This is a genomic window from Roseibium sediminicola (genome assembly GCF_023156505.1).
GTDB lineage: Bacteria > Pseudomonadota > Alphaproteobacteria > Rhizobiales > Stappiaceae > Roseibium > Roseibium sediminicola.
The window spans coordinates 283,758-398,391 of record NZ_JALNMJ010000001.1 but is presented as its reverse complement, the minus strand read 5'-3'; the positions used below and the strand labels follow the sequence as shown (position 1 = coordinate 398,391).

At 61.7% G+C, this 114,634-nt stretch carries 108 protein-coding genes (1 of these 108 running past the window's edge); 43 read left to right on the top strand and 65 right to left on the bottom strand.

The genetic code is table 11. The features are described 5' to 3' along the window. Positions 1-135: 135 nt before the first annotated feature. The 11 genes from dxs to M0H32_RS01755 all read left to right on the top strand — a co-directional run bounded on the left by dxs (position 136) and on the right by M0H32_RS01755 (position 10,760). Entirely contained in the window at positions 136-2,055 is a 1,920-nt protein-coding gene (gene dxs / locus M0H32_RS01800) for a 1-deoxy-D-xylulose-5-phosphate synthase (RefSeq protein WP_248149948.1), read from the top strand. A gap of 166 nt (positions 2,056-2,221) precedes the next feature. Further along, positions 2,222-3,628, top strand: coding sequence for an MFS transporter (locus M0H32_RS01795; protein ID WP_248149946.1), 1,407 nt, complete (start codon positions 2,222-2,224; stop codon positions 3,626-3,628). Between the two features lie 60 nt (positions 3,629-3,688). Further along, positions 3,689-4,078 carry a hypothetical protein gene (locus M0H32_RS01790; RefSeq protein ID WP_248149944.1) on the top strand — a complete coding sequence of 130 codons (390 nt, stop codon included), beginning with the start codon at positions 3,689-3,691 and terminating at the stop codon, positions 4,076-4,078. 41 nt (positions 4,079-4,119) lie between these two features. After that, positions 4,120-4,626: a copper chaperone PCu(A)C gene (locus tag M0H32_RS01785; protein ID WP_248149941.1), complete on the top strand. Its 507-nt coding sequence runs from the start codon at positions 4,120-4,122 to the stop codon at positions 4,624-4,626. Positions 4,627-4,650: 24 nt separating this feature from the next. Next, the gene (locus tag M0H32_RS01780; RefSeq protein WP_282448996.1) at positions 4,651-5,277 is read left to right on the top strand and encodes an SCO family protein; all 627 of its coding nucleotides are present in this window, start codon (positions 4,651-4,653) and stop codon (positions 5,275-5,277) included. A gap of 30 nt (positions 5,278-5,307) precedes the next feature. Continuing rightward, positions 5,308-5,442, top strand: coding sequence for a hypothetical protein (locus tag M0H32_RS29400; RefSeq protein WP_282448995.1), 135 nt, complete (start codon positions 5,308-5,310; stop codon positions 5,440-5,442). Positions 5,443-5,454: 12 nt separating this feature from the next. After that, a complete protein-coding gene (locus M0H32_RS01775; protein ID WP_248149939.1) occupies positions 5,455-6,195 on the top strand; it encodes a TlyA family RNA methyltransferase in 741 nt (246 codons plus the stop codon). A gap of 81 nt (positions 6,196-6,276) precedes the next feature. After that, entirely contained in the window at positions 6,277-7,509 is a 1,233-nt protein-coding gene (locus tag M0H32_RS01770; protein ID WP_248149937.1) for a class I SAM-dependent RNA methyltransferase, read from the top strand. A 3-nt stretch (positions 7,510-7,512) separates the two neighbouring features. Continuing rightward, complete coding sequence (locus M0H32_RS01765) at positions 7,513-8,625, top strand: class I SAM-dependent methyltransferase (protein ID WP_248149935.1); 1,113 nt, start codon at positions 7,513-7,515, stop codon at positions 8,623-8,625. A gap of 235 nt (positions 8,626-8,860) precedes the next feature. Beyond that, positions 8,861-10,180, top strand: coding sequence for a 3,4-dihydroxy-2-butanone-4-phosphate synthase (gene ribB / locus M0H32_RS01760; RefSeq protein WP_248149933.1), 1,320 nt, complete (start codon positions 8,861-8,863; stop codon positions 10,178-10,180). Between the two features lie 25 nt (positions 10,181-10,205). Further along, positions 10,206-10,760 carry a hypothetical protein gene (locus M0H32_RS01755; protein WP_248149931.1) on the top strand — a complete coding sequence of 185 codons (555 nt, stop codon included), beginning with the start codon at positions 10,206-10,208 and terminating at the stop codon, positions 10,758-10,760. Positions 10,761-10,941: 181 nt separating this feature from the next. Here the strand turns inward: M0H32_RS01755 and yghX are convergent, their stop codons facing one another. Continuing rightward, complete coding sequence (yghX, locus tag M0H32_RS01750; RefSeq protein WP_248149930.1) at positions 10,942-11,847, bottom strand: YghX family hydrolase; 906 nt, start codon at positions 11,845-11,847, stop codon at positions 10,942-10,944. A gap of 115 nt (positions 11,848-11,962) precedes the next feature. Continuing rightward, a complete protein-coding gene (aroC, locus tag M0H32_RS01745) occupies positions 11,963-13,048 on the bottom strand; it encodes a chorismate synthase (protein ID WP_248149928.1) in 1,086 nt (361 codons plus the stop codon). A gap of 308 nt (positions 13,049-13,356) precedes the next feature. On the opposite strand from aroC, the gene M0H32_RS01740 reads away from it, so the two are divergent. Then, complete coding sequence (locus tag M0H32_RS01740) at positions 13,357-15,630, top strand: putative bifunctional diguanylate cyclase/phosphodiesterase (RefSeq protein ID WP_248149926.1); 2,274 nt, start codon at positions 13,357-13,359, stop codon at positions 15,628-15,630. Here M0H32_RS01740 and M0H32_RS01735 read toward each other — a convergent pair. From M0H32_RS01735 to fabI, 3 genes are all read right to left on the bottom strand, one after another. Continuing rightward, positions 15,615-16,805 carry a DUF3095 family protein gene (locus tag M0H32_RS01735; protein WP_248149924.1) on the bottom strand — a complete coding sequence of 397 codons (1,191 nt, stop codon included), beginning with the start codon at positions 16,803-16,805 and terminating at the stop codon, positions 15,615-15,617. The two genes, M0H32_RS01740 and M0H32_RS01735, sit on opposite strands and share 16 nt — an antisense overlap. A 146-nt stretch (positions 16,806-16,951) precedes the next feature. Next, the gene (locus tag M0H32_RS01730) at positions 16,952-17,587 is read right to left on the bottom strand and encodes a histidine phosphatase family protein (protein ID WP_425607285.1); all 636 of its coding nucleotides are present in this window, start codon (positions 17,585-17,587) and stop codon (positions 16,952-16,954) included. Between the two features lie 102 nt (positions 17,588-17,689). Next, a complete protein-coding gene (fabI, locus tag M0H32_RS01725; protein ID WP_248149920.1) occupies positions 17,690-18,508 on the bottom strand; it encodes an enoyl-ACP reductase FabI in 819 nt (272 codons plus the stop codon). 169 nt (positions 18,509-18,677) lie between these two features. On the opposite strand from fabI, the gene M0H32_RS01720 reads away from it, so the two are divergent. The 4 genes from M0H32_RS01720 (at position 18,678) to M0H32_RS01705 (ending at position 25,305) form a co-directional block, all read left to right on the top strand. Further along, positions 18,678-20,096 carry an FAD-binding oxidoreductase gene (locus M0H32_RS01720; protein WP_248149918.1) on the top strand — a complete coding sequence of 473 codons (1,419 nt, stop codon included), beginning with the start codon at positions 18,678-18,680 and terminating at the stop codon, positions 20,094-20,096. 968 nt (positions 20,097-21,064) lie between these two features. Continuing rightward, positions 21,065-22,522, top strand: a complete 1,458-nt coding sequence (gene dnaA, locus M0H32_RS01715; protein WP_248149916.1) for a chromosomal replication initiator protein DnaA — start codon at positions 21,065-21,067, stop codon at positions 22,520-22,522. 428 nt (positions 22,523-22,950) lie between these two features. Then, positions 22,951-23,382, top strand: coding sequence for a glyoxalase superfamily protein (locus M0H32_RS01710; RefSeq protein WP_248149913.1), 432 nt, complete (start codon positions 22,951-22,953; stop codon positions 23,380-23,382). A gap of 129 nt (positions 23,383-23,511) precedes the next feature. After that, on the top strand, positions 23,512-25,305 hold the full coding sequence (locus M0H32_RS01705; RefSeq protein ID WP_248149910.1) for a caspase family protein: 1,794 nt from the start codon (positions 23,512-23,514) through the stop codon (positions 25,303-25,305). Positions 25,306-25,318: 13 nt separating this feature from the next. On the opposite strand, the gene M0H32_RS01700 is transcribed toward M0H32_RS01705, so the two are convergent. Both M0H32_RS01700 and M0H32_RS01695 read right to left on the bottom strand, forming a co-directional pair. After that, positions 25,319-26,176: a class I SAM-dependent methyltransferase gene (locus M0H32_RS01700; RefSeq protein ID WP_248149906.1), complete on the bottom strand. Its 858-nt coding sequence runs from the start codon at positions 26,174-26,176 to the stop codon at positions 25,319-25,321. A gap of 78 nt (positions 26,177-26,254) precedes the next feature. Beyond that, positions 26,255-27,016 (bottom strand): SOS response-associated peptidase, encoded by a 762-nt coding sequence (locus M0H32_RS01695; protein ID WP_248149904.1) that lies wholly within the window; start codon positions 27,014-27,016, stop codon positions 26,255-26,257. 120 nt (positions 27,017-27,136) lie between these two features. Here M0H32_RS01695 and M0H32_RS01690 point away from each other — a divergent pair, with 120 nt between their 5' ends. From M0H32_RS01690 to M0H32_RS01675, 4 genes are all read left to right on the top strand, one after another. Beyond that, entirely contained in the window at positions 27,137-27,649 is a 513-nt protein-coding gene (locus M0H32_RS01690; RefSeq protein ID WP_248149903.1) for a hypothetical protein, read from the top strand. Between the two features lie 72 nt (positions 27,650-27,721). Beyond that, on the top strand, positions 27,722-28,174 hold the full coding sequence (locus M0H32_RS01685; RefSeq protein WP_248149902.1) for an NUDIX hydrolase: 453 nt from the start codon (positions 27,722-27,724) through the stop codon (positions 28,172-28,174). Positions 28,175-28,267: 93 nt separating this feature from the next. Further along, positions 28,268-28,678 carry a TIGR02301 family protein gene (locus M0H32_RS01680; RefSeq protein ID WP_248149901.1) on the top strand — a complete coding sequence of 137 codons (411 nt, stop codon included), beginning with the start codon at positions 28,268-28,270 and terminating at the stop codon, positions 28,676-28,678. Between the two features lie 191 nt (positions 28,679-28,869). Then, positions 28,870-29,142 carry a hypothetical protein gene (locus M0H32_RS01675; protein ID WP_006933467.1) on the top strand — a complete coding sequence of 91 codons (273 nt, stop codon included), beginning with the start codon at positions 28,870-28,872 and terminating at the stop codon, positions 29,140-29,142. 77 nt (positions 29,143-29,219) lie between these two features. Here M0H32_RS01675 and M0H32_RS01670 read toward each other — a convergent pair whose 3' ends face one another. Further along, positions 29,220-29,858, bottom strand: a complete 639-nt coding sequence (locus M0H32_RS01670; protein ID WP_248149900.1) for a LysE family translocator — start codon at positions 29,856-29,858, stop codon at positions 29,220-29,222. A 265-nt stretch (positions 29,859-30,123) separates the two neighbouring features. Between M0H32_RS01670 and M0H32_RS01665 the strand changes: the two genes are divergently transcribed. After that, positions 30,124-30,720: a hypothetical protein gene (locus M0H32_RS01665; protein ID WP_248149898.1), complete on the top strand. Its 597-nt coding sequence runs from the start codon at positions 30,124-30,126 to the stop codon at positions 30,718-30,720. Between the two features lie 199 nt (positions 30,721-30,919). Beyond that, entirely contained in the window at positions 30,920-31,129 is a 210-nt protein-coding gene (locus M0H32_RS01660; protein ID WP_248149896.1) for a hypothetical protein, read from the top strand. Between the two features lie 12 nt (positions 31,130-31,141). Here M0H32_RS01660 and M0H32_RS01655 read toward each other — a convergent pair whose 3' ends face one another. Beyond that, positions 31,142-31,852, bottom strand: a complete 711-nt coding sequence (locus M0H32_RS01655; RefSeq protein ID WP_248149895.1) for a helix-turn-helix transcriptional regulator — start codon at positions 31,850-31,852, stop codon at positions 31,142-31,144. 74 nt (positions 31,853-31,926) lie between these two features. On the opposite strand from M0H32_RS01655, the gene M0H32_RS01650 reads away from it, so the two are divergent. Both M0H32_RS01650 and M0H32_RS01645 read left to right on the top strand, forming a co-directional pair. Further along, entirely contained in the window at positions 31,927-33,534 is a 1,608-nt protein-coding gene (locus tag M0H32_RS01650) for an FAD-dependent monooxygenase (RefSeq protein ID WP_248149894.1), read from the top strand. Further along, a complete protein-coding gene (locus tag M0H32_RS01645; RefSeq protein ID WP_248149892.1) occupies positions 33,531-33,713 on the top strand; it encodes a DUF2783 domain-containing protein in 183 nt (60 codons plus the stop codon). The genes M0H32_RS01650 and M0H32_RS01645 overlap by 4 nt, the downstream gene beginning before the upstream one ends. Before the next feature lie 157 nt (positions 33,714-33,870). On the opposite strand, the gene M0H32_RS01640 is transcribed toward M0H32_RS01645, so the two are convergent. From M0H32_RS01640 to M0H32_RS01595, 10 genes are all read right to left on the bottom strand, one after another. Continuing rightward, positions 33,871-34,221, bottom strand: coding sequence for a RidA family protein (locus tag M0H32_RS01640; protein WP_248149890.1), 351 nt, complete (start codon positions 34,219-34,221; stop codon positions 33,871-33,873). A gap of 38 nt (positions 34,222-34,259) precedes the next feature. Next, the gene (locus M0H32_RS01635; RefSeq protein WP_248149888.1) at positions 34,260-35,360 is read right to left on the bottom strand and encodes an NAD(P)/FAD-dependent oxidoreductase; all 1,101 of its coding nucleotides are present in this window, start codon (positions 35,358-35,360) and stop codon (positions 34,260-34,262) included. Then, on the bottom strand, positions 35,357-36,379 hold the full coding sequence (locus M0H32_RS01630; protein WP_248149887.1) for a histone deacetylase family protein: 1,023 nt from the start codon (positions 36,377-36,379) through the stop codon (positions 35,357-35,359). The genes M0H32_RS01635 and M0H32_RS01630 overlap by 4 nt, the downstream gene beginning before the upstream one ends. Further along, entirely contained in the window at positions 36,376-36,858 is a 483-nt protein-coding gene (locus tag M0H32_RS01625) for a GNAT family N-acetyltransferase (RefSeq protein WP_248149885.1), read from the bottom strand. Before M0H32_RS01625 ends, M0H32_RS01630 begins: the two co-directional genes overlap by 4 nt. 2 nt (positions 36,859-36,860) lie before the next feature. Next, on the bottom strand, positions 36,861-37,790 hold the full coding sequence (gene kce / locus M0H32_RS01620) for a 3,5-dioxohexanoate:acetyl-CoA acetone transferase (RefSeq protein ID WP_248150535.1): 930 nt from the start codon (positions 37,788-37,790) through the stop codon (positions 36,861-36,863). A 9-nt stretch (positions 37,791-37,799) separates the two neighbouring features. Further along, the gene (locus M0H32_RS01615) at positions 37,800-39,155 is read right to left on the bottom strand and encodes an aminotransferase family protein (RefSeq protein WP_248149882.1); all 1,356 of its coding nucleotides are present in this window, start codon (positions 39,153-39,155) and stop codon (positions 37,800-37,802) included. After that, positions 39,152-40,237, bottom strand: coding sequence for an ABC transporter ATP-binding protein (locus tag M0H32_RS01610; protein ID WP_248149880.1), 1,086 nt, complete (start codon positions 40,235-40,237; stop codon positions 39,152-39,154). Before M0H32_RS01610 ends, M0H32_RS01615 begins: the two co-directional genes overlap by 4 nt. Positions 40,238-40,312: 75 nt before the next feature. Continuing rightward, complete coding sequence (locus M0H32_RS01605; protein ID WP_248149877.1) at positions 40,313-41,452, bottom strand: extracellular solute-binding protein; 1,140 nt, start codon at positions 41,450-41,452, stop codon at positions 40,313-40,315. 51 nt (positions 41,453-41,503) lie between these two features. Then, complete coding sequence (locus tag M0H32_RS01600; protein WP_248149874.1) at positions 41,504-42,289, bottom strand: ABC transporter permease; 786 nt, start codon at positions 42,287-42,289, stop codon at positions 41,504-41,506. Beyond that, positions 42,289-43,155: an ABC transporter permease gene (locus tag M0H32_RS01595; RefSeq protein WP_248149871.1), complete on the bottom strand. Its 867-nt coding sequence runs from the start codon at positions 43,153-43,155 to the stop codon at positions 42,289-42,291. Before M0H32_RS01595 ends, M0H32_RS01600 begins: the two co-directional genes overlap by 1 nt. 106 nt (positions 43,156-43,261) lie before the next feature. On the opposite strand from M0H32_RS01595, the gene M0H32_RS01590 reads away from it, so the two are divergent. Continuing rightward, positions 43,262-44,230, top strand: a complete 969-nt coding sequence (locus M0H32_RS01590; RefSeq protein ID WP_248149869.1) for a LysR family transcriptional regulator — start codon at positions 43,262-43,264, stop codon at positions 44,228-44,230. An 18-nt stretch (positions 44,231-44,248) separates the two neighbouring features. Here M0H32_RS01590 and M0H32_RS01585 read toward each other — a convergent pair whose 3' ends face one another. The 4 genes from M0H32_RS01585 to M0H32_RS01570 all read right to left on the bottom strand — a co-directional run bounded on the left by M0H32_RS01585 (position 44,249) and on the right by M0H32_RS01570 (position 49,329). Next, a complete protein-coding gene (locus M0H32_RS01585; protein ID WP_248149866.1) occupies positions 44,249-44,902 on the bottom strand; it encodes a class I SAM-dependent methyltransferase in 654 nt (217 codons plus the stop codon). A gap of 31 nt (positions 44,903-44,933) precedes the next feature. Next, positions 44,934-46,196 (bottom strand): BtaA family protein, encoded by a 1,263-nt coding sequence (locus M0H32_RS01580; protein WP_248149863.1) that lies wholly within the window; start codon positions 46,194-46,196, stop codon positions 44,934-44,936. Positions 46,197-46,576: 380 nt separating this feature from the next. Beyond that, positions 46,577-47,794: a L,D-transpeptidase gene (locus M0H32_RS01575; protein WP_248149861.1), complete on the bottom strand. Its 1,218-nt coding sequence runs from the start codon at positions 47,792-47,794 to the stop codon at positions 46,577-46,579. Positions 47,795-47,997: 203 nt separating this feature from the next. Beyond that, on the bottom strand, positions 47,998-49,329 hold the full coding sequence (locus M0H32_RS01570) for a dihydroorotase (protein ID WP_248149859.1): 1,332 nt from the start codon (positions 49,327-49,329) through the stop codon (positions 47,998-48,000). 192 nt (positions 49,330-49,521) lie between these two features. Here M0H32_RS01570 and ygfZ point away from each other — a divergent pair, with 192 nt between their 5' ends. The 5 genes from ygfZ to M0H32_RS01545 all read left to right on the top strand — a co-directional run bounded on the left by ygfZ (position 49,522) and on the right by M0H32_RS01545 (position 54,119). Then, on the top strand, positions 49,522-50,412 hold the full coding sequence (ygfZ, locus tag M0H32_RS01565) for a CAF17-like 4Fe-4S cluster assembly/insertion protein YgfZ (RefSeq protein WP_248149858.1): 891 nt from the start codon (positions 49,522-49,524) through the stop codon (positions 50,410-50,412). A gap of 24 nt (positions 50,413-50,436) precedes the next feature. Then, positions 50,437-51,099 (top strand): YfbR-like 5'-deoxynucleotidase, encoded by a 663-nt coding sequence (locus M0H32_RS01560; RefSeq protein WP_248149856.1) that lies wholly within the window; start codon positions 50,437-50,439, stop codon positions 51,097-51,099. 53 nt (positions 51,100-51,152) lie between these two features. Beyond that, positions 51,153-51,662, top strand: coding sequence for a tyrosine phosphatase family protein (locus M0H32_RS01555; RefSeq protein WP_248149854.1), 510 nt, complete (start codon positions 51,153-51,155; stop codon positions 51,660-51,662). 14 nt (positions 51,663-51,676) lie between these two features. Continuing rightward, on the top strand, positions 51,677-52,660 hold the full coding sequence (locus M0H32_RS01550) for an NUDIX hydrolase (RefSeq protein WP_248149852.1): 984 nt from the start codon (positions 51,677-51,679) through the stop codon (positions 52,658-52,660). 211 nt (positions 52,661-52,871) lie between these two features. Beyond that, positions 52,872-54,119 (top strand): cell wall hydrolase, encoded by a 1,248-nt coding sequence (locus tag M0H32_RS01545; RefSeq protein ID WP_248149850.1) that lies wholly within the window; start codon positions 52,872-52,874, stop codon positions 54,117-54,119. 21 nt (positions 54,120-54,140) lie between these two features. Here the strand turns inward: M0H32_RS01545 and M0H32_RS01540 are convergent, their stop codons facing one another. From M0H32_RS01540 to dctP, 6 genes are all read right to left on the bottom strand, one after another. Continuing rightward, positions 54,141-54,644, bottom strand: coding sequence for a YqhA family protein (locus M0H32_RS01540; RefSeq protein WP_248149847.1), 504 nt, complete (start codon positions 54,642-54,644; stop codon positions 54,141-54,143). A 102-nt stretch (positions 54,645-54,746) separates the two neighbouring features. Next, positions 54,747-56,264 carry a malonate--CoA ligase gene (locus tag M0H32_RS01535; RefSeq protein ID WP_248149844.1) on the bottom strand — a complete coding sequence of 506 codons (1,518 nt, stop codon included), beginning with the start codon at positions 56,262-56,264 and terminating at the stop codon, positions 54,747-54,749. A 3-nt stretch (positions 56,265-56,267) separates the two neighbouring features. After that, positions 56,268-57,524, bottom strand: coding sequence for a malonyl-CoA decarboxylase (locus M0H32_RS01530; protein ID WP_282449081.1), 1,257 nt, complete (start codon positions 57,522-57,524; stop codon positions 56,268-56,270). Then, on the bottom strand, positions 57,524-58,840 hold the full coding sequence (locus tag M0H32_RS01525) for a TRAP transporter large permease (RefSeq protein WP_248149838.1): 1,317 nt from the start codon (positions 58,838-58,840) through the stop codon (positions 57,524-57,526). Before M0H32_RS01525 ends, M0H32_RS01530 begins: the two co-directional genes overlap by 1 nt. Continuing rightward, entirely contained in the window at positions 58,840-59,388 is a 549-nt protein-coding gene (locus tag M0H32_RS01520; RefSeq protein ID WP_248149836.1) for a TRAP transporter small permease, read from the bottom strand. Before M0H32_RS01520 ends, M0H32_RS01525 begins: the two co-directional genes overlap by 1 nt. A 67-nt stretch (positions 59,389-59,455) precedes the next feature. Further along, positions 59,456-60,442 (bottom strand): TRAP transporter substrate-binding protein DctP, encoded by a 987-nt coding sequence (gene dctP / locus M0H32_RS01515; RefSeq protein ID WP_248149834.1) that lies wholly within the window; start codon positions 60,440-60,442, stop codon positions 59,456-59,458. Between the two features lie 133 nt (positions 60,443-60,575). On the opposite strand from dctP, the gene M0H32_RS01510 reads away from it, so the two are divergent. Beyond that, positions 60,576-61,232 (top strand): GntR family transcriptional regulator, encoded by a 657-nt coding sequence (locus M0H32_RS01510; RefSeq protein ID WP_248149832.1) that lies wholly within the window; start codon positions 60,576-60,578, stop codon positions 61,230-61,232. A 27-nt stretch (positions 61,233-61,259) separates the two neighbouring features. Here the strand turns inward: M0H32_RS01510 and M0H32_RS01505 are convergent, their stop codons facing one another. The 5 genes from M0H32_RS01505 to M0H32_RS01485 form a co-directional block, all read right to left on the bottom strand. Beyond that, positions 61,260-62,072, bottom strand: a complete 813-nt coding sequence (locus M0H32_RS01505; protein WP_248149829.1) for a class I SAM-dependent methyltransferase — start codon at positions 62,070-62,072, stop codon at positions 61,260-61,262. Next, positions 62,069-62,848, bottom strand: coding sequence for an ABC transporter ATP-binding protein (locus M0H32_RS01500; protein ID WP_248149826.1), 780 nt, complete (start codon positions 62,846-62,848; stop codon positions 62,069-62,071). Before M0H32_RS01500 ends, M0H32_RS01505 begins: the two co-directional genes overlap by 4 nt. Beyond that, complete coding sequence (locus M0H32_RS01495) at positions 62,845-63,903, bottom strand: FecCD family ABC transporter permease (protein WP_248149823.1); 1,059 nt, start codon at positions 63,901-63,903, stop codon at positions 62,845-62,847. The genes M0H32_RS01500 and M0H32_RS01495 overlap by 4 nt, the downstream gene beginning before the upstream one ends. A 67-nt stretch (positions 63,904-63,970) precedes the next feature. After that, positions 63,971-65,122 carry an ABC transporter substrate-binding protein gene (locus M0H32_RS01490; RefSeq protein ID WP_248149820.1) on the bottom strand — a complete coding sequence of 384 codons (1,152 nt, stop codon included), beginning with the start codon at positions 65,120-65,122 and terminating at the stop codon, positions 63,971-63,973. A 122-nt stretch (positions 65,123-65,244) separates the two neighbouring features. Beyond that, positions 65,245-66,276: a GlxA family transcriptional regulator gene (locus M0H32_RS01485; protein ID WP_248149818.1), complete on the bottom strand. Its 1,032-nt coding sequence runs from the start codon at positions 66,274-66,276 to the stop codon at positions 65,245-65,247. A 270-nt stretch (positions 66,277-66,546) separates the two neighbouring features. Between M0H32_RS01485 and M0H32_RS01480 the strand changes: the two genes are divergently transcribed. Continuing rightward, positions 66,547-67,140: a HupE/UreJ family protein gene (locus M0H32_RS01480; RefSeq protein ID WP_248149814.1), complete on the top strand. Its 594-nt coding sequence runs from the start codon at positions 66,547-66,549 to the stop codon at positions 67,138-67,140. A 183-nt stretch (positions 67,141-67,323) separates the two neighbouring features. Here the strand turns inward: M0H32_RS01480 and nadC are convergent, their stop codons facing one another. The 4 genes from nadC to M0H32_RS01460 all read right to left on the bottom strand — a co-directional run bounded on the left by nadC (position 67,324) and on the right by M0H32_RS01460 (position 72,188). Continuing rightward, a complete protein-coding gene (gene nadC / locus M0H32_RS01475; RefSeq protein WP_248149810.1) occupies positions 67,324-68,187 on the bottom strand; it encodes a carboxylating nicotinate-nucleotide diphosphorylase in 864 nt (287 codons plus the stop codon). A gap of 10 nt (positions 68,188-68,197) precedes the next feature. After that, the gene (locus M0H32_RS01470) at positions 68,198-69,799 is read right to left on the bottom strand and encodes an L-aspartate oxidase (protein ID WP_248149807.1); all 1,602 of its coding nucleotides are present in this window, start codon (positions 69,797-69,799) and stop codon (positions 68,198-68,200) included. A 105-nt stretch (positions 69,800-69,904) separates the two neighbouring features. Further along, positions 69,905-70,987: a quinolinate synthase NadA gene (nadA, locus tag M0H32_RS01465; protein WP_248149804.1), complete on the bottom strand. Its 1,083-nt coding sequence runs from the start codon at positions 70,985-70,987 to the stop codon at positions 69,905-69,907. Positions 70,988-71,270: 283 nt separating this feature from the next. Further along, positions 71,271-72,188, bottom strand: coding sequence for a hypothetical protein (locus M0H32_RS01460; protein WP_248149801.1), 918 nt, complete (start codon positions 72,186-72,188; stop codon positions 71,271-71,273). A gap of 305 nt (positions 72,189-72,493) precedes the next feature. Between M0H32_RS01460 and M0H32_RS01455 the strand changes: the two genes are divergently transcribed. Further along, a complete protein-coding gene (locus M0H32_RS01455; protein ID WP_248149798.1) occupies positions 72,494-73,729 on the top strand; it encodes an MFS transporter in 1,236 nt (411 codons plus the stop codon). A gap of 97 nt (positions 73,730-73,826) precedes the next feature. Here the strand turns inward: M0H32_RS01455 and M0H32_RS01450 are convergent, their stop codons facing one another. From M0H32_RS01450 to M0H32_RS01435, 4 genes are all read right to left on the bottom strand, one after another. Then, positions 73,827-74,213, bottom strand: a complete 387-nt coding sequence (locus M0H32_RS01450) for a type II toxin-antitoxin system death-on-curing family toxin (RefSeq protein ID WP_248149795.1) — start codon at positions 74,211-74,213, stop codon at positions 73,827-73,829. 17 nt (positions 74,214-74,230) lie between these two features. Further along, a complete protein-coding gene (locus tag M0H32_RS01445; protein WP_248149792.1) occupies positions 74,231-74,410 on the bottom strand; it encodes a hypothetical protein in 180 nt (59 codons plus the stop codon). Positions 74,411-74,488: 78 nt separating this feature from the next. Further along, a complete protein-coding gene (glyS, locus tag M0H32_RS01440) occupies positions 74,489-76,576 on the bottom strand; it encodes a glycine--tRNA ligase subunit beta (RefSeq protein ID WP_248149789.1) in 2,088 nt (695 codons plus the stop codon). Then, positions 76,557-76,916 carry a hypothetical protein gene (locus tag M0H32_RS01435; protein WP_248149787.1) on the bottom strand — a complete coding sequence of 120 codons (360 nt, stop codon included), beginning with the start codon at positions 76,914-76,916 and terminating at the stop codon, positions 76,557-76,559. The genes glyS and M0H32_RS01435 overlap by 20 nt, the downstream gene beginning before the upstream one ends. Here M0H32_RS01435 and M0H32_RS01430 point away from each other — a divergent pair. Beyond that, complete coding sequence (locus M0H32_RS01430; RefSeq protein WP_248149785.1) at positions 76,890-78,365, top strand: putative bifunctional diguanylate cyclase/phosphodiesterase; 1,476 nt, start codon at positions 76,890-76,892, stop codon at positions 78,363-78,365. The genes M0H32_RS01435 and M0H32_RS01430 overlap by 27 nt on opposite strands. An 18-nt stretch (positions 78,366-78,383) precedes the next feature. On the opposite strand, the gene gltS is transcribed toward M0H32_RS01430, so the two are convergent. From gltS to M0H32_RS01410, 4 genes are all read right to left on the bottom strand, one after another. Continuing rightward, positions 78,384-79,604 (bottom strand): sodium/glutamate symporter, encoded by a 1,221-nt coding sequence (gene gltS / locus M0H32_RS01425; RefSeq protein ID WP_248149783.1) that lies wholly within the window; start codon positions 79,602-79,604, stop codon positions 78,384-78,386. An 81-nt stretch (positions 79,605-79,685) separates the two neighbouring features. Beyond that, positions 79,686-81,629: a DUF2207 domain-containing protein gene (locus M0H32_RS01420; RefSeq protein WP_248149781.1), complete on the bottom strand. Its 1,944-nt coding sequence runs from the start codon at positions 81,627-81,629 to the stop codon at positions 79,686-79,688. 11 nt (positions 81,630-81,640) lie between these two features. Continuing rightward, on the bottom strand, positions 81,641-82,195 hold the full coding sequence (locus M0H32_RS01415; RefSeq protein ID WP_248149779.1) for a LemA family protein: 555 nt from the start codon (positions 82,193-82,195) through the stop codon (positions 81,641-81,643). A gap of 157 nt (positions 82,196-82,352) precedes the next feature. Then, positions 82,353-83,294, bottom strand: a complete 942-nt coding sequence (locus M0H32_RS01410; RefSeq protein ID WP_425607284.1) for a glycine--tRNA ligase subunit alpha — start codon at positions 83,292-83,294, stop codon at positions 82,353-82,355. A 326-nt stretch (positions 83,295-83,620) separates the two neighbouring features. Between M0H32_RS01410 and M0H32_RS01405 the strand changes: the two genes are divergently transcribed. Continuing rightward, positions 83,621-85,012, top strand: coding sequence for an MATE family efflux transporter (locus M0H32_RS01405; RefSeq protein ID WP_248149775.1), 1,392 nt, complete (start codon positions 83,621-83,623; stop codon positions 85,010-85,012). A 48-nt stretch (positions 85,013-85,060) separates the two neighbouring features. Here M0H32_RS01405 and M0H32_RS01400 read toward each other — a convergent pair whose 3' ends face one another. The 4 genes from M0H32_RS01400 to M0H32_RS01385 all read right to left on the bottom strand — a co-directional run bounded on the left by M0H32_RS01400 (position 85,061) and on the right by M0H32_RS01385 (position 88,047). Then, positions 85,061-85,246, bottom strand: a complete 186-nt coding sequence (locus tag M0H32_RS01400) for a hypothetical protein (RefSeq protein WP_248149772.1) — start codon at positions 85,244-85,246, stop codon at positions 85,061-85,063. A gap of 46 nt (positions 85,247-85,292) precedes the next feature. After that, positions 85,293-86,150, bottom strand: a complete 858-nt coding sequence (locus tag M0H32_RS01395; RefSeq protein ID WP_248149769.1) for a S49 family peptidase — start codon at positions 86,148-86,150, stop codon at positions 85,293-85,295. 252 nt (positions 86,151-86,402) lie between these two features. Further along, positions 86,403-87,023: a PilZ domain-containing protein gene (locus tag M0H32_RS01390; protein ID WP_248149766.1), complete on the bottom strand. Its 621-nt coding sequence runs from the start codon at positions 87,021-87,023 to the stop codon at positions 86,403-86,405. Positions 87,024-87,138: 115 nt separating this feature from the next. After that, the gene (locus M0H32_RS01385; RefSeq protein ID WP_248149763.1) at positions 87,139-88,047 is read right to left on the bottom strand and encodes a uracil-DNA glycosylase; all 909 of its coding nucleotides are present in this window, start codon (positions 88,045-88,047) and stop codon (positions 87,139-87,141) included. Positions 88,048-88,451: 404 nt separating this feature from the next. On the opposite strand from M0H32_RS01385, the gene M0H32_RS01380 reads away from it, so the two are divergent. Then, complete coding sequence (locus M0H32_RS01380) at positions 88,452-90,128, top strand: electron transfer flavoprotein-ubiquinone oxidoreductase (RefSeq protein WP_248149759.1); 1,677 nt, start codon at positions 88,452-88,454, stop codon at positions 90,126-90,128. A 1,355-nt stretch (positions 90,129-91,483) separates the two neighbouring features. Here the strand turns inward: M0H32_RS01380 and M0H32_RS01375 are convergent. The 6 genes from M0H32_RS01375 to M0H32_RS01350 form a co-directional block, all read right to left on the bottom strand. Continuing rightward, positions 91,484-92,806: a DEAD/DEAH box helicase gene (locus M0H32_RS01375; RefSeq protein ID WP_248149756.1), complete on the bottom strand. Its 1,323-nt coding sequence runs from the start codon at positions 92,804-92,806 to the stop codon at positions 91,484-91,486. Between the two features lie 338 nt (positions 92,807-93,144). Continuing rightward, a complete protein-coding gene (locus M0H32_RS01370) occupies positions 93,145-94,266 on the bottom strand; it encodes a PQQ-dependent sugar dehydrogenase (protein ID WP_248149753.1) in 1,122 nt (373 codons plus the stop codon). 84 nt (positions 94,267-94,350) lie between these two features. Beyond that, on the bottom strand, positions 94,351-94,677 hold the full coding sequence (locus M0H32_RS01365; RefSeq protein WP_248149749.1) for a chorismate mutase: 327 nt from the start codon (positions 94,675-94,677) through the stop codon (positions 94,351-94,353). Between the two features lie 286 nt (positions 94,678-94,963). Continuing rightward, the gene (locus M0H32_RS01360; RefSeq protein WP_248149746.1) at positions 94,964-97,258 is read right to left on the bottom strand and encodes an NADP-dependent malic enzyme; all 2,295 of its coding nucleotides are present in this window, start codon (positions 97,256-97,258) and stop codon (positions 94,964-94,966) included. A 99-nt stretch (positions 97,259-97,357) separates the two neighbouring features. Then, positions 97,358-98,002 carry a ceramidase domain-containing protein gene (locus M0H32_RS01355; protein WP_248149744.1) on the bottom strand — a complete coding sequence of 215 codons (645 nt, stop codon included), beginning with the start codon at positions 98,000-98,002 and terminating at the stop codon, positions 97,358-97,360. A gap of 35 nt (positions 98,003-98,037) precedes the next feature. Further along, on the bottom strand, positions 98,038-99,264 hold the full coding sequence (locus M0H32_RS01350) for an aminotransferase-like domain-containing protein (RefSeq protein WP_248149742.1): 1,227 nt from the start codon (positions 99,262-99,264) through the stop codon (positions 98,038-98,040). Positions 99,265-99,462: 198 nt separating this feature from the next. On the opposite strand from M0H32_RS01350, the gene moaB reads away from it, so the two are divergent. Both moaB and M0H32_RS01340 read left to right on the top strand, forming a co-directional pair. Further along, entirely contained in the window at positions 99,463-100,020 is a 558-nt protein-coding gene (gene moaB, locus M0H32_RS01345; RefSeq protein WP_248149740.1) for a molybdenum cofactor biosynthesis protein B, read from the top strand. Between the two features lie 2 nt (positions 100,021-100,022). Then, positions 100,023-100,526: a GNAT family N-acetyltransferase gene (locus M0H32_RS01340; protein WP_248149738.1), complete on the top strand. Its 504-nt coding sequence runs from the start codon at positions 100,023-100,025 to the stop codon at positions 100,524-100,526. A 27-nt stretch (positions 100,527-100,553) separates the two neighbouring features. On the opposite strand, the gene M0H32_RS01335 is transcribed toward M0H32_RS01340, so the two are convergent. Continuing rightward, positions 100,554-101,249: a glycosyltransferase gene (locus M0H32_RS01335; protein ID WP_248149736.1), complete on the bottom strand. Its 696-nt coding sequence runs from the start codon at positions 101,247-101,249 to the stop codon at positions 100,554-100,556. A gap of 349 nt (positions 101,250-101,598) precedes the next feature. Between M0H32_RS01335 and M0H32_RS01330 the strand changes: the two genes are divergently transcribed. From M0H32_RS01330 to M0H32_RS01315, 4 genes are all read left to right on the top strand, one after another. Then, on the top strand, positions 101,599-102,441 hold the full coding sequence (locus M0H32_RS01330; protein WP_248149734.1) for a substrate-binding periplasmic protein: 843 nt from the start codon (positions 101,599-101,601) through the stop codon (positions 102,439-102,441). Positions 102,442-102,644: 203 nt separating this feature from the next. Then, on the top strand, positions 102,645-103,709 hold the full coding sequence (locus M0H32_RS01325) for a PA0069 family radical SAM protein (RefSeq protein ID WP_248150533.1): 1,065 nt from the start codon (positions 102,645-102,647) through the stop codon (positions 103,707-103,709). Between the two features lie 43 nt (positions 103,710-103,752). Beyond that, a complete protein-coding gene (locus M0H32_RS01320; protein ID WP_248149732.1) occupies positions 103,753-104,406 on the top strand; it encodes a ribonuclease HII in 654 nt (217 codons plus the stop codon). A 741-nt stretch (positions 104,407-105,147) separates the two neighbouring features. Beyond that, positions 105,148-105,669, top strand: a complete 522-nt coding sequence (locus tag M0H32_RS01315; protein ID WP_248149730.1) for a GNAT family N-acetyltransferase — start codon at positions 105,148-105,150, stop codon at positions 105,667-105,669. Between the two features lie 72 nt (positions 105,670-105,741). Here M0H32_RS01315 and M0H32_RS01310 read toward each other — a convergent pair whose 3' ends face one another. The 8 genes from M0H32_RS01310 to M0H32_RS01275 all read right to left on the bottom strand — a co-directional run bounded on the left by M0H32_RS01310 (position 105,742) and on the right by M0H32_RS01275 (position 113,539). Further along, positions 105,742-106,221, bottom strand: a complete 480-nt coding sequence (locus M0H32_RS01310; RefSeq protein WP_248149726.1) for a F0F1 ATP synthase subunit B family protein — start codon at positions 106,219-106,221, stop codon at positions 105,742-105,744. A 10-nt stretch (positions 106,222-106,231) separates the two neighbouring features. Further along, positions 106,232-106,780 carry a F0F1 ATP synthase subunit B gene (locus tag M0H32_RS01305; RefSeq protein WP_248149723.1) on the bottom strand — a complete coding sequence of 183 codons (549 nt, stop codon included), beginning with the start codon at positions 106,778-106,780 and terminating at the stop codon, positions 106,232-106,234. An 82-nt stretch (positions 106,781-106,862) separates the two neighbouring features. Then, positions 106,863-107,087 carry a F0F1 ATP synthase subunit C gene (locus M0H32_RS01300; RefSeq protein WP_248149721.1) on the bottom strand — a complete coding sequence of 75 codons (225 nt, stop codon included), beginning with the start codon at positions 107,085-107,087 and terminating at the stop codon, positions 106,863-106,865. Between the two features lie 73 nt (positions 107,088-107,160). Then, the gene (locus tag M0H32_RS01295) at positions 107,161-107,910 is read right to left on the bottom strand and encodes a F0F1 ATP synthase subunit A (RefSeq protein WP_248149719.1); all 750 of its coding nucleotides are present in this window, start codon (positions 107,908-107,910) and stop codon (positions 107,161-107,163) included. Between the two features lie 54 nt (positions 107,911-107,964). Then, entirely contained in the window at positions 107,965-108,351 is a 387-nt protein-coding gene (locus M0H32_RS01290) for an AtpZ/AtpI family protein (protein ID WP_248150532.1), read from the bottom strand. 222 nt (positions 108,352-108,573) lie between these two features. Then, positions 108,574-112,032, bottom strand: coding sequence for a chromosome segregation protein SMC (gene smc, locus M0H32_RS01285; RefSeq protein ID WP_248149716.1), 3,459 nt, complete (start codon positions 112,030-112,032; stop codon positions 108,574-108,576). Between the two features lie 87 nt (positions 112,033-112,119). Continuing rightward, a complete protein-coding gene (locus tag M0H32_RS01280) occupies positions 112,120-112,755 on the bottom strand; it encodes a thioredoxin domain-containing protein (protein WP_248149714.1) in 636 nt (211 codons plus the stop codon). Positions 112,756-113,029: 274 nt separating this feature from the next. Beyond that, positions 113,030-113,539 (bottom strand): DUF721 domain-containing protein, encoded by a 510-nt coding sequence (locus M0H32_RS01275; protein WP_248149711.1) that lies wholly within the window; start codon positions 113,537-113,539, stop codon positions 113,030-113,032. A 224-nt stretch (positions 113,540-113,763) separates the two neighbouring features. Between M0H32_RS01275 and mutY the strand changes: the two genes are divergently transcribed. Then, positions 113,764-114,634, top strand: partial view of an A/G-specific adenine glycosylase gene (gene mutY, locus M0H32_RS01270; protein WP_248149709.1) — the 5' portion only. Its footprint extends 197 nt past the window's final position; only the first 871 of its 1,068 coding nucleotides appear in the window; its start codon is at positions 113,764-113,766; its stop codon lies off the right edge, out of view.

Genomic DNA, 114,634 nt, shown 5'->3' with positions numbered 1-114,634 from the left:
GGACAAATTCGGCCCAACCTTCGTACTCCTGTCAGGGCAGGCCAATTTGGCACATTCCACCCGGCGCGTTTGCGCCCTATATCGGGTTGGTGTATGCCTGCCCGCCAGTTTTCAAATCGTGGAGCAATCTCCAGAGTGACTTCCAAGCCAGATACCCCGCTTCTCGACAAGGTCGTTTCGCCGGCTGATTTGCGTCAGCTTGAGGAAGCGGACCTGCGTCAGCTTGCCGATGAGTTGCGCAGGGAGACCATCGACGCCGTGTCGATCACGGGCGGGCATCTCGGCGCCGGTCTCGGGGTCGTCGAATTGACGGTCGCGCTGCACTATGTCTTCAACACGCCTGAAGACAAGGTCATCTGGGACGTCGGGCACCAGTGTTATCCGCACAAGATCCTGACGGAACGGCGCGACCGCATCCGCACACTGCGCCAGGGCGACGGGCTTTCCGGCTTCACCAAGCGCGCCGAGAGCATCTACGATCCCTTTGGTGCCGCGCATTCGTCCACGTCGATTTCCGCGGGTCTGGGCATGGCGGCCGGCCGGGACCTCAACGGCGGCGACAACAATGTCATCGCGGTGATCGGCGACGGCGCCATGTCCGCGGGCATGGCCTATGAGGCCATGAACAATGCCGGTCATCTCGGCTCCCGGCTGATCGTCATCCTGAACGACAATGACATGTCCATCGCCCCACCGGTGGGCGCGATGTCGGCCTATCTGGCCAAGCTGGTGTCCGGTCCGACTTATCAGACCCTGCGCGACGCCGCCAAGAGCCTGGCCAAGAACCTGCCCAAGCAGATGTTCGAGAAAGCAGCCCGCGCGGAAGAATACGCCCGAGGTTTCTGGACCGGTGGCACCTTGTTCGAGGAACTCGGCTTTTATTACGTAGGCCCGGTGGACGGCCATAACCTGGAACACCTGCTGCCGATCCTGAAGAATGTCCGCGACACGCATCATGGCCCGGTGCTGATCCATGCGGTCACCCAGAAGGGCAAGGGCTATGCGCCGGCGGAAGGGGCCAAGGACAAATATCACGGTGTCGCCAAGTTCGATGTCGTCACCGGAAAACAGGCAAAACCCAAGGCCAATGCGCCAAGCTACACCAATGTCTTCGCCACTTCCCTGATCAAGGAAGCGGAAACGGACGACAAGGTGGTCGCGATCACGGCGGCCATGCCGGACGGAACCGGACTGGACCTGTTCGGCGAAGCGTTTCCGGAACGCACCTATGATGTCGGCATTGCCGAACAGCATGCCGTGACCTTCGCGGCAGGGCTGGCCACGGAAGGCTACAAGCCATTCGCCGCGATCTATTCCACCTTCCTGCAACGTGCCTATGACCAGGTGATCCACGATGTGGCGATCCAGGGCCTGCCGGTGCGTTTCCCGATCGACCGCGCCGGTCTCGTCGGCGCCGACGGGCCGACCCACGCGGGCGCCTTCGATACCGCCTTCCTCACCTGTCTGCCGGGCTTTGTCGTCATGGCGGCCGCCGATGAGGTCGAGCTGCGCCACATGGTGGCGACCGCGGTTGCCTATGACGACGGCCCGATCTCCTTCCGGTATCCGCGCGGCGAAGGCGTCGGTCTGGACATGCCCGAACGCGGCAGCGTTCTGGACATCGGCAAGGGCGTCATCCGGCGGGAAGGCACCAAGGTGGCTTTGCTGAGTTTCGGCGGCAGAATGGCCGAATGCCTCAAGGCGGCCGAGGAACTCGATGCAGCCGGCCTGTCGACGACGGTGGCCGACGCCCGTTTCGCCAAGCCCCTCGACATGGACATGATCCGGCGGCTGGCGCGCGAGCACGAAGTGCTGGTGACCGTGGAAGAAGGCTCCGCCGGCGGCTTCGGCAGCCACGTTCTGACACGGCTTGCCGAGGAAGGCCTGCTCGACAACGGCCTGAAGGTACGTACGCTCGCGCTGCCTGATGTTTATCTCGACCAGGACAAACCCGATGTCATGTATGCCCGGGCGGGTCTTGATTGCGACGGCATCATGAAGACCGTCTTCACCGCCCTCGGCAGCGCTAGTCTGAGCGCGCCGCAACGCGCCTAAGACAAGTTCCAGTACAGTCGGACCGCTCCGCCAGGCTCGCTTGGGGAACGGTTTTATTCTTGATTGACATGGGCTTTGAGACCTGAAAAGGCTGGTTTCAAGTCACTTGCGGCGGCTTGAACCGGCTCAAGTGTTTTCGTGCACGCACAGCCCTCAGGAAGCAGCCATGGTCCAGACGCTCCTCTCCGTGTCCGCCCTCCTGTTGTCCGTCGCCCTGTTTATTTTCGGGCACGGATTGCAGACCACCCTGTTGCCGCTGGCCGCGGACCGGTTTTACTTCACAGACCTTGAAATCGGCGCGATGTCTTCGGCCTATTTCTTCGGCATGGTTCTGGGCTGCCTGGGTGCGCCGCTGATCATCATGCGCGCTGGCCATATCCGCGCCTTCGCCGCGCTGGTCTCCCTGATGTCGGGGGCGGCCATCCTGCATCCGGTCGTGATCGATCCCTATGCCTGGATCCTGATCCGCATCGTTTCCGGCTTCAGCCTCGCCGGGTTTTACATGATCGTCGAAAGCTGGCTCAACGAGAGCGCCACCAACGAGAACCGCGGCACGATCATGTCCTTCTACATCGTGATCCTGTTCGCTTGCCTGATGATGGGCCAGATCTCGATCGCAACGATGAACATTTCCTCGTTCGTTCCGTTCGCGATTGCCTCCGTAACGGTCAGCATAGCGGTGATGCCGGTCTCGCTGACCAACTCGACGCAGCCCGCCCCGATCACGCTTGTGCGGTTCCGGCCCAAACAGCTCTATCAGAATTCACCGGCGGCGTTTGTCGGGGTGCTGTTTGTCGGTGCCACCCAGGGCGCGCTTTTGACCCTGTCGCCGCTTTACGGCTCCCAGATCGGCCTGTCGACAAAACAGTCGGCGTTTTATGCCGCTGCCATTATCGGCGGCGGCATGCTGGCCCAATGGCCGGTTGGGCGCTTGTCTGACCGGACCGACCGGCGCCTCGTTATGGTCGGGCTGGGTCTCGCCACAATCGCCGCCTCGCTCGCAATCGCGATCTTTTCGCCAAACGCGTTTCTGATCGCGATCGGATCGGCGGTGCTGCTCGGCATGTTCACGCAGCCGCTCTACGCGATCTGCGTCGCCCACGCGTTCGACCACGCGCCGTCGGAAGCTTTTGTCGAAACCTCTTCCGGCATGCTGCTGTCCTTCGGCATCGGATCGATTGTCGGTCCGCTGCTGGCTTCCATCATCATGGGGCAGATCGGTCCGTCCGGCCTTTATTTCATGATCATCGGTGCCAACATCCTGATGGTCATCTTCATCCTGACCCGTATTTATGCGCGCCAGGCCCTGACGGCAGACGAGAAGACCGACTTCGAATACGCGTCCACCGCCCAGGTCGGCTCGGTCATTTCCCCCGAGCCGCTCGATGCCGAGGCCGAGGAATATGTCATCCCGCCGGAAGAGTTTCCGGCCTATGAAGACGATATCTATAATTTTGACCAGTCCGAGGAAGGCGCAGAGGCTGACGACCGACAGCACCCGGCCTCTGACGTCGCAACGACCGGCACCGCCGGCGATGCGGCAGACACGACCGGGCCGAAGAAGCGGAGTTGAGGCGGCGACTGCGCCGTTTCGCCGCTCGACTTCCCGCGCGAACCGTCCTATAGCCGCTGCATGACGTCGCGCCTCACCCATCTGCAAGTGCTCCGGCAGGAACGCCGCCCCCTGGTGGCGCTGGCAAGCCTTGCCTTTGTGATGCGCCTCTGTCTGCTGGTGCTGGCGAGCGCCCTGACGCCCCACACCGCGGCGGCTGCCGGGCTGACCAGCCTGTGCCAGCCCTCGGCCCTTGAACAGGGGTTGCCGTCCTCGCACGATCCGCTGTCCTGCAAATGCGGACCGGTCTGCGCACATGGCTGTGCACTCGGTCCCTGCCTGGCACCGAAAACGATTGCTCTGGAACAATCAAAGGCCACTGCAATTGCGCGCCCGGTCTGGACAGACACAGTGCTGCCCCCGTCCGGCCACGAGCGCACAAAAGCCATCAGGGCTCCGCCGTTCTGCTGATCTGAAATTCGGCTTTTCTTCAGAAATCAGGACACAATCAAATGAAAATCTTCAAATCCGTTGCCGTCGCAACGGCTCTCACGCTTGTCTCGCTTTCCGCGCTTGCGAATGACTACACGGCCGGCGATCTGACGATCAGCCAGGCCTGGACCCGGGCGACACCGCCCAAGGCAAAGGCCGGCGGCGGCTTCGTCGCGATCCGCAATTCAGGCACAGAGGACGACCGGCTGGTCGCCGCCAGCTCCGATGTCGCGGCCAAGGTTGAACTTCATGAAATGACCGTCACTGACGGCGTCATGAAAATGCGCCATCTGGAAGACGGCATCTCGGTCCCGGCCGGCGAGACCGTTGCCTTGAAGCCCGGCGGCCTCCACATCATGTTCATGGGCCTTAACCAGTCCTTCGAGGAGGGCAACACCGTGCCGGTGGTGCTGACTTTCGAGAAGGCCGGCGACGTCGCCGTCGAGCTGCCCGTTGCCAAGATGGGCGCCAAGAGCCCTGCCGGCGGCGCGATGGATCACGGCAAGATGAACCACAGTAGCAACTGACCCCTTCAGGAGAGGACAGCAACCATGTCTGGTTTGAAACTCTTCCGGTACGTGGCCTGGGCGGCGGTTGCCGCCCTTGCCGTCGTGTCCGGCTGGCTGGTCTACCAGCAGACCGCGGGCAACGAGAATTCCGGCGCCCTGATCGAACCGCTCGCTGCGATCGGCGGTCCGTTCGAGCTCGTCAGCGGTACCGGAGAAACGGTCACGGACAAGACCTTCGCCGGCAAGCCGCTGGTGATCTTTTTCGGCTTCACCTTCTGCCCGGATGTCTGCCCGACGACCCTGTCGGAACTGCAGGGCTGGATGGAACAGCTCGGTCCGGACGCGGGCAAGCTGAACTATGCCTTTGTGACCGTCGACCCGGAGCGCGACACTCCGGACGTCATGCGCGATTATGTCTGGGCCTTCGACAAGCGCATCGTTCCGCTGACCGGTTCCCGTGAGCAGATCGACGCCATGCTGAAGACCTACCGGGTCTATGCCAAGAAGGTGCCCCTTGACGATGGCGACTATACGATGGACCATTCCGCCGCGGTTTTCCTGATGAATGCGGACAACAAGTTTGTCGGCACCATCGCCTTCAACGAGGACCCGGAAAACGCCATGCGGAAACTGCGCCGGCTGATCGAAAACGCGCCGGCGTCTTCCTGACGGTCCGAAATCGGGAGCAAACCGGCCACCATGGGCAAAACGCTTTACATAGGCCTGACGGCCGGCGCGACGGGTTTTCTCGCGCTGGCGGTGCTGCTGTGGCTCTATGCCGGCGACCAGGTCTATGCCGACCGCCTGATCTCGGCCATCGCCGGCTGTTTCTAAGTTCCCTTGTCCATGTCCAAACAGCGTCTTGACCAGCACCTCGTCGATGCCGGGTTCTTTCCGAGCCGGGCCCGGGCCCGCGACGCCGTGTTGCGCGGGACCGTGAGCGTGGACGGTGTTGTCTGCTCAAAGCCCGCGCAGAAAGTCGGGTCCGCCGCCGCGATCTCCGTGGAGGATCCGGCTTCCCGCTATGTCTCCCGGGCTGCCCTCAAGCTGATCGAAGGCCTGGACCGGTTCGGCGTCGATCCGTCCGGCCGGGTCGCGCTCGATATCGGCGCATCCACCGGCGGGTTCACCCAGGTGCTGCTGGAGCGCGGAGCGGCAAAAGTGCATGCCATCGATGTCGGCCATGACCAGCTGCATGACAGCCTGCGCGGCGACGCCCGGGTCGCGGTCCGCGAAGGCCTCAACGCCCGCGACCTCACCTTGGAAGAACTTGACGGTGACCGTCCGCAGCTCTTGGTTTCCGACGTCAGCTTCATTTCGCTGAAGCTGGCCCTGCCGCCCGCGCTCTCCCTGGCGGGACCGGGTGCGGAAGGCATCTTCCTGGTCAAACCGCAATTCGAGGCCGGCAAAGAGAATATCGGCAAGGGCGGGCTGGTCGATCCGGAGATCGCCGAAACGACGTCTCTCGACCTGCAGGCCTGGCTTGGCACGGTTCCAGGCTGGCGGGCCGGCGATCTCGTCCCTTCACCGGTCAAGGGCGGCGACGGCAATGCGGAATGGCTGCTTTACGGCAAAAAGGCGGACTGAAAGGCACTGTCTCCCGGCGAACTTGTCCCGACACCCCTCGATGTGCTTGCTCTGCACCGCTGTTGACGCTATCGCTCCCCCATGAGTGAGAGAGAGCTGAAAGTCACCGAGCTAGGTCATCGCGGCGACGGCATCGCCCAGACCGAGACCGGACCGGTGTTCGTCGCCGGCGCCCTGCCGGGCGAAACCGTTCGTGCCGAAGTCGTCGACGGACGCGCGAAGAAACCCGTCATCGAAACCAGGTCTCCCGACCGGATCGAGCCGCTCTGCCGGCATATCAAGACCTGCGGCGGCTGCTCCGTACAGCACCTGGCCGAACAGCCTTACCTTGCCTGGAAGCGCGACCTCGTCGTCAAGGCGCTCGGCGACCGGGGCATCGAGACCGAGGTCGGCGACACAATCGCGGCAACGGAAGGCGGACGCCGGCGCGCCGTTCTGACGGCGACGCGGGCCGGCCGCACACCCCTTCTGGGCTATCACGAGAAGGCCAGCCACAAGCTGGTCGATATTTCCGAATGCCCGGTGCTCGACCCGGCCATCGTCTCGGCTTTGCCGGGCCTGAAGAAACTCGCCGCCGCGGTTTTGCCGAAGAAGGGCGAGTTGCGCCTGACCGTACTGGCCACCACGGCCGGGCTTGATGTCGCCATAGACAAGGCCGACAAGACCTATGACCGCAAGATCCCGGCCCTTTCCCAGATGGTGATGGAGCTGGGTTTCTCCCGCCTATCGGTGAATGGCGAGGTGATCCTGGAAGTCCGGCCTCCTCTCCTTGACATGGCCGGTGTCGGCATCGTCGCTGCGCCCGGCGGCTTCACCCAGGCGACTGTCGCCGCCGAGGAAGCCCTGTCGAAACTGGTTCTGGACGGCGCCGGCAAGGCCAGGAACGTTGCCGATCTCTTCTCCGGTGTCGGCACCTTTGCCCTGCGCCTGGCGCGTACTGCCAATGTGCATGCGGTCGAAGGCGACGCGGCTGCGCTCGCAGCCTTCGACAAGGCCTTGCGCAAGCCCCAGGGCCTGAAGAAGGTCACCTTCGAGCGCCGTGACCTCTCCCGCCGCCCGCTGGTGCGCGATGAACTGGAACCGTTCGACACGGTGGTGTTCGACCCGCCACGCGTCGGTGCCCAGGCCCAAGCCGAACAACTCGCCCTTTCCAAGGTGAAGACCATCATCGCCGTTTCGTGCAATCCGGCGACACTTGCCCGCGATCTCCGGATCCTGATCGACGGCGGTTATGTGCTGCAAAGCGTCACACCGGTGGACCAGTTCCACTATTCGCCCCATATTGAGGCAGTGGCAGTGCTGACCAGGGAGTGAGCCATGAGCGCGGTGGATGAGGATTTTGGGCCTTCTTCAGGAGGACGTCCCCTGCCGCCGCTGCTGAGCCTTGCCCGCCGGACCCGTTACGCGCTGCATCAGGGCAGCCGGGTCGCGCTCTATACGCTGCATTCCGAAGTCATGCGCCGCATGAACAGGGACCTTCAAAAGGACCTTCCCGAGACGCCCAAGGTCGTTCCGGAAGGCCCGGTGCCGAGCCAGCGGCGCATGCTCGCCGACATCGTCAAGCTGTTCGCCGCCGATCTGAAGGCTGTCGAGGACGGGCTCTACCCAATGCCGTCCGATGGCACCATGACACCGGGCGAGCTGCTGGCAACCAGCCGGGCGTTTTTCAGGGACGTGCCGGAAGTGACCCGGCGACGGGCCACGGGTGCGCATCAGGAAGTCAACGAGGACGTGGACGGATTTGCATCCGCTCTGCCACGTTATTATCGCCAGAATTTCCATTTCCAGACCGACGGCTGGCTGTCAGAGGACAGCGCCAAACTCTACGATTTCCAGGTGGATGTTCTGTTTTCCGGCGCGACCGCCGCCATGCGCCGGCAGGCGCTGGTGCCCTTCGCCAGGATCCTCAGAAGGAAAGACCAGCGCAAGGTCGCCTATGTGGATCTTGCCTGCGGCACCGGCGGGTTGCTGCGCCCGGCGCTTGCCGCCTTTCCGCGCCTGACCGGCACCGGGCTGGATTTGTCAGAGCCCTATCTCACCGTCGCCCGGGACCGGCTGCGCTCGCGCCGAGTCCGTTTCGTAACGGCGATGGCCGAAAGCCTGCCCTTTGCGGACAATTCCCTGGATGTGGTCTCCTGCGTTTTTCTCTTTCACGAATTGCCGCCCAAGGTTCGGCGCCAGGTGTTCGCAGAAGTTGGCCGCGTTTTGAAACCCGGTGGCTCGTTCCTGTTTGTCGACAGCCTGCAAACCGGCGACGTGCCGGATTATGACGGTCTCCTGTCGGTCTTCCCGCAGCTGTTCCACGAGCCCTACTATACGTCTTATCTGACCGAGGACCTTGCCGGCATGGCCGCTGACACCGGTCTTGAAGAGCGCTGGAAGACCCCGGCCTTCGTCTCACGCGTCGCGGAATATGTCAAAAGCGGCTAGTCACCCGAAACTGAAGTTCGTCTCGTTTTCCGGCAGGCTCTGAACGAACTTCAGTTTCAAAAGGGTGACTAGCAAACATATGTTTCTAGTGTGGTTTTCGAATATGAAATTCGCTACGGCGTTTGCTGCACCAATGAGGCGAATTTCAAATTCACCACACCAGTCTTTCAGTATCACTGAATTTCTATCCTCCCTTCTCTTGAGGCTGAAAGGGTTTGGGCGTATATGCTCAACCATGAGACTGGATCAGTGGCTTTTGCAGACCGGAGAGAACCGCAGCGCCTTCGCGCGCCGCGCCAACCTGTCTCCCGCCTCCGTGACAGCCCTTTGCAACGACCCCAATGTCTGGGTCTCGCGGGACATGGCCCGCAAAATCGCCATCGCCACCAATGGCGAGGTCACTCCCAACGATTTTCTCGGATTAGCCACAACCAAGGAGCATCCCGTGTCCCAGGCCCGTGTCGCAGAAGCAATCCGCGCATTCGAACGCGGTGAGATGGTTGTCGTGACCGACGATGACGATCGTGAGAACGAGGGCGACCTGATCGTCGCCGCCTCCAAGGTCGTGCCCGAACAGATGGCCTTCATGGTGCGTCACACGTCCGGCATCATCTGCGCCCCGATGACGGTCGCGCATGCACGCCGCCTCCGGCTTGACCCGATGGTGGCCGAGAACGACGCGCCGCTGGCGACCGCCTTCACCATCTCCGTCGATTACCGCCAGGGCCTGACCACCGGCATCTCCGCCGAGGAACGCTGCTCCACGGTGCGGGCACTCGCCAATCCGAATGTCGGCGCCGACGATTTCGTGCGGCCCGGTCACATCTTCCCGCTGGTCGCCAAGGAAGGCGGCGTGATGATCCGCTCCGGCCATACGGAAGCCGCCGTCGATCTCTGCCGCCTGGCCGGCCTGGAGCAGGTCGGCGTGATCAGTGAGCTGGTCAATGACGACGGCACCGTCAAGCGTGGCCAGCAGGTGGCTGAATTTGCCGCCGAGCACGACTTGAAAATGGTCTCGGTCTCCGACCTGATCGCCTGGCGCCAGCGCACCGAACGCATGGTCGAGCGCGTCAACGAGCAGCCGGTCGACACCGTTCACGGCCCGGCCTACGCGATGACCTATTCCACGCCCTATGACCCGATGCACCATGTGGCCATCGTCTATGGCGACATTCTCGACGGCCGCAGCGTTCCGGTGCGTCTGCAGCTGGAATCCGTGCTCGACGATGTCTTCGGCGACGCCCAGCCGCTCGACCCGATCATGAAGCATTTCGCTGAGCGCGGCCGGGGCGTGATCGTCTATCTGCGCGAAGGCTCAGTCGGGGTCGCCCGTCAATCCAGGCGCGCAAGATCCGATTTTGAAGCTGCCGACACCGAAGAACACAGCTCCGCACAAGCTAGACAGGAACAATGGCGTGAAGTGGGGCTTGGCGCGCAGATCCTGAAGGACCTGGGTGTCAGCTCGATCCGCCTGCTGGCATCGCGTGAACGCCATTACGTGGGGCTGGAAGGGTTCGATATCAAAATTGACGAAACCGAGATCCTCGACACCTAGAGGATCCTTTGCGAGGTGATCCTTCATGGCGGCTAAGACCGAGGCAGTTTCGAAAGGGGAGACAGCGAAGCCGGATCCCGTGCCTTTCACGGTCGGCTTCAACCGGGGCCAGAGCGAAGGCCTGGTTTATGGCTCTCTTCTGCTGGGCATCGTCTTCACCGTCATTGGCGTTGTCGGCGGTCTGCCTCTTCTCGCCGTCGCCGGGCTGGCCCCTCTCGGCATCGCCTACTGGCATTTTCCGATGATCGAGAGGAGCCGGCCCCAGCTGGGCGCCAACGAGGACGGACTATACGTTGAGCGCATCGGCTTCATCGACTGGGCGGCGATCCGCATGACCGACGTCAAGCGCACTTCGGTGCGCAACATGGAACTTGTCCGTCTCGACGTTTTGCTCACCCGCCCTCTGGAAAACGCGGTCACCAAGGCACAGACCTTCCCGGTCTGGAAAAAATTCATGATGCGCAACTGGAAACGCACCCCGCGCGAGCATGGCCGGGAGCTAATCGCCATCAACCTGCACACGCTCGCTGCCGACCCCGAAGAAATCCTCAGCCGCATCCGGGCGTTCAAGTTAGTTTGAAGGGCCTAACCAGAACGAAGCCCCCTCTGCCGTCATCCCGGCCAAGTAACGCGCGAGCCGGGACCGGGGAGCCACCTTCGTCTGTTTTCAGATCATATCAGCGAAAGCCTGTGGCTCCCCGATTTCGGATCTTCGCTGCGCTCCGTCCGGGATGACGAATGATGGGCTTGGGTTCCGTTGCCTACATCAGGTGTTCCTTGAAGAATTCCACCATGCGCTCCTCGGCAAGTGTGGCCGCCGCCTCGTCGTAGCGCGGGGTGGTATCGTTGTGGAAGCCGTGGTTCACGCCCGGATACATGTGAGCGACATAATCCTTGCCATTGGCCTTGAGGGCTTCCTCATAGGCCGGCCAGCCGGCATTGATGCGCTCGTCCAGTTCGGCATATTGCAGCATCAAGGGCGCCTGGATCTTGGCCACATCGGCGGCATCCGGCTGGCGGCCGTAAAACGGCACACCGGCCGCAAGCTCCGGATAGGCGACTGCGATGGCGTTGACGACGCCGCCGCCATAGCAGAAACCGCAAGCGCCGACCTTGCCGGTGCTGCCCTCGTGGTTGAGCAGAAACTCGAACCCGGCGAAAAAATCGTTCATCAGCTTGGTTCCGTCCACGGTACGCTGCAGTTCGCGCCCCTTGTCATCCGTGCCCGGATAACCGCCAACGGAGGTCAGTCCGTCCGGAGCCAGTGCCATGAAGCCGGCCTTGCCGAGGCGGCGGGCGACATCCTCGATGTAAGGGTTGAGGCCCCGGTTCTCGTGAACCACCAGAACCGCGGGCAGCTTGCCGGCCGCACCGGCCGGCCTCACAAGATAGCCGTTGACCTCGCCATGCCCGTTCGGCGACGGATAGGTGATGCGTTCGTTGACAATGGCCGCATCGTCCGGCGCGACCTGCTGGGCGAGCGCATAATTGGGCGACAGCTGGTCCAGCAGCATCGCCGCGGTGACACCGGCGACCGCAAATTTGGCGGCCCCGTTCAGGAACTCGCGCTTGGTGATCTTGCCATGTGCGTAAAAGTCGTAAAGGTCGAGCAGTTCCTGCGGAAAGTCCTTTGCCGTCATGCGGCGGACCGGTGTCATCTCGTTCATGTCTTCACTCCCTGATAGGCACGGCGATGTGCTGCAATCGAAACTAGGAGCATGTGCGCCGAGGTCCATGGGCAAGGGACCCTGGAATTTGTAACGAGATGTAACGTTGACCGGCTTAGCCGATCTGGCCGCGGTGGCGCAGGAAGTGATCGGCGAGCACACAGGCCATCATAGCCTCGCCCACCGGCACCGCGCGGATGCCGACGCAGGGGTCGTGACGGCCCTTGGTCATGACGTCGACCTCTTCACCCTGCCGGGTGATCGACTTGCGCTCCGTCAGGATGGAGGATGTCGGCTTGACCGCAAAGCGGGCGACCAGCGGATCGCCGTTGGAAATGCCGCCGAGAACGCCGCCGGAATGGTTGGTCAGGAACATCGGCTGGCCGACATCATCGATGCGGATCTCGTCGGCATTGTCCTCGCCCGTCAGGCTGGCCGCGTCGAAACCGTTGCCGATCTCCACCCCCTTGACCGCATTGATCGACATCATGGCCGCGGCTATGTCGGTGTCGAGCTTGCCGTAAATCGGCGCGCCCCAACCGGAGGGCACGCCTTCCGCGATCACCTCGACAACCGCCCCGACGGAGGATCCGGCCTTACGCACACCGTCCAGATACTCAGCCCAGAATTCGGCCGCCTTTGCGTCGGGAGAGAAAAACGGATTGTTGTCGACTTCCGCCCAGTCCCAGTTTTCCCGGGCAATCTTGTGCGGACCGACCTGAACCAGTGCTCCGCGTATGGTAACGCCCTGCAGGACACGCCGCGCCACCGCACCGGCGGCAACGCGCATCGCGGTTTCACGCGCGGAGGACCGGCCGCCGCCGCGATAGTCGCGGATGCCGTATTTGGCATTGTAGGTGAAATCCGCGTGACCCGGCCGGAACCGGTCCTTGATCTCGGAATAGTCCTTGGAGCGCTGATCGGTGTTCTCCACCATCAGCGAAATCGGCGTACCCGTGGTTTTCTGCACGCCGTCATCGTCCACCATGACACCGGACAGGATCTTCACCTGATCCGGCTCGCGGCGCTGGGTGGTGAAGCGGGACTGGCCAGGCTTGCGCTTGTCCATGAAGCCCTGGATATCGGCTTCGCTCAAAGGGATCAGCGGCGGGCAGCCATCGATCACGCAGCCGATAGCCGGTCCGTGACTTTCGCCCCAGGTCGTGACCCGGAATAGATGACCAAAACTGTTATGCGACATGAAAGGCTTCCGCAGCTTGAAAGAGAGCAGTCAGGAGCCGAGCGATACGCCATCGGGCCTGCAAGCTCAAGACCGGAGCAAGCTGTAATCGTTCGTTTTGACGATAATCAGTTGCTGGGTTGATCCGCCAAATTTTACGCCCGGCAGAAGACACGTTTACGATCACCCGACTGTTACCCGGTAACACTATTAAGTAAAATCGGCCCGTTTGACCTCCCTATAGTCCAGTTTCGCCTTAGGGTTTGCCAATCCTTAAGCCCTTGCCTGTATGACGCAGGATAACCATAAGCACTTCAAGAGGCGCGACGTTGCGGATCCGTGGCTGGCTGACAGGGCTGATCGTTTTTTTGCTGGCACCCAGCCTGCTGTTCGCATCGCTTTGGTTCTACAACAAGTTCGACAAGGTCAGCGCCATCGACCGGAGCCTTGACGGCCTGCACCTGATCGAGGCGCTCGGCCCGCTGATGCAGGAAAAGGCCCTCACCGGCAAGATCAGTGCACCGCCAACCACTCTACGTCAGAGACTGATCGCCTTCGGCGGCACGGCGCGGTCCGCCGAACTCACCGCGCATCTGGACACGTTTGTCCGGGAACCCCAGGTCCCACTGGCCCTGCGACAGGCACGGACACTCTCGTCTTCGATCTCTCAGCTGGCAAAGCTCAGCTCGTCCTCGTCCTTCGAGGCCTCCCGGTTGCCGCATTTGGTCACCGATGCGCTGCCCGCCGTCGTCATCGAATCCTCAATCATGGTAAGCAACGCCAAGAGCATCGTGACCCGCTTGGAAATCAATGTCTGGGACAAGATGCTGATCCCGGTCCAGGGTGGCCAGTTCAAGATTGCCGCCGATGGCGCCGCGCGCGAGACCGCGGAGTATTTCAATCTTCTTACCGGCGAGAGCGCCGAGCAATTGCGGCAACAGGCGAAGGCTTATCGACGGGCGAATCTGGCCTATCAGTCAGAGGGCGCCAAGTTGCTGTCCACCACCATCGCCGCCAAGAGCGGCGCAGATATTGTTGCCGAGCCGGTGCTGACGGCCCAGCCGGATCTGGTCAGCACGACTTTCACGCTGTGGCAATCGGCGTTGGACTTTCTTTATGAAGATCTGCAGACCCAGCGGGCAGAGACCCTGTTTGCGGTTGCGCTGGCCGGGCTCGTCGGCGGGCTGGTCATCCTGGCTGCCTTCGCCATCGCAATCGCCCTCAGCCGGGCACTTGCCGACCGGACCCAGCAGGAATTCGAGAGCCTAGGCTTCCATGATCCTCTCACAGGTCTGCCCAACCGGCGCGCGCTGCTGAACACCATCCGCTCCCTGCCGGAGCGCGCGACGGAAGGCTGTGCCGGTGTGATCCTGATCGACCTGCGGCAGTTCAAGAAGGTCAACGACCGTTTCGGCGACCACCGCGGCGACGCGATCCTGCGCGATGTGGCCGAACAATTGTCAGAGCAGGCCGAGCCGGAAGACTTCCTGTGCCGCAGCGGCGGTACAGAGTTCACACTGCTGCGGCCGCACGTGAAAGCCGCCGCCCGTTTTGAGGAATTCGGTCACAAGCTGCTCCAGGAAATCGGCAAGGAACGGATTGTCGACACTCACAAGACGGTTATCGACGCCAATGCCGGACTGTTCATCAGCCGGCCGCAAGAGCCTGTAACGGACAATATTCTCATCGATGCCGCGCTGGCACTGCGCTCCGCCAAGCAGAAAGGTCCGCTCAAGACCGACCGGTTCACGCCGGACATGCGAACCGCCTTCGAGGAAAACGACGAGATCGCCAAACAGCTGCAAAAGGCGCTGAAAGATGGCGAGATGGTCGCCTGGTACCAGCCCCAGGTGAATATTCACACCGGGAAGGTGGTCGGGGCAGAAGCCCTGGCCCGCTGGATTGTGGATGGCAATGTGCGGTACCCGGGATCGTTCCTGCCGGCCGCCGTCGAGGCCGGCTACATGGAGCAGATCGAGGCGACAGTACGCGAAAAAGCCCTGCACTTGGCCGTCAATCTCAGCGGCAAGACCCATCACCCGATCCACCTGGGCCTGAACGTCTCCGCCAGCCTGCTGACCAATCCCAAAGCGGTCGACGCCCTGAACCTGCAGGTCAAGATGCTGGGTCTGGAGCCGTCCGACATCAGCCTGGAGATCCTGGAAGCGGTGATGATCGACGAAATCACGGCTGCTCCAATCAAGGAAAACATCGCCCGCCTGTCGGAACTTGGCTTTTTCATCGAGCTCGACGATTTCGGCACCGGCCATTCCAGCATTTCCAGCTTGCGCGACCTGAAAGTAGACCGGGTCAAGATCGACCGCAGTTTCATCTCAGGTGTCGACACAAATCCGGGCCTGCAGAAATTCACCAGCGCCCTGATCAACCTCGCCAAGAGCCTGGACATCAGTGTTCTGGCCGAGGGCGTGGAGACCGAGGGCGAACGCGACTGGCTAAAGGACAATGGCTGCGACGTCATCCAGGGCTTCCTGATTTCGAAAGCCGTTCCGGAAGATGAGCTGGCCGCGCTCATTCTGAAACAAAACTACGCTCAACCGTCGTCTGGCAGCGCACCTAAGCTGGCCGCTCAGGCGCTTTCCTGACCGATTTTGGCTTCGTCCAGACGCGCTTGCCGCTGCTTGAATTCCGCTGCTGCCACCGACAGTCCGCCATTGGCGCCATCGACAAAGTGGATGTGGCGGCTGTTGCCGATATCCTCGACAAAACAGGTCATCAGGGCACTGTCGGAGACATGCAGGCCATAGACCAGCTCACCTGCCGCATAAGCATCGCTGAGATGGCTTTCGACAGCTGACAGCTGCTCCGGTGTCAGGTCCAGTACCAGTTGCAAACTGTCGCCGACCTTGCGGTGATCTGTATTGAGGCTCAGTTCCTTCATATAGCGCTTCGGGTCGAACGGACCGATGCGCCAGCCGGTGACAAAGGAAATCACAAAGGCAACACACTCGATCAGCGCGCGGACCCAGCCGCCCACATGGTTCTTGGCGGATCCCAGAAGCACCTCGTAGCGCAGCCCGCTCGGTGGAAACCTGAACCGCAGGCGGCTCTTGTCGGCAAGACGCGTACGAGCATCATCCGCGAGCGGATTGTAGCCAAGCCTGGTGGCGATATCCGCCATCACTCCGGGCAGCGTCTTGCCGCCGGCGGGTTTAAGGATCAGCGACACAATATGCCCTTCGCGGGCCGGTAGCGGCTCCCAGCGGCAAGACAGGCCGTCCAAAGGCGGCAGCGCCGTCTTCTCGACGGCAACGGCAAAGGGGGCCACCTCGTCGGGGCTCTTCAGGATCCTGTCGGCGATGGCCAGTCCGTCCCCAATGATCATCGCCAGGTGGTTGCCGGGGCTGAGCTGGTATTTGCGCAGGCGGACATCACCGCCGAGCGCGCGCAGATGGGACACCGGGATGGTAGCCGCCCGCAGTTCCAGTTCCATGACCTGGCGCGCCAGATCGACCACACCGGCAAGGGCTTCCCGGGCGGCGGCAACATCCTGCGCAGGCACGACCAGCATGGCGCCGTCGCCGCCAAAGACAAAGGGGGCATGGTCCCGGCCGATCCGGTTCAAAACGGCGGCGATCACCGAGGCGCCGACCATGTTGACTTCCTTGTAGCGCCCCGCAGCGACCGCGTCGGTCGAGCGGACGATGTCCGCCGCAAGCACGTGCCAGTCATCCGGTACCGGGCGGTATTCGTCGAGCACGCCGACGGTGCTGAAATCGGTAAAGCTGGGCAGCTCGCTGTAAAAGTCTTCCGCCGACATGGGTCTCGTCCTGATGAATGGGCAGTCTACGCGCCGGCCACGGCTGTCGATCAGGTGAGAACGCGGCCTCGCCTGTCAACTCTTCGTGTAGTCCGGACCGCGCGGGTCGGGCTGTTCAAGTAATGCGATTGGTCCCGTCCAGCGCTTCAGACGACGGCGAACTGGCCGTTTCGCCAGACGAACACCTTGTCCTGGGGCACGTCCAGCTTTGGCACGGCGACCCTGTCGCGGCCTTCCAGATGGCCGCGCAGCACACGAAAGACCCCGCCATGGGACACAACGACCGATGGCCGGTTGACGGTCTTCAGCCATCGGCCGATCCGGCCGGCCAGCATCTCGTAGCTTTCGCCGCCAGGCGGGACAAAACCCCATTTGTCGGCGCGGCGCTGCACGATGAGGTCCTGCTCGCCGTCCGCGAGCTCTTCCAGCGTGAAGCCCTCCCAGGCGCCGAAGGTGATTTCCTTGAGCTGGTCCTCGAGCCGGTAGGCTGCTTTGTCGAGCCCCATCGCGGTGCGCAGCAATTCCATGGTCGACCGGGTCCGGCCGAGTGGCGACGAAACGAAGTCGAGCCCTGACGGGTCGAGCCCTTCCCGCTCCAGATAGGCTTTGAGGCGCATGCCGTTGCCGGCAGCCTGAGCCTTGCCGGTGGCGTTCAGGGGAATGTCCTTCTGCCCCTGCATGCGGCCTTCGAAATTCCAGTCGGTCTCGCCATGCCGGACAAAGATCAGCAACTCGGGATCGTGCAATTTCGGCAAGAGGCCGGGATCAGACAGGGTCTGCATTCTGGTCATGGAGGTCCTGGAAAACATGCGCTGCCCGACGCAACGACGCCGGAGAGATACGATAGCAAAACGGCCGGTCAGGGACCGGCCGCGTGTCTTCACTCAGTCCTTGACGACCGAGATGTCAGGCGCATCGACCGCCTTCATGCCGACGATGTTGTAGCCGCAGTCGACATGCTGGATTTCTCCGGTCACGCCGCGGCCGAGGTCGGACAGGAGGAACAGGGCGCTGTCGCCGACTTCCTCGATTGTGACGGTCCGGCGCAGCGGCGAGTTGTACTCGTTCCACTTCAGGATATAGCGGAAATCGCCGATGCCGGAGGCCGCCAGGGTCTTGATCGGGCCGGCGGAGACCGCGTTAACGCGGATGTTCTTCGGGCCGAGATCCATGGCGAGATATTTCACGCTGGTTTCCAGGGCCGCCTTGGCAACACCCATGACATTGTAATGCGGCATCACCTTCTCGGCGCCGTAATAAGTCAGGGTCAGGATCGAGCCGCCGCCTTCCATCAGCTTTTCGGCCCGCTGGGTGACAGCCACAAGCGAATAACAGGAGATATCCATCGTGCGGGCGAAATTGTCGGAGCTGGTTTCAACGAAGCGGCCGGTCAGTTCCGCCTTGTCGGAAAAGGCGACGGCATGAACGAGGAAATCGATCTTTCCCCATTTGTCTTCCAGAGCCTTGAAGACAGCATCGATAGACGCGCCGTCGGTGACGTCGCAATGGCCGGCAACGAAGGCACCCAGCTGCTCGGCCAGAGGCTCGACCCGCTTCTTCAGGGCATCGCCCTGATAAGTCAGCGCCAGTTCGGCTCCCGCGTCGGCCAGTGCTTTGGCAATGCCCCAGGCAATCGACTTGTTGTTTGCCACGCCCATGATCAGGCCGCGTTTGCCATTCATCAGTCCACGCGTTTCCGCCATCTTCATCTCCGAAAGAATTCCACTACCACCCGAACGGGCTGGCATCCTATGGCACAAGGGATTTCGTCCTTCAAGTGACACGGCGACGGAATGAACCGTCGACGCGGCCGGATCGAGCCACTATGTTGACGCCCGATTTTTACCGTCAAACTTCACGAGGACCCCGCTCATGGAGCGCTCTGCCCACGCCGACCGTTTCGCTGAGATGATCGGCGCAGCCAATGTTCTGACCACCCGGGAAGACCAGGCCCCCTACCTGACCGAGTGGCGCGATCTCTACCATGGCGTCACGCCTATGGTGTTGCGTCCCGGCAGCACGCAAGAGGTCAGCGCGGTCATGGCCTATGCCTATGAACACGACCTCAAGATCGTGCCGCAGGGCGGCAACACCGGCCTCGTTGGCGGTCAAATTCCGCAGGAAACCGGGGACGAAATCGTGTTGTCGTTGTCGCGGCTGAACAAGATCCGCAACGTCGATCCGGTCGGTTTCACCCTCGTCGCGGAAGCCGGCGTGGTGCTGGAAACGCTGCACAATGAGGCTGAAAAAGTCGACCGGTTGTTCCCCTTGTCCCTCGGCGCGCAGGGCTCGTGCCAGATCGGCGGCAACATTTCAACCAACGCCGGCGGCACCGCCGTGCTGGCCTATGGCAACACCCGCGACCTGGTTCTCGGGCTCGAGGTTGTGCTGCCGAGCGGAGAGATCTGGAACGGTCTCAGAACCCTTCGCAAGGACAATACCGGTTATGATTTGAAACAATTATTTATCGGCGGCGAGGGCACCCTGGGGATCATTACGGCTGCCGCGCTGAAACTCTTCCCCAAGCCGAAGAAGCTCGAGGCGGCCTTTGTCGGACTGCCGGATCCGCACGCTGCGCTGAAATTGTTCACCATGGCCAAAGCGGGCGCCGGACCGGTTCTGACCGGCTTTGAAATCATGCCGCGGGTCGGCGTCGAGTTCTGTCTGAAACACCTGGAAGGGGCTCGCGACCCGCTGGAAGGCGAGCATGCCTGGTACGTGCTGATGGAACTGTCCAGCGGCTCGGAGGCGTTTCCCGTGCGCGACCTTCTGGAAAGCATCCTCGGTGAGGCTTTCGAAGCGGAACTGGTCGAGGACGCGGCTTTCGCCCAGAACCTGACGCAGGTCAACGATTTCTGGCACATTCGCCACGGCATGTCGGAAGTGCAGAAGCCGGAAGGCGGCTCGATCAAGCACGATGTTTCCGTCCCCGTAGCCTCCATTCCAGAATTTCTGGACAAGGCCATGGCCGCCGTCGAGGCTTTTGTGCCCGGCTGCCGGCCCGTGCCCTTCGGCCATATCGGCGACGGCAACATCCACTTCAACGTCAGCCAGCCCGTCGAGGCGGACAAGGAAGCCTATCTTGCCAAGTGGGACGAGATGAATGCCATCGTGCACGGCATCGTCCAGGAGTTCGGCGGCAGCATCTCCGCAGAACACGGCATCGGCCGGCTCAAGCGGGATCTGCTCTCGAACGTCAAATCCGACATTGAGCTGGACCTGATGAAACGCATCAAGTCGGCCTTCGATCCGAAAGGTCTCCTCAATCCGGACCGGGTCCTCAAGGCATAGAGCGTTTCACGTGTTGAAAAAGCCGCCCTGCCCTCCAGGGCGGCTTTTTTCGTAAGGCCCGTGGAGCAGTCGGACCGGCTCTGCAACATCGTGCACATCTAATCTGTCCAATACTTCGCGCTCACACCGGTGATTGCTTTTGCCACGGCCGGCCGATTTGGACTGCGGCGCCGCTCTGCCGATCAAGTGTCAAAAATGACGGGTTGCCCGAAAAACCCGATGCCTGGGGATAAGGTTAACGCCGAGACGTCCTGGCAACAGCGAAACGGGCTTCGTTACAATCAACCTCAGCCCGTTGATCCGCCTTCAGTTTACGGAAACGGCACTCAGTGCACGCGAATGAAAGCCCGCTGCGACAAGCCCCTCTTGACGGCGGAAATTTTCCCCAACTTCCACTGTCACATTCCGTCTCCTGGGTGGCTCAGAATTGGATTTTGCGGATTGCTCTACTTGGTAGTTGACAACACCCTTTGCCAGCCACTCGTCAGAAATCACAGGACTTTTTCCGATGTGGCAGCCATTGCATCGGTCGATTTCACTAGTTTTGCAGCTGCCTTTTGAAAACTCGCAGAAAAAATCCCCAAAAGTTAAATTTTTCCTAAAACTGTTTGCATGCCCACAGGCAGAGCTGAAACAGGGACAGGAGAACAACTCAGGCAGGACTTGCGGCATGTCCTGACGACGACGGAAGCGAAGATTCTCTATGTAAATTTTACCTTCGCAGTGCCCGTCATCTACAAAAATTACAATATGAAACGTCTATGACCTCATAAAAATAAGCTATTTGAAAACATGGTAAGTAAAAGGTTAATGATGTTTCATAGGCGTTAACAAGCCACCGGTCCAGAGACCCTTAAGGGCCCAGAGACCTAACAAAAGCAAACGGGCGGCGAAGGCGGAATATCGCGGCTCATAGACAGTGCACAGGGGGGGAGCGGTTCCAAACGGTCCCTCCAATGGAGGCCACAATGCAGGTTCAGAACTTAGCCGGTTCGGATCAATGGGATCGTGTGAAAAAGGAACTGAGAAGCGAACTCGGGGACGACGTTTTTTCCAACTGGTTCGGCAGGGTCAATCATGAAGAAACCACAGGCGATGCAGTGCGCCTGTCCGTTCCGACCCGTTTCCTGAAAAACTGGATCCAGAGTCACTACGAGAAACAGCTCGTCGGCCTCTGGAAACGCGAACAGGACGATATCAAGCGTATCGAACTGACCGTTCGCGGTGCATTGCGGCCCCGTCAACTCACCGCCGGTCACGCTCCGAAGGCCATCACAGCACGGCGCATCAGCGGCCGGCCCGGCCCCTTCAGCAGCACGCCGCAATTCGGTGCCGGCGCCTCTGTCATACCGTGTCTTGCCGACACCGGTGAGGAAGCAGCTGCGGATTTCCTCAATGGAGCCGCGCTCAATCCGAAACTGACCTTTGACACCTTTGCCGAAGGCGCGTCGAACAGCCTTGCCTGCGCCGCCGTGCGCCAGATGGCCGCCGGCCATGAAGGCACCCTGGACATGCTCTTCATCCACTCCACCACGGGCATCGGCAAGACCCACCTGCTGCAGGCGGCAGCGTGCGAAGCGCGCAAGACAGGCCGGCAGGTTGCTTATCTTTCGGCCGAATTCTTCATGTATCACCTGGTGCCGGCACTGCGCACACCGGCATTCCCGGTCCTGCGCCAAGCCATGCGCTCCATCGACCTGCTGCTGGTTGACGACCTGCAGTTCCTGCATGGCAAGCAAGGCCAGGAAGAATTCGCCAAAACCCTTGAGATGCTTATGGAAGCCCCGTCGCAGATCATCATGGCGTCGGACCGGTCTCCGGATGAGCTCGACACGCTTGGCGACACGCTGCGGCAGCGGATCCAGAAAGGCGAGATCGTCGGCATCCAGGCCACCGATTACGCCCTTCGCCAGGACATTCTGAAGAAGCGCGTGACCGCGGCCCGCCGCACCCATCCGGGCTTCTCCGTGCCGGAGGACGTCGCCGATTACATCGCCCGCTACGTGATTTCGTCGGCACGCGATCTGGAAGGCGCCCTCAACCGCCTGTTCGCCCACAACCAGCTGACCAAGCAGCCGGTGACCATGGACCTGGCGGAAAAGACCCTGCACGATCTGGTGCGCATCGGCGAACCGCGCTCCATCAAGGTGGAGGAAATCCAGCAGGTGGTCTGCAAGCATTTCAGCGTGACAAAGGCCGATCTGCTGTCGTCCTGCCGGGCGCGCACGCTGGTCCGTCCGCGTCAGATCGCGATGTATATCGCCAAGGTCATGACCGGCCGGTCCCTGCCGGAAATCGGCCGCCGCTTCGGCAACCGCGACCACACCACGGTGCTGCATGCGGTCCGCAAGATCGAGGACATGGTCCGGAACGACAAGGGCCTGGCCCAGGAAGTCGAACTCCTGAAAAGGCTGGTTCACGCCTGACCTCTCCCGGGGAACACCCCTCCCCCGGGCAACCGGCGGCACCGGGCACGCCCGCTGCCGCGATTGCTCTCCCCCTAAGGAGCAATCAAAACCTGCGCGAGAACGCGCGGGCCGCATCGGGCGGTGGCAGCCGCCGGGTGTTTCATCTTAACCTCCCTCTCCTTAAAGCCGCATCTGCGGCTTTCTTTTTGGCGCCTCCTTGGCGCATTGGTAATTTCGACCGCGTTGACAGGGGACTGACACGCGCGTATCTCTGCGCACGGTTCGAGGGAGCCGGCCGCCCGCGGGGTTAGCCCATGGTGAATTCTCTCCCGCAAGTCCTCTTGCGGACCAGATCTACCTTCACGAGACCGTGCAGGCATGATGGCAATGCGGGCCCCATGACAGGCAATTGCCTGACCGCCTGCCTTTCTTGGAAAGGTACTCCCATGACGCTTCCAAGCGTTGCCCAGCTCAAGGCCCAGGCCAAACGGCTCAAGGCCGCCATGGCCGCCAAAGGCCAGGAGCTCTCCCACAGCCAGGCGCTTGAACTTTTGTCCGCGCAATATGGCTTCAAGGACTGGAACACCGCCAGCGCCACTGCCTCCCGGCCCAACCAGATGGTGTTTGCCGTCGGCGACCGGGTCTCTGGCACTTACATGAAACAGCCCTTCAAGGGCGAGGTCCTCGCACTTGCCAGGATCGGTGCTTCCGGCCAGTACCGCGTAACCCTGCAATTCGACGACGCGGTCGACGTGGTCACGTTCGACAGCTTTTCGGCTTATCGCAGCCGGGTGACCTGCCTCATCCACGCAGACGGGATCGCGGTCAAGCGAACCTCTGACGGCGAGCCCTATCTGCGCCTGCAGCGGATCGACTGACGCACTGTTGCCGTTCCGGTCACTCGCCGGGACGGCAACAGACCCAAACTTTGCGTGTCCCCGTTCCTTCTGATGAAAGCCGTGGCATACTCCCGATAGGCCCCCTTCCTCGAAAAGAGGGATCAGGACATGAGCGAACGACTTTTTCCGGTGGCAAGGCACGCGACACGGTTCGCGCTGCTGATCCTTGCCCTTTTTCTGCTCACACTCGGATCCGCGCTCCACGCCCGCGCCTCCGTCATGCCCGGCGGCAACAGCGGCTGGCTGGTGGTGGCGAGCCGATCGGATGCCAATACCGCCGTTTCCATGGCCCGGGGCTATGCCGGCCGGTTTCCCCAGACGACGGTGTTCCAGTCGAACAACGGCTGGTTCGCTATTACCCTCGGCTGGATGCGCCAGCCGGGCGGCACGGCCTATAAGAACCAGCTGATAGCCAATGGCTCCATTCCCGGCGACAGCTATTTCCACAATGGCGAACGGTTTCAATTTGCGGTCTGGTCCGCGACAGGTGTCACCGGCGGCGCCTCGCAGGCGCTTTTTTCCGCAACGGCGCTCCAGGGCGGCTCGAGCGGGAAGACCGGCGGCTACCGCCCCTCCAATGAGGCTTTTGTGACCGGCCTCAACCCGCGCGGCGACAATTACCTGTCGCTGCGCACCGGACCCGGCAGCCGCTATCAGGAAATCGCCCGGATGGGCCCCAACACGCCGCTGACGGTTCTTGGACGTCAGGGATCCTGGATGAATGTCGCCATGCGCGACGGCCGCAGCGGCTGGGCCTACAGCAAATACATCGCGTCGGTCCCGGCGGCAACGGCACCTCCGGCCGTCAATCCACCGATCCTGTCTCCGCCGGTCGAGCCAGCCCCGAGCGTTGCCCGCCGGGCGATCTCGCCACCACGGGCCGGCGTCGTCGGCAATCTCCAAGCCAGCGGCGACGCTTATCTGGCGCTCCGAAATGGCGCCGGTACGTCGCACGCGGAAATCGCCCGCCTGCTGGAAGGTACGGAAGTCTCCATGTTGGCCCAGCGGGGCGCCTGGATCGAGGTGGAACTGGGCAACGGGATGCGGGGCTGGGCCTATGGACGCTACCTGGAGGCTGCGGCCACCCGCACCAACGACCCGGCGGACATTCCGACGATCGGTCCGGAAGATCCGGGGAAAGTCGTGGACATCCAGCCCCCGGACGAGACCCCGAACCTGCCGGATTTGAACTCCCTGCCGCCCGGCAAGCGGGTCGCGCTGGTGATGGGCAACTCAGACTACCGGCACGCGCCGCTGCTGCCCAATCCCAAAAACGATGCCACAAGACTGACACAGACCCTGAAACGCCTCGGTTTCACCGTGATCGTCGGACTGGATCAGGACAAGGTGGCAATGGAAGGCACGGTTCGCTCCTATGTGCGCGCCATTCAGGGGGCCGATGTGGCGTTGTTCTTCTATGCCGGCCACGCCATGCAGATGGGCGGCAAGAACTATCTGATCCCGGTCGACGCCAAGCTTGAAGACGCCACGGCGGTCGATTTCGAAACCATCGAACTTGGTACCATCCTCAACTACATGAACGCGCCGGGGCGCTTGTCGATAGCGCTGCTGGATGCCTGCCGGGACAATCCGCTGGCGCGCAGGTTCCGCGGATTGGGCACCAGCAGGAGCGGTTATGTCGGGCGCGGCCTGGCGGCGCCCGAAGCGGGCGGCGGCAATGTTCTGATCGGGTTCGCGACGGCGCCCGGCGAGGTCGCGCTGGATGGCGACGAGGACAACAGCCCGTTCACCGCCGCACTGCTGAAACACATCGAAACCCCGGGCCTGGAAATCGAGATCATGATGAAACGGGTCAAGGCGGACGTTTACGCCGCCACCGGCGGCACCCAGTCGCCGTGGCACAATTCCGCGCTGAGAAAAGAGTTCTATTTCGTCAACTGACCCGGCAACCGGCTCAGCGCAGCTGCGCCATCACCAGATGGCCCGGGACCGGGTCGCCCGCTTCCAGGCGCACGGTGATCGGGTCCATGGCCAGAAGATCGAAACCGGCGGCGTCCAGCGCCGCGCAGATATAGCCTTCACCTTGGGCAAAGCGGTTGTTCGGACCGACCATATAAGAGCGGCCGTTCAGCACCACGTCCGGCAGGGTCTCGGTTGAAAATGCCAGATAGCCCTTGGTGTTGAGCCGGTCGGCCGCGCCTTCAAGGAAAGGTTCAACCGCACCGAGATATGGGAAGACATCGGTGGCTGCGATCAGGTCCCAGTGCGGGCGCGTGCCGTCCTCCTCCTCGAACTCCTTCAGGAATTCAACGGCTTCGCCGACATATAGATCGTCATAGACCTCCCGGTCGTAGGCGATCTCGACAATGCACTCGGAAAGATCGACCCCGGTCCGGTGCACGCTGCAATCGGCCAGCGACAGGCCGGTGAGCCCCGTGCCGCAGCCAAGATCCAGAAGCCGGCTGAACGGACCGATCTGTAGGCGCTGGATCAGATCCCTGAGCAGCAGCGGCACACAATAGCCGAGCTCGTCGACCAGAATCTCGTCGAAGACATCCGCATGCTGATCGAAGAGGGTCGCGACATAGGCATCCGGCATCTTTTCAGGTGCCTGGTCGGCGCCGATCGCCGCCAGGCGGATGCTGACACCGCCGCTGTCGTCCGGGTCGAGCGCGAGCGCCTCGCGGAAGGCTTTTTCCGCGCCCGTGAAATCGCCCGCCTTCTGCAGCTCCAGCCCTCGGTTATAGGCTTCCGCAAGGGCTTCGTTTTCTGGGTCGTCCTCATGGTCGGACAGGTGCTCGTCATCGGTCATCTTGGTATCCCGGCGCTTTTCCCCTGCCCTACAGCGATGTCGGCCCTATTGCACGATAAATCTGTGCCGGCGAGCCCCTCAGAACAGATCGAGTTGACTGTCGTCGACCGCTTCTTTTTCCGCAGCCTTGCCGGCGTTCCGGATTTTCTTCAGCGGCACTTGCATCTCGTCCTCGGAAATTTCCCGCTGCACGTCCGGATCGTCATTGACAACCTTGTTGACGCGGGTCGAGACAGGCATTGCCACGAGGAAATCGTCTTCCGCGGGCACCAGCAGCTTCTCCGCCTCGCGGCGGTCGACATTGGCGACATCCAGCCAGGTTCCGAACTGGTCCGGTTTCAGGATCACCGGCATGCGGTGATGGATCGCGGACATCATCCGGTTCGATTCGATTGTCAGGATCGCGCCGGTGTCCATGTCTCCGCCATCCGGGTCCGACCACGTCTCCCACAATCCGGCAAAACCCATGATGTCGCCTTCCCGTGGGCGGATCCAGAACGGCTGCTTGCCCTCCGGTGTGCGCCGCCATTCGTAAAAGCCGGAGGCCGGCACAAGACAGCGGTGGTGGCGCATGGCGTTGCGGAAGGACGGTTTCTGCGAGGCGGTTTCCGCGCGCGCGTTGATCAACAGCGTGAAACTCGCCGGATCCTTCACCCAGGGCGGGATCAGGCCCCAGCGGACCAGGTGAAACCGGCGGGTGCCGTCAAGCGTCTGGCGGACGATTGCCAGCGGCTGGGTCGGCGCGATGTTGTAACGCGGCGGGAAGTTCGGCCGGTCGACATAGTCGAAAAAACTGCGCACGGCATCGGGCGGTGTGGTCAGAGCTAGGCGGCCGCACATCGCGCGATTCTCCGTCTGATTTGCGGGATCCCGATGGAGCGCATCGGGTGCCCTCAAGTTAGGCAATTGGAAACAAAAAAGAAGTAGCTTAGGGACGAAGTCAATAACAGGGGGACAGGTATGGAGTGTTTGCATCCAGTATTGGGCGCCGGTGAGCTGGCAGCCGATCGGCTGGAGGAGGCAAACATTAACCCCCAGACCGGACTTGCCACCGATTATCTCAATCATTTCAACGAAGTGATGATGCTTCTGGAAATGCTGCCCGACATGCCAGACTGCGCCGAGGACGTTCTCGAATGGGAACCTCTGGACTATGAAGGTCATTTCGAAAACTCGACCTTCAAGGACAAGGCGCTGGCCATCCAGGCCTATCACGCGGCGCCGAACCACCTTCGGGAACACCTGGAGGCGCAGGTTGCCGACATCAATGCGCTCGTCGGTGACATCCAGAACCAGCTGCGTCAGACCGCCAATCCGGCGGAAGTCGCGGTGGCCATCGCCGACAAGGCAACCCATGAAATCAAGCCGCTGATCGCCATCGCCGGAGCGGTGATCCACGGCCATGTCGAACCTGATGCCACCCAGCACGAAGGCGAAGGCGCCCAGGCCGAGATCGACGCCCTGTTTGCCTAGGGCCTGGTCACTCCGGACCTACGCCCCTATTTTCAGCCGGTTCCAATCCCTTCGTCCGATGTCCGAGGTTTCATGTCCCGTTTCTATCCCGATGCCCCCCGTGCCGGGGTCAGCGTGCTGTGTCACCGGGAGGGCCGCGCGCTGTTGATCAAGCGCGGCAAAGCGCCATACAAGGATCACTGGAGCCTGCCCGGCGGGCTGATCGAACTCGGCGAGACCCTGCAAGAGGCGGCGGCTCGGGAACTCCTTGAGGAAACAGGGGTCACCGCGGCGCTTGGTGCTCCCGTCGAGACCTTCGATTCCATTCAGCGGGACGATAACGGCAAGGTGGCCACACATTTCATCCTGACGGTCTTTTGCGCCGCCTATCTCTCGGGAACGCCCAGCGCGGGCGACGACGCGGCCGAACTCGACTGGCTGCTGCCGGAAGAACTGGCCGGCCGGCCGACAACGCCCGGTACGCCGGAACGTATCCGGCGCTTATTGGATGCTGTCCTGGCACGTAACATCCCGCAAAGACAGTAAAAGCCGACCCTATCCCGCGAACGTCTCACCTAATCTTGGGATCACCTTGCCATAGCGCTTGCAGAGCGTTCTGCACTTGCCCATGATCGCGCCATGAGTCATCGCCGATTGCATCTTGCCGCGTTCCGGACCTTTCTGGTCCTGGCAGCCGTCCTGGTTTGCCCGGTACAGGTTGTAATCGCGCAAGAGGTTTCTCCGGACGCGCCTCCTTACGAACAGCAGTTGATGCGCCTGTCGGAAATCTTCGGCGCACTGCATTTTCTGCGGCCGCTGTGCAAGGAAAACGATGTTCCGAGCTGGCGCGACCAGATGGAGGATTTTCTGGACGCGGAAACGCTCGACGAGAATCGCCGGCGGCGTTTCATTGAGCGGTTCAATCAGGGTTATCGTGGTTTCTCAGTCGCTTACAGGGACTGCACCGATGCGGCCCGTCTCGCAATGGGACAGTACTTGAGCGAAGGCGAGACCATCATCACCGATGTGACCAGCCGATACGGTCGGTAAAATCTGCAGAAATCTTCAAATCGTTACGAGTTGGTTAACCTTTTGCATCAAATTTGTGGGTGGCCGTTAAGTTTGCGTTCACGGTTGCTTATCAGCGCGGTTCGCCGTGCTAGGATCAAATGACAAGATTCGGGGCAGGAACACGCGGGAGTTGTCTCCGTCGCGTTCGGGAAGGACCGGTAAGGAAACGAATGATCAACGACGATTATGCTGATGCGGCAATGGAAGCGGAATTTGCCGAGGATGAAGACATCAGGCGTGCCGCGCTCGGGTTTATTTCCGATGCCTGGGCCGAAGCAATTGCCAATGGCGTCGATGCGGATGCCGTTGCCCATGCCGCAATGTTCACCGCTCTGGCCGACCTTGTCGCCGCCTATGGCGAAGATGCCGTCGCCAAACTTGCGGAAGGCCTGCCGGACCGCATCCTGCAGGGCGACTACACCGTGAACCGGGTGCTGCAGTAACGGGCGGCAAGACCCGCAGACGCAGTACTGAAAAGGCCGGGCTTCCGGCCTTTTTGAGTCTGCCGTCGGACATCCCCTTAGGTGATGAAATCAAGCGCCAGCTTCAGGTAGATCAACGCGCCGAATGCGATGAGCAGAAAGCCGGCAATGTGGTTCGCCCGGTCGAGCCAGCGATCGTCGATCTTGGCCTTGAAATGCGACACCGTCGCGGAGACGATGCCCCACCAGCTGGTGGCACCGCCGGCAACGCCGGCCACCATGACCAGAGCCCCAACATGATCGCCGTGCTGCGGTCTCAAATCGCCCAGAGCGCCGAAGATGGCGAGGAAGGCGAAAATGGCGCCGGGATTGGTGATCGCAATGAAAAATGCGGCCGTGGCATCGCCCAGGAATCCGTGGTCGCGGCCATTGCCGTTATTCGTCAGATGCGGATGCGTGTTCCAGATCTTGATGCCGAAGATGATCAGGAGCGCACCGCCAACGATTTCGATCAGATCGAACTGGCCCTTAATGAAGGTGGTAACGGCGGACACACCGAAAATCGCCAGGGATGCAAAAATCGTGTCGGCGATGACAGCGCCAAGCCCCACATAAACACCCTGGCGAAAGCCGCCGTGAACAGCATGCTGAATGGCCATGATGTTCACCGGTCCGACAGGGGCTGTTGTGAGAATGCCGACGAGATATCCGATCAGCACATATTCCAGAAAAGTCACAATCGGTCCTTTGTGCCGGGTCCGTGAAACAGCATCTTCAACAGACGCCGGGCCGTTTTGTGTGTCTAGCGCGAATGTGTCTCTCGATAGCGAGCCATCGGGTGTCTGACAAGGACGTGATTTCTCCCCGACAGCTGTTTTCACCTTCCCATGAATTGTTTAAGGAATGTCCAGAGTGGGCGTGGGCACAACCCGGGAGATAGTCTTGATGGGACGGACAGCGGTAGCCGCTTTTGCGATAGCATGCCTCCTGCCGGCGGCAGGCGTGGCGAAAACCGTGGAGGTCGAGACGATCCCCGTCGTCCCCGTGCAGGAGACGCCCGCAATTCCGGCGGAGGAAACGGATCTTCCGGAAACGGACGCTACTGAAAACACCGCTCATGAAAGCCCACAGGACCGGCCACAGGTGCTCTATAACACCGATGTCCTGCCAAAACCCGTCGCGCGCATGCATGCCCAGCTCAAGGAAGCCGCCCTGAACGGCGACCTGAAGCGGCTGCGCATTGTGCTGGAAAGCAACGAGATGCCGCCGACGCTTTCCTTTGGCGAGACCGGCGATCCGATAGAGTTCATTAAACAGAACTCGGGCGATGGTGAGGGTTTCGAGATCCTTGCGATCCTGGCCGACATCCTGGACGCTGGCTTCGTGCATGTGGATGCCGGTACACCGCAGGAAATGTATGTCTGGCCTTACTTTGCCCGCTATCCGTTGGACGGGCTGACGCCTGACCAGAAGGTCGAGCTCTTCCGGATCGTCACGGCCGGCGACTTTGCCGAAATGCAGACCTTCGGCGCCTGGAACTTCTACCGCCTCGGCATCGGCCCGGACGGAACGCTGCATTATTTCGTAGCCGGGGACTAAAGCCGTTTCACGCTGCAGGAGGTGGGAACACGCTTGGCGCCGCCCCGGCCCGCATTCGAGTTGAATATTTATCCACCGCACACTTCGCGCTTGCGGACCTGGAAAAAAGCGTGATTATTGAAGGGCGTTTGCCCCCTGTTTCAAAAAAAAATTGGTTTTAGCCATGCCAGCGGACGCTCGGCATGAGAGAGGTTTGGCAATGAAATCGACCGTAAAACTAGTTTCTTCAGCCCTGTTTCTGGCGCTTCTCGCCCTCACCGGCTGCCAATCGAGCAATTCCTCGGGTTCCGGCCTGGAAGACGGTAGTGCTGCGCCCGGAATAGATCTGGTTGAAGGCAGCCCGGACGGATCGCCCGACGAGTGCGACAGCTCCTCGGAAGGCACGTCCACCACGCTCGGTTGCCCCTGATACGGACCACTGTTACCTGCCGCAAAGGACGAACAGTCCCGCCCGCGCGGTGATGCCGAGCTTGGCATAGGCGCGCTTGCGATAGGTGATCACGGTGGAAGCAGCAACGCCGAGATCGGCTGCGATCGCTTCCGCCTTGCGGCCCGACAGGATCCCGAGACAAACCGCCTGTTCCCGTTCGCTTAGCGCGGCCAGCGGTGGCGGCACGTCTGTTTCCTCAACGCGCTCGAAATGCTGAAGCGCCAGCCGGCCCACCAGCCGCGCGAGGTCCGGATCCACCGGCACCGCCCCTTCCCGTGTCTGATAGAGACTGACAAAGAGGCGCAGTCGCTCGCCGGTGGCGAGCGCGGTGGTCTTGGCAAGCATGCCCGGCGCTTCGAAGAAGATCGTGCGGTAATCGGGCGGCATGTCCGCCTCGATCTCCTCCAGCCGGCGCACACTGACAGCATTCGACGTCGCGGCCAGAAGCTCCGTCAGGAGCGGATCTTTCAGGTACCAGCCGTCGAGATAGGCACCGGCGAGTTTTCCGGCCAGCGCCGCATTGCTGAAATGACGGGACAGAAGACACCTTGCCCGCGTCCCCTCGATCGAAAAGACCATGATCTGGTCGATGTCGAGCGTTTCGACAAGTTCGGCAAAGGCCGGTGCGAACGTGTCCGAACCAAGGGTTTCCAGGCAGGCATCCATATGAAAAGCGAGCGTTCCCATAGGTTCCAATAGCATGTCCTCCCTTAAAGGGGACAGACTGCCGGAGCGGCATTGCATAGTCTTGCAGTCACAAGACGGAGGAAACGCAAATGAGGCCAGCCGGACGCGCGGAGACGGACTCGCTCTACTTCACTTACCCGCATTTCGATCCGCCAGCTGAGCGTTCGCAACTTTCGGACCCGGCGGCGGTTGCCATTGTCGGTGCAGGCCCGGTCGGTCTGACCGCAGCGCTGGCTCTGGCAAAAGAAGGCATCCGGTCGGTTCTTCTGGACGCCAAGGCGACCTTCAACGATGGCAGCCGCGCCATTTGTATCGCGCGGCAGAGCTATCACATCCTGGACCGGCTCGGCGCCGTCGGCCCCTTTCTGGAAAAATCCCTCGGCTGGACCACCGGGCGAAGCTTCTATCGCGGCCGGCAGATCCTGGAATTCCAGATGCCGGACAGTCCGCGCGAGAAATACCGGCCGATGTACAATCTCGAGCAGCAATATATCGAGCAGTTCCTGTGGGACGCCGTTGCCCGCGAACCGCTGATCGATGCCAGATGGCAAAGCCGGGTGACGGGTGTTGAGGATGCAGACGCCGGTGTCTTGCTTGCTGTTGAGGACCCGCTCGGTGGCTACCGTCTCAAAGCGGACTGGCTTCTGGCCGCGGACGGTGCCCGCAGCACCGTGCGCGGCCTGCGCGACCTGCGCCTCAAGGGGGAAAATTTCGAAGGCCGCTACGTAATCGCCGACGTGCAGATGGATCATGATTATCCGACGATCCGCCGGGCGCTGTTCGATCCGGATTGCCGGCGCGGCGGCACGATCCTGGTGCATCGCCAGCCGGACAATATCTGGCGGATCGACTATCAGCTGCGCGACGGCGAGGACGAAGCAGAAGCCATTCGCGAGGACACAGTCCGGGCCTCCGTTGCCGCCGTTCTGCAAGAGATCGGTTATTCCGGTGCCTGGGACCTGGAATGGTGGAGCATCTACTCGGCAAACACGCTGGCGCTGGACGATTATCGCGACGGCCGGGTGTTCTTCATCGGCGACAGCGCCCACATCGTGCCGATCTTCGGCGTGCGCGGTCTGAACAACGGCCTCGCGGATGCGCAGAACATCGCCTGGAAACTGGCCCGGGTGCTGCAAGGCAAGGCCGGCGAAGCGCTTCTCGACAGTTACACGCCAGAGCGGCGCGGGGCGACGCTGGACGTCTTTGTGAATGCCTCCAAGTCGGCCCGGTTCATGACCCCGCCGACGGCCGGCTGGCAGCTGATGCGCGACGCCGCGCTGAACCTGGCGCTCAGCCATCCCTTCGCCGGTGCGCTTGCCAACCCACGGCAGATGACACCCTACACTTACGAAGACAGCCCCATCGTCCAGCCAGACGATCCGGCTTTCGAGGGCGGGCCTTGTCCCGGCGCAACACTGCCGGAGGCGCGCGTTGAGGAGTGTTTTCTGTCCGACCTGCTCGGTCCCGGCTTCACGTTGATGAGCTTCGGAGCAGACCTCGCGGACAGTCTTTCTGATCTCGACATCACCTTCGTCAATCTTCAGCCGGCCTCGGAGGCTGCTGAGGTGCTCGCTGCCGAAGCCACCAGCGCCTATCTCGTCCGTCCGGATATGCACATCGCAGCCAGATGGCACGAGGTCGATCCCGATAGCATTCGGCAGGCCTTTATCCAATCGCTTGCAGGAGAAACAGCATGATGACACCGGCCGACCTCGAGACGGTCTACGAGGCCATGGCGGAGCAGCTCGATGCCATCGCACCCACCAAGCGAGAGCTGTTCCTGGCAAAACTTGTCCTGCTGCTGTCGAATGACCTCGCCGATGCCGAGCGCGTTCGTCAGTGCATAGCCGAGGCGGCCGGCAATCTGGACGCGTGAACGAGAGATGGTCCCGGCCAAGCGCAGCGCAAGCGGTGACCGGGAAACCAAAAGCCCCGGATCCGATGTCTCGGTTCCGCTGACAGACTTTGGCTCGCCGATCCCGGGTCTTCGCTACGCGGCGCCCGGGATGACGCCAATTTGCGGGGGGTTGGGATCAGGCGACAGCCGCGACGATGATGATCTCGACCTTGTATTCCGGGGTCGCCAGCTTGGCTTCACCGGTCGCACGCGCCGGCGGATTGGCCGGATCGACCCAGGCGTCCCAGACAGCGTTCATTTCGGCAAAATCAGCCATGTCGGCCATCCAGATCGTCGCCTGCAGGATGCGGCTCTTGTCACTGCCGGAGCGGGCCAAGAGGTCTTCGATCCCGGCCAGGATGGTCCTGGTCTGGTCGGTGACGCTTTCCCCCGGTTTGCCGACCTGGCCGGCGAGATAGACGAGACCGCCATGGATCACGGCCTGGCTCATGCGCGGACCGGAATCCAGCCGTTTGATATCGGACATGCGATTGTTCCTTCTAGGGTTTTGAAAGCGGATCCCGCTCAGAACAAGCGGGCCGGATCGAGGGCCGCCACCACTTCGCCAGTCAGCTCGGACGGACGTTTGAGGCAAAGATCCGCGACGAGCCGCGAGAGGGCGGGGGCCGTTTGTACGCCGTAGCCGCCCTGCCCGGCAAGCCAGAAAAAGCCCTCCGCGTCAGGGGCAAAGCCGACAACGGGGGTCCGGTCGGAGACAAAGCTCCTGAGACCCGCCCAGTTCCGCTCCACCCGGGTCACCGGCATGGTCACGGCCTGTTCGAAGCGGTGAAGTCCTTCCGCCAGAACCATGTCGTCGGCCCAGGCGTCATGCGGTTCGACCGGATCTTCATCAGCGGGCGAGACCATGAACTTGCCGGCATCGGGTTTTGCGTACCAGCTCTCCGAGGCGCTGGCGACCAGCGGCCAACCGGTGATGTCGACGCCCTCCGGTGCCGGCACGATCGCCGCCGATCGGCGCATCGGCACAAGGCCGACCTTCTTCACCCGTGCCAGAGCGGCAACCTGGTCCGCCCAGGCTCCGGCGGCATTGATCAGGACCGGCGCCTCGAACGCGCCCTTGGGCGTTTCCACCCTCCAGATGCCTGAAGAGCGGCTGATGCGCTCAGCCGGTGCGTCCATGACGAATTGCGTGCCATGCCGTTTGGCCAAGCGCGCGAAACCCTGCAGCAGCCGGTCGACATCGATGTCGCGAGCATCGCGCTCGATTGCGGCCGCCGCGATGCCTTCCTTGCGCAGCAGCGGAAAGAGGTCGACGGCCTCATCGGCGGTCAGGGTTTCCATGCCCTCGGCACCGTTCAGGTAGCTCTCGAAGGCGTCCAGTTCGTCTTCCGTTGCGATCAGCATCTCGCCGCGCGGCGACAACAGGCTGTCCTCCGCAATGCCGTCCGGATTCTCCAGAACCGGTTCGGAAACTGCATTCAGGGCGCGCAAGGTCCGGTTGCCATAGTTGCGGATGAAGATCGCGGCAGAGCGTCCGGTCGCGTGGCGACCGAGCGCGTCTTCCATCTCCAGAACGGTGACAGATGCGTCCGGCGCCAGCCGTGCCGCTGCGCCGGCGCCGGCAATGCCGCCGCCGATGACCAGAAAATCCGATGTTTCGATCATGCGTCCTGGAATCCTTTCAGGAAGCTGGTGAGATTCAGGCCAAGTTCCTCGGAGAGGTATCCGCCCTCCTGCACAAAAAGCGTTGGCAGGCCGAGCCCGGCAATCGCCGCGCCGATGCGGTTGAAGCCAGGCGTGGTGATGGCAAGGCCTTTCAGCGGATCCTTTTCATAGGCGTCCAGGCCGAGTGCGACAATCAGAACATCCGTGCCGAAGGCGCGAATGTGTTCAAAGGCCGTCTGAAGGGTTTTCAGGTAATCGTCGTCGCCCGTACCGCGCACCAGCGGCAGGTTGAGATTGCAGCCGCGCCCGGCGCCCTCGCCGCGCTCGTGGCTATGGCCCCAGAAAAAGGGATAGAAACGGACCGGATCAGCATGAAGCGACACCGTCAGGATGTCACCGCGCTCATAGAAAATGCCTTGCGTGCCATTGCCGTGATGAACGTCAATATCCAGGATCGCAGGCCGTTTGCCGGCTTTCAGAAGGCGTTCCGCCGCAATGCCGGAATTGTTCAGGAAGCAGAAGCCGCCGGCGAGATCGCCGAAGGCATGATGCCCCGGTGGGCGCGACAGCACATAGGCCGCCTGTTCGCCAGCCGCCATCAGGTCTGCGCCATGGACCGCGCTCTGGGCGGACCAGTAGGCGGCCTCCCAGGTACCGGCCGCGATCGGGCAGCTGGTATCGGCCTGGTGAAAGCCGGCCTGACCGACCGCCGAGCGCGGATAGCTGGCCGTGCGCCGGTCCGGATGGATATTGGGAATGACCTCGTCCGACGCTCCCTCGATCCGAGACCAGCGCTCATGGATCGTCTGCAGGAACACCAGATATTCCGCCGAATGCAGAGCCGCGATCGGACCGAGGCCATGATCCCTCGGCGCTTCGAAACGGCAGCCTGCGGCTTCCGCGCCCGCTTTCAGCACCTCGATGCGGCGCGGCTGTTCCGGGTTCGCCAGACGTGTTCCATTGGCCATGAAATGCTTTGGATCATGCGCCCACTGGCGCTCGTCGAATATCGCTTTCATGGGCGTTTCCTCAAATTGTCCAGCGCCGGTCCTTGTAGGTCGAACACGGTCTCGTCCTGCCTTGGTTCAAAGCCCAGACGTTCGTAAAATCTGCGCGCGTCCGGATTGTCGTGATAGACGGCGAGTTTCAGAAAGGTGACGGTCCAGCTCTCCGGTGCATGGTCGAGCGCGGCTGCCAGCAGCCGTGGCCCAAGCCCGGCGCCGCGCGCTTCCGCCGCCACCCAGAGATCCGAAACGTAAAGCCCCGCGCCACCGCGCGTCGTCGAAAAGACCGGCGAGGCCACCAGCGCACCGACGGTCTGCTCGCCGCGTGTTGCAAGCAGGGCGAAGAAGGCGGGCGTCTGCGAAAAACCGTGCCGCAGCAAGGTGTCGAGACTTGCGGCATGGGTGTCGCCCATATCCGCCGAAAGCCGCGTCAACGCGTGATGAAGCCGCGCTGCATCGTCACGCTCCGCTTGTTTGATGGTGATCTCCGTCATGGTCAGAAGGCCGTCCTGTCGGCGCCCTTCAGGCCGAGCATCGCCCTCGCCTCGGCCGGCGTTGCGACTTTGCGGCCCAGTTCCTCCGCGATCCGGCGGATCTTCTGCACTTGCTCGGCATTGGATCGGGCAAGCTCGCCCTTGCCGATAAAGAGGTTGTCCTCCAGGCCCACCCGCACGTGTCCGCCCATGCAGGCGGCGATGGTGGCGAACGGGATCTGCTGGCGTCCGGCGGCAAGCACGGAGAACAGGTAGTCGTCTCCAAACAGCTTGTCCGCGATCCGCTTCATGTGCTGAAGGTTTTCAGGATCGGCGCCGATGCCGCCCAGAACGCCAAAGACGAACTGGATGAAGAAGGGCGCCTTGACCAGGCCGCGGTCGGCGAAATGGCGCAGCATGTAGAGATGGCTGACGTCATAACACTCGAATTCGAAGCGGGCGCCGCGTTCCTGGCCCATGCTGACAAGCACCTGGGCAATGTCGCGCGGCGTGTTCTTGAAGACGAGATCGTCCGAATTCTCCAGGAACGGCTTTTCCCAATCGTGCTGCCAGCTGTCATAGCGGCTCGCCAGCGGATAGAGCGCGAAATTCATGGTGCCCATGTTGAGCGAGCACATTTCAGGTTCGGCGGCGAGCGGTCCTTCCAGGCGTTGCTCCAGGCTCATCAACGCGCTGCCGCCGGTGGTGAGATTGAGCACTGCGTCGCAGCCGGCCTTGATCTCCGGCAGGAACGCCATGAAGTCCTTCGCACTGGCAGACGGCTGGCCGGTCTCAGGGTTGCGGGCATGAAGATGCAGGATGGCGGCACCCGCCTCGGCCGCACCGATGGACTGGCCGGCGATTTCGGCGGCCGTGACCGGCAGGTGCGGCGACATGGTGGGTGTGTGAATGGAGCCCGTGATGGCACAGGTGATGATGATCTTGTCTGTCATTTCGGTCAATTAACTGGCTTGGGCGCGTTGCTGCGAGATCCTGTCGAGCAGCTGCCGGAGGGAAATATCGAGCCCGTCGATGATTTCGGCGACATGACCGGACGTCGATATCATTGGTGGTGCGATCAGGAAATGATCGCCGCAATAGCCGCCCCGCGTACGACGGGAATAAATAATCAGGCCGTTGTCGTAGGCAATGTCGACCAGGTGATTGAAGGCATTCAATTCTCTCGGCAGAGGCCGCATGGTGGTGCGGTCGTCGACCAGTTCGAAGGCCAGCAACAGCCCTTCGCCGCGGACATCGCCAATGATCGAGTAGCGCTCCATCAGCTTGGTGAGCTCGCCTTTCAGCAAGGTGCCGGTCGCCGCCGCGTTCGCACAGAGGTTCTCCCGTTCGATCTCTTCCAGCACCGCGAGCCCGGCCGCGCAGGCTAGCGGGTTGCCGGCATAGGTGAAGCCATGCAGGAAGCCACCCGCGTCGAGCACGTTGGCGACAATGTCCCTGTGCGCCACCATGGCGCCGAGCGGCGCGTAGCCCGCCGCGAAGCCCTTCGAGATCACCAGGATGTCGGGATCGACGTCCCAGTGCTCGGCGGCAAAGAACTTGCCGGTACGCCCGCCGCCGGACATGACCTCGTCATGGATCAGGAGCACACCGTAACGGCTGCAGATCTCGCGAATGCGTTTCATGTAGCCCCTGGGCGGCACCAGCGCGCCGGTGGACGCACCGCCGACCGGTTCGACAATGAAGGCAAGGATCGTTTCCGGACCTTCGGCCAGGATCCTCTCCTCCAGCATGTCGGCATAGTGATGCCCGGTGGCCTCGTCCTCCGGGTCGAGCCCGTCGAGATAGGCGCGCGGCGCCGGGATCTTCGGCATCGGCCGCATCATCGGCTCGAACGGCGCGGTCAGCGGCGCGTAGCCGGTCAGCGCCAGCGCCCCAAGCGTGCAGCCGTGATAGGAAGGTTCGCGGGAAATAACCTTGGTCCGCTGCGCTTCACCGATAGCGACCGCGTTCTGGCGGGCCAGCTTGATGGCGCTTTCGACCGCTTCCGAGCCACCGGACACGAAGAACACCTTGTCCAGCCCCTCCGGGGCCAAGCTGGCGGTCTTGGCGGCAAGATGCTCGGCCGGCTCGGTCTCGAAATGCAGCCGGTAGCCGAAGGTCGACTTGTCCATCTGCTTGCGCATGGCCTCCAGCACACGCGGATTGGAATGGCCGATGTTACAGACCATTGCGCCGGAAGAGCCGTCCAGGTAGCGCTTGCCGTCGACATCCCACATGTAGACGCCGCGGGCCTGGTCAAGCACCGGCCGCCGCTGCCGGGTCTGGTAGAAAAGATGAGAGGTTTCAGGACGGCTCATGCTGCAGCTCCCGGAAGCGCGGCGCAGTCACGCGGGCGGAAGCGCACCGAGACGGCGGTGCCTTCCTGGAAGGGTCGCTGGTCAATCATGTTCACCGCCTGGAGCTGGTGGCCGCCGACGCGGACAAAATAGCGGGCTGCCTGACCCTGATAGTCGACGGCCTCAACAACGCCATCCAGCGCGATGCGGTCGTCCAGCGGCGCGGTCTTGTCGGCCAGAAGCAGTTTTTCGGCGCGGATGACCAGCTGGGCCGGACCGGCTTCGCCGACATTGGGCGCGCGTTCCTTGGGCACGGTGACCCGGCCAAAATCGGCCAGTTCCAGCGCCAGGCCACTGCCATTCACCTCCTTGCAGGTTGCCGGCAGGATGTTGGAAATACCCAGGAACCGCGACACGAATTCGCTGGCCGGGGTGTTGTAGACCTCTTCCGGCGAGCCGATCTGTTCCACACGGCCGTTCGACATGACAACGATCCGGTCCGACATGGCGAGCGCCTCGGACTGGTCGTGGGTAACGAAGACGGTTGTGATGCCGATCCGGTGCTGGATGCGTTTCAGTTCCACACGCATGTCCTCGCGCAGGTTGGCATCCAGCGCCGACAGCGGTTCGTCGAGCAAGAGCACGTCCGGCTCGATGACAATCGCCCGGGCCAGCGCGATGCGCTGCTGCTGTCCGCCGGACAATTGTTTCGGATAACGATCGCTGACATGTGGGAGCTGCACGAGCTCCAGGGCGTCTTTCACCTTCTTCTCCGCGTCGGCCTTCGAGATGTCCCGGTATTTGAGCCCGAAAGCGACGTTTTCGGCAATCGTCTTGTGCGGGAAGAGCGCGTAGTTCTGGAACACCAGTCCGAGATTGCGCTTGTGGATGGGCACGTCGTTGATGCGTTGTCCCTTGATCGTGATGTCGCCTTCTGAGGGGTCGATGAGGCCGGCGATCATCCTGAGGGTTGTTGTCTTGCCGCATCCGGAGGGCCCAAGCAGCGTGACGAAGCTGCCGTCGGGAATGTCCATGCTCATCCGGTGAACGGCGGTGAAGCCGCCGAACTTCTTGACGATATTGGTGAGGGTGACTGCGCTCACGCCATTACTCCGGCTGTCGGGATGCGGGGAGGCCCGCCGCCGTGACCGGCGGCGGGCTGATCTTGTGTTTCAGGCTCAGTAGCCCTTCTGGATCCGGCCGAAGGTCTTGGACCAGTCCGCCTCGTGGCCGTTCCAGTAATCCGGATTGGCGAAGGTCAGGCCGTCCAGGGTGCCGGTCGGATCGAAGGCCGGCAGGGTCGGGATCTTCTTGCCGAGATCGACCTTGTTCGGGTCGAGCGCCGGCGGGTAGTTCTGGCCTTCGGCGACAGCGATGGAGGTTTCCGGAGCCAGCATGAAGTTGAGCAGCTCCTCGACCTCGGCCATCGGCGAGCCCTTGATCACGAACAGGCATTCCTGCCAGCCAAAACCGTTGGGCGGATCGATGTAACCGATGTCATGACCCTGCTCCTGCAGCGCGTAGATGCGGCCGGACCAACCCTCGGTGACATAGATTTCCTCCTCGGCGAGCAAGCTCATCAGCTCGGCGCCGGACTGCCAGTATTTCAGCAGCAGGTCGCGGTTGGTGCGCACGGCTTCCCAGACCGCGTCCATGTCGGTGGCGTTGTTCGGATCCTGGCCGGTCTGGAGCGAGGCGTACCAGACGCGGGTGCGCCAGTCGGACCAGCCGCCGATCTTGCCCTTGTAGGCCGCGTCGATCAGCAGCTTGGCGCCCTTCTCCTTGGCTTCCTCATCGGAGATGTATTTCCGGTTATAGGCAATGCCCGTGGTGCCGTAGTCATAGGGCACGCAGGAGAGCTTGCCGTCGGTCACACCCCGGAAGACGTCGGTCAGCTTCGGAATGACATATTTCAGGTTCGGGATGTTGTCCTCGTTCAGCGTCGAGTTCAGCCCGAGATTGACGTAGCGCGCATAGTCGAAGACGCCGGAAAGATGCGCGATGTTGTATTCGCCTTCCTGGCTGGCCTTGACGCGGGAGAGATATTCATCGCCGCCACCGAAAGTGCCGTCGACCACCTTGACCCCGGTCTTTTCCGTGTAGGGATCGAAGGCGTATTTGCGGAAGGCCTCGGAGACGACGCCACCCCAGCCGTCGAAGCGGACCTCTTCGGCCGCCGCCAGGGCCTGGCGGGAGAAAGGCGTCTGCACGCCATAGGCAAGACCGGCGGCGCCGATCAACCCGAGGAATTTGCGGCGGTCGAGATCGCCGTTCAGATAGCGTTCGCGCAAGCGTTCGTAACGTTTGGTGCTGTCCATTTTTCTGTCCACTCTGGTTTTATCGTTCAGGTTTTATTCGTTCGCGCGGTTCTAACCGCCGCGCTGCATGGCCATCCGCCGGGCGATTGCCAGCCCAAGGAGCGGCAATCCGACGGTGAGGAAGATCATCACGGTGCCGAGCGCATTGATCTCCGGTGAGATCGAATTGCGCAGCATGGCGAAGATCTGGGTCGGCACGGTTTCCACCCCGCCCGGCTTCCAGAAGAGCGTGCCGGTGATGTCGTCGAAGCTGATGGTGAAGGCGAAGAGCATGCCGGCGAAGACGGCCGGGGCCAGCAACGGCAGGGTGATCTGGAAAAAGGCCTGAACCGGGCTGGCGCCGAGGCTGAGGGCGGCTTCCTCGTAGTCCCTGCGAATGCCGACCAGCCGCGCCTGCACAACCAGGATGACAAAGGGCAACGTGAAGATGACGTGGCCCATCAGCAGCAGGAAGAAGCTCTTGTTGATGGCGAGGAAATTCAGGAACAGCAGCAGCGCGACCGCGAGCACCACCTCGGGCACCAGGATCGGCGCGATCAGGAGCGTGGAGATGAGGTTGCGGCCGGGCACCTCGTAGCGCACCAGCGCGAGGCTGGCGAGAACGCCGAGGGTCGTGGAGATCACCGCCGTCAGCGCACCGAGCACGATCGAGGTCTGGAAAGCGCGCAGGATCGCCTCGTTTTGGGCGAGTTCGACGAACCAGCGGAAGGAGAAGCCGGTCATCGGGAAGCTGCCGAACTGGCTGGCGTTGAAGCTCAGGAGCACGACCACGGCCACCGGCAGGAACATGAACAGGTAGACGAGCAGCGTGTAGATGCGGATCAGGTTCCAGCCCATCAGCCCAGCCCCTTCATCAGTTGCGCCATGCCGAGATAATGGTTGTAGATCAGCACCAGCGCGCCGAGCACGGCGAGCAGCATCAGCGACAGGGCGGAACCGAGCGGCCAGTTGAGCTGGGTGATGATCGCCTCGAAGACGAGATTTGCGAACATGGCGTCCGTCGGACCGCCGAGGACGAGCGGGGTGATATAGGTGCCCGCGCTCAGGACAAAGCAGAGCAGACCGCCGGCGGCAAGGCCCGGCAGGGACAGCGGCAGGGTCACCTCCCGGAAGGCCTGCCAGCGGGTCGAACCGAGCGAACAGGCGGCGTCTTCCAGCGAGATGTCGATGCCTTCGAGCGCGACATAGACATTCAGCACCATGAAGGGCAGCAGGAAATGCACCAGGCCGAGGATCACGGTCGGTTCGTTATAGAGCATCTGGACCGGCTCATCGACGATGCCAAGGTTCAGGAGCAGCCAGTTGACCGCGCCGGAAACGCCCAGGATGTTGATCCAGGACATGGTGCGGATGATGTAGCTGATCCAGAAGGGCAGCATCAAAAGCAGAAGCAGAAGCGCCTTGTTGCTGCGGGCGCGGGCAATGAAATAGGCCGCCGGGTAACCCATGACCGCGCAGGCAATCGTCGTGATCGCGGCGATCCGGAGCGTGCTCAGGAGGATGTCCCGATAGAAGGGATCGGTGAGCGCCTCGTTCCAGTTGTCGAAATAGAAACCCGCCTGGTCGGCGCCCGTCGCGGTGCGCAGCCAGAAGGAATAGACTACGATGAACATGAGCGGCACGAACAGCAGCAACCCCACCGCCGTCAACGCAGGCGACAGCAGAATCCAGGGTTGTCGTCGCTCCCGTGCCTCGACGCTCATCCGTTCATCCCACCTGATCCCCTGTCAAAATTGCTTGACTTCAGCGTTGCAGGCGGCACTTCATTGATCAAATAGATATTCAAAATTCTGACTATAGATTGAAACTATGACCGAGGAATTGCGCCCCATCCAGGCCGAACGTCTCGCCCGGGAGCTGGACTGGAACCTCTTGAGGACCTTCATCGTGCTGGCCCAGTCGGGCAGCGTGACACGGGCGGCCGACCGGCTGCGGCTGAAACAGCCGACGGTCTCCAGTGCCTTGAAACGGCTGGAAGACCGGCTCGGCCGCAAGCTGATCCACCGCAAGCCGGGTCAGTTCGAGCTGACCGAGGCCGGCACGCTTCTCCTCAAGGAGGCGGTCGAGATCCAGGGGTCCATCCTCAGGCTCGGCACCCTGATGCGCGATGTCACCGACGAGGTCCGCGGCCATGTCGAGATTGCCATGGCCAGTCACGTGGTCAGTCCGCTGTTCGACGACACGTTGCGGGAGTTCCACGAGTGCCATCCGGCGGCGACGCTCTCGATCAATGTCTCGGCCAGCAAGAACGCCCTGGAGGCCGTAACCTCGCGCCGGGCCTCGCTTGCCGTCTGCCTGGTCCGCGACCGCAATCCGAAGCTGGAATATCTGCGTCTCTTCCGCGAGTTCTTCGGCCTGTTCTGCGGCCCGCCTCACGCGCTTTTCGGCAAGAGCGATCTGACCAAGACGGATCTCGCCGGCCAGTCCGCCGTCAGTTTCGTCACCGACCGCCTGGAAGACGCTCTCAGGCCCGTGACGCTGATGCGCGCCGAAGCGGATCTGGAGGACCGGGTCGTCGGAACGTCTGCCAACCTGGAGGAAGTCCGGCGCATGATCATCGCCGGCCTCGGTGTCGGTCCCCTGCCCGTCCACGTGGTCAAGCGGGATATAGCCGAAGGCCTGCTCTGGCAGCTGCCGCCTTATGACGCCCTGCCCCAGATCGACGTGCATGTGGTCTGGAACCCCAAGGCCAAGCTCAACCGGGCCGAAAAGGCGCTCCTGGAGATGCTGCTGGAAAAGATCCGGCAAACGCCGATCGAGGAAAGGACGTATCGGTGAGCCCGCGACAGCGCGATGTCAGCCCTTGCTGAGCTCCGCATACTCGGCATAATCGCGATAAAGCGGCCGGAAGGCGAGCTTCATGCCGGTCCGCTCCGCAAGACCTTGCAATTCCATCTGCAGCTCCGCGCGCGGCGACACATGGAATGACGCCAGCCACGTGAACAACAGCTTGCGGAACCAGCCGGGCAGGCCTTTCTGCTGGCCGAAATCGACCACGTGGATGCGGCCGCCGTCCTTGAGACGAGCCGCGCCGGCGGCGAGCGCCTCGCGCCAGATCGGGATCATCGACAGCGTATAGGAATAGAAAACCCGGTCGAAGGCGGGAACGCCGAGGCCTTCGGTTGCCGCCGGGTTGGCGGCATCGCCTTCGATCAGGGTGATCCGCTCGGAAAGCCCCGCCTTGTCGATGTTCTTCTGCGCCGTTTCCAGCATGTGCCGTGATATGTCGAGGCCGTAAAAGCGAACCTCCGGATAGCGTTTGGCGGCGGCAATCAGATTGCGGCCGGTGCCGCAGCCTAGCTCCAGCACCACGCCCCCTGACGGTGGCCGCAGCTCCTCGATCAACAGATCCCGGCCGAGCAGGTAGTATTTGCGGGTCAGGTCGTAGAAGTGGCGCTGGTGGCGATAGACGGCGTCCATCAGCCGGGCTGTTTCGACAGCTTCGCTCATCGTTGGGTCCGTCCGTGCCGTGTTCGCTTGATCAGCCTTTGAAGACATAGAGGTGGAAGCCGCCATAGATGGATGAGCGGTCCTGCCGGCCGAGCTCCAGGCTTTCTTCTTCCTCGTAGGTCCAGCGGTCCAGGATCTCGTCGGCGACGCGGCCAGGCAGCAGGGTCGGCTCGGCGGCCGTGCGGAAGATGACCCTTGCGCCCGGACGCGCTGTCCGGGTGATCTCGCTCCACAGCGCGTTCAGCTGGTGGTCGGTCATCCAGTCCTGGGCATCGAGCAGCACATAGGCATCGAGCGTGTCGTCGGCGACCGACTGCAGATGCTCGGTGAAGTTCCGGTTGAGCACGCGGACGCGGCCGGCGCGCTCGCGGATGTCTTCAAAATGGTCGCGCTTCAGATAGGGTGGCAGCGGTCCGGATTCACCGGTGGAACCGGCCGAGCCCGGCGCGTAGCCGCGGCCGAAGGCCTGCCAGGCAAAATAATTGTCCTGCATGGAGAAATCGCAGGCGAGTTTTTTCAGCCGCTGACGCAGGACGGCCGACATGTCGCCTTCCGCGCTGGCCGAGACCAGCGCGTCATATTGTGCCGGCGGGATGCCGAGGCCGTAGAGCGACATTTTCTTCGAGGTTGCCCACCGGACCAGGCGCTTGTCGAACAGCGGCGCCAGCGCCGTGTCGAAGAAGCTGCGCTGCTCTTCCAGAGACTTGGTCTTGACCATGTGTTTCGGATCGATGCCGTAGAGCTTTGCCACCAGGTGGCCGACACCGATGCAATAGCCCAGAAGACCGTGATGATAGAGATCGCGGGAGAACAGGGTTATGCGCTTTCGGCCCCAGTTGGCCAGATCACGGCCTTCCCAGTAGGCGTGCGTTTCCGGGTCGAGATTGTCTTTCAGGAAACGCTCATAGGCGGCGACATTGGCCTTCTCATCCGCCTCGCCGAAGAAGCGGTAGAAGGTCTCGTAATTCGGAAAGTGCTTGGCTGCCGCAAGCTTCAGCCGGCCCAGGGCGACATGGGCCCGGTTCAGGTCAACGGCAGTGATTTCGGCCGGATTGGCCGTCAGATAGGACATGACGTTGCAGCCACCGGAGGCAATGGTGATCATCCGGCTTTGCGGCGTCAGGCGCAGGGCCCTCATGTCGACATCCGGATCTTCCCAGATCTGCGGATAGACAAGGCCCTTGAAGGCGAAGGTGAACAGGCGCTCCAGAATGCCCTCGCGGGACGCGGCTTCGGACCGGTGGACCGCGTTCTTGAGCCGTTTCTTTGAAGCCGTGAGCGTGCTCTGCGCCATGTCTTTCTCCCGAGTCACCTGCGCGAATAAACTGCCTTCCGATACGTGAGAGACACGACAGTTTGGTGACGCTTTCGGCGTTTTGCGCGCTTGTCCGGGTAAGAAGGCGATCCGTGAGCCGGAAAACGAAAGCCCCGCCGGAGCGGGCCCGCTCAAGAACTTACACTGACGTCGTCATCCCGGGCGCAGCGAAGCGGAGACCCGGGATCGGGGAGCCGAGGTCTGTCGAAAGACAAGGAGCAATTTAACGGCGCTCGCGGCTCCCCGGTCCCGGCTCGCGCTCCGCTTGGCCGGGATGACTGTGGAGAGGTGGTCCTGATGAAAACAAAAAACCCCCGCTGGAGCGGGGGTTTTTGATCTTGATTGATGGACCGGAAAAATCAGCGGGTGATCACAACGAAGTCCGTGCCGAGGCCGGTGTTGCGCTTGAAGCTGCGGTCGGTGATCGTCAGCGAGGTGCCCGGTGTCAGCATTTTGGAGAGCTCCAGAGCCACCTTTTCCGGCATCTCGACCCGATCGAGCACGTCCATCGGAGCCCCGCCGCGCTCGCCTTCGGCCGAAACGGCGATCCAGTCGACGGCCTTGTCGCCCTGCTTGAAATCCTGCGCCGTGAAGACATGCGTGCCGATTTCACGGTCCAGGTCTTTGATGGTGACCGGAGCGGAATAGATGTCACGGAACTTGCGGCGGACACGCAGCGTGGCGTTTTGCGGCTTTTCATAACCGGCTTCGGCATAGAGGCGAGCTTCAACCGTGTTGGTGATCATGCCGGTGATCGGCAGTTCGGCGCCTTCCTGATAGAGGCTGATTGCCGCACGGGTCTTGCGCCCGGCGACACCGTCGACCGGGCCGGCATCATAACCCAGCTGGTTGAGCAGGCGCTGCAGCACCATGATCTTGTTCGGCGCGGCCTGCGGCGTGATGATCATGCGCAGCGGCCGGTCGAAATGCGGGTTCTCCGGCAGGACCGCCGACACACTGGCCTGGAGCGGTGTTTCCTGGATCGCCCCGCGCAGAGCCGGGTCCGCTGCGATGGTCTCGCTGGAAAGGCTCGCGACCGTTGTTTCCGGCAGATAGGGCTGCGGCAACACGGTGTGGCGGACGGCGACCGGCTTGGCGACGTCGTTCGTCACCACAACATGCATGCCCCGTTCGGTCATGCTGTAAAGCGACTTGGCGAACGGCCGCGGCAGGCGGATGCAGCCATGCGAGGCCGGGTAGCCCGGCAGCTTGCCGACATGCAGCGCGACGCCGGACCAGGTCAGCCGCTGCATGAACGGCATCGGCGCATCGTCATAGAGATTGGAGAAGTGCTTGCGCTTTTTTTCCAGAATGGAAAACACGCCGGTCGGTGTGCTGTGACCGCGCTTGCCGGAGGAAATCGGCGAGGTCTCGATCAGCTCGGTGCCGCGATAAACCTGAATTTGCTGTTCCCCAAGCGACACCAACATATGAAGCGGTGCTTCCTGGGCCGGACTTTCCGAAGTGTCCGGCGCATTGTCGCGCGCAGTGGCACCCGACACCATTGAGACCGAAAGCATGGCGGCGGCAGCCAGGCCTGTGACAGCCCGGGCGCGCCTGTTGCGGCCATTATTCATTCCTGACAACATCCCTGAGCTCCCCAACGCATAACCCATAAAGCTCTACTCAAACTCTAAGCGAGACCTGTGTAGATCGGGTTAGGAAACACGGTTACTCATTGGTTTCCTTCACCCTTTCCCCTGCGTCATCGCACATTAGCCAGCTTTCGGCTGTTATTCACATCACAAATTGTACGGTCCAACCGGGTTTCGTGAGCGTTTCAGCGCTTCAAGCCGTCCTGGAACAGGACCGCTTCGCCGCGTGAGGGCGTTGCCAGTTCGCCTTCCCACATCACGCGCTGACCGCGCACCATGGTGCCGACCGGCCAGCCGGTGACTTCCTTGCCGTCATAGGGCGTCCAGCCGCATTTGGAGGCGATCCACTCGTTGCGGATGGTCTCCTTGCGCTTGAGATCGACAACGGTGAAGTCGGCATCATAGCCAACGGCGATCCGGCCCTTGCGCGCGGTCTGGAACAGGCGCGCCGGTCCGGCGCTGGTCATGTCGACGAAGCGCGCCAGGCTGAGCCGGCCTGCATTGACGTGGTCCAGCATGATCGGCACCAGCGTCTGAACACCGGTCATGCCGGAAGGCGAGGCCGGATAGGGCTTCTGCTTTTCTTCCAGGAGATGCGGCGCGTGGTCGGAGCCGAAAATGTCCAGAATACCCTGGCTCAGGCCCCACCACAGACGCTCGGAATGGCGTGGTGCGCGCACCGGCGGATTCATCTGCACCAAAGTGCCGAGGCGATGGTAGGCCTCGTCCGTCAGCGTCAGGTGATGCGGGGTCACCTCGATGGAGGCAACATCCTTGTGGTCGATCAGGAAGTCGACCTCTTCGGCCGTCGACAGGTGCAGGATATGGATCTTGGCACCGGTCTCGCGGGCGATCGACACCAGCCGCCGGGTGCAGGTGAGCGCCGCGATCTCGTCGCGCCAGACCGGGTGGGAACTCGGATCGCCTTCGACGCGCTCGCCCTGGCGCTCGCGCAGGCGGAACTCGTCCTCGGAATGGAACGCGGCCCGGCGGCGGGTGACGGACAGAATGTCCCGGACACCCTGGTCGTCCTCGACCAGGAGGTCGCCGGTGGACGAGCCCATGAACACCTTGATGCCGGCGGCGGCCGGCAGGCGCTCCAGCTCGGGGATGTCCTTGACGTTGTCGCGGGTGCCACCGACCCAGAAGGCAAAATCGCAGTGCATGCGGTGATGACCGCGCTTGACCTTGTCGGCGAGCGCCGCTTCGGACGTGGTCAGAGGATTGGTGTTCGGCATTTCAAAAACGGCTGTCACACCGCCCATCACCGCGGCGCGAGAACCCGATTCCAGGTCTTCCTTGTGATCAAGCCCCGGTTCGCGGAAATGCACCTGTGTGTCCATGACGCCCGGCAGGACATGCAGCCCCGTGCAGTCGATCATTTCACCGGCCTGGGAGGCATCGAAGGAGCCGATCCCGGCTATGCGGCCATACCGGATTGCGACATCGCGTTGCCCCTCCCCGTCCTGATTGACCACGGTTCCGCCTTTCAGGATCAGGTCATAGGTCGCGCTCATGGGGCTTCTCCACTCGGGTTGAGACAGGGCTCGAGATAAGGGACAGATCAATTCGCCCGCGCTTATACGCGGCCCGGCGGCAAAGGGCCAGATGGTGCGGAACAGATTCCGGTCCTTGCCCCTGTTCCCCAAAGAGCCTATGTGGCGGTTAAGAAAATCTGGCCGATCCACTCAGCTTTCAAGGAGCGCCCCGTGCCGTTACCGACCTTTGCCCATTTGAGCGACCGCGCGCTGATCCGTGTCGGCGGCCCGGAGGCCCAGCACTTTCTGCAGAACCTGGTGACGGCGGATATCGACGGCCTGGAACCGGCTGGCGCCCGCGCCGGGGCGCTGCTGACACCTCAGGGCAAGATCCTGTTCGACTTCCTCGTCTACCGGATGGGCGACGGCTATCTTCTGGACACGCCCGCCGAAACCGCGCCGGAGTTCCTGAAGCGGCTGACCTTCTACCGGCTGCGGGCAAAGGTGGAGCTGGAGCTTCTCGGCGACGACACAGGCGTGATTGCCGTTTGGGCTGGCGGTGCCGATGTTCCGGATACGCTGGTGAGCGTTGAGGACCCGCGTCTGGCCGCGCTCGGCCGGCGCCTGGCCGGGTCTGTCGCAGCACTGTCGCAGGCCCTCGGCGGCGCGGATGCCGGCCTTGATGCCTACCATGCCCACCGGATCCGGCTCGGTGTGCCGGAAGGCCTGAGGGACTTCGACTATTCCGACATCTTTCCACACGATGCCGATCTGGATCAGCTTGGCGGGGTCTCCTTCACCAAGGGCTGTTATGTCGGCCAGGAAGTGGTCTCGCGGGTTCAGCATCGCGGCACGGCGCGCAAGCGTTTCCTGCAAGTTGAGAGCGCATCGGCCCTGCCCGGCAGGGGCAGCGAGATCATCTCCGGCGGCAAATCCGTCGGCGTGCTTGGGTCTTCCGCGACCATCGCCGAGCGCTCCTTTGGACTTGCGCTGGTTCGCCTTGACAAGGTCGCCCAAGCCAAGGACAACGGCAGCCTTCTTGAATGCGGTGACGCGGAGATTCTGGTCAAACTGCCCGATTGGGCGGGTTTTTCCTGGCCGGAGCCGGACACCGCGGAGTGAAAACGCGAATTGAGCCGAGGCCCGATGTCCGCCGCCCGTCCCGATCAGCCGCCCCGCGCCTGGCAGCGCATGTTGTCCGGAAGACGCCTGAACCTTCTCGATCCCTCGCCGCTTGACGTCGAGATCTCGGACATCGCTCACGGGCTTGCCCGTGTGGCCCGCTGGAACGGCCAGACCTTCGGCAATCACGCCTTTTCGGTCGCCGAACACTCTCTTGTGGTGGAAGACATCGCGCTGATGCTGAAACCGGACCTGCCGCCGCACTGGCGGCTGGCGGTATTGCTGCATGATGCCCCGGAATATGTCATCGGCGACATGATCTCGCCGTTCAAGGCGGTGATCGGCGAGGCCTACAAGGGTGTGGAAGCGCGCCTTCAAGGCGCCATTCATCTCCGCTTCGGCCTGCCGGCGCAAATCCCACAGACCGTCAAGAAACTGGCGAAGCGCGCCGACATCATCTGCGCCTATTTCGAGGCTGTCGAACTCGCCGGTTTCGACGATGACGAAGCCGGCAAGATCTTCGGAAAACCGCGTGGCTTTCCGCTCGATGAAGAGGGCAAACTGCGTTACGGCCTGGAGCCGCTGCCGGTGAAGATTGCCCAGGAGAAGTTCATGGAGCGCTTCGAGGTGATCGAGGCGCTGCGCGAAGCTGGGAACAAACCGAAAAGCCGCCCCGCAAACGGGTGACGTTTCGGGCGAATAACCCTAGTTTACTGGCAGATACAATAACCGGTTCTGTCATGCTGCACGTCTGTTCCCTCGCCAAACTGCCCGAAACGGTCGCCGCGACCGGCGCGAAATCCGTGGTCACCTTGATCAACGCGGAAATGCCCGTGCCGACACCGGCCGGTATCGCACCCGAACGGCATCTCAATCTGTCCTTCAACGACATCGTCGTTCCGGTGGAAGGAATGACCCCCGCCAGCGAACAGCATGTCGAGGCGTTCCTGGCGTTCATCCGGGACTGGGACCGGCAGGAGCCGCTGGTGATCCACTGCTGGGCCGGCATCAGCCGCTCGACAGCCGGGGCCTATGTCGCCGCTTGCGCCCTCAATCCGCAATCCGATGAATACAAGTTGGCCGCCCTCTTGCGCGAGCGCTCGCCTTCGGCAACGCCCAATGCCCGGATCGTCGCCATGGCTGACAAGATGCTCGGCCGGGACGGCCGCATGATCGACGCCATTCGCGGCATCGGCCGCGGTGCCAATGCCTTTGAAGGCACCCCCTTCATCATGCCGATCGACGCCTAACCGACGGAGCCTTCATGCCGCACCGGCAAGCCAGTATCGAAATCGGGTTGAATGCGGTCATCGTGTCCGTTGCCGACGGCTTGCCCCAGATTGTGCATGTGAATGACAGCGGCGGCGACGCACTTGACAGTCTGCCCTTCGGCCCGTTCGACCCGATCCGGCACCGCACCTTTGAAATCGGCCTCAGAGACTGGGTGGAAGACCAGACCGCACTCAGGCTCGGTTACGTGGAACAGCTCTATACGTTTGGAGACCGGGGTCGGCACCGCGTGTCGGGAGACGAAGGTCCTCACGTCGTCTCCGTCGGCTATCTGGCGCTGACCCGGCAGACGGCGGATTCGGAGGACATGCTGGCGCGGCACAAATCCGCCTGGCGGTCCTGGTACGACTATTTCCCCTGGGAGGATTGGCGCACCGGCCGTCCGGAGCTTCTCGACAGGGATCTTCTGCCTGCGCTGGACGGCTGGGCCAAGGAACCGCCCCAGGCCGGCGAACCGCCCCGTCCCCTCGGCCGCCAGGAGCGTATCCGGCTGGCCTTCGGAACGGAGGCCACCTCCTGGGACGAAGAACGGGCGCTGGAGCGCTATGAACTTCTTTATGAAGCCGGTCTCGTCGCCGAGGCCCGGACGGATGGGCGCCGGGCGGCTCTGAATCGCGACAGCCTGCCTGCCCTCGGCGTTCCGATGCGGTTCGACCATCGCCGGGTGCTGGCGACGGCAATCTCGCGCCTGCGCGGCAAACTGAAATACCGGCCGGTGATCTTCGAGCTGATGCCGGAGACCTTCACGCTGACGGAGCTGCAGACCTCCGTCGAAGCCATTTCCGGTCGTCATCTGCACAAGCAGAATTTCCGCCGACTGGTTGAAAATGCCGATCTGGTCGAACCGACCGGCGCGACCTCCACCGCCACCGGCGGACGCCCGGCGGCCCTGTTCCGATTCCGTCACCAGCTGATGAGCGAACGGCCGGCGCCGGGCCTCAGGGTCGGCGGCCGCTGACACCATTCCCCTTGTAACTTCTTCGTATAATTAACCATAAGTGCCGTAATTGAAGCCGGTTGCGGCAGGTTTTTCCGCGATTTCCTTTCTTATTAACGCTCTTTCAAGGTTAAGCGCACATCTTCAATTCCGGTGTTGCCGTTTACACGGCGTTCACTCTGATCTTCCCGCGTTCCTGGGAAGATGTGTACCGAGTTGGAGTTGGCTGCGTATGTCTGGCCCTAAGTCCCGCAACAGGAAGCGGTTTTCTTCAAAAGTGACTCAGGAATACGGCCCGGTCCGCGCGCGCATGCGCCGGCTCAAATACGTTCTTGTTGCCTGTCCCCTCGCCTGGCTCGGCCTCGGCGGCACAATTGGCAATCAGGATATTGTCGCCCTCATCAATGCGCGCTCGCACGAGACGCCGCGCTGGATGATGTCGCTTGAGCCCGCCAATTACACCACGAAATTGACACCCAAACTGGCGCTCGGCTCGACGCCCGTGCCCGATCCCACCGTGGCCCCGGTCCTGACACTGACCTCCGCGGACAAGAATTTCGAAGCCCGGCCTGTGACCGGCCTGGAGGACGTCGCCCGCAACTCCCGGCCGACCGAGCTGCCCGACAAGATCGAGACCAACGTCTCAGCAAAAGCCGACCGGCTGATCACCATGGCCCCTGACCGTCAGATGGTCGACCGTGCCGCCGGCAATCTCTACGCCATGTCCAGCCTGATCTCGACGGAGAAAAAACACGAGGACCTGCCTCGCGTTGCCTTCGTCAAGGCTCAGCCGCTCGATGCCAAGGAAACTTCCCGCCTGGCCAAGGCCGGCCAGGACGGCTTGCTGGAAGACGGGCCTCTCGACCTGCAGAAGGTGATGATGGCCCGCAACGCGGCCGCCGCCAGTTTTTCTCTGGTTTCCGCTTATGCGCCCAACAGCGTCAAGGAGACCAAGGAACCGTTCGATGCCCTGTTCGGCGCGGCCAAATACGAGCAGGACATGCCGCCGCCCGAAGACCCGGAAAACCCGCATTGGTGGGCCCAGGTGCCGTTGCCGCTCTCCGTCGGCTCCCAGAAGGAGCAGCGTTGCCTGGCCGAGGCGATCTATTTTGAGGCGCGCGGCGAAAGCGAAGAGGGCCAGGTGGCTGTTGCCCAGGTGGTTCTGAACCGCGTCAAGAACCCGGCCTATCCGGGCTCGATCTGCGGCGTCGTCTACCAGAACAAGCACAAGCGCAACCGCTGCCAGTTCTCCTTTGCCTGTGACGGCATCAAGGACCGGATCTCAAGCCCGGCGGCCTGGAAAACAGCGCAGCGGCTGGCCAGGGAAGTGCTTGACGGCAAGCGCTATTCCAAGATGGTTGACGCTTCGACCCATTACCACGCGACCTATGTCAATCCGCGGTGGGCGAAGGCGATGGCCAAGCGTGGCCAGGTCGGGCTGCACATTTTCTACAAGACCTATGCCGGCGGCTGGAACTGATCCATCTGCCTTCCGCCCGGTTCAATCGTTTGTCCGGAAGACATTGGTGACCACGTAGGTCGCCAGCAGGATCAGGTGAAAGCCGAACAGGGCGGCCACCTGCAGCGGTGAGGTCTGCGAAAATTCCAAGAGTTCACTCAGCACATGGATCGACGAGATGATGATGATCGTCGACACGATCCTGTGTTTCATGCGCCGGTAGGCCTTTTCACCCTGCTGAATATAGTCGTCCCCGTGCACTGATTTCTTGAGCAGGAAGGTGTTGTAGGTGTTGGTCGCGACCATGATCAAGAGGTTGGCGATGAACACCATGTCGAGCAGGTTGAGGATCAGCAGAATGGTCTTCTTGCGGTCCAGAAACTCGAACGTCTGGATCGCGTCGTAAATGTCGATGAAAAATGTGATGAGAAACAGCACCATCGCGACGGCAAGACCGATCAGCATCGGGATCTGCGCATAGCGCGTCAACCGAATGACGATGTCCGATGTCTGCGGCTTGCCCTGGTCGGCTTGCGGCTCGTTCATGTCACTGCTCCGAAATTGCTTTTTCCAGAGCTAACACGCGAGCCGAAATCAAGCCAACCGAAACCAGCCGCAGGAACGTCCAGCAACACGGAAGTCTGCGGCTCACGCCGTTTCAAACACATCCTTGTATTGCTCGCGCAGAATGTTCTTCTGGACCTTACCCATGGTGTTGCGCGGCAGGCTGTCGATCAGGATGAGTTTTCTGGGATGCTTGAACCGGGCCAGTGAGGACCCGGCGACTTCCAGAATCCTGTCCAGATCCGGTGCTGTCGGCGCGTCCGGCACAACGAGCCCCAGCACGGTCTCGCCGAAATCCGCATGCGGCACGCCGATCACGGCACTTTCCCGGACACCCGGCAGGGCGTCCAGAACCAGTTCAATCTCCTTGGGATAGATGTTGTAGCCGCCGGAGATGATCAGGTCCTTGTTGCGGCCGACGATGTGGACATAACCGTCCGCGTCGATCTTGCCGAGATCGCCGGTGATGAAAAAGCCGTCCGCGCGCAGTTCCGCCGCGGTCTTGTCCGGCATCTGCCAATAGCCCTTGAAGACATTCGGTCCACGCACCTCGATCTGACCGACGGTTTCCGCCGGCAGCGTTGCCCCCGTTTCCGGATCGGTGATCTTCAGGTCCACGCCCGGCAGCGGAAAGCCGACCGTCCCGGCCCGGCGCTCGCCGTCGTAAGGGTTGGAGGTGTTCATGTTGGTTTCGGTCATGCCGTAGCGCTCAAGAATCCGGTGGCCGGTGCGGGCCTCGAACTCCTTGTGCGTGTCGGCAAGCAGCGGCGCGCTGCCGGAGATGAAGAGGCGCATGCCCCGGGTCAGCTCGGCGGTGAACCTGTTGTCAGAGAGAAGCCTTGTGTAGAATGTCGGCACGCCCATCATGGCGGTTGCCTTCGGCATCAACTCGATCATGGCATCCTGTTCGAATTTCGGCAGGAACAGCATCGCGCCGCCGGCCATCAGCGACACGTTGGTGGCCACAAACAGCCCGTGCGTGTGGAAGATCGGCAGGGCGTGCAGCAGCACATCCCTGTCGGTAAACCGCCACAGCTCCGCCAGTGTTGCAGAGTTGGAAAGCAGGTTCGCCTGGGTCAGCATCGCGCCCTTGGAACGGCCCGTTGTTCCCGATGTGTAGAGGAAGGCAGCGAGATCGTCTTCCGAGCGATCCACTGTCGGGAACTGCGGCGGCATCTGTTTGGCGCGATCGGTAAGCGATCCGGTTTCATCAGCGTTCAACGTCTCGATCCGCGCACCCAACCGTGCAGCGACAGGCGCCAGGGAGGATTCGCTGGCGGCGTCGCAGACCACGATCCTGGCACCGCTGTTCTCGATGAAATAGCTCAGTTCGTCGACCGTATAGGCTGTGTTGAGCGGCAGAAAGACAATGCCAGCCTGGGCACAGGCGCAATAAAGCGCCAGGGCACTTGCGGATTTCTGCACCTGCGCCGCCAGGCGGTCACCCGGTTTCAGGTCTGCTTCTGTCAGCACATGGGCAATCTGCGCCGACGTCTCCAAGAAGGCGGCGTGGCTGAGGCTTGTCCCGTCCCGGAAAATCAGGAACGGTGTGTCCTTGCCGGCATGTTTGCCGAAAAGTTGGTCGTAAAGGGGGTTGCTCATCGGTCAGGCTCCCACGGCAAGAGCGTCTTCAGGGACGGCCGCGGCAAGCGACCGGATTTCGGGGGAAGCAGCAATGTCCCGGCTGGACGCGAAACGCTCGTGGTTCTGCGTCACTTTTTTCAGGTCATAGAGATAGTTGACCATCACGCCGGCCGATTGCTTCTGCCCCTTCGCGGACAGATCCGCGCCGGCATGGACCTGGTGCACCAGCGCTCCGTTGCCGAGATGGAACCGGGCAACCGGGTCGAGCGGCAGGCCGTCCTTGCGTTTGGCGGTCATAAGGTAACGGGCGGCGAGCCGGCGCATCCGCTCATCATCTTCCGGGTCATAACCAATGCCTTCGGCCTCGAGCCATTTCGTCAGGCCCGGGATCGGCGACAGGGTGACAAAGGTCTTCAGGCCCGGCAATTCGAGCGCGAGATCGGCCGCCACCTGCTTGATCAGGGAATTGCCGAAGGAAATGCCTGCAAGTCCCGCCTGGCAGTTGGAGATCGAATAGAAGACAGCCGTATCGGCAGCCTCCCCTTCGATCACGGACCGGTCTTCCGCCAGAAGGTGCTGGACGGAACCGGGGATCCCCTTCGTCAAGGCGACCTCGACAAAGATCAGTGGCTCGTCCGGCATCACCGGATGCAGGAAGGCAAAGCAGCGACGGTCTTTCGGTTCCAGACGCCGCCTCAGGTCGTCCCAGCTGTCGATCGCGTGCACGGCCTCATAGGCGATGATCTTTTCAAGAAGCTGCGCCGGGCTTTCCCAGTTGATCGGCCGCAGCACCAGAAAGCCGCGATTAAACCAGCTGGCAAACAGGTGCCGGAAATCGAGATCGAGTGCCTGAAGCGCATCGTCCCCCCGGGAGAGGCGCAGCAGATCCTCGCGCATGCGCACCAGAAGCCGTGTCGCGTCGGGGACCTGGTTGAGGCGTCGGATCAGCTCCTGCCGCGGCGGTTCCACCGCTTCCATAAAGGCCCGGTAGCTGGCCTTGGACTGGCCCTTGTCATAGAGCTCGAGCGCGGCGCGCACGTCCGATGCCGACACGGCCAGACCGGTGGCCAGGAACCGGAAGAAGTCCCGTTTCTCCGCGTCCACCATGACCTCGTAGCGGCTCAGGATCTGACGGGCCATGGTGACCCCGGACACCTCGCCGGTCGCCCCGATCAGGTCGGAGACCAGTGTTTCCATGGGCCGGTCATCCGGCTTCTCCGTGCCCCAGGGGCGGTACCTGCGCTCAAAGACGGTGCTGAGAATGTCCGCCAGAAACATCACAGTCTTTCTCCCATGACGAAGTCCGGCAGCCAGGTGGCCAGTTCCGGGAAGAGACAAAGAAGCAGGATTGCCACGAACATGCAGGCAACGAAGGGCAGCGAGCCTTTCAGGATTGTCTGCAGGGAAATGTCCGGCGCTATGCCGTTGATCACATAGAGGTTCAGCCCGACCGGCGGCGAGATCAGCCCGATTTCCATGTTGATGGTCAGCACCACCGCGAACCAGATCGGATCGAAACCGGCCGTGGTGATGATCGGCAGCAGGATCGGCGCGGCCATCAGGATGACGGCAACCGGCGGCAGGAAAAACCCCGCAATCAGCAGGAATACATTCACCGCCGCCATCAGCACCCATCGGTTCACATCGAGCGTGCCGATCCATTCGGCGATTGCCTGGGTGATGAACAGCGACGACAGCATGTAGGAAAACACTCCGGCAGCCGCGATGATGAACAGGATCATCACGCTTTCCTTGGTGCTGTCCCGCAGGACCACCCAGAGCGAGGCGGGGTTCCAGAGCTTGTAGATGACGATGGCGATCAAGAGGCAGAGGAGAGCACCGACCGCCGCCGTCTCGGACGGCGTCGCGATGCCGCCATACATGGCGTAAAGCACGCCCAGGATGATTGCCAGGAACGGCAGCACCCGGGGCAGGATCTCGAATTTTTCCGCCCAGGTATAGCTGCCCGCGCTGAGCACGCTGGCATTGCCGCTCTTCCAGGTCGAATAAAGCGACCAGGCCATGAACAGGCCCATCAGCATGAAGCCCGGAACGACGCCCGCCAGGAACAGCCGCCCGATCGAGGTCTCGGTCGAGATGCCGTAGACGATCATGGTGACCGAGGGCGGGATCAGGATGCCGAGCGTGCCGCCGGCGGCGATCGAGCCGGCGGCGACCCCGTCCGGATAACCGCGCTTGCGCATTTCGGGAATGCCCATCTTGCCGATGGCGGCGCAGGTCGCCGGCGAGGATCCGGACATGGCCGCGAACAATGCACAGGCGCCGAGATTGGAGACGACCAGCCCGCCGGGCACGCGAGTCAGCCAGCGTTCGAGCGCCTCATAAAGATCCGCGCCCGCGCGTGTCGAGGCGATCGAGGCGCCCATGATGATAAACATCGGGATCGACAGAAGCGCGAAATTGTCGAGCTTGCCGAACAGGATTTCCGGCATCAGCTCCAGGGAGCGGGCGCCATCGAACATGATCAGGAAGCCGGCTGAGACAATCAGCAGCCCGATGGCGACCGAGACGCCGGAGAACAGCACCAGGATGGTGGCAACGGCCACCAGAAGACCGAGAAGAAGCGGATCCATTACGCGTCCTCCAGGCCGAAGGGTTTGTCGACACCGATCAGGACAGCAATCAGATCGGCGACTAGCTGCAGCAGGAGCAGGCCGAAGCCGACAGGGATCGACAGATAGGGGATCCAGAGCCGAACGCCCCAGACCGTGTCGGAGGTCCAGCCGCGCGAAAAGGCGAAATGCCAGTATTCGTAGCCGTAATAGAGCATCACCGCGATGATCGCGATTGAGGCCGACAGGGTGACGACGGCCAGGAGCCAGCGGGCGCGCGGCGGCAGCGACAGGGGAAAGAGGTCGACATTCACATGGCCGCGCAGGCGTTGCACGTAAGGCAAGCCGACCAGCGTTGCCGCGATGACCAGATAGATCACTGCCTCGGTCTGCCAGATGGTGGATTCATTCAAGACAAACCGGACGAAAATCATCTGGCAGGTGATCGCAACCGCGATGACGATCATGGCTGCGGCGCACCAGCCCGCCACCGTGGAGATCGCTGCGACGATGCGCAAAAAGGGATTGTTACCGGCATGCGCAACGGCAGCCGAACTGTGGCCCGCCATGGGTCACTCCTTGGAAAACCTGGGAAAGAAAATCGGGGTGGCGCTGCGCCACCCCGGTCTCAGATTGTCACTCGACCGACAGTGCCAGATCGAGCAGTTTCTGACCGTCCGGCGTTTCCTCGACAAACGCCTTGTAGGAGGTTTCCTTGGCCAATGCCCGCCAGGCGTCAAAGTCCGCGGCGCTCATTTCGGCGATCTCGACACCGTTCTCACGGAAGACTTCGGCGGAGGCCGCATCTTCCTTCTTGGCTTCTTCCAGATAGTAGGCCTCGGCCTTGGCGGCTCCAGCCAGCAGGGCCTTCTGCTGCGCCTCGTTCAGGCCTTCGAAGGCGGTCTTGTTCATCAGGAGCGGCTGGTACATGAACCAGAGCGCGTATTCGCCGGCGGGCGTATAGCACGAGACCTGCTCGTAGATACGGTAGCTGACGAAGGACGAAGACGACGTGTTGGCGGCATCCAGCACGCCGGACTGCATTGCGTTGTAGATTTCGGACGACGCCATCGAGGCGATGGAGGCCCCTGCTCCGGCCAGCATCTGCTCGAATGCCTTGCCAGCAGCACGGGTCTGTAGACCTTCCATGTCGTCCGGCGAGGTGATGCACTTGTTCTTGCCGGCAAAACCGCCGGCCAGATAACCGTGCACCAGCACCATGACGTCGTCGCCAGCCATGATTTCCTCAATGGCTTCCATGAACGGGCTCTCGTTCATGCGGGCGGCGTGGTCGTGGTTCTTCACCAGGCCCGGCATCAGCGTCAGATTGTAGGCCGGCTGCTGACCGCCGGCATAGCTGAGCGGCAACACGGTCATGTCCAGCAGACCACGGGTCAGCGGCTTGTATTGCTCTCGCGGCTTCAACAAGGATTTTGAGGGAAAGATCTTGATGTCGAGATCGACATCGGCGGCAGCAACTTCGTCTGCGACGATCTGAGCAACCTTGTGGCGGACATCGCCGGTGGACCATTGGTGCGACAGGCGCAGTTCGGTGGCGCCCGCGGTCATCGTGCCGGCCAGCAGCAGCGCCGCGGCAGCGGAAACGGATTGTTTGATGTTCATTATTTCCTCCCTGGAAAGCCCGGCAAGGGGCCGGAGCCTGATCTTACCCTCAGGTTATGTTTTTCTGTCAAGCATTTTTGTATACAAGAATGAAAATATTGCGCGCAAAATACCCGTGTGCTAAAGCCGAAACATGGAAAGAAAACGCTCCGACCGCATTGCGGATGACCTTGAGGGACTGATTTTCGACGGCACGTTCGCCGACGGCGACAGGCTGGACGAGGTCCAGCTGGCGAGCCGGTTTTCCGTGTCGCGAACGCCGGTTCGCGAAGCGCTTCAACGGCTTGCCCAATCCGGCCTGGTCGAGCAGATCCCGCGCAGAGGCGTGTTCGTGCGCCAGCCCGGACCAGTGGAGCTGATCGAGATGTTCGAAGTGATGGCCGAGCTGGAGGCTGTCAGCGCGCGGCTGGCCGCCTCCCGCATTTCCGACAAGGCGCTGGCCAATCTCCATGCCGCCAACGAGCGCTGCAAGCTTGCGGTCGAGGCGCAGGACACGGATGGCTACTATCGCGAGAACGAACAGTTCCACGCGATCCTTTACCGTCAGTCGGGCAACGGTTTTCTGGAACAGGAATGCCTCAGGCTGCAGCGCCGTTTGCAGCCGTTCCGGCGGGTGCAGCTGCGCGTGCGCGGGCGGATGAAGCAGTCAATGTCCGAGCACGAGGCCATTGTCGCGGCCGTCCAGGCGGGCGACGGTGACAAAGCCGCGGAAGCCATTCGCCAGCATGTGTCCGTTCAAGGCGAAAAATTCCATCATCTGATGGCCAGCCTCAAGCCCGCCGCGGAATAATTGGCGCCGGCAGAAAGCTGCCTGGCTTCACGCCTCGGGTTTGACCGCCACCAGCGCGAACCGGCCCTCTGCGCTCTGGCGCAGGCGGTCCGCGAGACCATGGCCACGCATGCCCCTGCCATAGAGCGGGCGCACCGGCAGCTGGCCGTCAATGTCAAAGCCGGCGGCCTGCAGATCGAGCGCGAGCCGCCCTGCATCGAGACCCTCGCCATAGGGCAGCGCGTTCAAGATGGCCTCATGGCGCACCCTGTCTCCCTGCTTTGCTTGCGCGCCGGCCAGCCGGTCCGCGAGCCAGTTTCTGAAACGCTGGTACAGGGACCTGGGAGCCCGGAAATTGCCGTCAACAACAAGAAGGCGGCCACCGGGCTTGAGCACGCGAAACCATTCGCTGTAGGCGGACTGCGGATTGGTCAGGGTCCAGGCGAGATGACGCGTGATCGCAAAATCAAAGCGGCTGTCGTCGATCTGGATCATGGCCTCCGCATCGCTCAGGACCGGCCGCCAGTCCCGGCCCGCCAGTTTTTCCCGGGCGAGCCCAAGCATGGTCTCCGAGAAATCCAGCCCCGTGACACTGGCCCCCAAGCTGGTCAGAACGCGGCTGATTTCACCTGTGCCGCAGGCGATATCGAGCACCTGCCAGCCTGTCAGGTCCCCTCCCGGCCGCAGCGCGCAGGCGGACCGGACCAGGCGTTGCCATTCGGGCAGGCCGTGGCGGTCCTCGATCCTGTGAGAGGCGGATTGATCAAAAGTGGCGGCCCGTCCGGACCAGTAGTCGCAAATCTCGTCCTTGAGTGAAAAGTTGGACGCGGGCTGAGCCGCTCCGGCAATATTGAGTGTCATGGGTGGTGGTCCAGTGTGGCGTCGACAAAAAAGGACCCGCGCCGGGTCGTTTCCAGGGTTGTCGTCACGCGGTAGGTTTCACCGATGGCGTCAAGTCCGAGCACCTCTTCGGGCCTGCCGTCGGCCAGGATCCGGCCCTGGTTGATCAGGACCAACCGGTCGCAGAATTTGGCGGCAAGGTTGAGATCGTGCAGCGCGGCCATGACGATGGTGCCGCGCGCCTTCATCTGGCTTCGGATCGAACCAAGAATGGACAGCTGATGATGCAGATCAAGCGCGCTGGTCGGCTCGTCGAGCAGCACCATGCGCGGTGCGCGCACCAGGGTCTGGGCGACCGCCACCATCTGGGCCTGACCGCCGGAAAGGTCCGAAATGCCCCGGTCAGCGAGATGGGACAGACGCAGAGACGCGAGCGTCGCCGACACCTGGGTGAGATTGTCTTCCCGGACCCGCCAGCCCGATGTCTGTTTCAGCGCCAGCAGAACGCTTTCGAAAACGGTCAGGAGCGCGTTGCAACCATAGGCCTGGGGCATGTAGGCAATTGCCCGCGCCCGGTCCCGCCGAGAGAGATGAGCGAGTGAACGGTCGCCCAACCTCACCTCGCCAGCGAGCGGTCTGATCAAACCGGCGATGGTCTTGAACAGGGTCGACTTGCCGGCGGCGTTCGGGCCGATCACGCCGACAAAGGAGCCTGGCTCAATCGCCGGAACGGAAATATTCCGCAAGATCGCCTTGCGGCCATAGCCGGCGGTGAGGTCCTGGATATCGAGCGTCATGACAGCTTCTCCCGCCGTGTCGTCAGGATGATCGAAATGAACACCGGCACGCCGATCAGGGCAGTGATGATGCCGATCGGGTAGATGACGCCCGGTGTGATCGATTTGGAGATGATCGAGGTCAGCGACAGAACAAGGGCGCCCACGAGCGCCGACAGCGGCAGGAAGAAGCGCTGGTCCTCGCCGACCAGAAGCCGGGCGATATGCGGGCCGACCAGTCCGACAAACCCGACAGCGCCGACGAAGGAAACGGCCGTCGCGGCAAGCAGGGAAATGGAAATCAGCATCTCGATGCGCAGCCGGGCGACGTCGACACCCATGCTTTCAGCTGTTGCCTCACCCATGCGCAGGGCCGTCATCGACCAGGTGCGCATCAGGCCGAAGGGGATGGCAAGGCAGAGGAGCGCCGCGCCCAGACCGATCTTCTCCCAGCTGGCGCGGCTGAGCGAGCCCATCATCCAGAAGACGATCCGGGCGAGCTGGTCCTCGCTCGCCATATATTGCATCAGCGACAGAAGCGCGGAGAAGGTGAAGAAGATCGCGATGCCGAACAGGATCATCGTTTCCGAGCCGACACCCTTCAGCCGCGTCGCAAGCAGAATGATTGCGCAGGTGCCGAGCGCGAACAGAAAGGAATTCAGGGTTACCAGCAGACCGCCTACGGCCGGGATGATCGAAATGCCGAGAACGATCGCCAGCGCGGCGCCGAAACTGGCGGCCGCCGAGACGCCAAGCGTAAACGGTTCGGCCAGCGGGTTGTTGAGAATGGTCTGCATTTGCGCCCCGGCGGTGGCCAGCATGGCACCGACGAGAACGGCCGTCAGCGCGACCGGGATGCGGTAGTCCCAGACAATGACTTTCAACCGGGCGCCATGGACAAACGGGTCGGCCAGGACTTGCGCCACGGTCTGCAGCGAATAGCCGCCCGGTCCCGTCGCGCAATCGACGACAAAGCTCAGCAGCAGCAGACAACTTGCGCAAACAAGCAGGGTCAGGCGGCGCAGGGTTCGGCTGGCGTAACCGGACTGGAGCGTGCCCGCGGTCAACTCACTCATAGATAAACCAATCGGAAACAGGAAAGACCGCGCGGCCCGGATGCCGGACCGCGCTTTTTCCAGCGGGTCAGCTACCCTTGTTCAGGCTCGCCCAGAAGACACCGGAATAGTCGATCGGCAGGAAGCGCTCATGCAGCTCCACCATGGTCGCCTCCGGCTCGAGATCCTCAAACAGCTCCGGGTGCAGCCATTTGGCAAAGGCCTGCATGGCAACGAAATGGTACGGGCTGTTGTAGAACTGATGGTAGATGCTGTGGAAGCGGCCGGATTTCACCGCCTGCAGCTCGGGCCAGCCTTCGCGTTCGGCAAGGGCCGCCAGACGCTCCTGGACCGCGTCTTCCGCGGCTTCATAGCCAAACAGAACCGCCGTCGTTTCCGGGTTGGCTTCGGCCCAGTTGGCGCCGGTGCCGATGATCACCGCAGGATCGTCGGCGAAGACCGCTTCCAGACTGACATTGCCGCCAAAACCCGGGAATTTCTGCGAACCCCAGTTGCGGCCGCCGGCCAGCTCGACAAGCCGGCCCAGATTGGCAGACCCGAAGGTGCCGCAGCACTTGTTCGGATTGTAGCCGGCCGCCCGCTCGATAAAGACCACCGGGCGATCTTCCACCGGGATCTTGTCGACCGCCGCATAGATCCGCTTCATCTGCGCGGTGTAGTAATCGGTGAAGGCGTCCGCTTTGTCGCGCTCGTCCAGGATGCGGCCGAGCAGCTGGATGGACGGCACCGTGTTCTGGGTCGGGTCCTGGCGGAAATCGACGAAGACCGTCGCGACGCCCGCCGCCTCCAGCTTGTCGATGATGCCGCTTTCCTGTGCCTTCAGGAGATTGCCCAGGTTCATGAAGACGACTTCGGTGCCTGAGGAAATGACGGCCTCGAGGTTCCACTCGTCGGAATAGGGGCTGCCGAGGCGCTGGATGTCCTTGGCCTCGGGGAATTTTTCCTCGTATTTGCGCCAGGCATCCGGATCGTAAAGGATCATGTCGTCCTTCCAGCCGACGACCCGCTCGAACGGGTTGTCTCGGTCCAGAAGCGCAAGGGAATATATCATCCGGCCTTCGCCGAGCACGATGGCGGACGGGTCTTTCTCAACCTCGACGGTCCGGCCGGCAAGGTCGGTTACGGTAATCGTTTCTGCAAGTGCGGACGGGGCTGACGCGAGACAAGCGCTGGCTGCGATGGCAAGGCAGAAACCCCTGGTCATGGTCATGACGGACATAGGGTTCTCCTGATCTGGCACAGAAGCTGGGTGCTTCTGGGTGACCGAACCCTATTTAACATGAGTATTATAGTCAAGATATAAGCACCGTCTTTGCACAGCCGCGCGGCTGGTGCCTTCGCCTACGATCTGTTTCCCCTGGACCGTCCCGTGGTCTGCCGGTCGAAGGCCGGGCTGTTGCCATGGGCCGCGCGATACCGGTTGGAAAAATGCGACGCGCTGGCAAAACCACAGGCGACCGCGATGTCGATCATGCGCATGGAGGTGCGGCAGACAAGCTGGCGGGCAATGTCGATGCGGATCTTGCTGTAATATTCCTGCGGCGAGCAGTTTAGGTATTTCTGGAAATCACGCTGCAACTGCCGCGGACTGACGTCCAGAAGGTCGGCAATCTGCTGCAAAGACAGCGGATCGCTAACATGCTCGGTCATCAGCGCGATCGACGTCCGCACCCGGTGCGGAACCATGTCGAGATCGTCGCGCATGAGCGTGTGCTGCCGTTCGCTGCCGGTGCGCCGGTCGTGATGCAGGGCGATTTCGGCGACATCGCAGGCGACCGCGCCGCCATGAACCTGGGCAATGAAGCCGATCATCAGATCAAGCGCTGCCGTGCCGCCGGCGCAGGTCAACAGCTTGCCGTCGGTCTGGATGAGACTGTCGACCAGATTGGCATTCGGATAGAGCTCCCTGAAGAGATCGGCGTATTCCCAGTGGATGGTGCAATTGCGATTGTCGAGCATGCCGAGACCGGCCAGGACATAAGCCCCTGTACAGATGCCGGCGACACTGCCGGCCCGTTTGGCAACCTGGCGGATCAACGCCTTCTCGGCTCCGGTCAGGGTGATCTGCTCGACATCGTCGCTGCTGCAGACCGCCAGCAGATCGGGCCGGCGCGCGCCGTCAAACGCCCCGTCGGCGCGCACCATGCCGCCATTGCTGGCAATGGCGTCCCGGCCATCCAGTGTCTGGCAGCTGTAGATATAGGCCTTGCGTTTGAGCACCTTGTTGGCAATGCGCAGCGGCTCGATCGCGGAAGCGAAGGAGAGAAGCGAAAAGTTGTTCAGGAGCAGAAAACAGATCTCGACCGTTTCCTGACCCGACTTTCCTTTTTGCCAGGCAGCATCCTGTGTCGCGCGCTCCGTCCCCGTTCCCAAAAACGCCTCTTTCGTCCATGCCCTGCTTGTGTCGTCAAATTCCCTATTTGCAGGTCCTTCAGGAAGTCTACGCCGTTTGAAGCGGGTCGATGGAACGCAATGTCACACCGAGTGGCCTGTCTGCGACATCGAAGACCGTCGCATGGGTCTTTCATAGCCAGAATTTACAGGGATCCAGAATCGGTGATAGGTCTGCGGTGTCCTAAAAGACTCTCATGATCGGTGTGACCCAACCCGGGGCACCGGAGTGACCAACCAAAGGATCGTTTCATGATTTTCCGTTTCGCCCTCGCGGCCGCCGTCTTTGCCCTGACCGCCTCTCCTGCATTCGCCCATCTTGACCCGGCCGAGCACGGTTCATTTGCCGCCGGCTTTAGCCATCCGCTGTTTGGCACCGACCATGTGCTGGCGATGATCGCTGTTGGCCTCTGGGCTGCCCTTCTCGGCGGGCGGGCGATCTGGGCGCTGCCGACCGCCTTTGTCGGCGCGATGATCGCCGGGTTTGCCCTGTCGCTTGCCGGCATGCCCCTGCCTTATGTCGAGCCGCTCATTCTGGCGTCGGTGGTCGTGCTTGGCACGGTCGTGGCCCTGGCCCTGCGCCTGCCGCTCGGCCTGTCCGCGGCCCTGGTCGCCGCCTTCGGCCTCTGCCATGGCCACGCCCATGGCGGCGAGATCGGCGCGGCTGGCGAATTCGCCTATGCGGGCGGTTTCGTGCTTGCGACCGCGCTGCTGCATGCCGCCGGTCTCCTGATCGGCCATGGTGCCAACATCGCCACGCGCAACGATCCGGAATGGGCTCGCCGCATCATCCGCGCCCTCGGCGTCGTGACAGCGCTTGGCGGTGTGTATCTGGCTGCGGGCTGAATAACAGCCAAGCAACCTCTCCACAAACATTTCCGTCATCCTGAGGAGGACCGCCAGGTCCGTCTCGAAGGATCCGCTGCAAGCTCCAGAGCAAGTAGCCCATCCTTCGAGACAGCGCTAAAGCGCTTCCTCAGGATGACGTTTTTTATGTGGCGGTCGTCGTTGTGGAAATGAAGAGACGGTTCAGCCGATCTCGATATCGAGGCCGAGATCCAGTACAGGCGCCGAGTGGGTGATCCAGCCGGACGAAATAAGATCGACCCCGGCTTCGGCGACCGCCCTGACCGTGTCGAGCTCGATGCCGCCGGACGCTTCCAGCAGAACCTTGCCGCCCGCGATGGCAACGGCCTTTTTCAAGGTTTCCGGCGGCATGTTGTCGAGCATGACCACGTCCGGCCCGGCCGCAAGCGCCTCTTCCAGCTGTTCCAGCGTGTCGACTTCTACCTCGATCTTGACCAGATGGCCGGCGAAGGCCTTGGCCGCATCGATTGCCTGGGTCACGCCGCCGGCGACCGCGATGTGGTTGTCCTTGATCAGGATGGCATCGTCGAGACCGAAGCGATGGTTTGAACCGCCGCCGCATTTGACTGCGTATTTCTCAAAGGCACGCAGGCCCGGCGTCGTCTTGCGTGTGCAGACAATGTCCGCCTTGGTGTGGGCGATCCGGTCGGCAAATGAAGCCGTCGCCGTGGCAATGCCGGAGAGATGCCCCAGATAGTTGAGTGCCACGCGCTCGGCAGCCAAAAGAGCCCGCGCCGGACCCTTGATCCGGGCAACCACATCCTTGGGCGCAAGGCGTGTGCCGTCCTGAAGAACCGCTTCGAAGGAGAGGCCTGTATCGGTCTGGCGAAAAGCGCTTTCGGCCAAGGCCAGGCCAGCCAGCACGCCCGGCTTGCGTGCCGCGATGACCGCGCTCGCCTGCGCGGACGCCGGAAGGGTCGCCTGGCTGGTGACGTCGCCCGCCCGGCCCCAATCCTCCAGAAGCGCGGCCTTGACAGCCTCGTCGACCATCAGGCGCGGCAGTTCCGGCAGATGCATGCGGGTCATGCGTTCATCCTCAAGCGGTTTCGAGAGCCTCGGCGGTGATCGCCTGAACCTCTTTCAAGGTGGTGTAGGAGCGGGTCGCCATCGCGGGATTTTCGTCCGGGAAATCATTGCGGAAATGACCGCCCCGGCTTTCCTGGCGCTTGAGCGCCGCCGCCGCGATGATTTTGCCGGTCACCATCATGTTCTTGATTGACTGGCGCACGCAGACCTTCTCGACCCGGGCAATGTCGGCAAGCGCGGTCTTCAGGCCCGCCTCATCGCGGAGCACGCCGACATTCTTCGCCAATGTCTCGCGCAAAACGGTGATGCCGTCGCGTTCTTCCACATTGCGCTGGCTCGGCAGGCCCGGCTCGTCGTCCATCTCGTTCCAATAGGCGCTGCGGGGCGTCGGCATCAGGCCCTGGATGTCCTCGGCGATGCGGGCGGCAAAAACAACCGCCTCCAGCAGCGAGTTCGATGCCAGCCGGTTGGCGCCATGCGCGCCTGTGGAGGCGACCTCGCCCGCCGCCCAAAGACCGTCCAGCGACGTGCGGCCATTGGCATCGGTCAGGACGCCGCCCATGTGGTAATGCTCGGCCGGCGCGACCGGAAGGAGGTCCTTGGCCGGGTCCAGTCCCGCGGCTTCGGCCGCCGCAAACACCGTTGGAAAATCATCTTTGAAGCGCGCGCCGATCGCAGTGCGGCAATCCAGGAACGCGCCACGGCCTGCCGAGATCTCGTTGTGGATCGCCCGGGCGACGATATCGCGCGGCGCCAGTTCCAGATCCGGATGCACCTTTTCCATGAAACGTTCGCCTGCGCTGTTGACGAGCGTCGCGCCTTCACCGCGCAGGGCCTCGGTCGCCAGGGGCGCCGGGTCCCGGCCAAGGTCAAGGGCGGTCGGGTGGAACTGCACGAATTCGGCATCGGCTATGACCGCACCCGCGCGGGCTGCCATGGCGAGGCCATGGCCGTTGGCCTCGTGCGGATTGGTGGTCAGGTTGAAGAGATGGCCGACACCGCCGGACGCAAGCACCACCGCCTTGGCCGGGAAGGCCAGACGTTCGAGGCCACCGCGTTTGCGTGCCAGTACCCCGGTGACATAACGGCCTTCGCCGAGGAAGCTTTCGCCGAGATAGCCTTCCAGAATGCGAATCGAAGGGGTCCTGCGCACGGCCGCGATCAGCGCGTCCATGATGGCCCGGCCCGCCATGTCACCGCGCACGCGCACCACCCGGCTCTGGGAATGAGCCGCCTCGCGGGAGAATTTCAGCCGGCCTTCCAGGTCCTGGTCGAAGGGAACGCCGTAGGACAGGAGATCGTGCACCCGGTCGCTGCCCTCGCGGGTCATCTGTTCGACGATCTTTTCCTCGCAGATGCCGCAACCGGCGGCCAGCGTGTCGTCGCGATGCTTTTCAACGGAATCGTTTTCGGAAATCGCCGCGGCAATGCCGCCCTGGGCCCAGGCGGAAGACGCCCCCTGCCCGATCGGCGCATTGGTGATCACGGTCACCGGCCGGGGACTGAGCTTCAGCGCGCAGAACAGGCCGGCAAGGCCCCCTCCCAGAATGACGACGTCATCGACATCCTTGCCAAGATAGGCAGGCGCAAAATCCTCAACCGACACGGCCATGGGGAACATCCTGGAACTGAACGGGCTTTGCCCAAAGGGCTTCCGCACCGGACATGATGTTCTGGCGCGGAAGACAATGCATGATGCGGTTTAGACCGAAGCCGGTCAGATTTTCAAGTTGATCATCCGCTCGACCGCGGTGCGGGCCTTGTCGGCGACCGCCGGATCAACAACCACTTCCTCTTTCATCTCCAGAAGACTGTCGAGGATCTTGGTCAGCGTGATCCGCTTCATGTGCGGGCACAGGTTGCATGGACGGATGTAGTTGACGCCCGGCGTCTCGCTGGCGACGTTGTCGGCCATGGAGCACTCGGTGACCATCATCACCTTTTCCGGCTTTCTGGTCTTCACCCAGTCGATCATGTGCGCGGTGGACCCGGCGAAATCGGCTTCGGCGACCACTTCCGGCGGGCATTCCGGATGGGCGATGATCTTCACATCCGGTTCGATCTTGCGGTAGTCGCGCAGTTCTTCCGCCGTGAAACGTTCATGCACCTCGCAGGCGCCGTCCCAGATCAGCACTTCGACATCGGTCTTGTTGCCGACATTGGCGGCCAGATACTTGTCCGGGATCAGGAACACCTTGTCGACGCCGAAGCTTTCGACCACCTGCAGCGCGTTGGAGGACGTGCAGCAGATGTCGCATTCCGCCTTCACATCAGCGGAGGTGTTGACATAGGTGATGATCGGGATGCCCGGATTGCGTTCGCGCAGGGCGCGCACGTCGGCGCCGGTGATGGATTCGGCCAGCGAGCAGCCTGCCCGCATGTCCGGGATCAGCACCGTCTTTTCCGGGCTCAGGATCTTCGAGGTTTCTGCCATGAAATGCACGCCGCACTGCACGATCACCTCGGCATCGGTGCGGGTCGCCTCGATGGCCAGCTGCAGGCTGTCGCCAACAATATCGGCCACACCGTGATAGATGTCCGGCGTCATGTAGTTATGGGCCAGAATGACGGCGTTGCGCTGTTTCTTCAGCTGGTTGATGGCGTGGATGGTCGGCGCCAGCGCCGGCCATTCGATGGCCGGGATGATGTGCTTGACCTTTTCGAAGATCGGCGCGGTCGCCTCGGCAACCTGCGGCGTATAGCGCAGGTCCGGAGGCTGAAGCTTGCCGTAGCGGTCCAAGGCCGTCGGGCCGGTTGCGATCGGTTCGCCAACCGGTGTCTTCGTCTGGGCAATGGTCATGGCGACCTCCATTTTTTGGACAGCCCGGCTTGGCCGCTGCTGCCTGCTTACCCATTATACTCAACTTGAGCATATTAGTAACAAAAGAAAACGGGCGCTCAGGCCCTGCTTTTGCTCTTTCGGAGTTTATATAGGCGCTGCCGGATGGGAAATCCACTCTTTTCCGCCGCCAACAGCCACTTTTCGAAAATCCAATTTTTTTCAAACGCTTACACGACACTCGCCTCCCCGGATCATAGCCGTCTAACTTTGTCCGTAAACGCCTGCGGAAACGACATCCGCATCATTTGAACAGTTTGCCGCAGTCAATATCCTTGATGCCGTGCTCTTTTTTCGCCCGCTTGATCCAGCCCAGCAGTGCACGCTTGAAGGCATCACTCACGTCTCCGAGGTCCTGAACCTTGCCCGTTTTCGTCGGGTTCCCAAACTTGTCCAGAAATTCGGCCTTCTTGCCGTCCGTTCGCCATTTCATGGAGTTGAGAACGACATAGGGCTTTTTATCCAGGCAGATGATCGCCGTTTCAAAATATTCGACAAAACCGGTTCTTTGGGCGTTTGCGGGATCGCTGCCGCCAATATGCTTTTTGGCCTTGTCGTCCCTTTTGCCCTTCTCGTTGATCCGGTAGCTGCCCAAGTAGCAGGGGCACTTCACTGGCTGCTCGAAGAATGGATCATAGAACGGCGTGTCGACACCGTAGCCATTCACATCCTCGCCGCCATGGGGAAGCGTGTTTTCATGTTTGGGCATGGTATTGGCGTCCAGATAGCTTTTTGAGAAACCGTTCTTGGCCGGTATGACGATCTTCTTGTCCTTGCCCTTGAAGTGAAACACCGAGATCAGGCAAAGCTTTTTACAGGCGACAGCCTTGTCGACATAAAACCGCCATTCCATCTCGTTGCCATCGTCAATGCTTGTCGGTTTCTGGGCCCTCTTGCCCTTGAACGAACCACCCTTCTTAAATTTAAAGTCCTTGGCAAACTCGTTCTTGGCAACCTGAAGAAGCAGTTTGGGTTGGAACAGCGGCAACACACTCACAAGAGTGTTGCAAAGGCTCTGAGCCTCCAGCTGCTCCCCTCTCACGAGGTCTCGCGCACCCGGGTCGGACAGATCGACGGGCCGCGCCGCGGTCTCGCACGTCTCCAGCGCTTCAAGTAACAGACCCAATCCAACAACCGGATCCCCCACAGCATAGCTTTCCATCGCGGCCGCGAAGGAAAGCCGCGCTTCGGCCAGCCGCTTGCGCCTGGCCCAGGCGTCTTTCACCGCGATAAATAGGTCCGTGGTGTCACCGACTTCTACCTGTTCGTCCTCGCGTTTCATGATCTCCCCCTTCGAAAAGCATTTTGCCATGCACAGTGGTGCCGTTCAGGTCTCGCCTCTGCCGGTTGAAGACTACACCAGCTGCAATCCCATTCCAGTTATTGATCCACTCATCAAAATTACGCATTTTGCCGAAACCCGCTTTCAGCCTATTCTGATCGTAATTTCACGATGAAAGTTTGCTGATGACCACTGCCTCTGCCGCCGGCCGTTCCGGCCCGAATATTCCGCTGGTGATCGCCTGCGGCTGTCTTGTCGCCCTGATCTCCTTCGGGCCGCGTTCCGCCATGGGTCTGTTCTTCCAGCCCATGACCGAAGCGCGGGACTGGAGCCGGGAAATTTTCGCGTTGGCGCTGGCCATCCAGAACCTGATGTGGGGCATCGCCCAGCCGGTTGCCGGCATGGTCGCCGACCGTTTCGGCACCTGGAAGGCGATGACCTTCGGCGCCCTGCTCTACGGCATCGGTCTGATCCTGATGATCGGCGCAGATAGCGCCGTCGCACTGCATGTTTCCGCCGGTGTGCTGATCGGCATCGGCATCGCGTTTTCGTCGTTCTCGCTGGTCTTGGCCGCTTTCGGGCGGACCGTCACCCCGGCACAGCGTTCGCTCGCCTTCGGCATCGGCACCGCCTCGGGCTCGCTCGGCCAGTTCCTGTTTGCCCCGCTCGGCGCCACCTTGATCGAACATATCGGCTGGCAGGACACGCTGATCGTCTTCACCGGCCTGGTCGCGCTGGTCCCGCTTCTGGCCATCGCGCTCAGGGGCAAGTCGGAAGCTCCGAAGGACAGCAACCCGGCCAACGACCAGAACCTGATGGCCGCCATGTCTGAAGCCTTCGGCACCAGGGGCTTCATCCTGCTGACCATCGGCTTCTTCGTCTGCGGCTTTCACGTTGCCTTCATCACCGTGCACCTGCCGCCCTTCATTGCCGATGTCGGCCTCGATCCGCGCTGGGGCGGCTGGGCGATCGCCCTGATCGGCCTGTGCAACGTGGTCGGTTCTCTTGCCTCCGGCTATATCGGCGGGCGCTATTCGAAACCGATCTTCCTTTCGCTGATCTATATCGGCCGGGCAGCCGCAATCTTCGTTTTCATCATGCTGCCGATCACGCCCGCCTCCGTCCTGATCTTCTCCGGCGTGATGGGCCTTCTGTGGCTGTCGACCGTGCCGCCGACCTCGGGCCTTGTCGCCGTGATGTTCGGCCCGCGCTATATGGCCACCCTGTTCGGCTTCGTCTTCCTGTCGCACCAGATCGGCGCCTTTCTCGGCGTCTGGCTCGGCGGACGGCTCTATGACCAGACCGGCTCCTATGACGCCATCTGGTGGCTCGGCATTGTTCTGGGCATCGCCGCGGCGGTCATCCATTGGCCGATCCAGGAAAAACCGGTGCCGCGCCTGGCGCAGGAAGCGGCGGAGTAAAGCTTACGACTGAAGAACGTCTGCGGCCTTGATAGAACACCCCTGGCCTGGTCTCCCTCCAATGGAGGTCCAGACCAGGGGTGGAGTTTGTCGAAACTCAGATGTTCGTTTCCGCAAATGCAGCGAACACACAGGCGAGCATGTGCAAGTTGATGCGGTCTGCCATCAATGCCTTGATGTAGACGGCAAAGAATTCGGCAGCAGGCTCGTTAAGACGAATGCCGTTCAGCTCCAGAAAGATCAAAGCGGACATGAAGGCAATACGCTTGTTGCCATCCACCATGGCATGAGCTTTGCCGACACCGTAAATCAATTCACTTGCCAGCAAAAAGACGTCTGCTTCACCGCCATAGTGATAGCGGTTGATGGGACGCTCGAGCGCTGCCGCCATGTCGTTCGGGCGCACAAGCGCCACGCGGTGCCGCGGATAAAGCTCCGCGACAACCTCAATCATTTCAGTCACCTGGTCGAAAGTCAGCCACACGGGCTCAGAGACAGACGTCATTCTCCGAGCGATTTCATCGTCGCGGCGAAGCGTGTGTTGTTGTCGATCACCATTTCGCGAATGCTGCGTTGCGCCCCGCGGGAATCATCCTCCGGTGCGCACTTGATCGCCGTATCGGCCGTTGTTTCCTCCGGCCGCTTTTGCTGAGGCTGTCGATCGTCCAACTTCGAATCCATGCTTCCTGTCCGATTGCGCAGTTGCTGCTGACAGGATACCGCAAGTTATTGCGGCACCAAAATCCGCGTTAGATACGCTTATCCCGCAACCTTGGTGAAATCCGCCACCACATGGGTCGCGTCACGGATTTCGGCAAGAAGCTGCAGGCGGTTCTTACGAAGGGCCGGGTCCTCGGCATTGACCAGGATGTCGTCGAAGAACCGGTCGACCGGTGCGCGCAGTTTCGACAAGGCTTCCATAGCGCCTTCGAAATTCTCCGCACCGACCGCGTCAGCGGCTTCTGCCCGGGCCGTGTCGATGGCGGCCGCCAGGTCGATTTCGGCCTGTTCCTGCAGGTGATCGGCATGCGGCTTGCCGGTGACCGGCGCGCCGTCCTTCTTTTCTTCCGCCTTCAGGATGTTGACCGCGCGCTTGTAGCCCGCCAGCAGATTGGCGCCGTCTTCGGAAGATATGAACGCGCCGAGCGCCTCGACCCGCTTGACGACCATGAGCAGATCGTCCTGGCCTTCGAGGGCAAAGACGGCATCGATCAGGTCGTGACGCGCGCCCTCGTCCTTCAGGTGCACCTTCAGGCGGTCGCCAAGGAACGCCAGCAGGTCTGCCACGATGCCGGTGGCATCGACGGCTTCGGCCTTCTGAAGGTCCAGAGCCGACCGCAGTGCATCGCCCAGACGAATCCGCAGTTTGTTTTCGAGCACGATCCGGATCACGCCAAGCGCGGCCCTGCGCAGCGCATAAGGGTCCTTCGAACCGGTCGGCTTTTCGTCGATGGCCCAAAAGCCGGCCAGCAGATCGAGCTTTTCGGCGAGCGCAACGGCAACGGCGACCGGATCGGTCGGCACGCTGTCGCTCGGGCCCTGGGGTTTGTAGTGCTCCTCGATGGCGGTCGCGACGGATGCATCTTCGCCCTGGGCTTGCGCATAGTAGCGGCCCATCAGGCCCTGCAGCTCGGGGAATTCGAACACCATCTGCGAAACAAGATCGGCCTTGGCGAGTTCCGCGGCGCGCTTGGCCTTGGTCTCGTCGGCACCGACGATCGGCGCCAGTTCGGCGGCAAGGGCGATCAGACGCTGAACCCGTTCGCCGACGCTGCCGAGCTTTTCGTGGAACTTGACCTCGTCCAGTTTCGGCAGGTTGTCCGAGAGCTTTGTCTTGAGGTCCGTGTCCCAGAAGAAACGGGCGTCGGACAGACGCGCGCGGATGACCTTCTCGTTGCCTGCGACGATCAGCTTGCCGCCGTCCTCGGCGATGATGTTTGAGATCAGCACGAAGCGGTTGGCAAGGCGCCCGGAGGCCGGGTCCTTCAGAACGAAGCATTTCTGGTTGACCCTGATGGTCAACTGGATGCACTCGTCCGGAATGGTGAGGAAATCCTCGTCGAAGCTGCCGGTCAGCACCACCGGCCATTCGACCAGGCCGGCAACCTCTTCCAGAAGGCCTGGATCCTCGACCAGCTCCAGGCCAAGTGCCAGCGCCTGATCCTTGGCGTCGTTCAGGATGATGTCCTTGCGCCTGTCAGCGTCGAGCACGACCTTGTGCTTTTCAAGGCCCAAGGCGTAGTCGTCGAAGCGGCGCACTTTGAAGGCCTCGTCCGCCAGGAAACGGTGCCCGCGCGTCGCCTTGCCGGAACGGATGCCGTCAAACTCGAACGGCACCACCTCGGGCTCCTCGGTTTCGGGACCGAAGCTGGCGACAATCGAATGCAGCGGGCGTATCCAGCGGGTGCTGGTGGTGCCCCAGCGCATGGATTTCGGCCAGGGAAAGCCGCGCAGGATGCCCGGCATGAAGTCGGCAATGATGTCGATGGCGGTTCGGCCCGGCTTCTCGATCACGGCGACATAGAACTCGCCCTTCTTGGGATCGGACTGGATCTCGGCCTCGTCGATCGAGGCCAGGCCCGCGCCCCGCAGGAAGCCCTCGACAGCCTTTTCCGGCGCGCCCACACGCGGTCCCTTACGCTCTTCACGCGTCGCGGCGGAACCCGCCGGAACGCCGGCGACATGCAGCGCCAGACGCCGGGGTGTCGCGAAGGCTTTCGCGCCTTCATACGGCAAGCCCGCCTCGACCAACGCGTTGGTGACGAGAGATTTCAGATCTTCGGCCGCCTTGCGCTGCATGCGGGCCGGAATCTCTTCGCTGAAAAGCTCAAGCAGAAGATCGGGCATGGATTTTTTGACCTTTGGCCTTGGTGGGACGGGCGTCACCCAAATGGAATGCGCGTCCGTTACCAAGTCGGCGGCCTCTTGTCACCCCCCTATCGCGCCACGGCTTGAGGTGATCCGGCCGGTTTTCAGACACCGGATTGGGGCCGGTTTCACTCTTCTTCAAGAAATACATGTGAAACTCCCGCCACAGAAAAGAGTAATGCGTATTGGGATTGATCGCGTGGTAAAGCGGGAAGTTGCGAACAACCGATATTTGACACGATCTATAGTTGTACTTCTTGCTATAGTACTTGTCAGTTTTGCCGCCCTTCAATTGTTTCCGACTTTTGGAGCCGATCATGACCATCTCCCGTTTGAGCTGCTCACCAGCGTACTGCTGGGCATTGCCGCCCTGGGTCTGACCTACGGCATCTGGGCAACCCGGCGCCTGCGCAAGGAATTGAAGGCCCGGTCCTCTGCGCACAACGAGGCATTGGCCCTGGCGCAGCACGATCCGCTGACCGGTCTTCCCAATCGCCGGCGCCTACTGGAGGCTTTTTCCGATCTCAGCCGCGATGTGAAACCGGACTGTTTCCGCGCTGTGATGATGCTCGACCTGGACGGCTTCAAGCCGATCAACGATGTTTACGGCCATGCCTTTGGCGACAACCTCCTGAGAAGCTTCGCAGACAGGCTGGCGGAAACGCTTGGCAAGGAAGGCATCGTCGCCCGTCTCGGCGGCGACGAATTCGCTTTGGTTTCCCCGATTTTCAAGGAAAAGTCGGAAGCCGCCGGCTTTGCGCGGCGCCTGCTCACGAGGATCAACGACCGGTTTGAGTTCGGCGACCGGCAAATCTCGATCGGCTCCGGCATTGGCATCGCCATGTATCCGCACGATGGCCACGCCATTACCGAACTCCTGCGCCGGGCGGACATCGCGCTTTACCGGGCGAAATCCTCGGGTCGGTCGACCTACCGCTTTTTCGAAGTCGACATGGATGCCTCGATCCTGCACCGAACGCTTCTGGAGCAACGTCTGCGCCGCGCGATCTCCGAACACGAGGTCAAGGCCTATTATCAACCGATCCTGGACATGAACAGCGGCCGGATCGCCGGTTTCGAGGCCCTGGCCAGATGGACCGACAGCGATTTCGGCAGCGTTCCGCCGCTTCAGTTCATCCCGATAGCCGAGGACTGCGGCATCATCTCCGAACTGACGCAGCATCTGCTCGCCGATGCCTGCAAGGTGGCCATGACCTGGCCGGACGATCTCTATCTGTCCTTCAACCTGTCGCCGGTGCAGCTGCAGGATCCGTCGCTGCCGGCACAGGTCGACGCCATCCTGAAGCAGTACGGCCTCGCACCGCGCCGCCTGGTGCTTGAAATCACTGAAACGTCGCTGGTGAAAAACCCGGAAGCGGCCAAGCGCATTCTCACCGAACTCACGGACCTCGGCATCTCGATCGCGCTCGACGATTTCGGTGCCGGCCATTCCAGCCTGAGTTACCTGCGCGACTTCCCGATCCACAAGGTCAAGATCGACCGCTCCTTCACCGAACGCATGCTCACCGACAAACAATGTGCGGCCATTGTCGAAGCCATCCTGGTTCTGTCCAAGGGTCTCGACATCGACGCCGTTGCCGAGGGTGTCGAAGAGAATGACGTCCACGAGGCGCTCAATGCCAATGGCTGCCACTTTGGCCAGGGCTTTCTCTATGCCGCCGCGGTTTCCGCCGATGACGCGTCCATGCTGCTCGAGTCGCAGGTGGATGGGCGTCTGCTGTTTTCCGAAAAGACCGACGCCGCCTGACAGATCCCTCTGCCCGGTTCAGCCTCCCAGGAACAACAGGATGATGGCCGCGTTGGCCAGGTCGACGAAGAAGGCCGACACCAGCGGCAGGATCAGAAATGCCTGGGTGGCTGGGCCATAACGCTTTGTGACCGCCGTCATGTTGGCAATCGCTGTCGGTGTGGCTCCAAGGGCAAATCCGGCGAAGCCCGCCCCTAGTACGGCGGCATTGTAGTCGCGCCCCATCAGCGGAAAGACCGCCAGGATGATGAACAGCGCGGCCACGACAATCTGCAGAAACAGGATCAGCAGCATTGGACCGGCCAGGCCCGCAAGCGTCCAGAGCTGCAGGCTCATCAGCGACATGGTCAGGAAGATGCCGAGCGCCAGGTCCGACAGAACCGCCAGGGATTGCGAGCGTGCCGGCCAGGTCATTTTCTTGAAGATCACCGGCACGGTGTTGGACAGAACGATCCCGCAGAACAGGCAGCAGACGAAGACCGGCAGATCAAGACCGATCCCGGCCACCAGAGCCTCCTGCAGGCCGACACCCAGCGCGATGGCGATGTTGAGCACCAGAAGCGCGCGCATCAGGCCCGTATGGGTAACGCTGGTGTCGGCTTCCCGGTCGCTTTCAATGCCGATCATGGGCGCTTCTTCCGGGGCGTCCGGATCCGGTTTGGCGCCACGCCGTTCGATCAGATAATTGCCGACGGGCCCGCCCAACAAGCTGGCGGCGATCAGGCCGAGCGTTGCTGTCGCCGCACCGATTTCAACGGCGCCGACGACACCGTAGTCGCTGACCAGTTTCGGGCCCCAGGCGATCGCCGTGCCATGACCGCCGACAAGCGAGATGGTGCCGCCGAGCAGGCCGAACCCGGCCGGTAGTCCGAGCGCGGCGGCGACACCGGTACCGACCGCATTCTGCAGCAGCATGTATCCAACGGTGAGGATCAGTAGGATCAAGAGCGGCTTGCCGCCCTTCGCCAGATCGGAGAAGCGGGCGTTGAGGCCGATCGCCGTGAAAAAGCAGTAAAGCAGGTAGTCCCGCGATTGCAGCGAGAAGCCGATTTCCTTGCCGAAGCCGAGATAGACGATCAGGGCCAGTAGCGCGACCAACAAGCCGCCCGAGACCGGTTCGGGAATGTTGTAGTGTCTTAGAAACGGGATCTTCTTGTTCAGCCTGACGCCCAGGAAATAGACCAGGATCGCCAGGTTGAAACTCACGAATTCACTGAAGGAAACTGCGTCACCGGTCATGAAATCCCCTGAAACCGTCCGAAGCAAAGAACAAAAACCATGTGCTATAGAAGCTCCGGACCGGTTTCAGCGCAAGCGAAACTACCAGCCGCCGCCGCCACCGCCGCCACCACCGCCACCGGACGAGCCGCCGCCCGAAGACCCGGAGCTGGAAGAGGATGGCGCGGGCACAGAAGACTGGAAGGAACCGGCCATGGCACTTGCGGTATGACCGACGCTGTCAGAAATGCGGCGGACATCGAAATCGCGACCGGCATACCAGTGCGGATTGTAGCTGGCCGCCGCAGCGGCCCCCGCCGCCGTCGCCAGCCAGCCTTCAAACGCCTTGGCCCAGGGCTTTTCAACGCCCAGCGCCACCGCATAGGGCAGCAGTTCCTCGAAATGGCCGGTGCTCATGTCCGGCGCCTCGCTCATGTTCAAGCGGTCCTTTTCGGCAACCGACAGATAGAGCTTCAGACCCTCGATGATATCGAGCTTCTCGCGCCCGAGCAGCGTTGGTGCGCCCATGAAGGACATGGCGAGCAGGTTGGTTCCAACCAGCACCATCACCACGACCGGAACGGCCGGCAGCGTGTCCAGGCCGCCCGTTGCGAGGCCCGCCAGGAGGGCGGCCCCGAAAAGGGCAATCCCGACGATGGCCAACACGATCACAATGCGGAGGGGGTAGTTGCTGACGGGCAGAAAAATCAGCCCGAAGGCAGAGGGGAACACCGTTGCGAACACTGACAGGAACAGGAACAGGATCATGAATTCCTGCTCGTTCGGAGCTTGCGGCGCGAGAAGGAACAAGGCCACCAGAGTTGCCAGGCTCAACAGGACACCCGTGACCAGAATGAGCCAGTTGCTCCGAAAGAAGACATTGTGGTTCTCGCTGGTGATCGCCCCGGTGAAAATATTGCCCAGTTTCTGGATCGATGTGCCGTTCGCCTTGTTCAATTTCAACGGATGCCCCCGCTTGTCGAGCCACTTTTCCAGCGCGGCCTCGCCCTTGGGCAGGTCCTCGCCCGGCGCCTTGCCATCACGCCCCCGGATGTTCAGGGACAGTGTCATGTCATCGTCCTCCTCGCGGAGGCTCAACCGGTTCTTGACCGCGAGGTTGAGACAGGCCGCCGACAGGGCGATCCAGCCGCCATCGCCAAAACCGCGCTTGTCGATGTATCTGGCCAGCGCCGGCGAAATGTCCGCTGGCGGTGTGAAGCGCGGAAAGATGCCCCCCTTCGCCGGATCCCGGCCAACCCTCAGCCAGGCGATCAGGTAAAAGACAAAGACAATCAACGCACCGGCGCCGCCGATCAGGTCGGCCCGGTAGTCCTGAAGAAAGTTCTGAAAGGCCTGGGAGCTGTCGGGCCGGGCAATCGAGCCAACCGGCATGGTGACGACAATTGTCAGACCCTCATTGTACCAGAGCGTCTGAGTGGTTTTAAACGTCACCTCCGAGCGATCGTCGGACGCTTCTGCGGTGTAATTCTGGTAGGTCTCGCCAAAAGCGCCGGTATAGGCGGTCCATTCGATGGCCCTGACGCTGTCCGGCAACGTCACCCGGGCGGTCACTTCATCGATGGCAAACGACCAGTCATTGCCGGTTACGTTCCAGTAGAGCTCGTCATGCGTGTCGAAAAAGCGGACCTGGCGATCGGTCCGGTATTTCAGCGTGTAGGTGTGAATGCCCTTCGGAACGAAGCGGCTCTCCTCGCCGACATAGATGCGGATGCCCTTGTTGTTGTCGCGGATGAAATGGGGCGCCGGCTCCCCGTCCATCTCCACAGACAGAAGATCGAAGCCGACGCGGTAGAGCCGTCCGTTCGCGGCCTTCGCGGTCAGCGGAAAGTCCCGGTAGATGCCCCGTTCGATCTGGTTCCATTCGACACGGACGGTGATGGTTTCGGTCACGGTCAAACCGCCATCGGCACCGAGTTCGATGTCGGACAGGTAATTGAGAACCCGTTCGTCCGCCTGGGCGGTCAGATTGGCAAGCAGCAGGAAACAGACCGAGACAATGGCCAGGCACATGCGATGAAAAGTCATATCCGCGCCTCTCAGAACTTCACGTCCGGCACGGCCCGGTCGGCGTCGTCCTCGATCTCGAAATACTCAGCCTTTTCAAATTTGAACTGGCTGGCGATCAGATTGGAGGGGAAGCTCTCGACCGCCACATTCAGGTTCCGCACTGCGCCGTTGTAATAGCGACGGGCCATCTGGATGGCGTTTTCGATCTCGTCGAGAGACTCGTGCAGGTCGGAGAAATTCTGGCTGGCTTTCAGGTCCGGATAGGCTTCGGCGACCGCGAACAGCCGGCCCAGCGCCTGCGACAACGCGCCTTCGGCCTGGGCCCTGCCCGCCACGTCTTCCTTGGGCATGGCGCTGACCTGGGCTCTCAGCTCCGTTACGGATTTCAGCGTCTCGTTTTCGTGGGAGGTGTAGCCCTTGACCGTCTCGACCAGGTTGGGGATCAGGTTGGCCCGCCGCTTCAGCTGGACATCAATACCACTCCAGCCCTCCTCCGTCATCTGCCGTTTCTTGACCAGACCGTTGTAAAGCACGATCGCAAAGACGCTGATCGCGATCAGAAGCGCGAGAATAAACCAGGCCATCAGGGGAACCTCCGAAAAAACAGGTTTCGGAAGCTAGCCGCCGGAAGCGGGATTGTCATCCCGCCTGGACCGTCTCAATTGTTTCAGTGCGGTATCAAACGCCATTCTGTGCCCTGAAACACAATTTGGCGCCGACGGGAGAAGAACCCGTGGAGAGTTATTCAGCAGCCTGATTGTGATAACCGACGCCGCCCGCTTCGGTCTCCAGGAAGGCCGCGCCGCAGGCCTTGGCGAGTTCGCGCACCCGCAGAATGTAGCTCTGGCGTTCGGTGACCGAAATCACGCCGCGGGCATCCAGCAGGTTGAAGGCGTGGCTGGCCTTGATACACTGGTCATAGGCCGGCAGCACCACCTGGTGCACATTGGCCCCCTTGTCGTCGCGGGCCTTCGCGCCGGCTTCCAGAAGCGCACGGCATTCGGCCTCCGCGTCCTTGAAGTGGCGGAACAGCATTTCGGTGTCGGAATGCTCGAAATTGTGCCGGGAATATTCCTGCTCGGCCTGCAGGAACACGTCGCCGTAGGTGATCCTGTCGGCACCATCCATGCCGTTGTAATTCAGCTCATAGACGTTATCGACACCCTGGATATACATGGCCAGGCGTTCCAGGCCGTAGGTCAGCTCGCCGGAAACCGGCGAACACTCGAAGCCCGCCACCTGCTGAAAATAGGTAAACTGCGACACTTCCATACCGTCGCACCAGCATTCCCAGCCGAGGCCCCAGGCGCCCAAGGTCGGGCTTTCCCAGTCGTCCTCGACAAAGCGGATGTCGTGCACCTTCGGATCGAGACCGATGGCATAGAGCGAGTTCAGATACAGCTCCTGCAGGTTCGCCGGCGACGGCTTCAGGATCACCTGGAACTGGTAATAGTGCTGCAGCCGGTTCGGATTCTCGCCGTAGCGGCCGTCGGTCGGGCGGCGGGACGGCTGCACATAGGCAGCCTTCCACGGGCGCGGCCCGAGCGAGCGCAGGGTTGTTGCCGGGTGAAACGTGCCCGCGCCGACTTCCATGTCGTAAGGCTGCAGAACCACGCAGCCCTGGTCGGCCCAATAGCGCTGCAGGGTCAGGATCAGGCCTTGAAAGGAGTTTTCCGGACGCATATGCGCCGGCAGGGTTTCAGTCGACATGGGGTGTTCCGCAAAAATGGCTGGTTCCGGCGGCGACAGGTGCCACGATGCGGGGTGAAGGTCAAGGTGGCGGGTGGGAAATCGATCAACCGTACCGGCGGCACTTGCCGTTTCCGGATTGACGATCACCTCCGTTCCGGATAGCAATCTCTTCGGCTCCGGACTGCCCGCCGCTCGCAGACGTTATCGTCCTGGTGAAAGTCCGGCTGAAAAGACTTTCTGTTTCCACGACGCATTTCGCGCTGGTGGCAATGCGAGCCCCTCCTTCAAAATCGAAATGCCCATATTTGGAGACCAGAATGTCGCAAGACAGCTCCCGGGCGAATTCGTTCACGCATGGACCGATCGTCTCGACTCTTTTGAAAACCGCCCTGCCGATCATTCTCGTCATGAGCATGAACGGCCTTCTCACCGTCGCCGATGCGATCTTTCTCGGGATCTATGTCGGCCCGGACGCGCTCAGCGCGGTCACGCTGATGTTCCCCGCCTATATGCTCATGGCCGCCCTGGCGACGCTGGTGTCCAGCGGCATGTCGAGCCTGCTTGCCCGCCATCTGGGCGGTGGCCGGTTTGACGACGCCAAAGCCGTCTTCGCCGGTGCGCATGGTTTGGCGTTGACCGCGGGTGTCGTTCTGATCGGGCTTCTGCTCGCCTTCGGTGGGACCGCAACATTGGCCGCGGCCGATGGATCATATGTGATCGCCTCGATGAGCTACGTCTATCTGGCGATCACCATCGGCTTTTCGCCGCTGATGTTCGTGCTGGCGGTCAATTCCGACGCCCTTCGCAACGAAGGCCACGTCATGATGATGGCCGGCCTCAGCCTGTCCGTGTCCCTCGCCAATCTGGCGCTGAATTACGTGCTGATCGTCCTGCTCGACCTCGGCGTGGCCGGCAGCGCGCTCGGAACCGTGTTGGCCCAGGCACTCGCACTGGTCTTCGTAATCGGCTACCGGCTGCGCGGGCACACCACGCTTGGCCCGAAGGATGTCTTCGCAAAGCCGCTGACATCGGACTGGCGCGACATCCTGGCGCTTGGCGCACCGCAAAGCCTGAGTTTCATCGGCATCGCGCTCGGGGCGGCGGCGACCATCATCGTGCTGCAGCGGTTCGGGGCCGAGGGGTATGAATCCACCGTGGCGGCCTTCGGTGTCACGACGCGGATCATGACCTTTGCCTATCTGCCGCTGCTCGGCCTTTCCATGGCCTTTCAGACGATGGTGGGCAACAACGCGGGCGCGCTGTTGTGGCAGCGTTCCGACGCCACGCTCCGGCTCGGACTCGGCCTTGCCTTGTTCTACTGTGCGGTGGTGGAATCCGTGTTGGTGTTCGGTGCTCCCTGGATCGGCTACGCATTTGTCGACGACAATGCTGTTGTCGGCGAGATCGGGCGCATCCTGCCCGTGATGGTGGCGATGTATTTCGCTGCCGGGCCCTTGATGGTCGTCGCGACCTATTTCCAGGCCCTGGGCGATGCCCCGCGCGCGGCCGTTCTCAGCCTGGTGAAACCCTACGCGTTCTTCCTGCCGCTGCTGTTCGTGCTGCCGCTTGGCTTTGGTGAAGGCGGTATCTGGATGTCCGGCCCGGTGGCCGAAGCCCTGCTTGTCGTGCTGACGGCGGCCGTGCTCTCAGCCACGGCACGTGGCGGCTCGGCCCGTTGGGGGCTGTTCCGGGCGGAAGCTGTTGCTTGATAATAAACGGCGGGCGATGAGGGTTGCCCGCCACCCCTTCAGTTCGGATCAGGCCTGCGGACGGTATTTGCCGGTGTCCGGGTCCAGCACCAGCTTGGGTCCGCGTCCGTTCGGGTCGGCCTTCGCCGCGGCCCGGGAGATCTGGGCCTCGACTTCGGCCATCTTGCGCTTGACGCGGCGCACGATCCAGTAGCCACCGACGGCCAGCGCGGCCACGCCTATCAATTCAGTCATCTCGTTCCCCTTCTCTGCCCGATTATCACCCGGGCAATATGCCTTATTAAAGGCCGTAGCGCGCCCAAAGCGCCCGCTCCTCTACCGAGGAGATCAACTCGCCGCCAAGGCCCTCGACCAGCCGTCCGGCGCCCAGACCAACGCCGACACTGGCCTTGCGGCCGAACAGGCCGCGCGGCGCGGAGATCAGCTTCGGCTCGGCCTTGTCGCCATAGCGCTCCTTGAGGACACCGCGCAGATCGCCGATGGCATCGACGAGGCCCAACTGGATGGCGGTCCGCCCGGTCCAGAACTTGCCGCTGAAGAGATCCGGATCGTCAGCCAGCACGTCGCCGCGCCGGGACTTGACCAGATCGATGAAAGTCTCGTGAATGTCTAGTTGAAGCGACTTCAGATATTCGATGTCCTCCTCCACTTCCGGCTGGAACGGATCCAGGATCACCTTCTTCTCGCCCGCCGTATAGACCCGGCGGTCGACACCGATCTTCTTGATCATTTCGGTGAAGCCGAAGCCGGCCGCGACCACGCCGATGGAGCCGACGATCGAGGACGGGTCGACGAAGATCTCATCGCCTGCCACCGCGATCATGTAACCGCCGCTGGCGGCGACATCCTCGACAAAGACAAGAACGTCCTTTTCCTTCTCCTTGGCGAGATCCCGGATCCGCTTGAAGATCAGCCGTGACTGGACGGGCGAGCCCCCGGGTGAATTGATGATCAGTGCGACGGCCGGGGCCTTTTTAATCGCAAAGGCCTTTTCGAGCGGAATGGCGGCCGTGGCCAGCGACAGACCCGACTTAATTGGTCCGCCTCCGCCAATGGCACCTTGCAGCCGCACGACCGGAATGATGGTCTTGTCGTTCTTGAAGGGTTTGGGAAGATAGCTGCGAAGGGTTGAAAACACGCGAAAAGCCCTGAAAGAGTTCATAATCTCAGCTCGATATATGTATCGCGAGCCGGGATTGAAAGAGGGGAAGCGAATGAGGTAAGGCGCGCAGTTACCTTCCGCGTCATCCTGAGGAAGCGCGTTAGCGCTGTCTCGAAAGATCGGCCATGGCATCAGAAACTTTCTGAGGATCCTTCGAGACGGACCTGGCGGTCCTCCTCTGGATGACGCTGAAAGTGCGGTCAGGGTAGAAAGGCGCCGAAAGACCGCTCAGCTCCCGAAGGCACTGATCCTCTTTTTCGGCTTGGGCTTGGCTTTTGCCTTCTTTTCCTCTTCCAGGGCTTTCAGCAACTGTTCCGTCTTCGGTTCCGGATCAGGCTCGAACGGCCATTTCAGCTGAACGCCGGCCTGACCGTTTTTGCGCCAGACGATTGTTCCGGTGATCGGCAGGTCCAGGCTGGGAATGGAAATCTCGATCACCTCCGGCAGACGGTCGACCGTATCGCCTTCGAGCCGGCAACCGGATTTGCTGGCATCGACGATACGGCATTTCATAGTGATCGGATGGGTCTGGCCGCAGACAATCGCGGTGATCCAGACAGGGCGCCGGATTTCACGGCGCTTTTCACCCGGTTCTTCCCGCTTGATCTGGAAGGAAATCTGGGCTTCCTCATCGCCATAGGCGATCACCGTGCCCCGGATCAGCTTGTCGAAACCGGCAATTCGAAGGCCGACCTCTTCTTTCAAAAGGTCGATCTTGTCGGATGCAATCCAGCAGCCCTTCTCTGTCAGGTCATAGGCCGTTGCCTCGAAACACGACATGTCCGCAAGATCGACGACCAGCGCCGTAATGCTGTTATCCGCGTCCATTGCCATAGAAGAATTGCTCACGTCACGCTTTTCGCCCTACACGCAAGCATGCAACCCGAACTCTGAAATCCGGGTTAACTCAAGGTCACAGAAGGCTGCGGAGCTGTGGAGAATCCGCGCCGAAACGCACGCAGGATCACCGCTCGCGGGTCGCGCTCCCGCCTGTAAGCTTGTCCTGAATACTCAGGAAATCCCGCCAGGACAGGCGTTTCTCCAGCGGACTGCGCAACAGGTAGGCCGGGTGATAGGTGGCAATGGCCGCTATCTCCTTGCCCTTGCCCGGATAGCTCATCCAGCGGCCGCGCATCTTGCGGATGCCGTCCTGAACGCCCAGCAGGGTTTTGGCGGAGGCCGCACCCAGAAACACAAGGACGTCCGGATTGACCAGTTCGATCTGCCTGACGATGAAGGGCTTGCAGATTTCAGTTTCCTGCGGCGTCGGTGTCCGGTTGCCCGGCGGACGCCAGGGCACCACATTGGCGATATAAGCGGACGAGCGATCCAGGCCGATCGCCTCCAGCATACGGTCCAGAAGTTGTCCCGACCGGCCGACAAAGGGCTTGCCATGCAGATCCTCGTCACGGCCAGGGGCTTCGCCGACAAACATCAGCCGGGCTTGCGGGTTGCCGTCGGCAAACACCAGTTTCTTGGCGGTCAGCTTGAGATTGCAGCCGTCGAAGGCCGCAAGGCACGCCTGAAGATCTTCAAGCGATGCCGCTGAGGCGGCCTGGTCGCGCGCCGCGGCAATGACCTGCGCGTCGGGCAGGACAGCGGTCTGCCCGGCGTCGGGGACGCGGGCTTGCGGCGCAGCCGCGGCCGGCATCGGGTGGTTCGGTCCACTCCCCCGGCCGGGGCCGCTCGCGTGCGTATGCGTCGGGCCGGCTGCAGGTGCCTGCGGCCGGGATTGCGCCCGCTGCTCAGCCTGCCTCCTGGTCAGCTCGAACCAGTCGACCGCGTCTTCGCCCAAAAAACAATCCACCCCCGCGCTGGTGTAGAAATCCAGCAGGGCTTCGATCTGGCGCGGGTCGTTGGGAACTTGTTGCAAGGATGGGCCTCCGGCGCGGAGTTTACCCGGACAGCGGCAGAGTACAAGCATGCCAGCTCCGGGAAACCGGATTGGTTCGGGTTTTCCAGCGTCTGTTCACAAGCGAAATTCAACCCCATACTTACGCTTACGTAAACGTAATCTTTCCTCTTGACGCTTCCCGCCTGCTTTGATCTATCTGGGCCAAACTTGGACGAAGGCCGTCCGATTTCGCAATCGGCGATGAAAAATGTCGTGTTTTGCGCTGCAAAATGGGGCAGATAGGCGTTAGGGCTAGAGCAACCAGCGGCCTGCCGGGCGCGGAAAAGCGGTTTTGGCGGCGATGCAACAGCTTCCGGACGCCGATCGCCCGCGATTGCGCGTCCGTTGAACCGGGCAGGCCCTTTTGGGTGGAGGGAGAAAAGATGAGCGAACAAGAAGCGCTTGGCGAACGCGAAAGCATGGATGTGGATGTCGTGATTGTCGGCGCAGGTCCTGCGGGCCTTGCCGCGGCCATCCGGCTGAAACAGATCGCCAATGAAAAAGGCGAAGAGCTGAGCGTCGTGGTGCTGGAAAAAGGCTCCGAAGTCGGCGCCCACATCCTGTCCGGCGCGGTGATCGATCCGATCGCCCTGGACCAGCTGCTGCCGGAATGGCGCGAGGAAAATACGCCGCTTAAAACACCGGTGACGGCAGACCATTTCCTGGTGCTGGGTCCGGCGGGCTCCATGCGGCTGCCGAACATGCTCATGCCCAAGCTGATGAACAATCACGGCAACTTTATTGTCTCGCTCGGAAATGTCTGCCGCTGGCTGGCTGAAAAGGCCGAAGCGCTTGGTGTCGAGATCTATCCGGGATTTGCCGCCGCCGAGCTGCTCTACGATGATGCCGGCAATGTGGTCGGTGTCGCCACCGGCGACATGGGCATCGGCCGCGACGGCAAACCCAACGCAATGTTTACCCGCGGCATGGAACTGCGCGGCAAATACACGCTGATCGGCGAAGGTGCGCGCGGCTCGCTGGCCAAGCAGCTGATCGAGAAATTCGGTCTCGACAAGGACAGCGACGTGCCGAAATTCGGCATCGGCATCAAGGAACTGTGGCAGGTCGATCCGGAAAAACACAAACCGGGCCTGGTACAGCATTCCTTCGGCTGGCCGCTCGACGGCAAGACCGGCGGCGGTTCCTTCCTTTACCACCTGGAAGACAACCAGGTTGCCGTCGGTTTCGTGGTCCACCTCAACTACGAGAACCCGTGGCTGTCGCCCTTCGACGAGTTCCAGCGCTTCAAGACCCATCCAGCGATCCGGGACACTTTTGAAGGCGGCAAGCGCATTTCCTATGGCGCGCGCGCGATCACCGAAGGCGGCTATCAGTCGGTGCCGAAACTGTCCTTCCCGGGCGGCCTGCTGATGGGCTGCTCCGCCGGTCTTGTCAACGTGCCGCGCATCAAGGGCTCCCACAACGCCATGTTCTCCGGCATGCTGGCGGCCGAAGAAGTCATGGCCGCAATCGGCCGCGGCGAAGCGCATAACGAACTGACCGACTACGACACGGCCTGGCGCGCCAGCCCGATCGGCACGGACCTCAAAAAGGTCCGCAATGCCAAGCCGCTCTGGTCGAAATTCGGTACCTGGGCCGGCATCGGCCTTGGTGGATTGGACATGTGGACCAACGAGCTGTTCGGCTTTTCCTTCTTCGGCACGCTGAAGCACGGCAAGCGGGATTCCGAAACGCTCAAGCCGTCCAAGGATTGCAAGAAGATCGAGTATCCGAAGCCGGACGGCGTCGTCTCTTTCGACAAGCTGTCCTCGGTGTTCCTGTCGAACACCAACCATGAGGAAGACCAGCCGATCCACCTCAAGGTCAAGGACGAGGCGCTGCAGAAATCGTCGGAACACGATGTCTTTGCGGGTCCCTCCAACCGCTATTGCCCGGCGGGGGTCTATGAATGGGTGGAAGAAGGCGAGGATGCGCCGCGCTTCCAGATCAACTCGCAGAACTGCGTCCACTGCAAGACCTGCGACATCAAGGACCCGAACGGCAACATCACCTGGACGGTGCCGGAAGGCGCCGGTGGTCCGAACTATCCGAATATGTAGGACGCACGACAAGAGACAATCAAAAAGCCGCGATCCGTCGCGGCTTTTTCAGTTTGTGCGTCAAACAATCCTCTCCTGCGTCATCCCGGACGGAGCGCAGAGCAGATCCGGGACCGGCGTGCCCAGGCCTTTTGATCAGGCACGGAAATAGAAATAGTCAGGCTCCTGGCTCCCCGGTCCCGGCTCGCGCTTTGCTTGGCCGGGATGACGAAACGAAGGGTTCGCCAAACACAGTCCTGTTTGACTGTTTGCAGTGGCTTCAAAAACAAACGGCACCGGAAAGATAACCTTTCCGGTGCCGCAGTCTTGTGGCCGATGGGTCGTATCAGGCTGGCGGTTGTGGGGGTCCAGCCTGTTGCGGTTGTCAACCGCGCGGACCGCGGACGGGCGGGGTCGCACGTTCGCAGCCGCAGCGCGGCCGCCCGCGCCACAAGGTCGTGCCCGCCCGAAAGCAGGCAATTCTATTGGGGTCGTTGGTCCCGATGGAGCCAGCGTGCACTTATGCCAGAACAGGATCTGGATTTTTTGGGCTTTTGATTGTTAAACCGCGTTAACCAAAGCCTCGATGGCGCCGGGATAACCTCACCCAACGGTAAGGTCAAACAAATAGTGGCCCGAATAAGAACTTGTTATGGCTCCAAAAGGCTTTGCTATACCATTTGGTCAAAAATCAGGTCGGCGTCTTTCGGATTGCGTGAAATGACACACTGTCACGATAACTCAAGACATCCGCACAATTTACAGTGCCGAAAAGGGAAACCAATTTTTCTTTTTCGCCAAAGACATAGCTGCATTTCAGGACAGGAAGTCACCCATAAATTTTTTCTATATCACAATAGATAAAGAAAATAATCAGCTCAATTCTTTGAAATCTAAGAACTTCTAGAAGCCGTCACAACCTTGATTCAATCAGCAATTGCTCGGATTTGAAGCACCAAAACAAGCAAAACCCACCTAAGCTCCTGAAATTAAATCACTATTTCTTTATCCACATGCGCAGTGGCGCTCAAGCGGTTGTGATTGCAGACTCAAGTTCGTTAATTTAGTTTTACTTTAACGGGGCAGATTTGAAGTGAACCACCAAGTTCTTGGGGTCCTTTGAGGTCTTCGCGGAGTTCCCGCGGTTTTCCCGACGAGATGAACAGATCGAGCCGTGCAAGCGGCTGGATACCTTGTGGACAGAAGGACAGCTGACCTTTTGCCGGATTGCGGCGGTTTCGGTTGAAGGTCTGATGTTACTTCGAACACTACATTCAAGGCGGCATTGACGCTTCTGAAACCCATCGACCACAAGGTAGGCACCGGGAAGGCCACTTCCCGGTGCATTTTCTTTTCAAGGCAGAGGAATGACCGGTTCAGGCCGCGTCCCTGCGTCCGCCCTGACGCCGGCGCCGCGGGCGCTTGGCCTGCGAGCGGTTGTCGTTGTCGCCGGAAGACGCCTGTTTACCGAACGGCTTCTTGCCGCCCGGACGGCCGCTGCCGCGGTTGTTGCCGCCACGGCCGCCGCCACCGCCGCCGCGCTTTGCACGGCCGGCCGCCGCGGACATCGGCGGGATCTCACCGCTGACCACTTCGATATCGACACCGATCAGCTTCTCGATCTGGCGGAACAGGCCGATTTCCTCGGGCGCGCAGAGCGCGATCGCGTCGCCGTCCGCGCCGGCACGGGCCGTTCGGCCGATACGGTGGACATAGGCTTCCGCCACTTCTGGCAGTTCGAAATTGTAAACATGGCTGACGCCCGGAATGTCGATGCCGCGCGCCGCGACATCCGTTGCCACGAGCACGTTGATGGCGCCTTCACGCAGATCCCGGATGGCCTTGTCGCGCTGGTTCTGGCTCTTGTTGCCATGAATGGACCCGGCCGCGATGCCGGCCTGCGACAGCTTGCGCATCAGCCGTTCCGCGCCGTGCTTGGTGCGGCAGAAGACCAGCGACAGCCCGTCGGGTTCGGCCTTAAGTTTCTTCAGAAGAAAATCGCCTTTCTCCGTCTGGTCCATGAAATGCACGGACTGGGTCACCTTGTCGGCGGTGCGCCCTGCGGGAGAAACTTCGACCCGTTCCGGGTTGCGCAGGTAGGACCTGGCCAGCTCGTTGATCTGTTTCGGCATGGTCGCGGAAAACAGCAAGGTCTGGCGGTCGTCGGCCACCAGGCCGGCAATCCGCCGCAGCGCGTGAATGAAGCCGAGATCCAGCATCTGGTCGGCCTCGTCCAGCACCAGATAGGAGGCCGTGCCGAGATCGACCGCCTTGCGGTCGACAAGGTCAAGCAGACGGCCGGGGGTCGCAACCAGAATGTCGGTGCCCTTGGACAGGCGCTTGATCTGGCCGTTGATGGAAACACCGCCGACCACGGAAGCAACCCGCAGCGGCGTGTGTTTCAGGAAAGAGATCAGGTTCTTCGCGATCTGGTTCACCAGTTCGCGGGTCGGCGCCAGGATCAGCGCGCGCGTGCCCTTGGGGCCGGCCCTTTCCGCATCCTCGAGCAGCCGGTCGATCAGCGGCAGGCCGAAGGCTGCCGTCTTGCCCGTGCCGGTCTGGGCGAGACCCATCAGGTCCCGGCCGTCCAGAATCAACGGAATCGCTTTTTGCTGGATCGGGGTCGGAGCGTCGTAGCCGTTGTCGATAACGGCGGAAAGCAAGCCGTCGGAAAGTCCCAGGCTTTGAAAGTCGGTCAAAATAAAATCCTTGATACAAGCGCAACTCAATACGCTTGGGTAACCGCAAGAAGGGTCTTGCGGTTCGCAGTTGGAGCGCGGCAGCCGGATGCTTCTTGCATTCCGGGCTCTTTGCCGCCAGACCATCGCGTGACATGGGAACTGGTCGGGCCCCTCATTGGGCCCTGATGTTGCAACCTTCATGCGCCGGCCCCCGGATGTGCCCGTGGCACTTTCCTAAAGGCGCGCAGCCTGCTCACGCGGCAGAAGTTGCAGCCCGCTGTATCGTCGCTGCGGTGCAAAATGTCAAGCGATCAATTGCGAAAAGCATTTGAAGGACAACCGGTTTTACCGGAAGGTCAAGGCAACAGCCTGATCAACCGGCCGTCATCGCTGTCGGTCAGGATATAGATGTAGCCGTCCGGTCCCTGACGCACATCGCGGATGCGTTCGCCAAGATCGGTCAGCAGTTTTTCCTCCCCGACAACCCGGTCACCGTCGAGCTCAAGCCTGGCCAGGTGCTGGCCGCGCAGCGCACCGACCAGCAGGTTCCCCTGCCAGTCCGGATACCTGTCGCTGGTGACGAAGGCCATGCCGGAGGGGGCGATGGACGGGTCCCAGTAATGGATCGGCTGTTCCATGCCGACCTTCTCGGTGCCCTCGCCGATCTTGCCGCCCGAATAATGACGGCCATAGGAGATTACCGGCCAGCCATAGTTCTTGCCCGCCTCCGGAATGTTGACTTCGTCGCCGCCTCTTGCGCCATGTTCGACGGTCCAGAGCGCACCGGTCCACGGATTGATCGCGGCCGCCTGCGGATTACGATGACCGGTCGACCAGATCTCCGGCTGAGCGCCTTCCTGATCGAGGAAAGGATTTCCCGGAGCCGGGTCGCCGTCCGGTGTCAGGCGCAGAACGGAGCCGGTATGATCAGACGGGTCCTGCGCGCGCGGACCGTCACCGCGATCGCCAAGCGTCATGAACAGATTGCCGTCCGGCGCAAACGCCAACCGTGAACCGAAATGGCGACCACCATAGGCCTTGTTGTTGCCGCGGAAGATGGTTTCACCACCCACCAGTGCCGTTCCCGGGTTTCGCGTGTCGGCGAGACCGGCCCTGTAAAGCGAGGTCCCGGCGCCTTCCGGTGAGCCCTGCGAAAACGTCATGTAGATCGTTGAATCGGTCTCGAAGTCCGGACTGAGCACGATGTCCAGCAACCCGCCCTGCCCCTGCGCGAAGACCTCGGGCATGTCCTTGACGACATCCTGTCTGCCCTCCGCGTCGAGGCGTTTCAACACACCGTCGCGCTCCGTCACCAGGTACCCGCCATCGGGCAGGAACGCGACGCTCCAGGGATAGGACAGCCCTTCGGCGACTGTTTCCAGCTGGAAGGTCGATTGTGCGGCCGCCGGAGTGGCCGTGAAGACCATTGCCAAGGCAATTGCGGAAAAGGTGCTGGACACAAACGGTTTCTGGGTCATCGGGGCTCCGTCGGCTGGTCGGATATTCCCCCTTCATTTAGGGAGCGCTGCTGCCTCGAAAACCCGCCGACCTTCACATTTCGGTCAGCTCTTTACCGGACTTGCTGCCAGACGCGCGGCGATCGTGCGCCGCTCATAGTCGACATTCCAGTCGATCAAGGTGCGCCAGACCGCCTCCACCTGATCGCCTTCAAGACCCTGTTCCTCGGCGCGCGCCTTCAGCGCCGCCACCATTGTCTCGATCCGGTCATGGTCGAAGGCCTGGTCCGGGTTCTGCTTCAGCTCGGCCATGCGCCGGACATAGGTCTGGCGCAGTGCGAAGATCCGGAGCAGATCCTCGTCCAGGGCGTCGATGGCCGTACGGATGTCCTGCTTGGTGGTGCAGTTGGCGGCCGGTTTCAGCGTGTTCACAGGCTGGGTTCCGTCTTTCAGTGCGAGCCAATCCAACCGGCCCGGCAATCCGTTGAAAACCTCGACATCGTCATCCCGGGCGCAGCACAGCGGAGACCCGGGATCGGGGAGCCGGAGCCTGTCGATAGAGAAGGGCCCAACGATCTAAGCACTCCGGCTCTCCGGTCCCGGCTCACGCTTCGCTTGGCCGGGATGACGCTGGCAGGGCAGATCTTAGATGGCAAGTCAGCGGACCGGTTGTACCGGTCCGCCGCGTTCAGACAAGGGCGCGAATTGTAGCAGCCGCTCAGCCGGCCGAGCGGGTCTGTGCCTCGACGCTGGCAAGCGCCGACATGTTGACCACGCCGCGCGAGGTCACCGACGGTGTCAGGATATGCGCCGGCTTGGCCGCGCCCAACAGGATCGGGCCGACATGGAGCGCCTGGGTCGCCACTTTCAGGAGATTGTGCGCGATGTTGGCGGCGTCGAGATTGGGGAACAGCAGCAAGTTAGCCTCGCCCTTCAGCTTGCTGCCCGGCATGACACGGTCGCGCAGATCTTCGCTGAGCGCCGAGTCGCCATGCATCTCGCCATCGGCCTCCAGTTCCGGGTGCCGCTTCCAGATCAACTCCAGTGCTTCCCGCATCTTGCGCGAGGACGCCGTGTCCCTGGACCCGAAATTGGACAGCGACAGCAGCGCGATCTTCGGCTCGATGCCGAACCGCCGGATCTCGTCGGCCGCCAGGATCGCCATTTCGGCGATTTCCTCGGCGGACGGGTCTTCGGTCACGAACGTGTCGGAGAGGAAAAGAGCGCCCTGCGAATTGATCAAGAGCGACATGGCCGAGAGGTCCTTGGCCGTTTCGCAGATGCCGATCACCTGCTTGATGTCGCGCAAGTGCCGGATGAACCGGCCTTCAAGACCGCAGATGACGGCATCTGCATCGCCCCGGCGCACCGCCAGGGCGGAAATCACCGTCTGGTTGGTACGCACCACGGTCCGGGCGGCATTCGGCGGCATGCCCTTGCGGCCGACACACTCGAAATACTCTTCTGCATACTCGCGGTAGCGGGGGTCGTCCTGGGGGTTGATGAACTCGAAATCGACATCGGGACGGATCTTCAGACCGAAGCGCTCGCAGCGTTGCTGAAGGACGTCGGGACGGCCGACCAGAATCGGCTTGGCAATCTTGTCCTCGATCAGGACCTGGGCGGCCCGCAGCACGCGCTCGTCCTCGCCTTCCGCGTAGATGATGCGTTTGGGGTCCTTCGAGGCGTTCTGGATGATCGGCTTCATGATCAGGCCGGAACGGAAGACGAAGCGGTTCAGGCGGTCCAGATAGGCGTCGAAATCCTCGATCGGCCTCGTGGCCACCCCGGTGTCCATCGCCGCCTGGGCGACGGCCGGGGCGATGCGCAGAATCAGGCGCTGGTCGAAGGGAGACGGGATCAGGTAGTTCGGGCCGAAGGTCTCGGTCTTGCCGCCATAGGCGCGGGCAGCGACATCGGAGGGTTCTTCCTGGGCAAGGCCGGCAATCGCCTCGACTGCGGCCCGCTTCATTTCCTCGTTGATCGTGGTGGCGCCGACATCGAGCGCACCGCGGAAGATATAGGGGAAACACAGGACGTTGTTGACCTGGTTCGGATAGTCGGACCGGCCGGTACACATGACGACGTCGTCGCGGACCGCCTTGGCTTCTTCCGGCATGATCTCCGGGTTCGGGTTGGCCAGCGCCAGGATCAGCGGCCCCTTACCCATCTTCTCCACCATATGCGGTTTCAGGACCCCGCCGGCGGAAAGACCCAGAAACACGTCCGCACCGTCGATGACCGCATCAAGGGTGCGTAGATCGGTCTTCTGGGCGAAGGCGGCTTTCCACTGGTCCATCAAGGCTTCACGGCCCTCATAGACGACGCCTTCAATGTCGGTGACCCAGATGTTTTCGCGTGTTGCGCCGAGCGAGATCAGCATGTTGAGGCAGGCGAGCGCGGCCGCGCCCGCGCCGGACGCGACGATCTTGGCGTCCTCGATCTTCTTGCCGGCGAGATGCAGGCCGTTGCGAACCGCGGCACCGACGATGATGGCAGTGCCATGCTGATCGTCATGGAAGACCGGAATGTTCATCTTCTCGCGCAGCTGCGCCTCGATCATGAAACATTCCGGCGCCTTGATGTCCTCAAGATTGATGCCGCCGAATGTCGGTTCGAGCACGGAGACCGCATTGACGAATTTCTCGACGTCGGTCTCGGCGACCTCGATGTCGAAGACATCGATGCCGGCGAATTTCTTGAAGAGCACCGCCTTGCCCTCCATCACCGGCTTGGAGGCCAGCGGGCCGATATTGCCCAGCCCCAGAACCGCGGTGCCGTTGGAAATCACGGCGACCAGATTGCCGCGCGAGGTGTAATGGGCCGCTTTTGACGGATCGTCGGCGATGGCAAGACAGGGCGCGGCGACACCCGGCGAATAGGCCAACGCCAGGTCGCGCTGGTTGCCGAGCGGCTTGATCGCCTGGATCTCCAGTTTCCCGGGCCGAGGATGCTCGTGATAGAACAGGGCCGCTTCTGTCAGATCGCTGCTGGTGGATTTGCTGTCACTCATGACGGTCCCTGCCTCTTCCCTAAGGTCATATTGTTATGTTGCGAAAGCCCGGGCTGCCCCACTCAAAAGCTTCGCAAATTCCTGAAATCTCTCTGAGCTTTACCCGGCGCGCTGCGAAATGAGAACCCGCAACAACAAAAACAGCACGACGCTGTTCATGATATGCCACAGGAAATGGGTGCCGATTGCAAGCTGATCGCACAGCGGTTCGTCCAGCGTGCGGAAGGTCAGCGACAGGGCAAAGACAACGCCGGTTGCCAGAACCTGCGCGCCCAGAGCCCTGTTGCGCCGGTAAAACAAGCCTCCCACCACGAAGATCGCCAGGAGCGCTGGAACGTAGCCGGCGGAAGAGCCGACCAGCGGAGCGGCGGCTTGGCCAAGAAACGGCGTCGCCGCGAAGAAGGCGATGACAATACCGAGAGCCACCCACCAGCGCAGGACCAAAAAACGTTTCAGGGCAAAAAACAGATAGACGTGGATGAACAGCGCGATCGGAATGACATCGGTCAGCGATGCCCATCTGGTCGCGAAGGTGTGAAACAGGAAGGAACCAATACCGGTGGCAAAGACAATCGCGATCAGCAAAAGCGCCGGCAGGTCGTCCGGCGTCCTGCGGCGCCAGATCAGATAGGCGGCAAAAGCCGCAATCAGAAACGCGGCGTTGGTGACCGCGTTGAGCGGCTCGGACCAGAATTCCGGCCCGACGCGCTCGCAGTAATTGTCCAGCCTGTCGGTCAGCGCCATCGGCGAGCCACCTGAGAAACCCTCTTTATCTTTGCTTACACCGTGGACGTGACAGTTTCGGGAATCAAGCGGCCAAGCCTTGAAATACCTTCTTCGATTTTCTGGTAGTCGTTGCAGGAAAAGCTGAGCCGCAAGGTGTTTGCGCCGGAGCCGTCCGGATGAAAGGCGCGACCGGGCACAAAGGCAACGCGGACCGTTTCGATCGACATTTCCAGAAGTTCGGCCGCATCCAGCCCGGCGGGCAGGGTCATCCAGATGAACATCCCACCGTCCGGCCGGGTCCAGCTCACGCCGGCAGGCATGTGCCGTTCGAGCGCTGCCAGCATGGCGTCGCGGCGGGCCTTGTAAACCGCATTCGTCTTTGCGGTGTGGCTTTCAAAGACGCTTTCGGCAACGCGGGCCATGGCTTCCTGGTTGAGGACCGGCGAGTTGAGGTCACTGGCCTGCTTGATCAGGACTAGCCGGGAAATCACGCCGGCCGCGGCGCAGATCCAGCCAAGACGCAATCCCGGCGACAACGACTTGGAGAAACTGCCGCAGTAAATCGTGCGCGTGTTGTCGATGCCGCCGGACGCCTCGCTGTCCAGAGCCAGGATCGGCGGAAGCGCGTCACCGTCATAGCGCAGGGCCTCGTAGGGCGAATCCTCGATCACCGCGCAACCCAAATCCTCCGCGAGTGCCAGCAGGCGCTTGCGTTCCGCCAGATCCACGGTCAGCCCCGTCGGGTTGGCAAAGTCCGGAGAGAGATAGGCAAACTTGATCCGTCCGCCCTTCTCCGTTGCCGTTGCCGCAAAATCCTCTGCCGCCCGGTTCGCGCCCGGATCGAGGCGGTCGTAATTCGGTTCATAGGCATTGAAGGCCTGCAACGCGCCGAGATAGGTCGGCCATTGCACCAGCGCGGTGTCGCCTTCGGTCAGGAACAGTTTGCCGATGTAATCCAGCCCCTGCTGGGAGCCCGATGTGATCAGGATGTTCTGCGGCCCGCATTCGATGCCACGCGCCCGCATGTGACCGACGATCCAGGTGCGCAGCCGGTTGCTGCCCTCGCTCATGCCGTATTGAAGCGCCCGCCCCGTGTCCGGTCCCGCCAGGATGTCCTGATAGGCCTGCTTGAAGTCCTCGGCCGGGAACAGGGCCTGGTCGGGGATGCCCCCGGCGAAATTGATCACGTCCGGCCGGTCCAGCAGTTTCAGGAGTTCGCGGATTTCCGAGGCACGCATGCGGCTTGCGCGTCGGGCATAAAGGCTGTCCCAGGTGGTCATGATTGGCTCTTCGTCTTTTGGCTAGGTTATTTAAGTCAATAATACTGACCTTTCTATTTTGCAAGTGTCCCAATCTTGTTATTTTTTGTAATTTTATTGCGCCGCACATTCAATCAACCCAGAAGCCGTGTTGATCGCTTCGAAGCTCTGGCAGGTCGGGCTCCAATCGCCTATCTGTTGGGAAGACAGGAGAAGCCCATGTCCCGCCTCGACGACAGCCGCCCGTTTATTCCGCTCAACATCGCGGTTCTGACCGTGTCCGACACCCGCAAGCCGGAAGACGACCGCTCCGGCAACACGCTGGTCGACCGGCTTGAAAAGGCCGGCCACAGGCTTGCGGACCGCAGTATCGTCACGGACGACGTGCCGGCCATTCAGGAGATCGCGAAGGCCTGGATTGGCGACGAGGGCATCGACGTGATCATCTCCACCGGCGGCACCGGCTTTACTGGCCGGGACGTGACACCGGAAGCGATGGAACCCTTGTTTGAAAAACGCATGGACGGCTTTTCGGAGGTGTTCCACCGGATCTCCTACGACAAGATCGGCACGTCGACGATCCAGTCCCGGGCGACCGGCGGGGTCGCCGGGGCAACCTACATCTTCGTGCTTCCCGGCTCGCCCGGCGCCTGCAAGGACGCCTGGGACGGCATCCTCAAATGGCAACTCGACTACCGGCACATGCCGTGCAATTTCGTCGAGATCATGCCCAGGCTCGACGAACACCTGAAACGCGGCAAGCTGCAGGAAGCCTGACCTTGCCGGGCTTCAGGATCCGTGTGGCCGCCCCTCATGACGAACAGGCCGTATCGGCGCTGCTGCTCAAAAGCTACACCGCCTTGCTGCGCCCCGCCTATGACCCGGCGACACTCGAAAAGGCCCTGCCGCTGATCACGAAAGCAAATCCGGACCTGCTGGCGTCCGGAAGCTATTATGTGGCCTGCGGCGAGGACGGTTCGATTGCCGGCGCGGGCGGCTGGACGAAGCACTCCCCAACCGGCCGGAACGAGACCGCGCGCAACGGTAATATCCGGCATTTCGGCACGGATCCGGACGCGGCTCGAAGGGGCATCGGGCGCGCTCTGATGACGCGTTGTCTTGAGGAGGCCGCGGCCGCGGGCCTTGAAGAGCTCAACTGCTATTCAACGCTGAACGGCGAGGCCTTTTACGCCGCCTGCGGATTTCGCACGGTGGAACCGTTCGATGTGAAGCTGCCCGGAGACGTCATTTTCCCGTCAGTCAGGATGGTCAGACCTCTTTAGAGCGTTTCACGGCTAGACTGATGCGTTCTAGCCGTGCAGCTTGACCGCGAGGCTTGCCGGGATGCGCAGCATGCCGACACAGAAACGGGCCAGACCTTGCCGGAAGCGCGCGACCGCGCTGCCCTCTTCCGGCACGCCGGACGACACGGCCGCCGCACGCAGGAACACCATGCGTCCCCGGCCGATCCGCTTGGCAATGTCGAGATCTTCCAACTCGGGCAAAGGCCGGTGTCCACCGAGATTTTGGTAGAACTGACGGGATATCAACAGACCCTGATTGCCATAGGGCATGCCGAAGAGCTGCGAACGCAAGGATGCATAGATCTCGCTGAAGCGCGCCCCCAGACCGAATGTCTCGTAACGCAGCCGGAAACTGGCGGCTGTGCGCATGCCGTTGCGCGCCCGGGCTGCCCGCTCCACAAAGGCCTGCACCTCGTGATGCCAGCCGCTCTCCAGGACGCTCTCCGGCCGCAGGAACAACAGCCAGTCGGTGCGGCTGGCGATCGACGCGCCATAGGCAAGCCGCTCGCTGCGCGCGGCACCGGGGCGCAGCGCCCAACTGCAGCCGGCAGCATCGACGATCTTGTCGGTATTGTCGCTCGATCCCGAATCCACGACGATGACTTCGCGCACGATTCCCTCGGCCGCCGCGCTCACCAGCGCCGAAAGCGCGTGTACCAGGTCCGCTTCTGAGTTCTCTGTCGCAATGATCACACTAATCATGCGCCTGTTTTACAGGAAAATTTCAAAAGTGCGAGTGAACTGGGTATATGCGGCGCGACTTTTGCCGTGCTTCTTAACAAATGCCAATAATCGGCAGGTCACGATTTCTGACTGAGGTCAGCAAGACCTGATTTCCGGCAATTTTCGAACAGCTTCGCGGAAAAGGTCTTTAAATTACATCATTCGACGCCACAGAAGCTGCCCCAACGTTATCCGAATTATCCTTTTTGCACCGGGTGAGGAAGACGGCCCAATTTACTTCAATGCACACAATCGAGCCGCCAGCATGCATTCCCAATCAAAAATAGGTATGCTGACCGCCGGTCACGTCCTGGATCTGGAACGGTTGATGCGTGTGAAAACTGATTGGTCCGCACATTACAGCAAGACCCTGGGCAGGCGGTCGGCACGCCTGGCGGCAACCATGTTCGGGTGCCTTCTCGCAGCATGCCTGTTCGCCGGCAGTACCGCCGCACGTGACCTAGTCATCCTGGCAACGCCGGAAGAGCCCTACAAATTCGTGGAAAACGGCGTCTACAAGGGCATCGACATCGAGGTCATCGATGAGGTCATGCGGCGTCTGGACCTGACCTATTCGGTCGAACTGATCGAGTCCGGCACACGTATCCAGCAGGAGGCCATGTCAGGCCGGGCCGACATGCTGCTGCTGTTTTCAAAGAAGCCGGAACGGATGGCGTTTCTGCTCTACCCTGAAGAAAGCTACATCGACATCAGCTGGAATTTCTTCATCCGCGCGGAGGATGAAGGCAAGATCGCCTTCGAGGCCTACCGCGATCTGGCGGGGCTGCAGATCGGCATCACCCAGGATTTTTCCTATACGCCTGAATTTTTGCAGTCCGGCCTCAGCTTCCAGACCGTGCCGCGCAACACGCTCCAGATCGGCATGCTTCTGGCAAAACGGATCGACGCCGTGCCGATGAACACGATCAGCACGCTCTATGAGGAGAAGAAGGCCGGCAGGCTGGACAAGCTGTCCTTTCTGTCCAAGCCGCTGATCACCAAGCCCTACTACAATGTCTTTGCGAAGGCCTCCAGCTATCCGGACATCGATGGTCTTGTCGCCCGCTACGACCAGACCATCCGGGACATGAAAGCCGACGGAACGCTTGAAGCCATCCTGGTCAAATATCTCGGCAAGCGGCATGGCGGCAAGGTGCGCAGCGGCAGCTGATCCGGATACACGTCGCCCTATCAGCGCCTGGAGACACGCGACTGCCATCTTGCATTGCCATTCCGAAGTGATAATGTTCTTCTTATGTTCTCATCACAACTCGGATACTTCGCGTGACGCTCAGGCCCCCCCTTAACGAGCCCCCCGCCCCCGTCGAGCTCACCCCGGTCGAGCTCGACCATGGCGCTGCCGAAGCGGCAACGGTGCCGGAAGACCGCCGCCGCGGGCGCGCGGCCGCGCTCAACAAGAGCGGCCGTTTCGAACCGCTTGCGCGCGAAAACTTCAACGATGGCTGGGACAGTCTCGACGACCTGCCGCCGCTGAAAACAGAGGTCCAGGAAGAGCGCGCGCGCACGATCATCACCCGCAACGAATCGCCCGACCTGTCCTTCGACCGCTCGATCAATCCTTATCGCGGCTGCGAGCACGGTTGCATCTATTGCTTCGCCCGGCCGAGCCACGCCTTCATGGGCCTTTCACCGGGCCTTGATTTCGAAACGCGTCTCTTCGCCAAACCCAATGCTGCTCAATTGCTTGAGCGGGAACTGTCACGGCCCGGCTATACGCCCCGCGTGATTGCCATTGGCACCAACACCGATCCCTATCAGCCGCTGGAGAGAGGTTACGAGCTGATGCGGGAGATCCTGGAGGTGCTCGACACTTGCTCCCATCCAGTGGCCATCGTCACCAAATCGGCGCTGGTTACCCGTGACATCGACATCCTGTCGCGCATGGCAGAGCGCAATCTTGTCAAGGTGGCCCTTTCCGTGACCACGCTCGACCGGAAGCTCTGCCGCGCGATGGAACCGCGTGCCTCCGCCCCGCACAAGCGGCTCGACGCGATCAAGGCCCTGTCCGAAGCCGGCATCCCGACGTCGGTCATGATGGCACCGGTCATCCCGGCGCTGACCGACAGCGAGATCGAAGCCATTCTGGAGGCAGCGGCGGAGCATGGTGCGAACGAAGCCGCCTTCATCCTGCTGCGCCTGCCGCTGGAAGTCTCCGAACTCTTCCGGGACTGGCTGCTGCGCCACCGGCCGGACCGGTACCGCCATGTCATGAACCTGATCCGCTCCATGCGCGGCGGCAAGGATTATGACGCCAAATGGGGCGAACGCATGCGCGGCCGCGGTCCCTATGCCGACCAGATCGCAAAGCGCTTCTCGCTCGCCGCCAAGCGCTTCGGGCTCAATCTCCGGCGCCGGAAACTCAGCACCGACGCCTTCGTGCAGCCGCAAAAAGGCGGTGTGCAGCTGGATCTCTTCTGACAAAGAGCTTGTGAAATCCGGAGACGGGCGGCACGTTGCCGAAATGGCATTCACCCCGTCCCTATTCGATCTCGCCTTTCCCGACAGTCCCGACCTGAAGCTTGAACGCAAACACGCGAAGGCTTTTGGCGGCCGGCTTTGCGGCGTCGACGAAGCCGGCCGCGGCCCCTGGGCGGGGCCCGTGGTGACGGCTGCCGTGATCCTGGACTACGATCGGGTGCCGGAGGGCTTGAACGATTCCAAGAAGCTCACCGAGGCCAAGCGCGAGGAGATGTTCGCGGCGATCGTCTCGAGCGCCCATGTCTCGGTCGCCAGCGCGTCGCCGGCGACCATCGACCGGGTGAATATCCGCACCGCGACACTTTCCGCCATGGTGCGCGCCGTCAGCCACCTTGCGCTGGTTCCGGATTATGTGCTGGTCGACGGCCGCGACGTGCCGCACGGGCTGAAACAGCCCGGTCAGGCATTGGTCAAGGGCGATGGCCGCTGCCTGTGCGTGGCGGCTGCCTCGATCGTCGCAAAGGTGACCCGTGACCGGATGATGGTTGCCCTGGAAAGGGATTGCACGGGCTACGGATTTGCTCAGCACAAGGGCTACGGCGTGCCGCAGCATCAGGCGGCACTGGACACACTCGGCCCATCGCCGCATCACCGGATGAGCTTCAAGCCGGTGCGTCTGTCGGCAGGCATTGAATAGATAAGGGGCGCCGTGTTGGAGCTATCAATTTTCCGGGTGGGCGAAGCCGATGCCTGCGAACTGCTGGCTCTGCAAAGAGAGGCCTACCAGAGCGAAGCCGAAATCTACCAGGACTGGACAATTGCTCCGCTGACCGAAACCGAGGAGCAGTTCCGGAAGCAAGAGCCTCAGAAACATCGAATTCTATCAACGGCTCGGATATGGACTGATCGGCGAATGCCGTCTCAATGACAAGGTAACGCTCACCGTTCGGGAAAAGAAAAATCGTTGAAACCTGAAGCCGAACCCACCGGAAATACGCTACGCATTCCTGCCTAGGCTGCCGAAACGAATGCTTGGCATCTCCGCAGCAGGCTGTCGTCAAATGCCAAGTTTACCTTTTCCTTTAAGAAATCGGTAAGGCGCACCTTTGAGCATAGCCCCGACCCAAGCCAAAGGGAATTTTCGTACAATGTTCAATCAGCACTATGAGAGAGCCGTCGCCCTTCTTGCGGTGGGCGGTGTCATCCTTTCCGTTGTCCTGGTCCTTGCTTCCAGCCTCTATTTCTGACGAGGGTCAGCGCATTGCCTTCACCCGACAGCTTTCCGCCTTTCCCCAAGTCACGTGTTTGAAGGACATCTGTTCCTTCTCTCCCCTCCGATGACGTTCAATCCGAACTGACCTGTGCAGGGTCAACTCTGCTAAGCGTTCGTTCTTGCTCCGGCTATCAGCAGCATTTCCCAGGACCGTGAGACGTCACCATGTCAGCTTTCAAAATCGAGGCGGCAACGCCTTTGGACGCCCGAAGCCTGGCTGCCCTCTCGATAGAAGTCTGGCTGGACACCTACGCGACTGAAGGCATCTCCGACAGTTTCGCGGCACATGTTCTGGAGACCTATACACCGGAGGCTTTCGCTGGTGCCCTCGCTGACAGAAACAAGTACCTCCTCGTTGCCCGCAACGACGTCGGCCTTATGGGCTATGTCCTGCTCAACCTGAAGGTCGATCCTGTATCGCCCGGCAGCGGGACGGCCGAGTTCGAAACTCTTTACGTCCGCCGGCATCATCAGCGGCTGGGGCTTGGCCGGAGGCTTTTTGACAACGCGCTCAAACTGGCCGCGGCGGCCGGCCAGGAAAAGCTTTTCCTCACGGTCTATGAAAAGAATGACCGGGCCATTGCCTTCTACGAGGCACTCGGCATGCGGCATGAAGGGCGCTGGACCTTCGAGTTCGAAGGTGGAGCGGTGCCCAACCTGATCATGGTCCGGGAAACCGACATGTGATCAGACTGGCAGCCAACAAAAAAAAGCGGCCCCGAAAGGCCGCTTTTCATTTCTTCACCAGAACCCTGAACCTCAGTTCAGACGGTCTTTCACCTGAGCAATGCTCTTGGCGACAATGTCGTCGGCGACCTTGTCCTTGACCTTGGCGGTCAGGATCTGCTCGGCCGCGGCAACGGCGATGTCGGCTGCCTTGGCGCGGACTTCGGCAATCGCCTGGCTTTCGGCCTGGGCAATCTTGTCTTCCGCTGCCTTGGTACGGCGGGCGATCATCTCTTCAAGAGCCTGGTTGGTTTCAACCGTCAGGCGCTCGGCTTCAGACGTTGCTTCAGCAATGATGCCTTCCGCCTCGCCTTCGGCCTCATGGCGCTTGCGCTGATATTCCGACAGCAGTTCCTGGGCTTCTTCACGCATCTTGCGTGCTTCTTCCAGGTCCTTGCGGATACCTTCGGCGCGCTCATCCAGGGAGGCTCCGATTTTGGCCGGAACCTTGATATAGATGATCAGCGCGAAGAAAAGAACGAGACCGATCGTGGCCCAAAATGTAGCGTCCATGATCGTCTCCTCAGTTCATCGCCGATTTCAGCGCCTTGGTCAGATCGGTCTTGGTCGGAGCCTTGCCGATCAGCTGCTCGACGAGCGCTGACGTGGTGTCTCCGGCAATTTCCTCGATCTGGGAAAGGGCCTCGGTCTTGATGCCGGCAATATGAGCTTCCGCCGCCTTGAGCTTTTCGCCGAGTTCGGCTTCCGCCTTCTCGCGGCGAGCATCCTGCTCGGCCTTGAGCTTGGCCCGCGTGTCATGGGCAATGCCATGCGCCTTGTTGCGGGCTTCGGTCAGTGCCTGCTCGTATGCCGCGATCGCCGCGTCGGTTTCTTCCTTCAGGCGGTTGGCCTCGGAAAGATCACCGGCGATGCGGTCCTTGCGGTCTTCCAGGATCCCAGCGAGCCGCGGCATGGCCACGTTCTTCATGATCCAGTAGAAGATGCCGAAGGTGATGGCGAGCCATAGCAGCTGGGACGCAAAGGTGGTCGCGTCGAACGGCGGGAAACCCGCGCCGTGCTCTGCGGCCGCTTCCGCGATTACCGCGTGGCCTTCAGTGGTCGTGCCTGCCATTTCCTGTCTCCTAAATCCGGCTAGGCGGCGCTTTCAGGGCGCCGCCACCGGAGTCGCATCGTTAGTCGCTGCTTATGAGCGATTAAGCGAACAGGAGGATCAGAGCGACCAGCAGGGAGAAGATGCCCAGAGCTTCCGTCACGGCGAAGCCGAAGATCAGACGGCCGAACTGGCCATCAGCTGCGGACGGGTTGCGCAGAGCGCCTGCGAGGTAGTTACCGAAGATGCTGCCGAGGCCGATGCCTGCGCCGCCCATGCCGAGACATGCGATACCGGCACCGATGTATTTTGCTGCTTCTGCTTCCATGACACGTGCTCCTAGATGGTGTTTGCAGATTGCTCACGTACGGCGCATTGAGGCCGTGTGATTTGGATTACCCTCAGTGTGAAGGATGAATGGCGTCGTTCAGATACATGCAGGTCAGGACCGTGAAGACATAGGCCTGCAGGAACGCGACCAGGAATTCCAGCGCCGTCAGGGCGACCGTCATTCCAAGCGGAAGAATGGATCCGAACACCCCGACCGCGCCCATGGCGCTGAGGCTGACGACGAAACCAGAGAAAACCTTCAGCGTGATGTGACCGGCCAGCATGTTCGCAAACAGACGAACGGACAGGCTGATCGGACGCGACAGGAAGGAGATCACCTCAATCAGGGTCACCAGCGGGATCAGTGCGCCAGGCACGCCGCTCGGGACGAACAGTTTGAGGAACTTCATACCGTTTTTCATGAAGCCGTAGATGATCACGGTCATGATCACCAGCATCGCAAGCGCAAAGGTCACGATGATGTGGCTGGTGATGGTGAAGAAATACGGGAACATCCCGAAGAGGTTTGCGACAAGCACGAACATGAAGAGCGAGAACACGAGCGGAAAAAAGCGCATACCTTCCGTTCCCGCTGAGCTTCGCAACGTGCTTGCGACGAATTCGTACATCATTTCCGAGACCGACTGAACACGGGACGGGACAAGGCCACGGCCGCTGGTCGAGAAGATCAGAAATGCAGACGTCGCTGCCACGGTCAAAACCATGAACAGCGAAGAGTTGGTGAAAGAGAAATCCATACCCCCGACTTCAATCGGAAAGATCTTCTGGATTTGGAACTGATGGATCGGATCGTTCGCCACCGGCCAGCCTTCTTCGCTCGTTCATAATCACAGCGCCCGAAGGCGCGACAAAATCTAGTCGGTCCTGTCGTTCTGAACGTCTTTTTCGCGCTGGATCTTGGCGTCCTGGTCCTCGACAACCCCGGCCGAGCGCAGAACATTCAAGACACCGGCTACGAAGCCCAGCAGCAGGAAAACGATCAGCCCGAAGGGCGATGTTCCAAACCACTGGTCGGTCACCCAACCGATCCCGGCCCCCACCAGTACGCCCGCAATGAATTCTGAAGACAGCTTCATTGCCTGCGCATATCCGGATGAGCTGCTTTGCGACTTGCGAGCGGCTTTTTCTTCTACCGCCCGAATGCCATCAAGCTTCCGGTTCAATTGAGCCCGCCGTTCCGACAGACCCGCTTCAGAGGAACCAGCTGCCCGATCTTCTCCATCGCCGTTTTGCGAAGACATCATCTTAAGTCCTCAGCCAGCGCCGACATGTCAGATCCAACAACAGGGAGCCCCCTAAGCCGCGCGCACCATAGTCGGCGCCCCCTGCCGTGTCAAGAAGCCTTAAGGAAACTCTATCTTATTGATATTAAATCACTATTTTTACTCATACAGATTCGGCCAGACCTAAGTTGCATAAGCTTTTCGCGGCAGTGCCGCACAAGATGCGCTTACGGCCGCCAGCTAGGCGGTTTCGCGGAATCGCTCGGCTGTCTCCAAATCCACCGAAACCAGCTGGGAAACGCCGCGTTCGGCCATGGTCACACCAAACAAGCGGTTCATGCGGGCCATGGTGATCGGATTGTGGGTGATGACCACAAAACGTGTCTCCGTGCTGGCCGCCATTTCGTCCAGAAGATCGCAATAGCGCTCGACATTGGCGTCATCGAGCGGTGCATCGACCTCATCGAGCACGCAGATCGGTGCCGGATTCGTCAAGAACACCGCAAAAATCAGAGACATGGCGGTCAAGGCCTGCTCGCCGCCCGACAAAAGCGTCATGGTCTGCGGCTTCTTGCCCGGCGGGCGGGCGATGATTTCGAGGCCCGCATCGAGCGGGTCGTCGCTGTCGACCAGCTGAAGCTCCGCCGTGCCGCCGCCGAAAAGGTGCGTAAACAGACGCTGGAAATGGCCGTTGACCACTTCGAAGGAGGCCAACAGGCGCTCCCGGGCCTCACGGTTGAGATTGGAAATGCCGGTGCGCAGACGCCGAATCGCCTCGATGAGATCGTCGCGCTCGGATGTCAGCGTGGTTTTCTGTTCGTCGATCTCACGCAATTCCTCTTCAGCGCGCAAATTGACGCCACCGAGGCGCTCGCGCTCGGCTTTCAAACGTTCCAGCTTGCGTTCCATCGCCTCCGGGTCCGGCAGGGGCGCGCCCTCCTTCAGTCCGGCAATCTCCGGCAGGGCCGCAACGGACACTTCCAGATCCTCGTCGATGCGCCGTTCCAGGTCGCTCATGCGGGATTTCGCTGCTTCAAGCCGCTCCTCGGCGCGGATCTTCTGCTCGCGGGCGCCAGACATGGCTTCCATCGCCGCCTTGGCTGCCCGGTCGACGTCGGATAGGTCGAGTTCGGCCTGCTGCAGCCGGTCGTCCTTGGCTTTCTTGTCCTCTTCCGCCTTGGCGATGGCGGAGAACAGCTCCCGGCGCTTGATCTCGATGTCCTCGGGCGCCTCGATCAGCTCGCCGCGCTCTTCCTCGGCCTCCTCCTGACGCTCCTTCAGGACGGCAATCTGCTGGGCGGCATTGGCGGCACGGGTTTTCCAGCTGTCATACTCGCGGGCGATCGCCTCAAGGCGGCGGTCGCGCATCTGCTGTTCGCGCGTCAGCCCTTCGGAAACGGCGCGCGCTTCGGCAAGCGCACTTCGGGCGGCGGCGACTTCGCCGCGCAGCTCCTCGATCTGGTCCTGATAGCTGGTGGCGTCGGGCGCTTCTTCCAGCTGAGCCTCGGCTTCGAGTACCTGCTCGCGCGCCATCTCGGCTTCCTCGCCGAGGCGCTGCGCCCGATCCTGGGCGGCTTCCTTCTTGGCTGCGACCTGGGAAATGGCCCGTTCGGCCGCCGCCAGCGCCTCTCGGGCTGCCGAGGCCCGGCGCTGGCCGTCGCGGACCTTGCCCCGGGCGATCTGTTCCAGTTCAACGGCCTGGCGCACGTCGGCCGCGGCGCGTTCCAATGCTTCGACCTGGTCGGCCACGCCCCGGCGCGCGGTGTCGATCTCGTCGCCGAGTTCGGCCAGCCGGTTTTTCTGTGCCAGGCGTTGAGCTGCAGGCGTCGGCGCGTTGGCGGCCACCACGTAACCGTCCCAGCGCCAGAGGTCGCCTTCCTTGGAGACCAGGCATTGGCCGGGTTTCAAGGTGTTGCGCAAACCCGGCCCGGCGGCCTGCTCGACAATGCCGATCTGAAGAAGACGGCGTTTGAGCTCGGCCGGCGCATCGACGACATCGGCGAGGCTGCGCAGGCCGGAGGGCAAAGCCGGATCGCCGTCATGGGGCAGGACGCCCTGCCAGCGGACGGCGGCAGCTTCCTCCAGCGAGGCATCGAGATCCTCGCCGAGCGCGGCGCCGAGCGCAGTCTCAAAGCCTTGCTCGACCGTCAGCTGCTCGACGACGGGCGTGTGATCCTGGTCGGAATGAACATTGAGCACCTGCTCCAGGGTGCGCGCCTCGGTTTCGAGCCCCTGCAGCATCTGCTGCGCTTCGCTGAGCGGCGCACGCGCGGCCTGTTCCCGCTCACGGGCCTCGCGCGTTGCCGTTTCGGCGTCTTCAACGGCCGTTTCCGCCTCGATCAAGGCTTCCTCGGCGAGTTCCAGCGCTTCCCGGTTTTCCGAAACGCCATCATGCTCCGCCATCTGGGCGGTGAGATCGTTCAGGACCTGCTGGGCCTCCTGGGCCTGGGCCACCAGGCGGTCGGCCCGCTGGCGGCTGTCGGCAACGGCCCGTTCCAGCTGGCGCCGTTCCGCGCTTGCCCGGGCCTCGGTGGCGGTCAGGTCGGACAGCTGGGTTTCGAGGCCGCGCACGGTCTCCTCGGCTTCCGCGACCTTCTCCCGCGCTGTTCCGGTCCGCTCCGAGACCATTTCGTTTTCTTCCAGAAGCTCTGCGCGCTCCTCCGACAGGCGCTCCAGCACCTCGTCATTCTCGGAAACCATGCTTTGCTCTCGGCGGATGTCCTCCGCCAGCTGCACCATGCGCCTTTCCAGATCCTGCAGCCGTTCCTTCACCCGACGTTCCTCGGCGTCGAGTTCGTTGCGCGCGATGACCAGCCGCTGCAGGGCAGCGCCAGCCTTGGCGGCGTCGTCGCGCAGTTCCGGCAGCTTGTGGGCGGCGATCGCCTGAATGCGGGCACTTTCAGCTTGCAGCGCGGTCGCCTCGTTGACCTGTTTCTGGGCCTCGGCGAACTGGGCTTCCGCGCTGGCGAGCGCCTCGCGGGCTTCGGTCCAGCGGATATAGAGGATCGAGGCTTCGGCGCCGCGAATTTCGGAAGACAGATTGCGGTAGCGGGTCGCCTGGCGCGACTGGCGTTTCAGATTGTCGAGCTGGCCATCGATCTGCACCAGAACGTCTTCCAGGCGCTCCAGGTTCTGCTCGGCCGCGCGCAGACGGATTTCGGCCTCGTGGCGGCGCGAATGCAGGCCGGAAATGCCGGCGGCCTCCTCCAGAATCTGGCGGCGCGAAGTCGGCTTGGCGGCAATCAGCTCGCCGATCTGCCCCTGGCGCACCATGGCGGGCGAGCGGGCGCCGGTGGAGGCGTCGGCGAACAGCAGCTGGACGTCGCGGGCGCGCACATCCTTTGCGTTGATCTTGTAGTTGGAGCCCTGCTCGCGCTCGATGCGGCGGCTGACTTCCAGAAGGTCGGCATCGTTGAAGGCGGCAGGCGCGGTGCGGTCCGGGTTATCCAGAAACAGCGTCACTTCGGCCGTGTTACGCGCCGGCCGGTTGAGGCTGCCGGAGAAGATCACGTCGTCCATGCCGGACGCGCGCATGTTCTTGTAGGAGTTTTCCCCCATCACCCAGCGCAGGGCCTCGACAAGGTTGGACTTGCCGCAGCCATTCGGCCCGACCACACCGGTCAGGCCGTTGCCGATGATGAATTCCATCGGCTCGACGAAGGATTTGAAGCCGACGATGCGGAGCTTGGAGAACTTCATCGGCGCCCGGTCCCGGAAGAAACGGGCGCCTCTTTCAGGCAGGATGGATCGGCCATCCGCACGGCAGCCGGCGGCGTGGCCGCCAGCTTAACTTGCCGCTTCGATGATCTCGCCCATCTGTTCAATCGACATTGCCCCGGAATGTAACTCGCCATTGATAAAGAAAGTCGGCGTGGATTTCACCCCGAATTTTTGCGACGCGCGGTCACGTTCGGCAACCAGGGCATCCAGAAGGCCCTGGTCCGTCAGGCATTTGTTGAACGATTCCTGCGTGTAACCGATCTGTTTGGAGAGGCTTGTCAGGGCGGGAAGGAATTCGCCGGACAGCGCGCCGCTGCGCAGCTGTTCGAACATGATGTCCACAATCTCGAAATACTTGTCGGCCGGTGCGCAGCGCGCCAGCATGGACATGGCAAAGGCTTCCTGGTTCAGCGGATACTCGCGGAAGATGAAACGAACCTTGCCGGTGTCGACATACTGTTCCTTCAGGGACGGCCAGGTCTTCTTGTGAAAATTGGCGCAATGTCCGCAGGTCATGGAGGCATATTCGACAATGGTGACCGGCGCGTTCTCGTCGCCGAGGATCTTGTCGCCGAGCGGGCCGGGGATCAGCAACTCCTCCAGATCGACGGATTCGGCAAGGGCGATGCCGGTACCGGCAAGACCAAAGGCGGCCGTCGCCAGGGCGGTGGTTTTGAGAAACTGTCTGCGGGTCTGTTTCACGAAGATCGTCCTGTCACAAGTCAAATTCTGCACCGGATGGTGCGTGGTTGCTCGGTCTCCAGTGGACACCGGTGCATCGAAGTGAATGTCGGTTCGTCCTACCTGCCCTCAGCTGAATACAGGATGAACCAGATTAACGCTCTCTGTGCCCTGTCGGGCATCCGGCGTCAACAAAGCTTATCAAATGTGGCGGGAGAGAGGACGGTTCAAGAGCCGGTTTCACGGTGTTGTTATAGCGGACTGACCGGTGTCGTCCAAGGTCAGGTGTTAAGTGTCAGGCGGCCTTGCCGGCATTGCGCGCGATCACCTGGGCGCCGAGTTTCTTCAGTGCCTGGCGCAACCGGTCGTTCTCGACACCTTCGAGATTTTGCTCAAGACGCTGTTCTTCGCTTTGTGTCAGCGGCCTCAGGTCCCTTTTCGGAGCCGGGCGTTTCACCTGGACGGGCTGTTGCAGGATCTTGATACGTCCAATGGCGCGCCAGCCGTAGAACGTGTTGATGCGCTCGATCACCTGGGCGTTGTCATGGGACAGCATCAGCGCGGTCGCACCGTCGGTATGTACCACCAGTGTTGCCGGTTCAGGCGGTGTTTCCGGATCCGTCCGGTCCGGCCGGCGCGGCCAGATCAGGCGTTCGGGCTGCACCCTGGTGCCATAACGCTCGCCGACGATATCCGCCCAGGAGGCGATGATGTCGACCGAGGCAAAACCCCGCTTGCGGCAAACCGGCGTCATCGCCTTGCCGACAAGATCGGAAAGCGGTTTCGCCCCTCTGGGCGCGTGCACAGGGTTTGCCTTTGAAGCGCTGATGGCCTACCTCCTCATCCAGCCGAACTGTTCGGCGGCCTGCCGGCCCGTTTCAGGATCGGGGTGTTGTCTCGCAATAGAATACGACAAAATGACGACGAATACTTGTCTCAACCTGATCACCGCTCTGTTAGCAGCAAAGTTGTCCCCAGGCTATCCAAAGCTTCAAAAACGCTTTGAAGCAGAATTGCTCGGCTGATCACATGGCATCTGCTTCCCCTGCCCGGCTGCTGCTTGACTGGTACGACCGTCACGCAAGACGGCTGCCCTGGCGCGTGGCGCCGGAGGACCGGAAACTCGGTGAAATCCCGGATCCCTACAGGATCTGGCTGTCTGAAATCATGTTGCAGCAGACGACCGTTGCCGCGGTCAAAGACTATTTTGAAAAGTTCTGCCGTCTGTGGCCGACGGTCGAAGATCTCGCCGCCGCGCCGGAAGAAGACGTGATGAAAGCCTGGGCGGGGCTCGGCTATTATTCGCGGGCGCGCAACCTGAAAAAATGCGCCGAAACCGTCGCATCGGATCATGCCGGCCGCTTCCCGGAAGACGAAAAAACGCTGCAGACGCTGCCCGGCATCGGGCCCTATTCCGCCGCCGCAATCGCCACCATCGCCTTTGACCGGCACGCCGCCGTCGTCGACGGCAATGTCGAAAGAGTGCTGACCCGGCTGTTCCGGATCGAGACGCCGCTGCCCGATGCCAAGCCGCAGATCAAAGCCCAGATGGGCGAGCTGACGCCGGAAAAACGGCCCGGCGACTTCGCCCAGGCCGTGATGGATCTGGGGGCGACCATCTGCACGCCCAAACGCCCCGCCTGCGCGCTGTGCCCGTGGCGGGACATCTGTGCGGTCCAGTCGTCGGAGCTTGCCGAGACCCTGCCCCGCAAGGCACCGAAGAAACAGAAGCCGACCCGGTTTGGCGCCGCCTTTGTCGCTGTGGACCCAGCGACAGGCGCGGTGCTGCTGCGCCGCCGGCCTCCCAAAGGGCTTCTCGGCGGCATGACGGAAGTGCCGGGCTCGGATTGGTCGGAAGACTTCGACACCGAGGCCGCCCTCGAGCACGCGCCCTTTCCCG

Coding starts and splice junctions, on each gene's coding strand:
- M0H32_RS01795 (WP_248149946.1), top strand. CDS start 2,222: ATGGTCCAGACGCTCCTCTCCGTGTCCGCCCTCCTGTTGTCCGTCGCC.
- M0H32_RS01790 (WP_248149944.1), top strand. CDS start 3,689: ATGACGTCGCGCCTCACCCATCTGCAAGTGCTCCGGCAGGAACGCCGC.
- M0H32_RS01785 (WP_248149941.1), top strand. CDS start 4,120: ATGAAAATCTTCAAATCCGTTGCCGTCGCAACGGCTCTCACGCTTGTC.
- M0H32_RS01780 (WP_282448996.1), top strand. CDS start 4,651: ATGTCTGGTTTGAAACTCTTCCGGTACGTGGCCTGGGCGGCGGTTGCC.
- M0H32_RS29400 (WP_282448995.1), top strand. CDS start 5,308: ATGGGCAAAACGCTTTACATAGGCCTGACGGCCGGCGCGACGGGTTTT.
- M0H32_RS01775 (WP_248149939.1), top strand. CDS start 5,455: ATGTCCAAACAGCGTCTTGACCAGCACCTCGTCGATGCCGGGTTCTTT.
- M0H32_RS01770 (WP_248149937.1), top strand. CDS start 6,277: ATGAGTGAGAGAGAGCTGAAAGTCACCGAGCTAGGTCATCGCGGCGAC.
- M0H32_RS01765 (WP_248149935.1), top strand. CDS start 7,513: ATGAGCGCGGTGGATGAGGATTTTGGGCCTTCTTCAGGAGGACGTCCC.
- ribB (WP_248149933.1), top strand. CDS start 8,861: ATGAGACTGGATCAGTGGCTTTTGCAGACCGGAGAGAACCGCAGCGCC.
- M0H32_RS01755 (WP_248149931.1), top strand. CDS start 10,206: ATGGCGGCTAAGACCGAGGCAGTTTCGAAAGGGGAGACAGCGAAGCCG.
- yghX (WP_248149930.1), bottom strand. CDS start 11,847: ATGAACGAGATGACACCGGTCCGCCGCATGACGGCAAAGGACTTTCCG.
- aroC (WP_248149928.1), bottom strand. CDS start 13,048: ATGTCGCATAACAGTTTTGGTCATCTATTCCGGGTCACGACCTGGGGC.
- M0H32_RS01735 (WP_248149924.1), bottom strand. CDS start 16,805: ATGTCGGCGGAAGACTTTTACAGCGAGCTGCCCAGCTTTACCGATTTC.
- M0H32_RS01730 (WP_425607285.1), bottom strand. CDS start 17,587: ATGCAGACCCTGTCTGATCCCGGCCTCTTGCCGAAATTGCACGATCCC.
- fabI (WP_248149920.1), bottom strand. CDS start 18,508: ATGGCGGAAACGCGTGGACTGATGAATGGCAAACGCGGCCTGATCATG.
- M0H32_RS01720 (WP_248149918.1), top strand. CDS start 18,678: ATGGAGCGCTCTGCCCACGCCGACCGTTTCGCTGAGATGATCGGCGCA.
- dnaA (WP_248149916.1), top strand. CDS start 21,065: ATGCAGGTTCAGAACTTAGCCGGTTCGGATCAATGGGATCGTGTGAAA.
- M0H32_RS01710 (WP_248149913.1), top strand. CDS start 22,951: ATGACGCTTCCAAGCGTTGCCCAGCTCAAGGCCCAGGCCAAACGGCTC.
- M0H32_RS01705 (WP_248149910.1), top strand. CDS start 23,512: ATGAGCGAACGACTTTTTCCGGTGGCAAGGCACGCGACACGGTTCGCG.
- M0H32_RS01700 (WP_248149906.1), bottom strand. CDS start 26,176: ATGACCGATGACGAGCACCTGTCCGACCATGAGGACGACCCAGAAAAC.
- M0H32_RS01695 (WP_248149904.1), bottom strand. CDS start 27,016: ATGTGCGGCCGCCTAGCTCTGACCACACCGCCCGATGCCGTGCGCAGT.
- M0H32_RS01690 (WP_248149903.1), top strand. CDS start 27,137: ATGGAGTGTTTGCATCCAGTATTGGGCGCCGGTGAGCTGGCAGCCGAT.
- M0H32_RS01685 (WP_248149902.1), top strand. CDS start 27,722: ATGTCCCGTTTCTATCCCGATGCCCCCCGTGCCGGGGTCAGCGTGCTG.
- M0H32_RS01680 (WP_248149901.1), top strand. CDS start 28,268: ATGAGTCATCGCCGATTGCATCTTGCCGCGTTCCGGACCTTTCTGGTC.
- M0H32_RS01675 (WP_006933467.1), top strand. CDS start 28,870: ATGATCAACGACGATTATGCTGATGCGGCAATGGAAGCGGAATTTGCC.
- M0H32_RS01660 (WP_248149896.1), top strand. CDS start 30,920: ATGAAATCGACCGTAAAACTAGTTTCTTCAGCCCTGTTTCTGGCGCTT.
- M0H32_RS01655 (WP_248149895.1), bottom strand. CDS start 31,852: ATGCTATTGGAACCTATGGGAACGCTCGCTTTTCATATGGATGCCTGC.
- M0H32_RS01650 (WP_248149894.1), top strand. CDS start 31,927: ATGAGGCCAGCCGGACGCGCGGAGACGGACTCGCTCTACTTCACTTAC.
- M0H32_RS01645 (WP_248149892.1), top strand. CDS start 33,531: ATGATGACACCGGCCGACCTCGAGACGGTCTACGAGGCCATGGCGGAG.
- M0H32_RS01640 (WP_248149890.1), bottom strand. CDS start 34,221: ATGTCCGATATCAAACGGCTGGATTCCGGTCCGCGCATGAGCCAGGCC.
- M0H32_RS01635 (WP_248149888.1), bottom strand. CDS start 35,360: ATGATCGAAACATCGGATTTTCTGGTCATCGGCGGCGGCATTGCCGGC.
- M0H32_RS01630 (WP_248149887.1), bottom strand. CDS start 36,379: ATGAAAGCGATATTCGACGAGCGCCAGTGGGCGCATGATCCAAAGCAT.
- M0H32_RS01625 (WP_248149885.1), bottom strand. CDS start 36,858: ATGACGGAGATCACCATCAAACAAGCGGAGCGTGACGATGCAGCGCGG.
- kce (WP_248150535.1), bottom strand. CDS start 37,790: ATGACAGACAAGATCATCATCACCTGTGCCATCACGGGCTCCATTCAC.
- M0H32_RS01615 (WP_248149882.1), bottom strand. CDS start 39,155: ATGAGCCGTCCTGAAACCTCTCATCTTTTCTACCAGACCCGGCAGCGG.
- M0H32_RS01605 (WP_248149877.1), bottom strand. CDS start 41,452: ATGGACAGCACCAAACGTTACGAACGCTTGCGCGAACGCTATCTGAAC.
- M0H32_RS01600 (WP_248149874.1), bottom strand. CDS start 42,289: ATGGGCTGGAACCTGATCCGCATCTACACGCTGCTCGTCTACCTGTTC.
- M0H32_RS01595 (WP_248149871.1), bottom strand. CDS start 43,155: ATGAGCGTCGAGGCACGGGAGCGACGACAACCCTGGATTCTGCTGTCG.
- M0H32_RS01590 (WP_248149869.1), top strand. CDS start 43,262: ATGACCGAGGAATTGCGCCCCATCCAGGCCGAACGTCTCGCCCGGGAG.
- M0H32_RS01585 (WP_248149866.1), bottom strand. CDS start 44,902: ATGAGCGAAGCTGTCGAAACAGCCCGGCTGATGGACGCCGTCTATCGC.
- M0H32_RS01580 (WP_248149863.1), bottom strand. CDS start 46,196: ATGGCGCAGAGCACGCTCACGGCTTCAAAGAAACGGCTCAAGAACGCG.
- M0H32_RS01575 (WP_248149861.1), bottom strand. CDS start 47,794: ATGAATAATGGCCGCAACAGGCGCGCCCGGGCTGTCACAGGCCTGGCT.
- M0H32_RS01570 (WP_248149859.1), bottom strand. CDS start 49,329: ATGAGCGCGACCTATGACCTGATCCTGAAAGGCGGAACCGTGGTCAAT.
- M0H32_RS01560 (WP_248149856.1), top strand. CDS start 50,437: ATGTCCGCCGCCCGTCCCGATCAGCCGCCCCGCGCCTGGCAGCGCATG.
- M0H32_RS01555 (WP_248149854.1), top strand. CDS start 51,153: ATGCTGCACGTCTGTTCCCTCGCCAAACTGCCCGAAACGGTCGCCGCG.
- M0H32_RS01550 (WP_248149852.1), top strand. CDS start 51,677: ATGCCGCACCGGCAAGCCAGTATCGAAATCGGGTTGAATGCGGTCATC.
- M0H32_RS01545 (WP_248149850.1), top strand. CDS start 52,872: ATGTCTGGCCCTAAGTCCCGCAACAGGAAGCGGTTTTCTTCAAAAGTG.
- M0H32_RS01540 (WP_248149847.1), bottom strand. CDS start 54,644: ATGAACGAGCCGCAAGCCGACCAGGGCAAGCCGCAGACATCGGACATC.
- M0H32_RS01535 (WP_248149844.1), bottom strand. CDS start 56,264: ATGAGCAACCCCCTTTACGACCAACTTTTCGGCAAACATGCCGGCAAG.
- M0H32_RS01530 (WP_282449081.1), bottom strand. CDS start 57,524: ATGTTTCTGGCGGACATTCTCAGCACCGTCTTTGAGCGCAGGTACCGC.
- M0H32_RS01525 (WP_248149838.1), bottom strand. CDS start 58,840: ATGGATCCGCTTCTTCTCGGTCTTCTGGTGGCCGTTGCCACCATCCTG.
- M0H32_RS01520 (WP_248149836.1), bottom strand. CDS start 59,388: ATGGCGGGCCACAGTTCGGCTGCCGTTGCGCATGCCGGTAACAATCCC.
- dctP (WP_248149834.1), bottom strand. CDS start 60,442: ATGAACATCAAACAATCCGTTTCCGCTGCCGCGGCGCTGCTGCTGGCC.
- M0H32_RS01510 (WP_248149832.1), top strand. CDS start 60,576: ATGGAAAGAAAACGCTCCGACCGCATTGCGGATGACCTTGAGGGACTG.
- M0H32_RS01505 (WP_248149829.1), bottom strand. CDS start 62,072: ATGACACTCAATATTGCCGGAGCGGCTCAGCCCGCGTCCAACTTTTCA.
- M0H32_RS01500 (WP_248149826.1), bottom strand. CDS start 62,848: ATGACGCTCGATATCCAGGACCTCACCGCCGGCTATGGCCGCAAGGCG.
- M0H32_RS01495 (WP_248149823.1), bottom strand. CDS start 63,903: ATGAGTGAGTTGACCGCGGGCACGCTCCAGTCCGGTTACGCCAGCCGA.
- M0H32_RS01490 (WP_248149820.1), bottom strand. CDS start 65,122: ATGTCCGTCATGACCATGACCAGGGGTTTCTGCCTTGCCATCGCAGCC.
- M0H32_RS01480 (WP_248149814.1), top strand. CDS start 66,547: ATGATTTTCCGTTTCGCCCTCGCGGCCGCCGTCTTTGCCCTGACCGCC.
- nadC (WP_248149810.1), bottom strand. CDS start 68,187: ATGACCCGCATGCATCTGCCGGAACTGCCGCGCCTGATGGTCGACGAG.
- M0H32_RS01470 (WP_248149807.1), bottom strand. CDS start 69,799: ATGGCCGTGTCGGTTGAGGATTTTGCGCCTGCCTATCTTGGCAAGGAT.
- nadA (WP_248149804.1), bottom strand. CDS start 70,987: ATGACCATTGCCCAGACGAAGACACCGGTTGGCGAACCGATCGCAACC.
- M0H32_RS01460 (WP_248149801.1), bottom strand. CDS start 72,188: ATGGAAAGCTATGCTGTGGGGGATCCGGTTGTTGGATTGGGTCTGTTA.
- M0H32_RS01455 (WP_248149798.1), top strand. CDS start 72,494: ATGACCACTGCCTCTGCCGCCGGCCGTTCCGGCCCGAATATTCCGCTG.
- M0H32_RS01445 (WP_248149792.1), bottom strand. CDS start 74,410: ATGGATTCGAAGTTGGACGATCGACAGCCTCAGCAAAAGCGGCCGGAG.
- glyS (WP_248149789.1), bottom strand. CDS start 76,576: ATGCCCGATCTTCTGCTTGAGCTTTTCAGCGAAGAGATTCCGGCCCGC.
- M0H32_RS01435 (WP_248149787.1), bottom strand. CDS start 76,916: ATGATCGGCTCCAAAAGTCGGAAACAATTGAAGGGCGGCAAAACTGAC.
- gltS (WP_248149783.1), bottom strand. CDS start 79,604: ATGACCGGTGACGCAGTTTCCTTCAGTGAATTCGTGAGTTTCAACCTG.
- M0H32_RS01420 (WP_248149781.1), bottom strand. CDS start 81,629: ATGACTTTTCATCGCATGTGCCTGGCCATTGTCTCGGTCTGTTTCCTG.
- M0H32_RS01415 (WP_248149779.1), bottom strand. CDS start 82,195: ATGGCCTGGTTTATTCTCGCGCTTCTGATCGCGATCAGCGTCTTTGCG.
- M0H32_RS01410 (WP_425607284.1), bottom strand. CDS start 83,294: ATGCGTCCGGAAAACTCCTTTCAAGGCCTGATCCTGACCCTGCAGCGC.
- M0H32_RS01405 (WP_248149775.1), top strand. CDS start 83,621: ATGTCGCAAGACAGCTCCCGGGCGAATTCGTTCACGCATGGACCGATC.
- M0H32_RS01400 (WP_248149772.1), bottom strand. CDS start 85,246: ATGACTGAATTGATAGGCGTGGCCGCGCTGGCCGTCGGTGGCTACTGG.
- M0H32_RS01380 (WP_248149759.1), top strand. CDS start 88,452: ATGAGCGAACAAGAAGCGCTTGGCGAACGCGAAAGCATGGATGTGGAT.
- M0H32_RS01370 (WP_248149753.1), bottom strand. CDS start 94,266: ATGACCCAGAAACCGTTTGTGTCCAGCACCTTTTCCGCAATTGCCTTG.
- M0H32_RS01360 (WP_248149746.1), bottom strand. CDS start 97,258: ATGAGTGACAGCAAATCCACCAGCAGCGATCTGACAGAAGCGGCCCTG.
- M0H32_RS01355 (WP_248149744.1), bottom strand. CDS start 98,002: ATGGCGCTGACCGACAGGCTGGACAATTACTGCGAGCGCGTCGGGCCG.
- M0H32_RS01350 (WP_248149742.1), bottom strand. CDS start 99,264: ATGACCACCTGGGACAGCCTTTATGCCCGACGCGCAAGCCGCATGCGT.
- moaB (WP_248149740.1), top strand. CDS start 99,463: ATGTCCCGCCTCGACGACAGCCGCCCGTTTATTCCGCTCAACATCGCG.
- M0H32_RS01335 (WP_248149736.1), bottom strand. CDS start 101,249: ATGATTAGTGTGATCATTGCGACAGAGAACTCAGAAGCGGACCTGGTA.
- M0H32_RS01330 (WP_248149734.1), top strand. CDS start 101,599: ATGCGTGTGAAAACTGATTGGTCCGCACATTACAGCAAGACCCTGGGC.
- M0H32_RS01320 (WP_248149732.1), top strand. CDS start 103,753: ATGGCATTCACCCCGTCCCTATTCGATCTCGCCTTTCCCGACAGTCCC.
- M0H32_RS01315 (WP_248149730.1), top strand. CDS start 105,148: ATGTCAGCTTTCAAAATCGAGGCGGCAACGCCTTTGGACGCCCGAAGC.
- M0H32_RS01310 (WP_248149726.1), bottom strand. CDS start 106,221: ATGGACGCTACATTTTGGGCCACGATCGGTCTCGTTCTTTTCTTCGCG.
- M0H32_RS01305 (WP_248149723.1), bottom strand. CDS start 106,780: ATGGCAGGCACGACCACTGAAGGCCACGCGGTAATCGCGGAAGCGGCC.
- M0H32_RS01300 (WP_248149721.1), bottom strand. CDS start 107,087: ATGGAAGCAGAAGCAGCAAAATACATCGGTGCCGGTATCGCATGTCTC.
- M0H32_RS01290 (WP_248150532.1), bottom strand. CDS start 108,351: ATGTCTTCGCAAAACGGCGATGGAGAAGATCGGGCAGCTGGTTCCTCT.
- smc (WP_248149716.1), bottom strand. CDS start 112,032: ATGAAGTTCTCCAAGCTCCGCATCGTCGGCTTCAAATCCTTCGTCGAG.